The sequence below is a fragment of the Legionella sp. PC997 genome, from assembly GCF_014109825.1.
Lineage (GTDB): Bacteria > Pseudomonadota > Gammaproteobacteria > Legionellales > Legionellaceae > Legionella.
Map to the genome: position 1 here is coordinate 2892501 of NZ_CP059576.1, position 115343 is coordinate 3007843.

Below are 115343 nucleotides of genomic sequence, written 5' to 3' on the forward strand. Positions count from 1 at the left end.
GAATTAAATCTGTGGCATTAAATTTTGCAAGCCAATGAGAGTTAAATGCTACTCGTGTTTTATGAGGATCTAAAATTTTAAAAACCTGCTCTTGATAGGTCTTAGCATTATTAAGAACCGTTTCTGGGCTAAGCGGCAAACGAGTTACATTCTTCCCAGTTGGATCGCCAATCATCGCCGTGAAATCACCAATTAAAAAAATGACCTCATGACCATATTGTTGAAATTGCCGTAATTTATTAAGTAATACAGTATGTCCCAAATGCAAATCAGGTGCAGTGGGATCAAAGCCTGCTTTTATTTTTAAGGGAGTTCCTTTTTGTAATTTTTTTTCCAATTCATGCTGGGGAAGTACCTCTTCACAGCCCCTTACAAGCTCGGAACAAACTGAATCTTCAACTATCATGACATCAAAACCTTTATAAATGATTGACCTATCTTCTCACACCGAGTATCTTAGCCCGGTTGGCAATTTCCTGCCATACCTAATAGGTGATTTAAGATAATTTGTCACCCGAAATTTAATAAATGCAGACAATAGCATGATTCCGGATGGCAATGTATAGGCAAACAATGGATAAAAAACCTTATATATATATCGAAAAAAGAAAAACGAATAAAAATAAAAAATCTAATCCATCTAAGGTATTAATGGGTTTTGCCTTGATTATTGCCTTTTCGCTACCCTATTTCCTTGTAAAAAAGTTTTCCCATAATCCACACCAGATCCCTACAACTCAGTCTATTGCCTTACCCGATCTTGATGAGGATGAAGAGTATCAAGATGAAACTTATTCAGAAAATGCATTTCAGAATGAAGCAGAACAAATTGTTGAAGAGTCAAAGCCCGATCTTACGGAAGATACCGCTAAAACTGTTGTAGAAAACGCTGTTAAAACGGTTCAGCCCGTTAAAAAGATTACCAAGGACAATGAATGGCAAACCCTCAGGCCTCGATCTGGTGACTCCATGGCCACTATTTTTAAGCGTCTTGGGTTAACTGCCCAAAATCTACAATTAGTTATGCAAAAAAACCCCTATGCTAAAGCTCTAACCGCAATAAAACCCAGTCAAGAATTGAAATTTCTAATTAATAAGAATAAGTTGGAAAAATTAATTATCCCGATGAACACAATACAAACACTTACAGTGTATAGGGATGGAGCCGTTTATAAAACGAAAGTTGATTCCAAAAAAGTAAAAACCCAGGAGCGTTATGTTACAGGTGTAGTCAAAGGTTCCTTATTAGGCACAGCCCAACAGTTAGGGATCCCCAGAAAATTAATTCAGCAAATGACTACAATCTTACGTAAAGAAATAGATTTTTCGCGTTCTGTTCGTAGTGGAGATAAATTTTCTATTGCCTATGAAACGTTATATGTAGAAGAGAAAATGGTGGGTATAGGCGATGTTGTTGCCGTGAGCTATACCAACCAAGGTAAAACCGCTGAGGCTGTACGCCATATTAGTAGAAATGGTACGCGAGACTACTATACTCCTAAAGGAGAAAGCTTTAAAAAAGCATTCTCACGATATCCCATTAAATTTAGCCATATCAGTTCAACTTTTACCACTTCAAGATATCATCCCATATTACACTACAAGAGAGCCCACAAAGGAATCGATCTTGCAGCGCCCATAGGAACTCCTATTCAATCGGTTGGTGATGGGACAATTGTTAATATCGGTAGACATAATGGCTACGGTAATATGATTGAGGTCAAACATGATAAAACATATAGCACGCTTTATGGGCACATGCTTCGATTTGCAAAAGGTCTATCTAAAGGAAGCAGAATAAGACGAGGACAAGTTATTGGCTATGTAGGTCAAACTGGTCTTGCCACCGGGCCTCATTGCCATTATGAACTCCATGTCCATAATCAACCAAGAAACCCAACGACAACCTATTTGCCTACAGCATCCCCTGTTCCTGCGCGGGAAATGGCTCAATTCAAGGCAAAGGTGCGTAATGTGTTTGCTCATATGAAATCAATGGAAAAAACCAAGTATGCCCGCAAAAGCAAAAGTAAAGGCAAGAAAAAAACAAAAATGGGCTAATCTACAGAGCGCATGAATCGGCGTGCGCCAACTCTTCGAGCTTGCCATTTAGCTCTGCATGGGGTGCTGTCAATGAAAAAACTCTTAGGGTTTCTCATCCGAATAAATAGCGACAAACTACTACTGACGCAATAATTCCGGCCAGATCAGCCAGTAAACCAGCGGGGATAGCATGTCGTGTGCGTCGGATTCCTACAGCGCCAAAATATACGGCAATAACATAAAATGTGGTTTCGGTACTTCCCATCATCGTTGCTGCAATTTTGGCAATGAGTGAATCTCCCCCATGTTGGTGAATCAATTCTGCCATCATCCCTGTTGAAGCACTTCCAGAAAAGGGCCGAATTAAAGCCAAGGGTAATACTTCTGGTGGCATGCCAATCATCGCTAAAAGTGGCGCCAGAAGATTGGCCATTAAACTAAAGAAACCTGAGGCCCTGAGCATACCTATAGCAACTATCATTGCGATCAAATAAGGTACTACGCTTAAAATCGTATCAAAACCTTGTTTCGCACCCACAATAAATGCGTCAAATACGTTAATTTTTTTTACTGCTGCAGCATATAAAGGAATTCCAACAACAAAAAATAAAAGCATCCAATTGGACAATTGATTGGCAAACCCACTCATAAGCTATTTTTCCCTTCAACACGAAACATCGGTAATTTTGCCAATTGTTTTACAGAAATAATGGCAACCAAAGTAGAAATGCTCGTTGCGATCAATGAACTGACTATAACGCTGCTTGGATTTGTACTTCCATTTGTCGCCAAATAGGCAATTGCCGTCGCAGGAATTAATTGTACGCTCGAAGTGTTTATTGCTAAGAAAGTACACATGGAATTTGTCGCAATTTTGGTGTGCTGATTCAGTGTTTGTAGTTCTTTCATTGCTTGAAGTCCAAATGGAGTTGCTGCGTTGGCAAGACCCAGCATATTTGCAGCAATATTCATAGTCATCGCCCCCATTGCGGGATGTTCGGTAGGAATATCAGGGAATAATCGTCTTAAAATCGGGCGAAGTATTTTTCCCAATAAGGAAACCAGGCCGGACTCATTTGCTATAGACATAATCCCCAGCCATAACGACATAATTCCTGCTAGACCAAGAGCGATTTCAAAGCCTATTTTTGCCGATTCTGTGACAGCACGTGCGACCTCATCAATACGTCCTTCAATTACGCCAACAACTACAGAAAGTAGTATCATTCCTAGCCAAATTAAATTGAGCATCCTTGCCTCCACACTTTGGAACGGGTTAAAATGTAGTCTTTACTTGGCTTGAGATAGAAATAACGAATGAAGTACACACTTACTCCCTTAAAACATCTGACAGTTATAGCCTGTTTTTTCATTTCTTTTCCAAGTCATGCTTTTGACTCAGATAGTACTCAAAAACAAGCTAACTCCTCAATAGAAGAACTATATCATAGACTGGGCAGCATGCCGAATAGTTCCATGTCTGACAGAATAGATTGGGTCAGTAGCCAATTTTTAGGCGTACCATATGTCCTTGGCTCCTTAGGGGAAGGACCAGAGGCTCGATACGATCAATACCCACAATACCGTGTTGATGCGTTCGATTGTGATACCTACGTTAACACAGTTGTCTCATTAGCGATGGCCAATTCACTTACATCGTTTCAACAATGCATAAAAAATATACGCTATAAGAACGGGACTGTTTCTTATCTACAACGTAACCATTTTACCGGCCTGGATTGGAATCATAATAATCAGCGAAATGGAATTCTCAGAGACATTACACTTACTATAAAAGATCAAAATAACCAACCCGTAGCCAAAGTTGCTAATGCACTCGTTAATAAACCCAATTGGTATGCCTATAAAACTGTTGGAACCATTAGATTAGCAAACGGTGATAAGGGGAACGAAGACGAACGATTAGTTGAATTAAAAAGGAAGGGAGCCCAATTGGAAACTATTTCCGAAGAAGTTCCTTATCTTCCCCTCACTACTTTATTTTTGGAAAAAAATAAACCCAATATGTATTTATTTGCCCAAATTCCTAATGGTGCCATCATCGAAATCGTAAGACCAAATTGGGATATAAGTCAAAAAATCGGTACTGCATTAAATATTTCGCATTTAGGTTTTGCAATTCGAAATAAGGGTCAATTATATTTTCGACAAGCTTCGTCAGAATACGGAAAAGTAGTTGATGTTCCATTGATTGAATATCTTGAAAAAGTAATAGATAGCCCAACCATTAAAGGAATAAATGTCCAAATTGTTGTACCAGCACAACCATTAAAAGACTGTAAGCTGCCTGTTTGAAATCAAACATAATTTGAGTACACTATCCTCACTTTTTTTGTAGTATTTTTCGAGTTATTATAGGGAACTTTTTTATATTAGTGTCATTGCTTATAGTGCCATTCCGCCCTGGCGGGAATAAATCCCACAAATTAATTCCGTACTTTGTTTTATGAGATATTCCCAGCCAGCGCGAAAAATGCCACTGTGTTTAAAAAATGACGACAGTTCAGGTAAACTACAATCAAAACGTAGTCTGGGTGAGCGCAGCCCAGGTTAATTAAATTCCCGGGTTGCATTGCGCTTTACCCAGGTATCCAGACATCAGGGATCCATAAAATGAATTACGGATTAACGCAAAAACCAAATTTCTCGAGTAGTGAATGCCTTGTTCTTGGAGTATTTTCTGATACTGAACTATCTAATCTTGCCCTAAGTAAGGAACATTATGGTTTAGTCAGTAGACTGATTAAAAAAACACCTGAACCGGGTGATATGCTATGGCATCATGATCTGGAAGGTAGTTTATTAATCATTCAATGTGGTGAACAAGCCAAATTTACGCCCTCTCAGCTTAAAAAAAGAGTTACTGAGATTACTGGAGCTTTAATCAAACATCGGGTTCGTTCTGCCACAATATGTTTGCCACAGATACCTCAATATTCAGCAGATTGGCAACTGGAGCAAATGATTATTCAGATCGACAATCAACGCTACCAATTACTCGATTTTAAAAAGAAAAAAGCCAAACCACATCAATTGGAAATAATAACTTTTTATTTGCCAAATGCGAGTGAAGAAGGATTAAAATTAGGTCAATCCATTGCAGCAGGTGTTGAATTAACCCGCCATCTGGCTAATATGCCCGCCAATATATGTACTCCTACCTATTTGGGGGAGCAAGCAATACAATTAGCTAAAGAATTTGCACAAAATATGAACTGCAAAGTGATGGGACCGGATGAAATGCATCAGATGGGTATGGAAACCTTATTAGCAGTAGCACAGGGTTCAGCCCAACCTCCAAGACTCATAGATATCCATTACAAAGGAGCAAATGATACACCTCCAATAATTCTGGTAGGCAAAGGAATAACTTTTGATTCCGGTGGATTATCCATCAAGCCAGCCAATGCAATGGACGAAATGAAATATGATATGTCTGGCGCTGCCAGTGTGCTAGGTACTTTAAAAGCATGCGCTTTGCTAAAGCTACCTGTTCACGTGATTGGTTTAATTGCCAGTGCGGAAAATATGGTGAGTGGCACTTCCGTTAAATCCGGTGATATTGTTACCAGCATGTCGGGACAGACAGTAGAAATCATTAATACCGATGCAGAGGGTCGTTTGGTTTTGGCCGATGCACTGACTTATGCAGAGCGTTATCAGCCGCAATTTGTCATCGATGTGGCAACGCTTACAGGCGGAATTATTGTGGCGCTGGGTACTGTTGCATCAGGTTTTATGACTCAGGATGAAGAGCTAGCAAAATTGATTGAGGATGCTGCTAAGGAAAGTAATGATAGAGTCTGGCGTATGCCTTTAGATGATGAATATCAAGACGCACTGGATAGCCCTCTAGCTGATATGATCAATGCAGGCTTTGATCGTACCGCAAGTAGCATCACCGCTGCTTGTTTTTTGTCTCGGTTTACAGAAAAGTATCGCTGGGCCCATTTAGATATAGCAGGTACAGCATGGATTTTTGGAAAAAATCGTAATGCCACGGGCAGACCAGTTCCTTTACTAACTCAGATAATACGCCATGCCATCAATTCGCATTGATTTTTATTTATTAGCGAGCGACCAAAATGATGCACGTTGGTCGGTTGCTTGTCGACTTTTGGAAAAAGCTTATGCTAAAGGCCATAAGGTTTACGTATTGTGTAACAACAAACATGATGCAGAACTTCTCGATGAACTCCTGTGGACTTTTAAAGACGACAGCTTTATTCCACATAATTTACAAGGCGAAGGCCCTGAGCCCCCGCCTCCAATTCAGATCGGTTATGAACGCGAACCTCGAGGATTCAACGACATCTTGCTGAATCTTGCGGATTATATTCCAGATTTTTACTCCAAATTCAAACGAGTTATGCAAATTGTTGCCAATGTAGAAACGGAGAAAGAATTAAGTCGCGCGCAGTACCGAGAGTATCGCGCTAAAGGATGTGAATTGCATACGCATCAAATTGAATTGAAGTAACGCTATCCTGTCATTCCAACGGCTGGCGCAAGGGTAGCATCCACAAGGTGGTGTCAGTATAATTCTAGTATGAGCATTTAGCCTGAGGTGAAGCGCAGAGACCGGGCGGATGAAGAATTTCATTCAAAAAAGCTGGGTCCGCTGCTGAACCTAGGCCACACATAATTCACTTTAATCCCAAAGTACATCTTTATCTTTTTTTATAGCAGCTTGCAGTAAATTTATTAAAGGAACGGCTCGCTTTGACAAACTTATTTCCGGTTCATTTTCATCATCATCTTCGACAACTTTTTTTTCTTTTGTAAGTCCAGTTTGTAACTTTGCCAAAGCTTCAGGAAGATTTTCCGATTTGATAGCCCCAGGAATAGTACCGCTATGTCCCATTAAAGAAAGCAGACGCTTAGCTACCTCTTCAAAATAAGTTATATCTTCATAAGCATCTGTATGAAATGTTATTAACATCAAAATCTCCTTTTAAACTCAACTTTTACGTTATCCATAAACCTTTAGTAAATATTCTGCAACCGTATGTAAGCCCATTGCTTCCCCACCTTCGGGTTTTCCTGGTCGATTACCTAAATTCCATGCCATAATATCAAAATGCATCCAAGGTATGGATTTCCCTACGAAACGTTGCAGAAATAATCCTGCGACAATCGCCCCTGCATAAGGGTGATCACTAGAGTTCGCTAAATCAGCTACATTTGAGCGAAGCAACTCTTCATAAGGTGCAAATAAAGGCAATCGCCAGATGGGATCAACCACTTTATAAGAGGCCTCTGTTACTTCTGCAGCTAAGTGATCGTCATTCGTAAACAGCGCGGCAATCTCCGTACCGACTGAAACACGAGCAGCTCCTGTTAAAGTCGCAAAATCTATCAGTAAATCCGGTTGTTCTTCGCATGCTTTGACTAAAGCATCTGCTAAAACCAATCGTCCTTCTGCATCTGTATTATGTACTTCCACAGTTAAACCGTTACGCATGGTTAAAACGTCACCAGGCCTAAATGCGTCCGGTCCAATAGAGTTTTCTACAGCAGGTATAAACATTTGGAGGCGTATGGGTAAATTCCGCGTCATAATCCATTGCGCAAGACCTATCACATGGGCAGCACCTCCCATATCTTTTTTCATTAATCGCATCCCCGAAGCGGATTTAATATCCAGACCACCGCTATCGAAACAAACCCCTTTACCTACTAGAGTGATACGAGGATTTTTTTCCTCACCCCAAGTTAATGACAACAAGCGGGGTTCTGATTTAGAGGCACGCCCAACAGCATGAATTGCTGGAAAATTATTCTTAAGTAATTCCTCACCGACCCATTGTGTGAATTGGGCTTTATGTGTTTCAGCTAATTGCTCAACCACCTCAGCTAATTCTTTGGGGCCTAAATCACTTGTGGGTTTGTTAATCAAATCCCTTACTAAAAAATGAGCCTGTGCTAATGCCAAAATTGGATTTAAATCATCTGGATGAACGATTAATCGACGTGGTTGAGTTTCTTGCTTTTTATATGCTTCAAATCGATATTGCGCCAAAGCCCAACTTATTGCTCCTTCTTGGGAACATACCCCTTGTACCTGATAAATATTAGGAGGAACAACTAATGCCGCATTGGCTAAAGCCTGGCTCTGATTCCCATCACCGGTGCCTATAAAGACTTTATCAATCAAACCATCTGCATTCTGGATAAAACAAGAATCACCTATTTTTCCTTTAAATTGGTACAAGGAAAGGCAATTCTGTATCGCCGGAGGAAGTATACAAAGCTCCTCTTCCCATTGACTTTGTGAAATCAAATAAAGTGGAATAGCTCTTTCACATTGAGTCTCATAAAATAAGTTTGTTTGCATGTTTTATTCCTTCACTTGACCACGAAAATGGGCAGGTCTAAGCCCTGTTAATCCCAGAACGAACAAATAAATGATTACTGCAGTTACAACATGGGCAGACAGCACGCTTAAACGCATTACAGGCGAAAAACTAAGCCAGTAACTCACTGTACCACTCATTAAAATTAAATAAATGCCAATTGCTATATTAGCAATAAGTAATTGCATACTGTATTTTAACCATCCAGGAGAAGGTTTGAAAACCTCTCGTTTAATCAATAAATATAATAAAGTACCGCAATTAACATAACCTGCCAATGCGGAAGCTAAAGTCAGACCAGCATGGGCAAAATGCCAAATAAAAATAGAGCATAATACGGTATTTACGATCATAGATATCGCACCTACCTTAACTGGAGTGCTAATGTCTTGTCGGGCATAAAACCCAGAGGCCAATACTTTGACCATCATAAAAGCAGGTACACCGGCTCCCAGGGTAATTAAGCTTTTTTGAGTTTGAATTACGTCATAAGCAGTAAATTTTCCATAGGCAAAGCAACTCGCAATTAATGGCATAGAGAATAAGCACAAACCTAACCCTGCTGGAATTCCTATAAGCAAAATGGAACGCAATCCCCAATCTAAGGCACTTGAATATTGGCTAATACTTTGTTCTGCATGCCTCCGAGATAGATGAGGAAGAATCACAGTTGCAATCGCCACACCAAAGACTCCCAATGGAAAATCGGTAAGGCGGTCGGTGTAATATAACCAGGACACACTTCCAACTTTTAAAAAGGATGCAAAAATACTATCAACCATTAAATTAAGTTGAGCAATAGAAACACCAAACAAAGCAGGAATCATCAACTTAAGCACTTTATTCACTCCAGCATCATTTCTGACTAACTGAGGTTTTACTAATAAACTGCGTTGATGCAAAAATGGAATTTGAAAAAGCAATTGCGCAATGCCAGCAATAAGAACGCCCCAAGCCAAACCTATTACAGGTGTGGGCAAATGAGGGCATAAATAGATCGCTGCAAGAATCATACTGATATTCAGTAATACCGGGGTAAATGCAGGGATTGCAAAATAGCCATAAGTATTTAATACCGCACCAGCCATTGCTGTTAGCGAAACGAGCATTAAGAAGGGAAAAGTTATACGCAACATTTCCGTAGCCAATACTGCACGGTCACTGTCATGACTAAAACCAGGAGCAAATAAAAAAATAATCACGGGTGCAGCAAATATCCCGATTAAAGTGACAACACTAAGAATTGTGCCCAAATATCCTGAAATACGCGCTATAAAAATCCGCACATCGGTGGGAGATTGAGTTTTTTGATACTCAGCAAGGACAGGAACAAACGCTTGAGCAAATGCTCCTTCTGCAAAAAGACGACGCATAAAGTTAGGAATGCGGAATGCGACAAAAAAAGCATCCATCCCAGCTTGAGCACCAAAAAAATTGGCGAGCACCATATCACGTACAAAACCTACAATACGTGAAATAAAGGTCATTACTGAAACCAATGTTGTTGAACGTAATAAGCTCTGTCTTTTAGGGACCATAATCTCTGTTTCTGTTGCGGACATAATTTTTATACTGGGCAAATGCCTTATAATATCCTAAATAAATCAACTGTCATAATTCTAAATGGTAAGTTTCGGTCATTAAACTGAATTTCCAGAGATGATTGGAACTTGCTATCGCCGCATTAATTTGAGCATAATTGACACATACCGTCATAGAGTGAATCAATTTATACTTTAGAAACAAAGAAGTCTATTGACAAATTCTAACTCATTGTGCATGATCATCATCTTTTTGTACCATCTGAACGAGTGGAGATTTTTAAGTGGCAAATATTAAATCAGCGATCAAACGTGCTCGCCAAAACGTAAAACTACGTCAACACAACGCCAGTGCACGTTCTATGTTCCGCACTTACATCAAAAATGTAATTAAAGCTGTTGAATCAGGTGATAAAGAAGCCGCGAATGCAGCATTCACCAAAGCGCAACCTATTATTGATAAAGCGGCTTGTAAAGGTTTAATTCATAAAAATAAAGCTGCTCGTATTAAAAGTCGTCTAGTAGCTCGTGTTAAGGCAATGGCTGCTTAATCGATAATCCGAATCTATCGAACTGGTAATTCCGGTTCGATTTCTTTTTCTCCTTAAATAATAGTGTAATCCTAATAGCATCTCTTTTTATCTTGTTCTATGATTTTATAGCAGACATATTTACAACACTGAATTACCCGGGTTATAGCATGCGCCTCACCCAGGCTCGGATCATGCTAATTAATAACAGATAATGTCACCATTTCAGGGGTTTCTTCATTCTGCAAATAAGATCTTCCAATTATCTTGCATAAACTGATTTTATCTTCGGTCGATAAATAAGCAGCTAAGGCTTCCAGCACATTATAATCTTCTGCATCTTCTATTGTAGACGTCTCAGAAGGATATTCATCATAGATCGACCAATCATCTACTACAGCCATATAAAGAGAATTAAAAAGCAATTTGGCCCTCTGAATTTTATCTTGTAATTTTTTTTCTTCACAACTTCTCGGTAGAGAAAAGAAACTAAGAATTGAGCCTTGCCAACCTGTTGCTTTATTTTCATTCTTGAGCTGAACAGTAGCAAATGCCTTATAACAGGAAATAATACGCTGGATTAAACTCTCTTGATATTCTTTGTACTTTTCAGGTAAAGATGCATTTCTTATTAACCACTCCAAACGCTGCAACCGACTGACAATGTTTTTCACTTCATCACGATATGTTTCATCTATTTTAAATAGATTTTCAGTATCCTCTGATAACTTATCAAAACATTGTGGGGGTACACTCCAATATAATTTAACTTCTTTATCTTGTTTCTTATCTCGATAAAAAACTTCTTTACCTGATGCTTTTTTATGAGTGTGTAAGGGGCCTTCGCTATGCAAAAGAATAGGTTCTAAACCGGGGATCAATCGTGGCAAAGAGGAGTTTTTAAATGGAGCAAGTTGTTCCTCAGATAATATTCCTTCCAAAAGCGAAACTGCCCTCGTTTTGCAGGTATTGGAATTTTTCAGACTGGGTCCTGCTAAATCAAAGGATAAACGGAAATCAAAAGGCTTGAGCCTAGAAGGACGTCCTTCAATTCTTGCTTTTATCTGTTCGATTTCAAAAATTTGTCTCGAATAGGCCTCTTCTTGATAAACTCTTCCTTTTTTTGAAGGATCTGTTTTAAAATTTTGGCCATCCCCTATTACTTCTTTAATAGCCGCCTCCTGCTCTGCTACAGCCTTTGCACATCTTTTTTGTAACAGTTCAAAATTATCCTGATCCAGCTCAAAAGTATATCCGTGTAATCCATGCCCAAGATCCATGAAACGTACTTCCTCGTTGATTAACATCCCATGATTTCCTTGAAAATCAACATCTAAATGGTATTTGTTTTTGAATTGCTCGAACCAACTACTTTTATCTCCAGTACTGCTAACTCCATAAAAGCCCCAAGCCTCAACAACCTCGAGCAATTGTTTGTTTTCATCCAGCATCGATAGAAAAAAAGAGCCATGCCAAAAAGGATTCCCGCCTACAGTATGATCAAATACGCAAAAAGTTATCGTATATTTCATGGTGACACTCCTGTCAATTGTTAGACTTTCTATTAAAAGCTAGATAAATCAAAAGCTATTTTGAGTAAAATTTATAAAATTTGCAAGATTTTATCCCAAGGAAAGTAGAGTAAATTAAAAGGGATTTTCTATTGAGAATAACGAGACAGTGTGTTCATAGACGATAAATAAAACTTCCCGGGTCATGGTAACGGCCCGGGAATTTAAGAATAGATTAACCATAAATACTGACTAATTTTGCCTGGTTCAACCGCTCAATTGCTCGTTTTGCCGGTACAAAATTAGGATATTGAGTCACTAAACGTTGTAAAATCATTCGGGATAAAATCTCATCCCCCTGATTCCATTCATTTAATGCTTGCAGATACATAAAATCTGCATTTTGCTCCATAATTAAAGGAGCTTTATTCATTACCACAGGTTCAATAAAGCTTACACGAGCCTGATTTTGAGCTTCCATTCTTTGTAAAACTTTACGTGCCTGTACGCTGCCATTATCACTGGCTTGTTGTAATAATTCCTTGCCCTTAGCCAGAGAGCGCTCACCAGCAGTACCTTCCAAATAATAAGTACCCAATTGATATTGCGCATAAGCGTTTTGACGTGCAGCCAGTTTTTCATAAAAACTTGCAGCCATTTTGGGGTTTTTCTCAACACCCACCCCGTAATGATACATCCTTGCTAAAGCCAACATTGCCTTCTCATTCCCTTTATCTGCAGATTGTTGGTAATAGTTAATCGCATCATTAAAATCAAGCTTGGTAATAACTCCTGTTTCCGATAATAAGCCCAACTGGTAAAGAGCATTGTCATTTCCTAAAGCCGCTGCTTTTTTATACCAGGCTAAAGCTTGTTGTGTATCACGAGACTGCCCGAGGCCATTGAAATAAATTGCTCCTAATTGATTCATTGCTTCATGAACTTGATGAGTTGAGGCTTCAACAAACAAATCCCTAGCTTTTTGATAGTTGACTGGCGTTCCTTTACCGTATAAGTACATTAACGCCAAATCATATATCCCTAAAGCATCTCCTTTCGCAGCCGCTTGCTGATAAGCTTTTATAGCCTGGGAATAATTATCATTGACTGTTTCATCAATAAAACCTAACGCAACGGAAGCTTCAGGTAAGACTGAAGCAGCTTTCTCATACCACTGCTTCGCCAAATTATAATCTGGCTCACCATTTTCACCCAGCTGATAAAACTGCCCTAACTGATACTGAGCAAGAGAATTTCCTTGTTCTGCAGATGCAGTATACCAGCGTTGTGCCTCTGCTAGATTAGGTTCAGAGCCCAAACCTTTTTCGAGCATAAAAGCCAATTTCAATTGGGCATACTGGTCTCCTTTTTCAGCTAAACCGCTATAAATTTGTTTTGCTTCTTCCATTTTCTCAGGATCAGAATTTTCAGCCAAATAGAAATCTGCCAAAACGATTCCAGCATGACTATTTCCTAACTTATAAGATCGTATTAGATTAGGTAAGAACTCTTGTCCATTTTCTTTTTGCAACACAGCCATATTAAAATCTGCATAAGAGAATTTGTCATCAACGGATTTTTGTAATTGTTCCATTCCCTTGGTCTTGTCTTGAGCAATACCCTTCCCTTCAGCTGTATATGTCCCTAAGATAAAATCGCTTACTGAGTTTTGCCCGGCTTGCTGATACCAGGCAATCGCTTGTCCCGGATCCGCTTTTACCCCGACGCCTCGATCATAGAGTAATCCTAGCAATAATGCGGCGTTTTCATCACCAGAGGCTGCCTGATCCTTCGCAATCAGAAAAGCTTCGGCTTGTCTTGCTTTATCCTTATCCATGGCATTATAAAATGCTAGGGGTAATAATGCTTGAGAAATACCTCTATCTGCTGCTCCTTGATATAATTGGCGAATCATTGCTATTTTGTGCGCCCTAACGTTGACACTTAAACCGTTATCCTTTTGACGCGCCAAACTATCAGCGAGTTCATATTCTGCAGGGCCATAATTATTGGCCGCAGCTAGATATAACATAGAGGTTGCTTGTTCTGGATTAGGTTGGATGTATACGGTACCATCCGAACCCGTTATCCCCTGAGATAGGATTCTTGCCAAAACATACTGAGACTTTTTATTTCCTTTAAATGCTGCATCCGTTAAATCATTTAATGCGAGCTGATAATCATTTTTATCCTTTGCGTGTTGCAAATATAAAAGTCCCAAGTTGTATTCAGCGCCTAAGTGTTGCTGTTGTGCCGCGTTTTGATAAAAAATAATGGCGGAAGAATCACTTTGTGCTACACCTATGCCATATTGGAACATTTGTCCTATTTGAAACTGCGATTGAGCATCACCTAATATAGCTCTGAAATATAAATGATTAAACATACACATATAGTTAAGTTGAGCTTGCCAACCCTGAGTCCACAAATCCATGAGGTTTGCCTGGGAGTGATCATCATAATCATAATAATTAGCATCTAGATAAGGCACGGGTAAATTCAACTGGGCAAATATGGGTGAATTCGCCCGTTCTAATGCAGAAAGTTGTGGGTCTAAAGGATAAATAGGATAGGTCCATTGATTTGCCTGGAAGGTTGGGATTTTACTCAAGAGTGCATCGTAATAACTGGTGATTGGAACATCATTAGGTTGAACTAATTCAAATTGGGGCTGAAAAATAGACTGACGCAATATTTTTTTCAGTTGAGGTGCTTGATTATAAGCAAAATCGCCTAAAACTGCAGGATTGTTCCAAGCACTGAGTATTCCTTTCATTTGAAAATCAGTTTGTTCCAATTTATCGGTTGTACCGTTGCTTAACCACAAGGCGGCTTGCGCTAAAGCGGCCTCCTGATTTTTTGAACTTTCATCTTGATTCGCCTGAGCCAACCATTGTTTTGCCAAATTTTGATCCGCCTCAACGCCTATTCCTTTTTGATACATTTCGCCTAATTCACGTTTCGCTTGTGGCAACCCATCTTGAGCTGCTTTCAAAGTCCACATAAATGCAGTTTTCGGATCATAAATTGGACTTTTTTGCTGTAAATAAAGATGGGCCAAGTCCAAGTATGCTTCATCACTTGATTGATTACCGGCTTTATTAAACCACTGTAACGCTTGTTCTTTTTGATTTTGATCTAAAGCTAATTTCCCTAAAGCGACCATTGCAGGTGCAAAACCTTGAGCTGCAGCTTGATTTAATAGTTCTTCGCCTTTCTTTTCATCTTTATCGACTAGCTGTCCTTCAAGATAAAGCTCGCCCAATCGAGTTATGGCTTGAGGATTGCCATTAGCAACTGCCTTATTTAACCAAATAAGACCTAATTTACGATTTGAGGAATTACGACTATCAATAAAATTCTTTGCTAAGGTAAATTGTGCCAGGGAATTACCACTTTTTGCCGCATTAATATAATATCGAGTTGCTGTATCGACATTTTTCTTAACTCCAACTCCATACATGTAAGCGGCTGCCGTAAACATTTGGGCATCTACATCCCCTGCATCGGCTGCTTTTTTAAACCAAGTAAAAGCTTGCTGGGGATCTTTTTCATGCAATAAGGTATATTTCGCCATCAGTTGGATTGCGGGGAGATATCCCTTTTGTGCGGATTGGGTAAAATAGCGTATTGCTAACAAACTATTTTTTAACTGCCCATATCCATAGAGATAAATCCGTCCTAAGTAGTAATCAGCGACCGCATTTTTCCCTGATTGACTCATTAAAGGCTCTATCGCAGTATTATAATTCCCTAATCGATAAGCACTGAAATCATCAGCAAAAGTATTTTGGCTAGCTGATGCAACGAATAAACATACCCAAGGTACTAGCGATTTCATGAAAATTCTCCCTCTTTGCATGGCAATTTAACCTGATTTTTATCATTATTTTCAGATTTATACCCCAGGTATTATGCCATAATGCACGACTTCATTAACGGCCCCATTTCTCGTTGTGCCATCGACTATCCAAAAATTACCTTTATTATTCAAACCAAATTTAACATTAACGTATTCACAAACTTTAATCGTATCGGCGCAATCAATAATTTTGCCATAGGAAGTTTTACCATCCCCTGCAGTACAAATAAATTTGACTAAGGGTTCTCCTGTAGCTAATGCCGCCCATTGCCGACCACCTATTGAATGATTATATCGAGTTGTATACTGACTATTTTCATCACGCATTTGGTATAAACTGACCGTTTGTGGTGATTTATTAAAGAAAAAATACAAAGATTGTAAAGCCCCTTCTTTCCCGGGATATAGAGATAACACTTTTAAACTTTCTTTATATCCTACTGGTTTACATCCTATGGGAAATCGTGCCTCCTCTTTTTCCGCTTTGGCCTGCGCCTCTTGAGGATCATTTTTTTTGGGTTTGGCTGCTGCTTCAAGTTGTGCAGATAGGAGTCCTAAAGAAAGCATCAATGAAATTGAAGTGATTTTATTTATTGTATTCATCATATTTCTCACTCACTGTCATTTATTGGGCGTACAATAACTGTTGTACCCATAAAATTGTTTCGTTCACTTGATAATTCTACAAAGCTTTGATTTAACCATTTAGCATCTTGGGTGAACATTCGCACACATCCATGGCTCGCTCTTACTCCTGGAATATCTTCGGAGCCATGTAATGCGAAACCTTTATGGAAAAACATACAGAAAGGCATCTTTGCGCCACCTTTCCCTATAGGGAAAACATCGGAGACGCATTTTTCATTTTCTTTACTGAAAACCCGATAAATCCCAGTTAAAGTGCGGCAAGAACGATTGGCATCAGGACATCGGTCTCTTCCTGATGAAATCGGACCCCATTTCATCAGATTACCTTCAGCGTCATAAGCACCAAAGGCCAATTTATCCTGATCAACAATAATTTGCTTTTGATGTTCATTCTGGATTTTTAATGGGAATGGTGCTACATCAAAAACAGTGAGATAAGCTAAATTTTTTGGTACAGCGATAATTTTGCCAGCCCATAAAGGGTTATAGGTACGATTGACCCTTTGAACAATATCACGTTGATTTGGATCTGGGAATAAAGTTTCCCAGCTTTGACCCGATTCCACCTTAACACAATCGTATTGTGGGTATCCACATAATCCCGTGCCATAAAAGTTACCCGCATCCGCTATGGCAACCACGAGCATCATCACTGCAGCTGAAAGTAATTTATACATATGCCCCCCTCTCACCTTACTTTTTATTTTTACATGCAAGATTTGTGCTTAAATATCAATTTATTATAATTATTATTCGAGCATATCTAAAATAAGTTTAGTACGAATATTAGAGTTTTTGCTAGGGTTATGAATAATATTCCGCTTTATTCATGGATAACTTTGGATTTGGAGAGAAAACTTGAGGAGTCAAACAGGAATAAAGCCCTATCTTGCAACATTGTACCCAGAATCTAACCACTTTATGGCAATATGTTTTCGCCATGAAAAAATTGAAAAATACGTTTTGCTAAATGTTCACTAATTCCTGATACTTTGGCAATTTCTTCCAGAGGAGCCTTAGCAAGCTCGCGTATCCCTCCAAAACGATGCAGTAATGCTTGTCTTCGTTTTGCACCCACTCCTTCTATATCCTCAAGAGTAGATTCTAATCTCTTTTTTTGTCTTTTTTTCCGATGAGCAGTAATGGCGAAACGATGCGCTTCATTACGAATATGTTGTAACAAATGCAGGGCTTTGGAGTCATCTGGTAGCGACAATTCGTGTGCTTCGTGTACTAAAATTAATTTTTCCCATCCCGCTTTGCGTGCAGGTCCTTTCGCTACTCCTAACAAGGTTACCGTTGCAACGTTTAATGACATAAGCACTTTCTGGGCCACCGCTACTTGCCCTTTTCCTCCGTCAATAATTAAAACATCAGGTAAAGATTGAGCTTCCACTAAACGCTTAAAGCGACGAGTAATTGCCTGCTCCATTGCAGCATAATCATCCCCTGGAGTAATGCCTTCGATGTTAAAACGGCGATACTCATTGGGAGTAGGACCTTCATGATCAAACACCACACAGGATGCAACGGTTGCCTCCCCTTGAGTGTGACTAATATCAAAGCATTCCATTCGTGTTATTGGCTTATTCAGTCGCAAAAGCTGCTCTAATTCTTGGAAACGAGATTTCATTGTTGAATGTTTTGTAACATATTCTGCAACTGAAACACGTAAATTATTGCGTGCAAAATCCATCCAGCGAGACTTAACACCGCGAGGATTCACTTGAATTTTACACGATTTCCCACGCTGTTGAGATAAGGCTTCCTCTAAGGACTGATGATCATCTAAATTTTGATGGGTAATGATTAAAGCAGGAATTTTCTCTGGAGCATCCAAATAATAGAATCCTATAAATGCCTCAAAAGTTTGTTGCCACAAATCGTCCATTTCCAGTTCATCTTCTAAACCTTTCTGAGGAACCGATGGAAAATAACAATGACTGGCTATTACTTGGCCTTCACGAATAGTCACGCATTGGACGCATGCAAATCCAGGACTAACCTCAATGGCAATAGCATCTGCATCCCCACGTAATTGTAAAACCCCCTGTTGTTCCTGCACCAATCGCAAACTTTTAATTTGGTCGCGCAGAAGCGCTGCTTCTTCAAAATTCAATTCGTTTACAGCTTTATCCATTCGCTTGGCAAGCTCATCAAGAATTAATTGAGATTTACCCTGTAAAAATCGCATAGCATCCTGCACTGAGCGCTTGTAATCCTCAGGAGTGATATAATTGACACAAGGTGCGGTACATCGTTTAATTTGGTACTGCAAGCAAGGTCTTGAGCGTGCATTAAAATAACTGTCTCGACAATTTCTGACTTTAAAGACTTTTTGAATCGTTACTATGGTTTCTTTTACCCCGGCGCTACTTGGATAAGGTCCAAAAAAATCACCGGAAAGAGGTTTTTTTTTAGAGCGATAGCTTTCTATCCGCGGAAAATAAGGATGATTGGACAGATGAATATAGGGATAAGACTTATCATCACGTAATAAAACATTGTATTTGGGTTTTAATGTTTTAATCAGATTACTTTCTAATAATAAAGCCTCTGTTTCGCTACGGGTAACAGAAATTTCTATGGACGCAATTTGATTCACTAAAGATCGGGTTTTAATACCTGTATTTTGTTTATTAAAATAGCTTGTAACTCGTTTTTTCAGATTGGAAGCTTTACCTACATAAAGAAGATTACCCGTTCCATCAAGCATACGATAGACTCCGGGTTCATTAGGTATTTTAGTGAGAAACAAAGCTAATTCTGTAGAAATATTCATTTAATAATAATAGCAATCATTTTGGCTTAAAAAGTGTTTTCTGGGGACAGTGCTGCACCTGTTACCAACTCAGAGAGTTTTGCAGAGTAGTCAGTCACTGCGCCCAGGTACTAGAACCCTTTTAATCTTCTGACGTCAAGTCGATTGGATTTTCTATAATTCCATGTTTTAGAGCTAAATAAGTCAACTCTACATCATTTTTAATGCCTAATTTTTCAAATGTTCGATAGCGGTAGCCATTAATTGTCTTGGTGCTAAGAAAAAGCCTATCACTAATTTCTTGCACATTCATGCCACTAGTAATCATCAACATCACTTGCATTTCACGTTCAGACAATACATCAAAGGGTGAGCCTTGTACTTCTTCCAAGCTATTAATCGCGACTCTTTGAGCAATTTCAGCGCTGAGGTACTTTTCGCCTTTGGCCACTTTACGTATCGCTGCAGCCATTTCTTCAGCACCTGATTCTTTAGTCAGATACCCCATAGCTCCTAATTGCAAAACGCGAGTTGGTAACAAATCAGAACACATCGCGGTTACAGCTATAACCTTAACATGTGGATTTGATTTTTTTAGGCGACGTGTTACTTCCCAGCCATCGATTCCAGGCATTTTCATATCTAAAAGGACCACGTCAGGAGAATGTTTTTTTACCAGTGCTAAAGCTTCTTCACCGCTTTCTGCATCAGCAACTACCTCTACATCCGACATATCTTCGAGTAATCGTCGAATACCCATTCTAACCAGTGCATGGTCATCAACAATTAGTACTTTAATCAAATAATGCTCCTTGACCTTAAAGCCAATGAACAAACTAGGTTGGTCGATGTTAACAAGACTAGCTGTTCATTACAATACATAGATTAACATGCCCTAATATGGATATTAGGGTTATCTGGATCCACTTTGAAAAAAGGTGGAAACTCCCCTAGTTCTCGAGTTCGAGCTAAGAGTTTACCTATGTCTGATAAAACAAAATCGTACAAAACCTGATAATCTTTGATTACAAAATAAACTGGTTGCAACATATCGATGCGGTATGGCATTCGGAATGCTGCAACTGGCTCAAAAATCACTCTTAATGGAATATCGCTTTCTACGCTATATACTGTTTCACTAATGGAAGACAATATTCCGCCACCATAAGCTCGGAGTCCATTTGCGCTTCTCACTAAACCAAACTCCACGGTAAACCAAAACAACCGTTGGAGTAAGGGCCAATCTGATTCAGGAAACGTTAGTACTTTTTGAGCATAGTCATAAACAAACTCTGCATACACCGTATCTGTCAACATAGGACAATGGCCAAACACTTCATGAAAAATATCCGGCTCTTTAACATAATCCAACTCTTCCTCACTTCGAATAAAAGTAGCTACCGGAAAATGTTTGGTTGCCAATAGTTCAAAAAATTCTCGAGCAGAAATTAACGCCGCAACTGCAGACACTTGCCAACCTGTTTCAGCTTTAAGTCTTTGATTTAGATCAGGAATTTGTGGAATTTTTTCAGATGTTAAAGCTAAAGTTTTTAATCCAGCTATGAATTCATCACAAGCCCTTCCGGGTATTAATTTTATTTGTCTTTCAAATAAAATATTCCAGATCTTATGTTCTTCTGCAGAATAATTAACAAACCCTTGAGCGTCTGGAACATGCGCTACATAACGGCTTGAAAATTCCATAATTTCTCCTTTACATACAAATAATCATACACATCAATCGCAAGAATAGTATTTATCTTAAAAAAAAACACCTTTTCTAGTTATTAGGCAATTTCAGAATAAATGTCAATAACTATTACAGTTTTTTCAAATTATGCTATAAAATCATGCGAATATGATCCTAGGAAAATCAACTATGACAGTAGCCATTTTAGCAACCGGTGATGAAATTGTTCATGGTGATACTTTAAATACCAATGGCCGCGATATCGCCCATGCCCTAAGCTCAGAAGGTTTATCTTTAGGCTTACATCTCTCTTGCAGCGACAAGAAAGGTGATATAGTCAACTGCCTAAAGTTCTTGACCAAAAAGCATGACATTATCATTACCATTGGGGGACTCGGCCCAACGACTGACGATCTCACTCGTTTTGCCTTATCCCAATTTACAGGTGAGGCATTGGTACAACATTCAGAAGCTCTTGAACACATTAAAAAACGACTACGGGATGCAAATTTAATCCTCAATGCAGGAAATTTACAACAATGTCTTTTTCCTGAGCGAGCTCAACTTTTACCTAATCCAGTGGGTAGCGCCTTAGGATGCTATTATCAGTGGGATAATAAAATCTTTTTTTTATTACCTGGCCCTCCCCGCGAATGTTTGCCCATGTTTAACAATTATGCCCTACCTCTCCTGCAGCAAACCACCCATAGCCAAAAGCAAATACTCAAGTGGCGAATTTTTGGTTTAGCAGAAAGTGAAATAGCCCAAATATTAGAAGAAGCGCTCCAAGGAGTTGATTGTCATACAGGCTATCGCTGGGAATCACCTTATATTGAATTTAAGGTTCGTTGTGCCCCAAATTTGATGGATAAAATCAAAGCTATTGTCAATCCCATCCTCGAGCCACATATTATCAGTTCTGTAGAAAAAAAAGCTTCTGATCACTTACGTGAATTAATTGCGAGTATTAATGAACCAATAACAATAATCGACGAAGCAACAGGTGGATTACTGCAATTATTACTGAGCAAACCTAACATCCATCACTTACTACATTTTAGTGGTTTACATCAAAATATGCTGTATTTCCATATACGTGGTTTAACAGAATATTGGCAGCAACAACCGACAAATGGGACAACACAATTAATCATTGATTATAGCAACCACTATCAAAAAGGTCGTGAAACTCATAACATACCCTATCGTAATGTTTCCGTAGTAGAACATGCTGCAGAATGGCTATGCTGCAGACTCTTTCATCTCATCAATCAACTGCATCAATGAATAGCATAATTGTTGTGTTCCTTCACCACTAATTGCAGAGATGGCAAACACCTTATCCTTCCAGTCCAGACCCTTTACGATTGTCTGTATTCTTTCTTCTCGACTCGCCACATCAGGTAACATATCCATTTTGTTCAACACCAGCCATCGAGGTTTTTGTAAAAGCTCAGGATTGTATTCTGCTAACTCATGAATAATAGCTTTAGCGGATGCAACCGGATCACTGCCATCTAAGGGAGCGACATCAATTACGTGGAGTAACACACAGGTACGTGAAAGATGTTTTAAAAATCTATGCCCAAGTCCAGCTCCTGTAGAGGCTCCTTCAATGAGGCCAGGAATATCTGCCATCACAAAGCTTTTGTGCGCAGAAACACTTACAACACCCAAACCTGGATGCAAGGTTGTAAAAGGATAATCCGCTACTTTTGCTTTGGAACTTGACACTGCCCGGATTAAAGTAGATTTGCCGGCGTTAGGCAACCCTAATAAGCCTACATCAGCCAAAACACGCAATTCCATACGTAAATGCCGTGATTCACCTGGACTTCCTTGAGTAGTTTGTCTTGGAGAGCGATTCACACTACTTTTATAGCGGGTATTTCCTAGACCATGAAATCCACCTTGAGCGATCAATACGGGTACGCCTGGTTCTCTGATATCAGCAAGTAATTCTCCGGTATCTACATCATAAACCATAGTGCCAACAGGAACCTTTATCGTTAAATCATCGCCTTTTTTCCCAGTACAATTTCCACCCATACCGTGCTGACCATTGCGGGCTTTATAATGACGCATATAACGAAAATCAACCAAGGTATTTAAATCCGTACTGGCTTCAAAGTAAACGCTGCCTCCATCACCACCATCACCCCCATCAGGACCCCCACGTGGTATGAATTTTTCGCGTCGGAAGCTTAGACAACCATTTCCACCATGGCCTGCTTCTACTTTTATCACTGCTTCATCAACGAATTTCATGACCAACCTCAAAATAAAAAAAAACCCCGTTGCCGGGGTTAAATAACGACATTGTGTTTGGGTATAACATATAGCCTGAATAAAGTACATCGTATTCAGAATATGTCAAAAACACCAAGCCGCTTTGAGCGGCATCGGTTTCCAGTATGAATTAGTTCGCAGCTTCTTCTTTTGCTTCTGCAACTATAGTCACATACTTACGGTTTTTATCACCCTTGACAACAAATTGTACTAAACCTTCAACTAAGGCAAACAAGGTATGATCACGACCACAACCTACGCCAGGCCCTGGATGAAAACGTGTACCACGTTGTCTTACTATTATTTCACCAGCATTAACAAATTGACCGCCATAACGCTTTACACCAAGATACTTGGGATTCGAGTCGCGGCCGTTACGAGTACTACCACCTGCTTTCTTATGAGCCATTGCTATCCTCTCTTACTTGCTTATCGCAGTAATTTTAACTTGCGAATAATATTGTCTGTGCCCCATTTGTTTCATGTGGTGCTTACGACGACGGAACTTAATAATTTTAACTTTTTTGTGACGACCATGATCGAGCACTTCAGCTTTCACTATTGCCTTGGCAACTAATGGGGTACCACAAACGATTTTATCACCATCAGCCAACATTAATACTTCTTCAAATTGTATTTCATTGCCAACATCTTCAGGCAGTAATTCAATTTTTAATACATCACCTTCCTTCACGGTGTATTGCTTACCGCCAGTTTTGATTACCGCATACATAATATTTCTCCAATTCGCCTGATTGGCTATCACAAATTCAATAAAGTCGCATATTCTATGAAATTATGAGTATGACTTCAAGTTCATTTTAAAATATTGTATACTTCGCCACCCTTTCCGAATATTTTAATTCATTATTCGGTGTTTAATCTGGTCGCGGATTAAATTTTAAAGGAACTGAAACGATTCGACACCACTACTCTTGCAAAAAACAGATTGAGTGAAATGTGCTGAATAGTTATCAAGAACTTATATAAAATTTTTGGAGTATATAATGTCAAATATCCTTTTAGAAGCACAAGCAAGAACGGATATGGGGAAAGGTGCGAGCCGCCGCCTACGTCGTCTTGAAAATAAAGTACCCGCTGTAATTTACGGTGGCGATAAAAAGCCAATGTCTATTCATTTTCAACATAACAAAGTAGTTAAAGCACTGGAAACTGAAAGTATTTATTCAAGTGTTTTTGATATTACAGTGGATGGCAAAGTTGAACATGTTATTTTAAAAGCGTTGCAACGTCATCCTTACAAACCTGTTGTAATGCATATGGATTTACAACGCGTTTCTAAAACTGACATTCTTGTTAAATTAGTACCTATTCACTTCATCAATGAAGAGAAAGCTCCAGGTATTAAAGCTGGCGGTATCATTAACCACACAATGACTCAAGTGGAAATTCGTTGCCAAGCAAAAGATCTTCCTGAGTTTATTTCAGTAGATATGTCAGAAGTTAAAATGGACGATATTGTTCATTTGTCTCATTTAAAATTACCAAAAGGCGTACAACTAACTGTTGATGTTACTGATGGAAGTCATGACGCACCTGTTGTTAGCATTCATATGCCAAGAGGAAACGTAACAGAAGAAGAAGCAAACGAAGCGGCCGAAGTTTCAGCCTCTGCTGTACCTACTGTTAACGCTGAGAAAAATGAAGAGTAATCTTCAAGTTTGAAAATGTAACCCGTAGCCTGGGTGATGCGGACAGCAGAACCCCAGGTATCATTCCGCTTTACCCAGGCTACATAAGCTCCAGAATTACGACCTCTATCAAAGAGCTATATCATGGCTATAAAACTTATCATTGGTTTGCGCAATCCCGGATCAGCCTATGAACATACGCGTCATAATGCCGGTGGATGGTTGGTCTCTGCCTTAGCTCAGCGACATGGTGTTTTTTTCAAATTGGAAAAAAAAATGCAAGCCGAATTGACTGATTTAGAATTAAATCAGTATTCAGCTAAATTGATCTTGCCCCTTTCTTTTATGAATCATAGCGGTCAACCTACCCGGATTCTTAGTCAATTTTATAAAATTCAACCCGAAGAAATACTGGTGATTCATGATGAATTGGATTTACCTCCAGGGCGAATTAAACTTAAAACGGGTGGCGGTCATGGCGGTCATAATGGTTTAAGAGATATAATAGCTCAACTAGGCAGCCCAGAATTTCATCGCTTACGAATTGGAATTGGCCATCCTGGTCATAGAGATTTAGTTCATCAATTTGTGCTCAGTAAACCCTCGGCACAAGACAGACAATTAATTTATGATGCAATTGATAGAGGTATAGCGGTAATGCCTTTAGTCTTATGTGGTGATTTAGCTAGAGCCATGAATCAATTGAACGTTTAGATATTGTTTCTCCGCAATTCAAAAATCCATGTAGATTTTGAATAGGTCGCAGAGTAACAGTTTAATTTAGTTTAAAATGCGTTCGAAATAAAAAAGAAGGTATTCTTTTTTATCGAACTAAATTATTTAGAATCGATCCCATTTAAAATGCAGCAAATTTTATGGGGTAAAGTTCGTTTAAGGACATAAAAAGAAAACCAGCTTTTTTTCTTTTTATCCGAAATTCACGTTAGTTTTAACATTTAGAGGTATTACTCATGGGATTTAAATGCGGCATAGTGGGCTTGCCCAATGTTGGTAAATCAACTCTGTTCAATGCACTTACCAAAGCAGGTATTGAAGCAGCAAACTACCCTTTCTGCACTATTGAACCCAATGTTGGGATAGTTACTGTTCCCGATCCCCGGCTTGATGCTTTGAGTGAGATAGTAAAACCGCAACAAGTGCTTCCAGCAACCATGCAATTTGTTGATATCGCGGGTATCGTAAAAGGAGCATCCAAAGGCGAAGGCTTAGGGAATCAGTTTCTAGCCAATATTCGCGAAACCGATGCCATTGCTCATGTAGTGCGTTGTTTTGAAAATACGGATGTAGTCCATGTAGAGGGTCATGTTAATCCATTAAGTGATATCGAAGTAATTAATACAGAACTGGCTTTAGCAGATATGGAAACTCTTGAAAAAGCCATTTTAAAAGCAGGGAAAAATAGTCGTAGCGGTAATAAAGAAGCAATTTTTGAAATGAAAACCTTGGAAAAAATCAAGGCACATCTTGATGAAGGGTTTCCTGTTCGTACTCTTGAATTAAGTGCTGAAGAGGAACCTCTAGTACGCCGTCTATTTCTACTCACCGCCAAACCTGTGCTCTATATTGCCAATGTGGATGACAATGGTTATGAAAACAATCCATTACTGGATAAGGTTCGTAACTTAGCGCTGCAGGAAAAAGCCAGTATTGTTGCTCTATGTGCAGCAACAGAAGCGGAATTAGTCGAATTGGATGAAGCGGATCGGCAAGAGTTTATGGAAGATTTAGGATTAAGCGAACCTGGACTACATCGAGTAATTCGTGCAGGTTATGAATTGTTAGGATTACAAACTTATTTCACCGCGGGTGTAAAAGAAGTAAGAGCCTGGACCATTCCTAAAGGAGCTACAGCACCGCAAGCTGCAGGTGTTATTCACTCCGATTTTGAAAAAGGATTCATTCGCGCAGAAGTCATAGCATACGATGCATTCATCGCTTGTAAAGGAGAACAAGGAGCTAAAGAAGCCGGAAAGTTACGTCTAGAAGGCAAGGATTATATCGTGTGTGATGGAGACGTGATGCATTTCCGATTTAATGTATAAGTTCAAGTTAAACCCAGTTTTGCTTGACAATTCGTATGCTCAAACCTTAGCATTTGTTGATTGAATCGTAGAGGACAAACAATGGCGATTGATAGTATACGCGCGCTAATTAGTGACGATTTTAATGCAGTTAATACTTTAATTGTTAATAAAATTGAATCGCAAATTGGCTTAATTGATGATATGTCCCACCATATAATACAAAGTGGCGGCAAAAGGTTACGGCCATTGTTGGTTCTTTTAGCAAGTAATGCATGTGGTTACCAAGGTAAAGAGCATATTACTCTGGCTGCGATGGTTGAATTTTTCCACACAGCCACGTTACTTCATGATGACGTCATTGACGAATCTACATTAAGAAGAGGACGTCAAACTGCAAACGACATCTGGGGTAGCAAAGCAAGTATTTTAGTTGGTGATTATCTCTTTACCCAATCAATCGAACTTATTGTTGATTCCGGAAATTCAGAAGTACTCAAACTCTTTGCTAAAACCGCACTCGAGATCAGCTGTGGGGAAGTAAAACAACTATCTAACCGCCATAATCCTGCCTTAACCTTTGATGAATATTTCGATGTAATTCGTGCGAAGACGGCTCTTTTATTTGCAGCTGCGGCCTGTATAGGGCCGATGATTAGCAACGCCTCTAAAGACCTTCAAGACAGCCTCTATGCTTATGGCCTCCATCTAGGAAATGCCTTCCAGCTTATAGATGATGCTCTGGATTATTGTTCTGATGCCAAAACTATAGGTAAAAACATAGGAGACGACTTAGCGGATGGGAAAGCCACATTACCTTTAATTCATGCTTTACAACATGGCACTGAACTGCAAAAACAGCAAATCATGAGCAGTCTAAAACAAGGAAGCCTAGATTTCTTACCCGAAATTCTTAAAGCTTTGGAAGAAACCAAAGCAATTGAATATACCAAAAACATAGCCGCTCAAGAAATCGACAAAGCATTATCTTCATTAGTGATATTACCCGATTCAAATTACAAAGAAGCGCTTATCAATTTGGCACATTTTGCTTTGCAAAGAAGCTATTAATTGAGCACGGAGTGTAGCTCAGCCTGGTAGAGCACTGCCTTCGGGAGGCAGGGGTCGCAAGTTCGATTCTTGTCACTCCGACCAATAAGAGCAAGGGTTCTTGAGGTTTTCAAAAACCGAATTGTCATCACAAGGTGCATATAGGGTGCAAATTGAATATTCACTTGCTGATAGCTTGTTATACGTGGAATGAAACAGCAAGAGAATTTAAACGATTTTCCTGATTTAAAGAAAGGGTTTATAACAATCAAGGAATGCCCTACTACTCAACGGGCTTATGATATAGCAAAAGGAATGAACGTCCTACAAACCTCAAATGATACTGCCAAAAGATATTATTTAATAAGCTCCAAAAAATGGAAATTAAAACTTTTTATACAGTAAACTTGCTTGCCAAAAAATACCTATCGAGGTTTATCACCATTTACTATGTTATTTCGGTAATTCTGAAAATTACCGAAAACCTACAAAAATTCTATACTAGGTCAGCAAATTAACATTGCTCTGCAGTAGTTAACTTTGACCTATTCCAACCTATATTAAAGTACCTAAATATTGAACTTACACATTGAAATTATTTGCAAAACAATTGCATAAATTTTCACTCAGCTAGAGTGAATAGCTATTTACATTAGAACCTTCTGCTCCATTTTCTCTAAAGTCTCTTGCATAGTCTCAATTAATTTAGCCGCTTCATTTTTGAAAAAACTGTAACTTACTTTATTCGTATTTTTATTAGTATCTGGATAGAAATAAGATATAGGATTAAAGTAAGAAATAAAGTTAAATGAAGTATCCAAAGCACCTACTAACCCTGTATTTAATTCTAATACTCCTCTTGCAATTTCAATCAGTTTATTACATTTAACCGAGAAAAAATTCATTTTATTGGGAGTATCATTTGCAGACGAAAAACATTGATCTAGTTCATTATTAATATCTTTAATTAAAGCTTCTATGACATCATAAGAGCTGCGATTTGTTGATTGAAAAGAGTATTTTAACTTCTCGAGCTTCCCTAAAAGATCATAGAATTCATTGTATAAATTCCATTCATCTTTATTACTGGCAAAGGCTAACATTTTAGCTAATTGAGGATATTTTTTAATCTTATCTAATTCTTCATTATTTAGGATATTCAATTCATTTGCTTTGAATACAGCATTTATTTGAAATGGATTATTAATTTCATAGCCAGACAAGGCTGTAATAATTTCTTTGCTACTCATCGCTTTTAAATAATAGGACTTATCTATAAAATCTTGCTTATTTAATAGATGAATTACTCTTGTACGCTCATAGTCAATTGAAAAGTTAATTTCAATGCCTAGCTTAGATAAAATAAAACCAGCTTCTAATTCTGAATCGGAAAACGATATATAGTGCTTACTTATAGCTTGTATAATATTCTGATCATCTAAAATTGAGGCAATAATTTCATTCGAGATTTTATTTTTCTCAATTTCCCATAAAAGTGAATACGCAATACCACTGTTCTTAAAAAGAGTATCATAATATTTTTGTAACTTGTTTTTATCAAAATAAATTATAAGTTTTGATAGTGTGTCATTAACAAATAATTTTTGATGTGTTTCTTCATTAAATAAATTGGGTTGATATCTATATAAAGCGATTATGGCATTAAGGTAATAGCTATTGTCACCGAAACTATATCGTTTTGCATAGATCAATTTTACAGCGCTACTATTACCTAATAACTCTTCTGAAATACCTTCTTTTATGTTGGACTTAAAAAATAGTTCTAAAACTTCTTTAAACTCATTATCTTCCAGAATTTTTCTATAAAATTGAGGTAAATTAAGTTCTGCCAAATAAATAATCAGTTTTGCCACTATAATATTATCTTTAGCAGAATAACCAATTAAAGATTGAAGCTCTTTTTGTTCAAATCCTGCTTTAACTAATAATTCTATAGCTGCATGGTGAGTTGGGCTGGCGCATTTATTGGTACAGCAAGGTTCAAATTGAATGTCTTGGTAGATTTTTGCATCATTAAGCAAAACAGAAACTTCACTTACATTTTGTTCTGAGTACAAATTGGGAGATTGTGTGGATTTTTCTAAAAGCAAGGAAGGCTTCTCTCTGACTGATTGAGCAAGAGATTTTGGAACCTTTTGTGCCGCCATCCATTTTAAAGTAGGAACAAAGTCACTATGGTGTTGAAGTGAGGAAGGTTTTTTATGATTTGCTTTAATTTTCTCTAAATCACTAAATAAAATAACTTGGATGTGATTTAATTTGTGAAGTGCCAAGTATTTCAATATTTCCAAGCGGTGAAAATTATTATCAGTTGCAATTATTTTGATATCCGTTCCAAACTTCAAATTCGAATTACTTCTATACTCTTCTATCTCAAAATTAAATAGCGAAATCTTGTCCTCTGCTTCAGATAAAAGGATGATGGGAAATTGACGCTCTAAAAAATACCATTGAATGTCTGTGATTCTAAATTGGGCTTGTGGAGTGTTTACTAAATCCTTAAATAATCGTATGCGCTCCTGAAAGGCATCTACATGATGTTTGGCTTCAGTTCCTAAACTTAAAAATAGTTGGTTTGTTGCAAGTCCTTGAATAAATTTGGTTAATAATGTGTTAATCGCATTACTATCACCTTTCATATTAAGTTGCATGCCCCAAAAAACGCCTTTTTCTTGATGCTCGTAAGCATATTCAAAGGCATCTGGAGTCAAACTAAAAAATTGTGTTAGCGGTAATTCAATATCTTCGAATTCAATTTCTCCATTGAGATTCTTAAGCGTGCATTTCTTGGGTGCTTCTAAAATATCGAGTACTCTTTTCAGTTGCTCCTCAGTTGGATTATCAAGAATTTCTTTAATATTAATTTTATTATCCATTATTTTTTGGACAATATTTTCATAAGCCAAAAAATTATCCACTGCCAAACTAATCTGTCTTGCTTCTTCATTAAAACCTTTAAATTTTGCCGAATCCTCAATAATTCTGAACTTATTTAACTCACACACATTAGGGAAAATGTATGTGCCGAATAACTGGATAAGATAATAAAACTGGGCTGAAGCTTCCATTTTGGCTAACAATAATTCAAGCTCTTCTGAACTTATCACTTGCTCTAATGATTGATATGACTGTCTCGCCCTGACAAAATAAATCAAAATAAGATTTATATTCAAATAGGATTGTTTAAATCCAACATCACAAGCTTCTTTGAATTTTTTTAAGTTTTGGTGAGCTAACTCCACATTTAAATTAGTATAAGTATCAACTACTTTTTTGAGCGTATATGAGTTACTCCCTTGTGCAGATATTTTAGCAAAAGATGTATTACCAAGAGATTTACCCTCTACTGTTTTATAGCCACCTTTTGTTAATTCACCACTCATTGGAGCTGCTTGATACGTCCTCATCATTTCTAACGGAGACATGATCTCAAAATTTGATTTAGGCAACATCGAAAATATCGATGAATTAGTTCCGTGGATAAAAGGATCGAAAGCTGGTTCCGAGGTATATTTTTGTGCTTTAGGAACATCCAAACCCGTTAAAAAGAGTTGAATCTTAGGATTTTTTGAAATGTCTTCAAAAAGAACTGCCAAAACATTTTCAGCATGCTCAAAGCTTACTTTCTCTTTAGTATTTACATGAGCATCGTGGCTAACATATGTTTCACCATTGAGAGCTATAATATTACAAGCAAATAACATATCCCCCTGTTCATAAATAATCTGATGAATCTCTTTTAATAATTCCATAAGATCATATTCATGTAACCTCTCACTAAAACCTTCTATGTTTCTTAAGGTATCAAAAATATATTTTGCCTTAAAATCACCTACACAACGCATCAGATCAAGGTTATCCCCCAGATTTATAATACTTCTAATATAGCCAAATGCATCAAAATCTTGCGACTCGATGCCTAATTGTTTTAATTGAAGAGCATATTCTTCGGGCTTATCTTTAAATTTAATTGCCAATGAAAATAATTTTGCTTTATCCTCATCCAAACCTAACTCAACCAAAACCTTATGTGCAATTTTAGCGCTCTCATCTTCCCATACATCTTTCCCCTCTCCTCTTCGAGCCGCATCATGGCAAATCATAGTTATCAAAATGAGCAAAAAGAGCTCTTCGGCTTCAATATCAAGTTGTCGAGCTATTTTAGCTATAGCTTCATTAACAAAATCAGACGATGTTTTTTGCAGAAAATTATGAATAACCAAGGACCACAATGCGGCCCGGCTGGCATGTGTTGCTCCATGTATCATTCTCTCTATAAAGCCATTTTTTAAATTGTCTTTAATAGAGCCATCAAGGGGCTTAAGATAGTAATTTTCTAATATTTGCTGAACTTTTTGAAAAAAATTAGATTTATTTAGAATAGTCATTAGGATTGTAATAATAATTTGAAAAGCTATAGTGTACTTTATATTTTCAGAGTGAGTAATGAATTTTTATTTTAGTTTCATATACCTAGGATGTGTTTACAATTCATCTCCGACGTAGTCTTAGGTTGATTATAAACATGCCCCATGCGAATACATAGTTACACTGGAAGTGAGTATGGTTCTCGCTTATACCATTCCAGTCTATTTTATTAACTGCATTAATTTTGTACTCAGCAGCTCAATGTGTATATCTTGAAGTCAATTTTATATCAGAATGCCCAAGTAAATTCCCGAACCGTATTTAAATTAACGTCAGCCATAACTAGGATTGCTTTCTGTGATAGGACCTTTCACAAATAGGCATGATGTAAGGCCAGTGCATCGCATAAATTGGTTAAACCTGCGATAAATAAGGCACAAAAATTAATTATTGTTGCATCAATATTACATTAACCTACTTTTGCCAAATATTTTTGGATCACAGCACAAGATCATCTTAAACTTATACCCAAAAATCTGTTTCAGAAATGTCAAACGAAGATTCAAGCACAACTTTAGGTTTTTGTTAAATGGGTATTAGGTTGTTCAACTTTCATATAATGGCATTGATTTCATATAATTCTGTGATAATATTTAACACATTTGCTCAAATATAAGCATTTTGTATGTTAACAGCAATTTCTCTATCCGTTGGGATAATCGTTTTTATTGTTATTTATCTGATTAATAAACTATTTTATTTTAGTCTTGTAGAGAACACTATCAAAATATGTGAAGCAAAAGAAGACTATGTTACTTTACGGGGTGTAATTAAAACATTTGCCTATATTTTATCCCCATTATCGAAACAACCTTGTTGCGGTTATTTATATTTAGTGATAGACAAACATGATTCAGATCAAATTGTACATATAGAAAGTAATATAGTAGATTTTTTACTGGATGATAAAACAGGAAAATGCATTGTACATCCCCAATCCGTGGGAACTTTTCATAATAATGCCCAATGGCCTCCCTATATTCGATTTGGAGATTCCATTAGTCCATTTAACTTAAATTCAAATCCAGGGAATAAGCGCTATCGGCATATGGAATATAGGCGACAAGAGGGTGAAGAAATATTTCTACAAGGTTATTATCAAAGAGCAAATGCGATTCCTAACGATTTTCCTGTGCTAATAGGAACGATTTGCGGAAAGGAAGACAGGCCTTTAGAAATTATTCCCGCCTACAAAGGTTCCGAAGTTTCAACTTCAAATGAGGGCAGCTGGTTTATTCAATTAATAGACCCGTTTTTAACATTTTGCGTGAAATTTATCTTAAGCAAATAATAATAAAGTGTTTTTTCAATTTAACGCTCGCCATCATCAATAAGCCAATCCGAATAACTTGATAGTCCAATCAAGTCGCTTAGCATCTAAAACTTACAATATAGCTTTATGGAGATAGAGAATCCGATCTTGCCATTTAGCTACTAATTCTTGAGTATTGAAGTCCAAATAAGGCATTTTTTCTCAGTATTGCTCCACTAACAATCAATTTAAATCACTACCATTATGAAAATAGTTTAATCAAGGAGGTTCTTTATAGTTCATACGAAAACATAGGGAGAAAAGCGATTTCCTGTCTAATTGATTTGAAATATCATATAACTTATGATCTTTCCTCAAAATCAATCCAAGGTATGAAGTAATGCCAAATGTAACAAAATGTTTCGTTATAGCGCTGATTACGCTGATTCCTAGCCTGTCTTTTGCCACTCTAAAAAAATTTACCAACAGAGATTGCCCTGCTTTAGGGATGCCTAAAACAGTATTATTGGTCCATGCCTCATGGTGCTCACACTGCAAGGCTTTTTTGCCCGTGTATGAACAAGTTTCTGATAAGGAAAAGTACAAAGATTGGATTTTCTATCAAATGGTAAATGATAAATTTGCAAAGGTTTGTGGTATAGCAATCAAGGGCGTTCCTATCACTTTTAAAAATAACATGAAAAACAACATCATGGGAAACAGGACGCAAGCAGCCCTTGAAGAATTTCTAGACTCGACTATTTAAAATGATGACTTATACATCATTTGATGTCGCAATAAGCTTAGTCGATGCCCACCTGAAGTATCGTCACGTTTGAAGCATCATGTCATTCCGGTACAGGGAGAAATCCATCTCCAACAGATGCGGAATTATTTGAGGGAAAGATCCCCACCTACGCGGGGATGACATTAGACCGCAGGATAACATTATAAATCGCGGGAGTGGTCAATCAGTTCTCCTAGTATAGTAGCAATGCATAAAAATGGATGGATCAGAATGGATTCCCCTCAGGTGTATTCTCCATCTCCCTTTTTTGCTCTTCAACCCAAGCTAAAAAGGCCTCTCGATCAGCTTCAGACAAACTTTTAAATTTATTTTTAACTGATTCAATAGGTGGTAGCTGTTTCCTTGGGGTTGGTGAAAGCAATACATCTTTTAAGGCTACTTTACCGTGCACTACCTTATTGTATGTCTCTTTATCGTAGTTCCTTAATTTAAGAAGCTGGCCATCATCTGATTTAGATCTTGAGGGTAAATAGGTGATTGTTTGCTCAACATCAGGATTTGTAGTTTTACTATCTAGTGCAAATAGATTTTTATCCAACTCTTTAATTGGAATTTTATTTTTTTTAGCATAAGTCCTGACTGAGCCATCCACTTCATTTAGAACATCACCCCATTCAACGGCATGCTTGCCATGAATGTCCATTGCACACTTTAAAAGCCATAATCTTTGATTATTAGTAATGCTTAAACCGCTAGATGAGTGTTTCAGTGCATACTCTCCAAAATTTTTATAGTTTTTTTCTTCCCACACCTTCTGGTCTATAATTTGTTCGATGATTTTGGGCAGTTTTTGAAATACAAGCTCTTGTGCTTCCAAAATACATTTATTGGCTTGTGTATGGACGTCTTCTTCAGATGATTTCCATGAATCCATCGTTGTACTGTTCGGTGTTTTTACAAAATTTTCCATTGCAACCCTATTTTTTAAAGTAATAACCTATCCACTCCCCTGCTCAACAGAGGTTGTTTCTTAAAAGAGAACATGAATTTTACTAAAAATCAATTTCAATCCAACAATAACGAAACTGGTTAAAAGGTAATAGATATTTATTGAGTATTTGATGGCTGTTCATGTGTAATATATACTCACAAGCGTTAAATTATTAACACCAACCCACAGAAAAGAATAATGGACTTATATTTAGAGGCTACAAATGACCCCAGACACAACTAAAGCGAAACCCAATTATCTCATTCATATGATCTATGCCGCAGCTTTTGTACTCGCAGTACAGATAGTTGTTGTTTATCTTATATGGAACAATATTCAAATAAATAATGAGAGAAAGGCAATAGACGAGAAAACCCGGCAGGCTCAAGAAGCTCAGGCACTTAAAGAAAAAGAACGAAAGTTAATCCTTTCAACGTGTCAAAAAATTGTCTCTAACTTGCATAAAAAATCATTGACCGAGGCTTGTATTACTCAAAATAATGAAAGTATGAAAAGATACAAAAATTGTTTAAATGAGGCTAAAAACTGGGCAGACTACAATGCCTATTATCCCCATAACAATGCACTTTATGCTTATGAAGTTAATGAATGTAAAAGAAGATATAGCATGAGCGCAAAATCTAATTCGAATTGTGTTCTACCTAAATCAATAGCAAGTAAAATAAATGCTGATTTCAATAAAATGCATCAAAGTTGCTCTAAGATCACCTAAAAAGGTTTGAAGTCCCAACCCAAGAAATAAATCAGACCACTTAAGCATTAACTTAATCAACTTTAATCCAGTCATAAAGGGTTGAGTCAAAATAACTGTGTTAGTATTAAGTTACTGTGTCATTCCCGCCTGTGCGGGAATGACTAAAGGAATAGCCTTGATATAAAATAGATCCCAAATCGTAGGTCACAAAAGTCTTTTATCGATTCGAAAGCCTATGTTTACTTTAATACATCGGGTCTTTTTTCTGTTTGCATTTCCTCAAAGAAATCTAAACTCTTTCCTCCTGAGAGGTAAGAAATTACTGCCGATGTGTGCTCCTCAGTATAATCAAGCTCCTTAGCCATATTTAGATAGAAATCAAACTCTTGTTTCCCATACTTTTTAACCTCATCTGGATCAGGTGATTTAGTTTGAATCAGATCATAAAATTTATGTAAAACTTGTTCATATTCTCTTTTCAGCTCTGAGGATAATAATTTTTGATCCACGTATAGTGGATTATATTCAATCTTCCAGGCAAGCAAATTTTTGCGATCCACTCTCGCGAGACAAGAAGATATATGAGCCGCACTTAGAGTACACTCATCTTCATGACTATAATCGGTAGGATCACCTGAAGAACTCATTCCCATTGCACCTTCAATATATTTTTGATGATACCGTTCTTGTTCAGGAATGTTTTTTAAATTCATTACCATAATTTCATGATCTTTTGCCAAGTTATTAGCAAAACCTTTCGCACAGGATAAGCTCCGTGAGGTAGAAACTCCCTTGATCTTACCACTTTGATGATCCAGCATCTCACTTTCTTTATCTTCAATTCTAAATGAGCTAGGCTCTCTTCCTACCAACCCATGCATTTTTCGATTATGTTCACAATCAGCCTCTGATTTTGACATCCCTCTAAATGCTAAATTATAGGTTCGAGGCATAGAAAAGAGACTGAAGAGATTAAACTCATGTAACTTTTTGCCACCAAAAGTACTCGTTGGAAAACAACAAATCTCGATTGTCCACTGTGAGCTGAATGTTGTTGGATACGATTGAGCTCGAGTCCATAAAGCTCTATTTGATGGACCACGTTTTACGTTAGAAGCAAACAGCGGAGTTCTACTGTACATATACCACCACCTTGATGGTTAATAATCATACTTAAAGTGTAGAACAAATAATCTTTTGGTACATAATTAGGGCATATTTATTTAGGAATTAACAACGAGTGAATAAGTATTGCAAACCTTGTTAATACTAGGAGCTTCGATCAAGTTCAGAAGATAAAACTCATACTGATTAAATTTTTGGAATTAGCATGAAGTGTGTTTTAAGTAAAACTTTGCAGCCATCTTTTAGCCTCAGAGTAGGTATCAATATTATAGGCTATGCCGTATTATTTCTTATAATGCATATCCCGATATAGAAATCATGTATGTCCTTGAGAATCATGGACAATAACGATTCAAAGCAAAACAAAACAACGTTTATAGAAGATATTTAACAAACCCAAGGGTCATTTAACTCCTAAGTTTACGCACCCAAAAATTTCAGTTGGATAGAACATATGAACTTAAAAAGAGGAAAACCTTTGATAGATTAGGTAATATTATTAAAGACCATTTTTTTAAAGAAACAAAGCAAAACGATCTGTTCAAGACCGCTCAAAAGGAAACGTTTGATAAAAGGAATATTATGTTAATTGGCGCTTTTGTTTTTTTGGCTGTAGCAATTCTGATGGCTATTTATAGATTTAAAGGAAGTAATCCTACCCTTATCCTTTTAGCTAAAATCTTTTTATATTTTTCCCTGGCTGCTTTTATTAGCCTATTAATGGTGCATGTTCTTAGCTCTGCACCACCAAATTCCAATGAAAAACACAATCTCCCCCTATAAGAACAGGAGAAATGGGGTAAGCATGTACAGTAAAAACTAGTGCATCGTTTTCATTTAGTGGAAATTAATACTCCAATTGCATTACCGAAAAATACCAGGATTGAAAAAATGAATATATAAACTACTTCTATCATGATAAATGAACCAATTTTTACCAGGAAAAATAAATATATGAATTGACCGAGTACAATACCAAGATAAGAAGAAATAAACATACGGTTACAAATCAATCCAACAATTAATCCATAACAAAATAGGCAAAAATAATACAAAATGATATTTTGCATCAATTCTATGTTGAGCAGTGAATTAAAAAAAAACCACAAACAGAGTCCAAAAGAACATCCCACTATAAAATGCCCAACGGTTTTCTTCAAATTCATAGTCCATTTTCATAATGGCACTCACCAAGAGAATATCCCTTTCGCTCTAAGGGGACTAGAGTGCTTTTTTAGCCAACCGATTTAAAATATGTTTGGGAAGCAGCAGCCAATAATGACCCTCGTTTTTCATATGTTCCCCTAAAAACGTGGCAAACTTACCTGAACCCCAATAAATATCGCCTCGCATAAATCCCCGAATCGCACCCCCTGTATCTTGCGCGATCATAAGGCGTTGAAATTGCTTTTCATGGGTTTGATTTTTACCTGGTCGTTTCGTGTCCAACCAAAGAGGAGCACCCAGCGGAATCCATTTTTTGTCTACAGCCAAAGAATATCCCGGTGTAAGAGCCATCCCTTGAGCGCCAAGAGCCATGGGTTCCTTTAAATCTTCGAAAAAGACAAAGGACTTATTTTTCTGAATAATTGATTTGGCTTTTTCAGGATGATTCTCTAAATAGCGGATAATCGCCGCTTTAGACGCATTATGCCGGCTCATGATCCCTTTATTAATCATCACTTTCGCGATTGAAGTGTAAGGTGCACCATTCTCACCTGCATAACCTAAATATATATTTTCCCCATTAGGTAATTGAATAACACCCGAGCCTTCAATCTCTAAGAAAAGCCGTTCAGCGGGACTATGGATCCATGCAATTACCCGTGCCTTTTTCTTAAGCGCTCCATTATCAATTTGCTGGCGGGTGTAGGAGGTTGAATATCTACCCTTGGGTAACCCATAAATAGGCGTATTGTACTTGGTGCTTTTCGTTAAATTTCCTTTGATTTTGGGCATGTAGTAGCCGGTAAATAACCCATGGACGGGTTTTTTTTGTGCAAACTCAATTGGACGAAACCACTTCTCAAAAAATTCTTTTGCTGAATCGTCTGATATTGAATCCAATGCCAAGGCTGCTTTACATGCCGGATGCCAATCTCGAGCTTTCAATTTAATATGTTGGGTCCGGATCGTATGAGATGGGGACTGTTTCAAGAACGTCTCACATGATTTCTGAAAAGCGATTAAAGATTTCTTAACATCTGCAGTATCCCAGCCTGGTAATTCCTCAAACGACACCTTTGTTAGGGCAATATTATGGCTTTTCATAATAACCTCTCTTGGGGTGTGCTTAGGCCGAGAGCTTTCTCTTGCATTAGCAACTGCTTTATGAGCACCCTTAGGTGTCATAGTTGCTACTTTTCCAGCACTCTGATGTGGGCTACTATTTTTTGCCGTAGAGTTCCTTACCGGTTCAGTATTAATAACTTGCTTATTGGGAATATATGGCTTCTCGTGAACCTTAGCTTTCTTATAAAGCGACAGTCCGACCAAACCGAATATAAGGCAACTAATACAGATTATTGTGTAAATTAATTTCCTACTCATAGTGCGCAAGGTTTACATAAGATGAAATTGAAATCAACACTTTTTAACTTTTTTTACACATCAATAGACCATTTTGGTAAAAATTGTCTCTATTTTTATGAAATAAATACAGATAATCTCTCTAAATAGAGGATAAAATTCCTCGAGGATAAGTAAGAAATAAGTACACATTGGGTTATTTAAAACCCAATGTAATCACTTAAGATTTGACATTTTCTACAGCGCTAAACCAGAGATTAATGCCTTCAACTAATGTAGGATGGGCAAACATGACATCACGAAGTTTTTGATAAGTGATGCCTAACTCCATAGCCAATTGGATCACTCCGAGAATTTCGCCCGCTTCAGCACAAAAAATAGAAACACCCAAAATCTGATCGGTTTTTGCATCAATAACTGCCTTTAAGATACCTGTAGTTTCCCCTTGTGTTTTGGCTCTAGGAATAACTGCAGCAGGAATTTTTGCTATTTTTAGAGAGTAGCCCTGGGCAATGGCTTGTGCTTCTGTCATTCCAATACGAGCTAATTCCGGATCCAGAAATACCGTATAAGGAATGAGCCGTCCCTGAATGGAATGCTTATTTTGTGGAGTTTGGAGATTATGCTTGACTAAACGATAATCATCTAATGATAAATGGGTAAACTGGGCTCCCCCCTTTACATCACCTAAAGCCCAGATCCCTTTAATATTTGTTTCAAGGTACTCATTTACTTTAATAAAACCCCGTTCATCTAGCTCAACACCCGTTTTATCTAAATTTAATCCTGCTGTATTCGGGAGGCGACCCACAGCAATTAACACATCACTTCCCCGAATTTGTTCAGTGACCCCATTCTGATTGGTATGGATCACGATGTCACCTTGCTCTTCTTGGATACTATCGATTTTGGTATTTAGTGAACAACGAATTCCTTCTTTAGCTAATGTATCTAGAACCTGTTCAGCAATATCCCGGTCTTCTCGTCCCAAAAACTTACTATCCGCTTCTATCACCGTGACATCTGCACCTAAACGACGAAATAACTGGGCAAACTCTAAACCAATATAACCCCCACCGACGATAAGCAAATGTTTAGGAACAGCATCAACATTCATTAAGCTGTCATTGGTATGATATTTGATTTTATCAAGTCCCGGTATAGGAGGAACAAAGGGTAGGGCACCCGTATTAATAAAAATTTGATCGGCAGTAATTTCCACTACTTTTTGATTATCCCGAGGTGAGGAGAGACTCACTTCAATTTTCTTCGGGCCAACAAAATGACCCCGCCCCAATAGAAGATCCATTCCAGAATTTAAAAATTGTTTCAAATTAGCCTCGCGCATAGCATGCACAATTGCATCTTTGCGAGCCCGTATCTCTTTAAAGTCAATAGGTGCCAGAGCAGCCTCTAAACCATAAGCCGATGCAGAACGACAAAAATGGGCAATCTTGGCGGATTGAACCAGTGCTTTTGTGGGGATACATGCCACATTGATGCACGTACCACCAATTTGATTGTCCTCGACCATGGCAACCTTTCGACCTGCCTTTGCTAAATCGACAGCTAGTGTTTTACCACCCTTGCCACCACCTAAAACGATCACATCATATTTTAATGTCATGATTCTTTCCTAAATGTGTCAATAAATTACATCCATTACTAAACTATAGAATCAAATTATCCTATTTTGAAATTTCTAAATTAATCGTTACCGGGATGCATCAAAGATTTATTCTTTATTCTAATGCTACTCAAAAATAAATTAGTGCTTCGTTACGTGATGATTTTTTAGGATGGATAATATAAATCTGGATTCAGTTTATGTTTCGATGCCAGTAAATGTATGGGCTGACGATTACGAGAGTATAATTCTCGACTATTTTGCTTTTATGCCATAATTAAAAAAATTAATTATGGCATTACCGCTATTAATCTCCCTTCTCGAGAGCAAAATTTCCAGTAAGATTGATGGTGCTTATTCCAAAAGAATTGTTACTCGAATTCGTAGTAGAAGATGAATTATTGTTATTACTAAAGTTAAATGTAGAAACGTAACGAAAATCTAACCCAATAGTAGTAAAATCATCAATATAATAATTAAATCCAATGATGCCCTGTGCTGCGAAACCAAAATGTGAGGTATCGAAGCTTTCGTTGACGATTGGTGAACAAGTCCCCAAGGCAATGCATTGTTCATTACTTTGAAATACAGCATGATTTAAAATATCAGCGCCGCCCACACCCACCCCTAAATAGGGTACAAAATTTACATTAGGGTCAGAAGATAGAAAGTCATAAAACGCATTGAAGAATCCATACAATCCTATTGTATAACCATTAAAACCTAAGCCCACGTCGACAACCTCAGCAGGACATGTTCCTTCAGGGCCTAAAACGGCGGGACTTATAAGTGTACAAGAGCCTGCAGTTAACTGACCATAGTTATTGATATTAAAAAGAAATTCCCCTTCTAATCGGAAGTTTTGTATTTTATATCCAAGAGAAGCTCCCAACCCACCTCCGACAGGACCTAATTGTACAGCCCCTACAGTTCCTAACGAAGGAAGTTGGGTCAATGAAAAATCAAGATCAAGATTTGTGGCATGACTCACTTGTCCCAGTAAACCCAAATATAGCCCCTGAACCGGTTCATAACAGAACGCCCTGCTACTAGCCGCCAAACCCAATATAAATCCAAATTTAATTATCTGTCTCATTCTATATCCTATATATTAATCCAAAGGACAAAGTGCGATGTTTTCTACACAAGTTGAAAAGGCTATATGAAAACATACTTCCCATGCAAATTTTTTATTTTAAGATGTTGGCAGCTACCTCGAAAACTCTTCTTTGAGCGGAAAATTTATCTTGGAATAACTTAAGCCCCTCTTCACGCATCTTCAGTGCAAATTCAGTAAAATACACATTTAGGGACTCTCTATTTTCCAATTGATATTGAACTGTTAATTGTTCCTGAGTTGTACTTTCATGTTCAGGTTTTAAAATACTTGCTTGAATAAAACCAGGAAGCTGAAGCATTTCTTTAACATGCTTTTTTAGCCATAATTGAAATTGAGGATAAATATCTCCATCAATGACCAAATTTACTTCGTAGATAACCATAACTCTTTCCTAAATTAAGATCGAAATTAAAGCAACATAAAGACACTTCGCTTTTAGGTCAATACGAAGGGTACAATTAAATTGGCTGTTAATCCAGTAAATCAAACAGGATAAGAAATAAAATTTTTGAGCACTATTTCTCTTGAAAAATAAAGAATTTACAATTTTTTGAGTAATTCAAACTGCATATGAAGCGATGTGCCAAAGCTCACGAACATCTATTTTTTGAATACCTCTTTATTTGTTGGAATTCCAAAGGTATATAATTTGCAAAAAAAGCTCGAAATGTGAGATCACTTCAATAGATTTTCAAAACTCCTAACGACCTCGCAAGTGGAAGTCAGCTCCGATATCCGCACCTAAAGCGTCCTAAGCACGTTCCACACGTCCCCCTGATGAGTTTAGTAGAGAGCAGGCTGCAAAAGTATGCTGAAAACAAACGAATGCAATAAAGAAGAGCGAAACTAAAAAATGAAACAATCCTTTTTTCACATGGATTCTTATGCTTACTTCTCAACGATTGACAATGAAATTCCGCTTTTATAGAAGTTAGAGAAGAGGAAGTTGATTTTTGAACCAGGAACCATTTTGCAATTCATAGTTTATTCGTGACCCTTTTAAGAAATCGTTTTTATTAATTTTTAAAATCTGGCATACATTTGGGATGATTTCTATGACGCCAAACGATAAAGGAATTCCATCAGACGTCTCGGAGTTGCTTAAATAATAATTCTGCCAATATTCTTCCAAATAATTTTGCCAATAGAGACTCACTACAGGAAGATTGCTCTCACTTGTATCTAATTTTGCTGTACCTTCCACAATAATTTGACCAAATTCAGGATTTACCAAACAAATGCTTATATTAGAACACTGATTTAAATGATTCCATTTCGGTGAACGAGTATTAGTAAGAAAAATAAAGGAACCCCTGGGAGTAAAATGATAAAGATCCATAGTTCTAACAGATGGTTGTTGCTTCATGACCGTAGTGACCTGGGCAAATACTTTATTTCTAGGAAAGGAAAACCACTGGTTTAAATAATGTTCAACGGTATGAATTAATTCTGCAATATCAGTAAGCATAATTTCTTTTAATTAAAAATAAAAACACATCATAAAAACAAATAGGCATAGAGTCAAAAATTACCTTAAACCACTGAAAGATAATCAAAAATACAGTGAGATCAAAATAAATGCACTTTTCACAAAAACTACTATACTTTTAAAACTTGGACGAACAGGAATTGAGTGATATGGATGCCATTCAATTAGCACGGGATATACGTTTGAAAAGGACTAGTTCAAATTCACATAGATTTTTTTTCAAACCACAAGACCTATCAAAAGCAAGGGCCCACCCTTTACTTACTTTCTATTTGGAATTGCTCAAAAAAATCAATATAGCTCTTAATAAAAGAGGTGTGCTACATCTGAATGAGCAAAAAAATAATGAATTAAGATTCTTATTGAAATTTAACTTATTAGTTTTTCTGACGGTTACACGACAATTTAATCTCATTGACCACGTGTTTAAAACGCCAGCCTTTATCGCGAGACAACGTCATTCAATGGTTTTTGCTAAAAAAATTCATCGCAATGCAAAACAAAAGAAAAAAAATCGATTAATGGCATTATTTGCACCAAAGATCACAAGTTATCCTTTTGGAAAAAAGAACAATAATCTTCATGATTTATCAGAGATGAATCAGCCAAATAGATCTTATCACTTATCCCCTGAACTCAAGATTAAAAAAGTAAAAACTCTTGAAGACGAAGTGAATGAATCGATGCTCGAGTACTATGAAGATGAATTGTGTTTTGAGAAATCTCTTCATTCAGCAGGATATATTCATAATAATTTAACGTTTTTTACAAAATGCGCAAAACAATCTATAAATATAAAAAATCGTCCTTTTATGGCTCAACGGCTCACATTCTTTTCCTCATCACCTCAGTATAAGCATAGAAAAACCAAGCTATCGGAACTAAGCTTTAATTTAAACGATCAAAAAGAAAATAATATGAGGTGTAACTAAAAGGTTTATTTTTGTAGGATTGTTTCAGCAAAGTTGCAACATTCCTACAAAAATAAAGAAACGGAGTTTTAAACCGCACATTCAATGCACTCTACTCCCCCCATATAGGGTTTTAAAGCCGGGGGAATGTGAATGGTTCCTTTTTCATCCTGATAATTTTCCATCAAAGCAACTAATGTTCTACCCACTGCAAGCCCAGAGCCATTGAGCGTATGTACAAGCTCTATTTCACGGGTTTGCTCTTGTCTGTAACGCGCTTTCATACGACGTGCCTGGAACGACTCCATATTTGAACACGAGGAGATTTCTCGATAAGTATTTTGACTGGGTAACCAAACCTCCAAGTCATACGTCTTTGCTGAGCTGGGGCTCATATCCCCGGTACAAAGAGTGATAACACGGTAGGGAAGTTCTAAACGTTGCAAAATTGCTTCTGCGTGACTAACCAGTTGCTCCAACGCAGCGTAAGATTCTTCAGGTTTAGTAATCCAAACCAGTTCTACTTTTTCAAACTGATGCTGTCTGATCATTCCTTTGGTATCTTTCCCATAAGAACCCGCCTCACTACGAAAACAAGGCGAATGGCATGCATAACGAATAGGCAAAACAGACTCTTCTAAAAGAGTATCACGAACTGTATTGGTGACAGGAATTTCTGCTGTAGGAATCAAATAGTATCCATGCTCCCCAGTTAATTTAAATAAATCTTCTTCGAATTTTGGTAATTGTCCAGTTCCTAGCAAACTATCCGCATTGACAATGTAAGGCACATAAATTTCTTGATAACCATGTTGTTGGGTATGGATATCCAACATAAATTGGATCAAAGCTCGATGCAATCGAGCTATTTGATTTTTCATAACTACAAACCGACTACCGGTCAGTTTCGCAGCTAAGGAAAAGTCCATTTGGCCTAGATTATCACCCAATTCATCATGGGATTTAACTTCAAAATCAAAAGTTGGAATGTCTCCCCAACGTCTCACTTCCTGGTTATGCCGCTCGTCTTCACCAACGGGAACAGACTCATGGGGTATATTTGGCATCCTTAAAGCAATTGCTTCAATTTGCTCTAGCAAGTCATCTAATTCTTTTTTCTTTTCATCTAACTCTTTAGCAAGACGATTCATGTCTTCACGCATTGGCTCAATATTTTCACCACGAGCTTTTGCCTCACCAATGCCTTTGGAACGTAAATTACGTTCATTTTGCAATGCCTGCGTTGCAACTTGTAACGCCTTACGTTTTTCTTCTAAAGCAGTAAAAGATGAAACATCAAATTTAAAACCTCGCTTTAATAATTGCGAAGCGACAAATTGAGGATCATCACGTAATAATTGAATGTCTAGCATAGGATATCACTCTAACTTATTAAACCTTCTTAGTTACCTAACAATTCCACGTGTGGATTGATTTAAAGCATCAATCATCAAAACCACTTCAGGACATTCATTTTGCATCAATTCTAATTCAGTAACCGCTTGTTGTACCGTTAATCCCTTGCGGAAAATTATCTTATAAGCACGTCGTAAGCCATCGATCGCTTCAGATGAAAATCCTCGCCGACGCAAACCCACGGTGTTAATGCCACAAGCTGAGGTTGTATCACCAGAAATCATTAGATAAGGTAATACATCTTTACTTACATAAGAAGCTCTAGCAATAAATGCATAGGCGCCCACATGGCAGAATTGATGTACCGCTGCATAACCACCAATATTCGCATAGTCACCGATGGTTACATGCCCTGATAAAGCAGCATAACTTACTAAAATAATTTGATTGCCAATGATGCAATCGTGTCCTACATGTGAATAAGCCATTAAAAAGTTTTTATTACCTATACGAGTAACCCCTCCCCCTTTAATGGTGCCACGACTGATCATACAATATTCACGAATGATATTATCGTCGCCAATTTCTAGCCGAGTTGGTTCGCCTTTATAAGTAATGTCTTGGGGAGCATCCCCGACTGAAGCAAATTGGAAAATTTTATTATTTTTTCCAATCGTGGTTGGTCCTTCAATAATTACATAAGGTCCAATCCAGGTATTTTCACCTATCTCCACGTCAGCCCCAATTACACTGCCAGGACCTACTGATACCCCTTTTGCAAATTTTGCAGTGGGGTGAATTATCGCTCGTTCATCTATCACTTTTGAATTTCCTTTGCAGCACTTAATAAATCCGCGGAACAGGCCAGTTTATCACCCACATAAGCTTCGCCATGCACACGCCAAAATTCTCTTTTTCTTGCTAATATTTTTACTTCCAAGCGTAGCTGATCTCCTGGAGTAACTACATGTTTAAATTTTGCATTATCTATACCCGCAAAAAAATGCAAAATACCATAATTTTCTTCGGGTGTTTGAGATAATCCCGCTAAAAGTCCGCTCGCCTGGGCCAATGCTTCAAGCATTAAAACTCCTGGCATAATTGGATTTTCTGGGAAATGGCCAGAAAAAAAATTCTCGTTAATTGTGACATTTTTTATCGCCGTCAAACAATCAAATGGGGTGTAATCTAACACCCTGTCTACCAAAATCATTGGGTAGCGGTGGGGTAATATACTAAAAATCTGTTTTATATCTACAGGTTCACTCATACGCAGTTTCTCGCTTAAATAAGTATGCTTAGCATGGTCCAAAAGTGAGGTCAAAAAAAAAACCATTATCCTAATTTAAAAGGTTCAAATCAATTGCTAATGTTAAAAACAAATGCTCATTCAATATTACTTAATTTTTTCTCTAAAGCACCAAGCTTTATTATATAATCGTCCAATCTTCGAAATCGGGCTGCATTCCGACGCCAACGCCGGTGCTCATGTACTAAAGTTCCAGAAGAATAAATTCCAGATTTGGCAAGCGATTTACTTACAGTTGACATACCTGTAACCACTACGTCATCTGCCAAATGGACATGAGCTGCAATACAACTAGCACCGCCAATGATACAATCTGCACCAATTCGCGCATAAGCACCTATAGCAGCACAACCCGCAATTATGGTATTTTTACCTACCAACACATCATGTGCAACCTGAACTAGATTATCAATACAAACCCCCTCCCCTAAATAAGTATCACTTAAAGAACCTCGGTCAATTACCGTATTAGATCCTACGTGCACATTATTTTCAATAATAACAGCACCAACGCTATGGCCCTGTTGCCAGTGCCCTTGTGCCTTTAAATAATTGAATGGAGAGGCGCCAATGACGCAGCCAGCATTTAGAACCACAGAGGCGCCCAACTGACAACCTGAATGGATTATTACTTCATGTCCAATTCTACTGCGTTCCCCTATTCGGACCAAAGATTCAATAACAGTGTGAGCTCCAATCGTAACTCCATCCGCTATATGAGCGTCCGCACCTATCACGCTGTGAGGACCTATCGATACCTTTTGACCTAATTGAACCGATGGGTGAATTATGGCAGTAGGATCAATCCCAGAGATTGGAGTGTTGGGTGCTGATAAAAGCTGGGAAGCTTGCATCATCGCTTGTAAGGGATGAGCCACGACAATACAGTTACCCTTGTATAAATGCTGATGTTCCGCTTTGAGTAAGACTGCCCCTGCTGATGTAGTATCTAGAGCCTTGCGTACTATGGTGTTATCATAATAAGCGACATCTTTTGACGTAGCACGACTAAGAGAAGTAAAACAAAAAATGGCGTGATCCGCATTTCCATGCCACACGCCATCTAAAAGATTCGCAAGTTCTGCTAAAGTCAGCAAGTTATTCGCCGAATTAGTTAATTGCTTTAACAACTTTATCAGTTACATCAAGAGTTGTTGCACTGAAAGGAGCTGCATCTTTTTGTACAATAAGGTCGTATTTGTCATCTTTAGCAACTTTTGCAATAGCTGCACGCACTTTAGCATACAATGCTTCCATTGCTTCATTATTTGCAGTACTTAATTCTTGTTGATATTGTTGACCATCACGCTCAAATTGTTGTTGTGCACTAACAATTTTCTTTTCTATTTCTTTCTTTTGGGTAGCGCTTAGTACTGCACTATCACGCTTGAATTTTTCCATATCAGCTTTGATACCTGCTTCAACGGCTACAAGTTTATCGCGACGGGGTTTAAATTCTTTTTCCAGTTTCTTTTGGATTTCTTTTATTTGACTGGAGGTTTGCATGATCTTTTGTAGATCAACTACTCCAATTTTTGCTGTATCAGCAAATACGTTTGCCCCAAACACGCTGAAAACAAGGGCCATTATGACCAGACCTAACCGCTTCATAACTAATCTCCTAAATTAAAGAGCATGATGCTAGCATAATTCGAAATAGGTTGCGATATATACAGCATGATTTTCTATAATTTTGTAATAAACAAGAAATTCTAGTTAACCTCACATTCATTTGTGAGCATGAGGCTAAAAAAATTTCGTTTAAAATCCTGAAGATAAAGCAAATTGGAAGACTTGCGTTTGATCGAATTGCTGAGGATTCAGTGCCTTAGCCAAGCTAAATGCCAAGGGTCCAAATGGAGAGCGCCATTCAAGCGAAAGACCTGCTGAGTATCGTAACGGACCTTCATATTTTCCAGTTAAGGTAGGTAAGGTATTCACCCCAAAGACGTTACCCGCATCAACAAAAACTGTTGTACGTACGTTATCTCGGCTTAAAGGATATGGGAGTATAATTCCTGCAGTTCCAGTAAGTAATAAGTTACCTCCTACAGAATTACGGTAATTATCTAATGGACCTAAAGAGTAACTGTCATATCCGCGCACTTGGCCAGGCTGTGCAGTACCTCCCGCATAATAATTCTCGAAAAATGGCAATCCCTTATTGTTAAATGAATTTCCATAGCCTGCAAACCCTTGCAGCGAGAAGATCCATCCTCGTGTTATAGGTTGATACAAACGCGCTTGATAAGACCCTTTATAGTAGGACAAAGAGTTCGAACTAGCCGGCAATGCAATTACGCCAGAAAGTTGTTGGTTGATGCCTCTAGTGGGGTATGGAAATTGGTCGTAGCTGTTTCGATTCCATCCTGTAGATAAACGAATTTCTTGAAAATGAGTTCCATACATTTGCACAAAATTCTTGATAGGTACTACATTACCAACGCTTTTGATTTCTACATCCTGATAACCATAACCCAATTGCCATCTGCTTGTTTCACCAAGAGGGATACTATAATTCACGTCACCGCCGTAACGGTTGGAATTGTATGTACTAACATTAAGGTTCCTAGGGTCGACACGTGCATAATAAAGATTGAGCCCGCGGCCTATACCTGTATCAGTATAAAAAGGATTATAGTAATTTATCGTGTAATCTTGTCCCCATTTACTTGCCGTAAATGCAGCTCCCATAGAGCGTCCAGTACCCATAAAGTTATGCTGATTTACTGAGGCATTCAATTGATAACCATTAGTACCATAGCCAATGGAAGCACTTGCCTCAGCAGAAGGCGCTTCTTCTACTTGTACATCTAAATCAACCTGGTTGTTTGCTTCAGGGACCGGAGTGGTTTTTACATCAACATTTTTTAAATACCCTAATAAGCGCAGTTGTCTTTCGGATTCTTTAATATTATGAAGCGATAATAAGCCCCCTTCATCCTGACGAATGACACTTCTCAATACATAATCACTGGTTTTTGTATTGCCATGGAATTTAATACGACGAACGTATACATGCCGACCTGGCTGTACAATAAAATTAATGAATACCGTTTTGTTCTCTTCATCAATTTGCGGGTCCGCATTAATTGCAGGGAATCCGTAGCCGATATCTCCTAAAGCCAAGCCAATAGCAGAAATTGAATCCGTCACCTTTTTACGCGAAAAAACAGCACCTTGTTTAACTTGAATGAGCGAATTAACTTTTTCTGGCGGCAATATCGGTTTGCCTACTACTTTATAGCCTGAAAAATGATATTGGGGTCCTTCTTCAACATGAACGTTGATGTAAACGTCTTTTCTATCTGGTGATAACAATACTTGTGAGGATATAATTTTAAACTTCAAATAACCTCTATCCATATAGAAGGAGCGCAATGCCTCTAAAGACGCATCCATACCTGACTTGGAATACTGATCTTTTTTAGTAAAATAAGTGAAAATGCTGGATTTTGATAAAGCAAACTCGGGTAATAATTCGTTTGTAGAGAAATCGTGATTGCCTATTATTTTGATTTGTTTAATTCGTGAGACACGCCCCTCAGAAATCGTAACGGTAATACCCACTCTGTTATCAGTTAAAGGACTAACTCGAGTTTCTATACGCGCGTTGTATTTTCCTCTAGCGTTATAGGCTTGCTTTAATTCTTTCTCCAAACGCTCTAAAGTGGATGTTTGAAATACTCGCCCTTTGGCTAAGCCCAAGTCCTTAAGGAATTCTTTCATCTTGTCGCTAGGAATTTCTTTATTTCCTACAACACTAATTGAACCTATGGTTGCCCGTTCCACCACATTGACAATTAAAGTATTGCCTTGTCGCTCCAAGGAAACAGACTGGAAAAAACCAGTATCATAAAGAGTTCGAATAATCTCAGCAGTTGATTCAGGGCTTATTTCCTCTCCCACTTGAACGGGAATATAGTTGAGTACTGTTCCAGTGGTGACACGTTGCAAACCTGTAACTTTAATACTTCGCACAACAAAAGTATCGGCTGCTATTGTTTGTGAAGACCAGGCTATGAGCGAGGAACAACAAACACCTAATATAAATTTACTGCTGATTTTTTTCATTATTATTTTACGCCCAGTACTACGTGTACTTTACTCAAACTCTGTACACCGAAAATTGAAACACTTTTTATAGGAAGTAGAAACTACTGTCAAGTTTTTGTTCCCTGACTTTGCCAATACTTTGCTATTGGGATCGGATTCACACTCACTTATCCCGCAAGTCTTGATAAGTCATTTGATAAAGCAATAAACATAAGCGCTGCCAATAGCAATAATCCTAGATAGGCTCCTGCAGATTTTAAACCATCGGATAAGGGCTTACGTCGGATCGTTTCAAGTAGATAATAAAACAAATGTCCCCCATCGAGCATGGGAATGGGCAATAAATTTAATGCTCCTAAGCTGATGCTCACTAAAGCCAGGAAAAATAAGTAGGAGGCTAATCCACTTCGTCCAGAATCCCCTGCCCCCTGAGCAATCCCTACTGGACCACTTATATTATTTAATCCAAGCTTGCCAGTAACCAACCTCCCCATCAAAATAAATGTGGTACCGGTCAATTGTACTGTTTGTTTTAATGCAGTACCTACGGCTGTTAAAGGATCTTGTCGTTCCAAACGCAACCAATGTGCAGGCCATTGGACTTTTTGGGAGCGTACACCTAAAAATCCTTCAATTTTATCTTTATTTTTTTGGCTTCCTGTGTGGACAATTACTTTATGTATATGGCCTTTCCTATTTACAGATAAAGTTAACTGTTTGTCTGGACGTGTCTGAACGTAATCAACTAAAAATAACCAGTCGTTAAACGGTTTACCATCGACGCTCAATATCTTATCGCCATTTTCTAATCCTGCTTTTGCTGCCGGAGAATCAGGAACAACCTCTCCCACTATTGGAGGGATTGAAGGAATAAAGGGTTCAATACCTAGGCTTTGCAGAGCATCTGGTTTTTTACTATCTATTTTCCAATTAGTTAAAGGCAAAGAAACTGTATGAATATGCCCATCAACCAAAGACTTCAATGTTAATTGTATTGTTTCCTGAGAACCAACAAGAGGCATGATCGCATATTGAAAATCACGCCAGCTGTTTATTTTTGTATCATTCAGCGCGATGATTTCTTCCTTCGCTTTTAATCCTGCTTGTCCCGCAATACTATTAGGTTTTACTGATTCAATCATCGGTGCCAAAGATTGCATTCCGATAACCAATACCCACCATAAAGCGACAAACGCAAAAAGAAAATTAAAAAACGGACCTGCAAGAACAATTGCAGCTCGTTTCCAAATAGATTGATTATTAAATGCTAAATGTCGCTCGTTCTCCGGAACTTCTCCCTCGGATTCATCTAACATTTTGACATAGCCACCAAGAGGAAATAAGGACCAGGCATATTCGGTTCCTTTCTTATCACACCAACGAGCCAAAATGGGGCCGAAACCAAAAGAAAAACGTAGTACTTTAACGCCGCACCAACGCGCCACTTGAAAATGGCCATACTCATGTACTGTAACTAATAAGACTAAGGCCAAAAGAAAATACAGCAATGTTGAAAGCATAGTGCTATCCCAAATGAAGTAATACTCGAGAATTATTCTCCCAGAATTCTCCGGCCCTAGAATAAAGTGCTTTTACTAGCACATTCGCGAAAAAAACGTCCTGTTTTATCGATTTATAAGCTCGGAATGGTTTGAATAACCCATATTAAGTAGTTACAAAGTTAGTCCGAAATAAAATAAAGGTAAAGCTGCAATTAAACTGTCCAAACGGTCTAAAATACCCCCATGACCAGGTATAATAGCGCCTGTGTCCTTTAAATGACAACGACGCTTTAATATACTGATGAATAAATCACCAAAGATCGCAATAATTATAGTACATAAGGCTAGAATGAACCAATGAACACCGGCAACTGGATGAAAATAACTATAGCCAGCCCAGGCAATTAACATCGACATAACAACGCCACCAACAACCCCTTCCCAAGACTTTCCAGGGCTAACTTGAGGAATTAACTTATGTTTCCCCATAAGTTTTCCGCTAAGATAAGCGCCTGTATCTGAAACCCAGATTAAAAATAACAAATAAACCAGGAATGCTTTACCATTCGCTAAAGAATATAAATGAATAAGACTTTGTGCGAATAAAGGGAGGAGTATTAAACATACAGCTGCGACAATGCCAGGGTATCCCCAATATTTCTGTGATCCTGGAAAACTAAGAATGGCAAGAATATTCAATGCCCAAATAATTAATCCAGCATATAACCAATAGGAAAAAAAATAACCACAAGCCCATAAACACACCAGCATCAATACCATAAATCCAACTTTCAACTGCCAATTCTCTAAAGGGATCAGTTGAAAACACTCTCTTGCTGCAGCAAGAAAAATTACCAAAACGATACTCAACAAAAGCCATTGATTACCATAAAAAATAAGCGATAAAACCAAAGGTACTAAAATGAGGGTTGTAATCAAGCGTTGTAAGAACATCTCTTGGTCCTTAAAGTTAGGATCTGTTTACATTTCTATCAATGTAATTAATCTCTAGAGTTATTAGGAAATTTGCCCAAATCTTCTTTTTCTTTTATTAAAGGCAGCCAAGGCCAATTCAAATTCATGCTCACCAAAATCTGGCCAATGTATTTCAGTAAAATAAAGCTCTGTATAGGCAAGCTGCCAAAGGAAAAAATTACTAATTCGTAACTCACCGCTGGTACGAATAAATAAATCCGGATCAGGTAATCCTACTGTGTCTAGATACTGAGCAAAACAGGTTTCATTTATATCATCAACGTTCAATTCACCATTTAAAACCGCTTTGGTTATTTTTTTTGCGGCATTTACCAAATCCCACTTACCACCATAATTAACAACCACATTAAGAATTAATTGTTCATTTTTTGCGGTCAAAAATTCTGCTTCCCGCATTTGTTTTTGCAATACTGGTGAAAGTAAATCTCGGTCCCCAGTAAATCGTAAGTGAATCCCGTGTTGATCCAGTTCAGGAAGTTCCTTTCTTAATGACTCGAGAAACAATTCCATTAAAAAATTAACTTCTTCAACAGGCCGAGACCAATTTTCTGAACTAAAAGCAAATAAACTAAGACAAGGAATACCTTTAGTCATACAACAACGAATCATTTTCTTTACTGATTCAACACCCGCTTTATGACCTTCTATACGCGGTAACCCTCGACTTTCAGCCCAACGACCGTTTCCATCCATAATAATGGCAACATGCTGAGGAATTTTTTGTTCCAAAACTACTCTTCCCAATCTAATAAATGGTGCATAGTCTAACCTCTTTAATACAAAAATGTCACTACTGATAGGAGGAACGATCGAAGTAAAGAGGCACTAAATTTTCCATAGCCTTAATATTGGATAGGACTTGGTTCATCCTATTTCGATCAAGCATTCCTTAATCTAGACAAGAAGCTAATCGTGACATTTTACTCAAATGTTTCTCGATGTTTTACGAGGGTTTATCTGTTTTACTTTAAGCTTGGTGAAAAAAATCCTCTCAGGAGGTGTTTTATTTCTTCAAGAAACATGACAGAAGTCGAGAGAATGGATTACGAAATATTTATTAAGTAAGGTATAATTCGTCCATAAAATTTGGATTGTGTCCTGGAGGACTTCATGCAAAAAAAAGCAACCTTGTTGCTCATGATCTTAGATGGCTGGGGGTATAACGAAAATAATAAATATAATGCGATTGCCCAAGCCAACACACCACAATGGGACGAATGGTGGAAAAATTGCCCTCATATTCTTGTGCAAGCATCCGGATTTGCAGTAGGTTTACCTGATGCGCAAATGGGCAATTCCGAAGTTGGACACATGCATATTGGCGCAGGCAGAGTGATACAACAAGATTTCACACGAATCAATGAGAGTATAAATCATGGAGAGTTCGCCAAAAATCCTGTTTTTCACGAGGTAATTCCAACATTACAAAAAACCGGGAAATCATTGCATCTTATGGGATTATTTTCTCCAGGGGGAGTCCACAGCCATGAACACCATCTGTTTGCCTTGCTCGACTTATGTGCTCAGCTAAAATTTACTTCCGTTTATTTACATTTATTTTTAGATGGACGAGATACGCCCCCCCAAAGTGCATTACAAAGTTTAGAGCGCCTCAAAACAAAGTTAAAAATACATCCGGTAGCTCGAATATGCTCGATTAGTGGACGCTACTATGCGATGGACAGAGACAACCGCTGGGAAAGGTTAGAGCCCGTCTATACTTTATTAACTCAAGGCAACAGCGAACATCATTTTGAGGATGCAGAAACAGCAATAAAGTCTTATTATCAACAAAATCTTTCGGATGAGTTCATCCCCCCTACTCTTATTGGAGAGAAAAAAGTAATTGAAGATGGTGATACCGTCTTATTTTTTAATTTCCGTGCCGACAGAGCTCGACAATTAACCACCGCTTTTATTGATCCAACGTTTAAAAAATTTAATCGAGCAGTGCAACCCCAATTATCCTATTTTGTCAGTATGACTCAATACGATAAAAATTTACCAACTACCCAAGTCTTTCCTCCTATTCCTTTAAATAATACTTTAGGAGAAGTGCTTTCGGCTCATGGCCTAAGTCAATTACGCATTGCAGAAACGGAAAAATATGCTCACGTAACTTTTTTCTTTAACGGTGGAAATGAGAATATTTTTACTAATGAAGAACGGATTTTAATTCCCTCTCCTCAAGTCGCTACCTATGACTTGCAACCTGAAATGAGCGCCCCTCAATTGACAGATCGTTTGGTAGAGGCAATTAATAGCCAGGATTATGATGTGATTATTTGCAACTACGCCAATGCGGACATGGTAGGACATAGCGGAGATTTTAATGCCACAATTCGTGCAATCGAATGTCTTGATCAATGCATGAGTAAAGTTTGGCAGGCACTAGCTCGGCAAGGAGGAAAATTACTCATTACGGCTGATCATGGCAATGCCGAGGAGATGTTTGACGAAACAACACATCAAGCACATACAGCTCATACGAGTGATCCAGTCCCATTAGTATACGTGGGAGGTAATTGGCATTTTACTCAAAGTGAAGGAAACTTGATTGATATCGCCCCAACTATTTTGGGCTTGCTAGGTATTACTCCCCCGGCAGAAATGACAGGTCATCAATTGTTAGAAAAAAATACTCATGAATAAACGGAATAACAAAATTTCTTTTAATTTATGTCTCGCGGATGTTAAAAAGTACTGCTTACACAACCCAAAACCAATCGCACAAAAATTAAAAGGCAATCAATCTCTTTGGCAACAGGTTTTGAGAATGAGATTAGAACAGACACCCATAATGATAGGGACATCATATCAATGAAGAACTATTCTCAAGAAATAGGCCACACGAGTTCTTTTTCGGAACATAGAACAACTTATTTTACTGGATTATTCTTTAGTATATTGCTTTGCTTCGGGGGATATGCCAAATCCGCATCAACTGTAGTTCAAACACAAAATAAATTAAAACAATTAGATGCGCAAATAAACAGTCTTCAAAAAACATTGAACTCAGCGCATGATAAACAAGGTCTTTTAAATAAGGAATTGTCTGAAACCGAAAAGCAAATTGGTACAGGGATTCATAAATTACGCTCGATCCAAGAGGATATAAAAAATAAAGAAAATAAAATCGCCGACCTACAAGAACAAGTAAATCAATTAAATCAACAGCTAATTACTCAACAGCAATTATTAGCCAAACATGTACGTGCCCGTTACCAAATGGGGGAATACCAACCACTTAAATTGCTTCTGAATCAGGATGATCCCAATAGAGTCAGTCGAACATTAACTTATTATCAATACATCGTTAAATCACGGCAACAACTTATCGAGAAAATTGATAAAACACGCGCGAGTCTTAGTGAGAGTAAAGAACAACTCAGAACAGAGCTTATAGCCAATAAACAATTAAAAACAGAACTTACTCAACATCAGGAGGAGCTACAACAAAATAAAAGTTATCATACGGCTTTAATTAAATCATTAAATAATGAAATTCAAGATAAACAAAACACTTTACGGGAGGTACGAAGAAATAAAGAAAATTTGGCACGTTTACTCAAATCATTAGCCACCCAGCAAAGTATTACCCCTGCAAGCACACCTTTTAATCAAATGCGCAAAAAATTGCCGCTACCAATCCACAGCCAGAGCCACTCTCTGCGAAAAATGAACCAAGGAGTGACATTTTTTGCCGAAGAAGGCGCTGTAGTCACTGCTGTTTATCCAGGTAAAATAGTGTTCAGTGACTGGCTTAAAGGCTATGGTTTACTTCTTATCATTGATCACGGACAAGGCTTTATGACCTTGTATGCTCATAACCAATCCCTATTCAAAAGCAAGGGCCAGTATGTACGTCAAAATGAACAAATAGCGAGTGTTGGTCATAGCGGCGGAATTAAACAAAACGGTCTATACTTTGAAATAAGACTAAGGGGAAAAGCTATTCCACCACTTAACTGGTTGTCTTAGGTTAACCCTGGCACCTTAATTGCATTTCAATAATTATAATAAAAGAAGATGGCTTATTTTGTGGCCTTGCATCTGAGGAGATCGCTATGTTGATAAGAAAACTATATCCATGCACGCTTGCGATAGTATACGCGTTTACTCTTATGTTGCCTCTCACAAGCTTTGCAGAGGATGAGGCTAATACAGATACGTCTACAACCTCAAGCTCTACGAATAAAGCGGTTCCTTTAGAAGATGTTCAACGGTTTTCCAATGCTATTGGTGAAATTAAAAAATATTATGTCAAACCTGTCAAGGATAAAGAACTCTTTGATAATGCCATTCGCGGTATGCTCAGTGGACTTGATCCTCACTCCAGTTACCTAGATGAAGAAGAGTTTAAAGACCTCCAAACATCAACCAGTGGTGAATTTGGTGGTTTAGGTTTGGAAGTTACTATGGAAGATGGAGTGGTTAAAGTAGTTACTCCTCTCGTTGATACGCCAGCCTTTAAAGCAGGAATCAAATCTGGTGACTACATTATTAAATTGGGAAAAGAATCCGTTCAGGGTCTTTCACTTAAAGATGCAGTCAACCTAATGCGTGGTAAAGCTGGAAGCACTATTCAGTTGACTATATTACGCAAAGGGGTTAATAAAGCGCTTACTTTTGATTTAATCCGAGAAATTATCCTCATTAAAAGTGTACAAAGCAAAATAATTGCCCCCGGATATGGTTATATTCGTTTAACCCAATTCCAAGCATTAACTGGAAAAGATATGTTGCTTGCTATCGAAAGGCTAAAACAACAATCTGGTGGAAATTTAAAAGGTTTAATTCTGGATTTACGTAACAACCCAGGAGGACTTCTTGATTCAGCAATACAAGTCTCTGATGCATTCCTTGGTAAAGATAAATCAGGCAAACCAGAAACAATCGTCTCTACTAAAGGGCGTTTACCTGGTTCAGATTTTACCGCTCTCTCCAAAGGAGTAGATGTCTTACAAAATGCACCTATGGTTGTATTAATCAATAATGGCTCTGCATCTGCAGCTGAAATTGTAGCTGGCGCACTAAAAGATAATAAACGAGCTGTTGTTCTTGGCACAACAAGTTTTGGTAAAGGCTCCGTACAAACTGTATTGCCTCTAGATGAAAAAACAGGGATCAAGTTAACTACCGCTTTGTACTACACTCCATCAGGAACTTCTATTCAAGCTCAAGGAATTGTACCTGATATAGTAGTCAATGAAGTAGAAATTCCTAAAGCGGCTGCGAAACCTGTTGATCCTACAGGATATAGTGAAGCTAATCTTAATAAACACTTAATCAACAAAAATAATCAAGAAACTACAGCTAAGAATTTCAAAGCCCAAATGGATGAGCTCATGCATAATGATTATCAACTTTATGCTGCTTTGACGGTTTTGGAGGGTATGGCTTTAGCTAATAGATAATGGGACTCTGGTAAAAAAAAAGGAGCCACTCAGGCTCCTTTTCTCTTATATTTGCAACCTTGAAGAAACAGTCTGACGCCCGATACAATCTTTCAAATTTACTCCGCGCCAGTTGAAAATGCCACCTTAAAATTAGGCAATAAGCGTCTTCTTCTGATAAGAAATACCATTTTTGTCTAAGTGAAATACTCCCATGACTCCGGTTCCTGGCTTAATAGCTAACAGATGTGTTGCCATTGCTTGGCTAGAAAAATCCGAATGGGTTTTCATCGCAAGCAATGCACTATTATGAATTAAATGGAATACATCAAAAGCATAGCCAGCTTCACTGATAGGATGGCTAAGATATTCTTGTTTAAATTGTGCGATAAATTCAGGTTTCATTGATTTGGTTAAAACAGCGGCTTGCTTATGATTAGGACTTTGGGCTTGAAAATTATTTTTTCCATCTGTAATCTCAGAACTCTCCGTGAGACAAAAATGAATGAGTTTATTTTTTTTCGCCAAAGGTGCAACTAAAGCTCCACTCTCTGTTCCTTCAGTCATAATTACATTGATGTGGTGTGCATCAATAAATTTTTGCAATGTTTTTGCTGCATTGGCATTATTTGTCATTTTATCCAGGGTATAAAACTCATAATTAATCTCGGAGGACTTTAATTGGTCTCGTGCAATTTCCATTGCTCCTAACATATTTCTACCAATAAAAGCAGATTTCTCAGAAAAAGGGGCATAAATACCCACATTAATTGTCATTTTAGGTTTATCTGTAGAATTACTTAGATCAGATGTGGCGTTACAAAAACTCGCAGTCATTAGCGACAGAAAGAAAGTCCCTAATACAGTATAAAATTTTGATAAAAAATGTCTCATATTCATCATCCTAATTGATTAGACTTTATAGGGTAATAATTGGTGAACCCTTTCCTGTCTGTCCAGTCCTTCACTGTATCACTTCACGAAAAGGTGAAAATATAATTGTGACGAGAACTTATAGGGTGCAGCCCCTTAGAACAGCAAAATCATTTTGCTATGAATAGATCCTAAATACAATGGTTGGGATTTAATAATAATTGTGCGATAATCCCCCAAAACTGACATATTTTCGAATACAATGAACTATATTAAATCAATCCTTCTTCTTGCTGGTCTATTTTTTTCCTCTTTTACACAAGCAAATATTCAATTCTATTTCGACCAAATAAAACATGATCCTAATGCCTTATATGCATTTTTTAAAAGTATGCCCAAGGGTGGGGAGTTACATTATCACTTAGCGGGAGGGGCTTACCCCGAAGTCATGCTGCAACTGGCAGCCAAAGATAGCTATTGCTTAAATACAACCAATTGGAATGTAAGTAAAACTTCCTCCGCCTGTAATGGAATTGATACTAAGGATCTACTTAATCATCCAGAGCTATATGCAAAAACAGTAAAAAGTTGGTCTATGAAAGACTTTGTTCCTGGTAAGGAATCAGGACACGATCATTTTTTCAACTCCTTCTACAAGTTCATTCCTATAGTTGCAGATCACCAGCCTGAGTTAGTAGCAGCAGTATTGCAAACCGCAGCACAACAAAATGAACAATATATGGAATTAATGATTTTGCCTGATAACGCCCATTCAAGCAGTTTTGGCGATATGCTTAAAGACACTACTTCGTTTAATCAAAAACGAAAACGTTTATTAGAAAATCAGGATTTTCAAAATAATATTAATTACACGGTAGTCGAATCGAATCGAATTCTGCAACAAACACGTCAAGAGTTGGACTGTGAAAGAAATCCAGGAAAAAAAGCCTGCCAAATAAAAGTTAAATTTTTATATTACTCCCTCAGAGAGCAATCTCTAGATAATTTTTTTGCACAAACACTGAATGCCTTTGAAGCCGTAACTCAATCTATAAAAAGCAACGGTGCGCTTGTTGGCGTTAATTTAGTCCAACCTGAAGACGGTATTATTTCATTGCGCGATTTCCGCAAACAAATGCAGATCTACCAATACCTTCACGAGCTCTACCCTCAAGTCAATATCGCCCTACACGCCGGCGAGCTAAATCAGGAACTAGTAGCCCCGGATGATTTGGATTCTCACATCCATGATTCTCTCTTTACTGGTCAGGCGCAAAGAATTGGGCATGGGGTGGATATCGCTCATGAAAATAATGTACAAAAAACCTTAGGTTTCATGGCGAAACATCATAAGGCGGTAGAAATTAATCTCATCAGCAATTTAAAAATATTAAAAATTTCTGGTCGTAATCATCCTTTGAATTTTTATCTTCAAAATCATGTTCCTGTTGTTTTATCTACTGATGATGAGGGTATATTGCGGACCAATTTAACACAGCAATATGTTGAAGCCGTATTAAAACATGATCTGAATTATCAAACCTTAAAACAAATCAATAGAAATGCTCTAACCTACGCATTCGTCTCTGGAGAGAGCATTTGGTCTGATGCAGATAAAGGGTTATTGGTTCACGATTGCCAAGATTTAGATAGTGAACGCTGTAAACAGTTTATAAAAGGCAATGAGAAGGCGCAATTGCAGTGGGATTTAGAGAAGAAACTACGCGCATTTGAAACTAAGTTTTAATATTTAAATTTTAACTAAGATGTTTTCAAATTCATCCTGCATGTGTGTACCGCGGCGTGTTCGCGGTTTTCCATTAAATTCGACGACGCCAATTCCAAATGCAATCCCATCTCTTACCAAAAGCTCTGAATCTTCTCAAAACATTACAGGTTAGAGATTATTTATGAATAAAGAAACGGATTAGCGACTAGATACCGCGAACAAGCCGCGGTACCTTAGTAATAATGGATGGTTTAAGCCCCGTACAAGCTTTGTGGCCTAACTTGGATAACCGGGAACAATTAATCTTTAAACGGACCGCGTAAAATAATAGTCGAGTCTCGTTCTGGGCCTGTTGATAATATATCAATAGGAACTTTAAGAAGCGTTTCTATGCGATTCAAATAAGCAAGAGCATTGGCAGGTAAATCACTGATATTTGTGATATCAGCAGTAGACTCTTCCCAACCAGGCATTTCTTCATAAACTGGTTCTAAACCCTGAAAATCAGCCGCAGCTTGGGGGGGACGAGAAATTAAATTACCGTGTTCGTCTTTATATGCAACCGCTATACGGAGGACCTCTAAATTATCAAGAACATCCAGCTTAGTGATACACAAGCCCGTAATACTATTCAACTCGATTGAATGCTTTAACAAAACCGCATCAAACCAACCACAGCGTCTAGGTCTCCCTGTTACCGCCCCAAACTCTTGGCCACGCTCAGCGATTCGTTTACCTACGTCGTCGAAAAGCTCTGTCGGGAAGGGTCCACCACCTACACGGGTAGTATAAGCTTTAGTAATTCCTAAAACATAGTCAATGTATTTCGGCCCAAACCCTGCACCATTAATTACGGAACCCACACAAGTGTTTGAAGAAGTGACAAATGGATAAGTTCCATGGTCAATATCTAGATAGACTCCTTGGGCGCCTTCAAATAAAATATTATCTTCATTTTCTCTATGCTCATGTAAACAAGCCGAGACATCACATACCATAGGACGTAATTCTTTCGCCCATTGCAAAGCAGAATCTAATATAGGCTGCATCGCTACAGCAGGCTGTTTGAAATATTGGGTCAAAATAAAATTGTAGTAATCTAAAAGTTCGGCCAATTTTTTTTCAAATCGGTCAGGATGGAATAAATCACTAACCTTTAGAGCGCGACGAGCTACCTTGTCTTCATACGCTGGGCCTATACCACGACCAGTGGTACCAATCGCGGCGCTCCCCATATGAGCTTCACGTGCTTTATCCATAGCCACATGACATGGGAGAATTAGAGGACAAGCCAGGCTAATGCGTAGGCGAGAACGAACATCAACTCCACTGTGTTCGAGTTCTTTAATTTCACTCAAAAGTGCATCAGGCGAAAGAACCACTCCATTTGCAATGTAACACATTACATTGGGTCGCAACATTCCGGAGGGAATGAGACGTAGAATCGTTTTCACCCCATTAATTTTTAAGGTATGGCCGGCATTATGACCGCCTTGATAACGAACAACAACCTGCGCATCTTGAGTTAATAAATCGACAATTTTACCTTTGCCTTCATCGCCCCACTGCGTTCCTAAAACAACAACGTTTTTACCCATGATCTACTCTTAATTTGCAAAATGCTATTCGCCGCTCTAAATTGAGAACACTTGAACTCAATTTCAACAAAATTGTGTAACTACTCCTCCCGGTCTAGTCCCTTGGAGGCATTCTAAATAAAAAACATTCTGAAAAGTTCATCGTGTTTTTTCCAGAATTTTCATTCAATCTGTACTTATATGTGGATGTTCTCCACAATTTTTGCTTTAGAGTGAATAGTTACCAAAACTCAACATTATAGTTACTTTTTAGCCGGTACACCATCATTTTTTGGTATGGCTTCCTTAAAATAATCGAAAAATGCGCTACTTTGATCCAAGACTAAAATATCCCTTTTACTTTTGAAACTCCCTTCATATGCAAGTAAACTGCGATATAAAGAGAAAAAGTCTTTATTTTGATTGTATGCATCCGCATAGATTGATGCCGCTTGTGCCTGTCCAATAGCCCTTATTTTCTGCGCATTACTGCGAGTTTTTGCCAATAGAACCATGACATTAGCATCGGCTTTAGCTCTAATTTCCTCAGCAGCTGCTTGCCCATCAGCACGATGCCTATTTGCAATTTTTTGCATATCAGCACGCATGCGTTGATAAATTGCATTGCTCGTATTGGCAGGTAACTCTATCCCTTTAATGCGAACATCGACCACGATCATGCCTAACCCGCCTGCTTGCTTTTGAGCCGCTTTACGTAATAACTCCATTAAATCGTCACGACCACCCGATACCACTTCAGAAATGGTGCGTTTACCAAACTGAGCGCGTAATAAGGTGTTTAACTGTTGTTCCAATAAAGTTTCCGCTTTAAATTCACTGCCACCGGTTGACCTAAAGTATTGAGCTAAATCTGTAATTTGCCATTTAACATAATAATCAACCATTACATCCTTTTTTTCCTTAGTGACAATACGTGTTGATTTGATATCCATAGTTTGAATACGAGTATCAAAAATGCGTACATTTTCGATAAATGGTATTTTAAAATGCAATCCAGGATTTAATACTTTAACTTTATTAGTCAACTTATCATCGACCAGACGACCTAAACGCAAAAGAATACCCTGTTGTCCTTCCGTAATGGTAAATACACTAGTCAATAAAAATAAAAAAAATACGACGATCAGGATGCCAAGGGTTCTAGCAGTATTTTTCATTGTTAATCTCTCCCTTGTCGATAAACAGGTCTAGTAAACTCACGATCATCGACTAAATTCTCTGTCTCACCGATCTCATCTCGCTCCGTTTTACCATTTTTTGCAGATAGAGTTGAAAAACCGGAGGGCTTTTCAAATAATTTGTCTAAGGGTAAATACAAAAGGTTGCCAGATTTACTATCAACAATGATCTTACTACTCTTGCTTAATACTTTTTGCATAGTCTCCAAATACATACGCTCAGCGGTAATAAGGGGCGCCGCGGTGTAATGAGGAAGTAGAGCTAAAAACTCGGAAACTTCTCCCTGGGCATTTAGTACAACCTTTTTGGAGTACGCTTCGGCCTCTTGCATGATACGGCTTGCATTCCCTTCTGCAATCGGTACTACTTTAGCTGCATAGGCATAAGCCTGCTCTTTGAAACGTTTTTCATCTTCTTGTGCTTTAATGGCGTCATCAAACGCATCTTGGACACTCTCAGGAGCACGTGCTGGTTGAGGTGATACATTAACGATCGAAATACCCGTTTTATATAAATTCAATGTTTTTGCCAAAGTATCTTCAACTTGATTGCCCCAAACTTCACGTCCTTCAGTAATCATTTGATCTAATGTAGTGGTACCCACTACTTGTCTAAGAGCACTTGAGGTCGCCTGCTGTAAACTTTCTTCGGGATTGGCTACATTAAATAAGTAATCCTCAAGATCCCCAATACGGTATTGCACAGCTAAAGATACCGAAACCAAATTCTCATCTCGAGTAAGCATTTGTCCCGAATAGGAGTAATCCAACACTCTGTCCACATTCATAATTATCTTGGAAGAAATAATTCTTGGTATCCAATGAGGTCCGGATCCTACAGTTTCTACATATTTACCAAAACGAAGAATAACGGCCTGTTCAGCAGGATCAACAATAAAAATACCGGACAATACCCAGAGAATAAAAGCAATCGAGACCACTATTAAAGTCACTAAACCGCTATTTGATTTTTTGGAAGGCTCATTATTCGTTTTAGCAGCGCCTCCGAATAGGATCTTCTTCAATTTGTCATGAACACGTTTAAGAGCTTCATCCAAATCTGGAGGCTGATTTTTACCCTTCCAGGGATCTTTGCCTTTATCTGGCTCGTTCCACCCCATGTACTACTCTCCTGGCAAATTCTAAGAAAACTAGAATTCTATGGGGTATATGAAGTTTAAGCAAGTTCTCACGAAGGAATTCGCTCGATAGGGACTCCTAATTGTTCAGAAATATGCTTAGTAGAGGGACTAATTCTAATTAAATAATAAATGTATAGACTTAGTTTTATTACAGAAATGATTCCAAATTTTGAGAAGCTACTGACATTTTCCTCTGAGATCAATATCCCAAATATCAACCACAATATTATGTTCAGTAATAAAAAACTGATCAAATAAATTAATTGTGGGATCACAATGGGGGACCATCAATTCTAAAACGTCTCCATGTCCAGGTAATTGAGTGCCCTTTACAGCAGTAATCTTTCCATGCTCATCCCCAAATCCACCCCAATCATATTCCAAACCCTGATGACTAATAATTTGAGGTTTGTATTGATCGACATAAATGGATTTTGTCCCTGCATCTACAGTAACATGCTCCGCTCTATTATTGCTGATGACTGTAGTTAAAAGTGTCAATGCCGGTTTGAATGTATTAAATTGGTTTGGGTTTCGTTGGGAACCAATAGAAGTATATTGAACATCCATAACTGCATAAGATCCTGGTTGAATCTCAGTAATCTCTGTCGCCTCCACATCAATATCATAAGTTCCTGTCCCACTCCCTGTTAATATAGGGCAATTAAGACCATTTTCTCTAAAGATTTTTATAAGATCACTCGCCATTTGCATCGTTTGCAATGATTTACTTTTGCGTTCATCAAAGGAGAGTATATGTTGTAGATTTCCTGCATAACACTGAATTCCCATCAACTTTAACCAAGGAAATTGATTCATTTCTAATGCAAAATTTAAGGCATTTTCGGGTTTAACCCCGGTACGCCCTATCCCCGGATCTACGTCAACTAGGACATGAATCATTTTCCTATTGTGTGCGCCGGCTTCATTTAAAGCAGCTAGATTTTCTTTATTATCTACAACTATTAAAGTGGAAGGAGCTTGTTCCAGACAAGAAATAAGCCTAGATATCTTGTTGTTCGTGACAATCGGAGAAGTAATCAAGACGTTGGGTATGCCATTTCGAATAAGAACTTCAGCTTCTGAAATTTTTGCAACACAAACACCTATTGCACCGAATTCAATTTGTAACTTAGCTAATTTAGAACACTTATGAGTTTTACAATGCGGTCGGACATTGACTTTATTCTCAATAGAATGTGTCCTCATCGTTTCTAAATTGGATTTTAGTATATTTTTATCAATTAATAAGCAAGGGGTATCCAACTCTGTTTTTTTTAAACCTATGGTTCTTTTCAACATTCTATTTCTATTCCTTCGTAACAACTAATCCGCGCTCAATATCACTCGAATTCCTATATAAACTAATAAGCCACCAAACAAACGACTCAAAACGGCTTGAAAATTAGCAAAAACGGCTCGAACTTTATTAGATTGCAGAAATAAAACTAATAACGGCCAATAAAGAGCAGATTCCGTAACAAATACTCCAGCGACTAATGCCTTATCACTCATTGATGCATTCATTGAGACAAACTGAGTAAACAAGCTTAGTAGAAAAATTGCAAGTTTTGGATTTAAAGCATTACACAAGACCCCTTCCATGTAGGCTTTAGAAACGGTTATGTTTTTTATAGAAGATTTATCTTGATCTATTATTGCAGAATGATTGGATTTAAGACCTTTTAATCCAAGGTAAATTAAATAACAAGCACCGGCATATTTTATAGTGGTATAAAGGATGATACTTTGGGTGATAATGAATGCTAATCCTAAAATACAATAAGTTGCATGAAAAAGGCATCCAGAAACAATCCCAAAAGCGGTTGCTAAAGCTTGCCGTTTCGGGTAAAAAAAAGCGTTTTTAGTGACCAGTATAAAATCTGGTCCTGGACTTATCATACCAATAAAACAAATCATCATTAAAAGTAATAAACTAATATTCATAACCACTACACCCCATTCATTTTAATTCAATGAAAACACTACAGCCATTAATTATATACTAGAGAGATAGTCCCCCTAAACCCTATGTGGTTCTATCTCTACAAGAATAGATGCAGCTGTACTTAAATGGTTGATTATACCTTAATGGAGTCAAGCTGGTTTACAACTTCTGAGCTCTCAATTTGTTCATGCATCTCTATTTTCGGCAAGGTCTTAAACATATCATCATAGATAATCTGCGTCCTAGTGCCTTTATGGGTACGCGCATATTCTTTTACGGTCTCCCAATTACATTTGCCCTCGGCAATCATCCAACGCATCGTACTCCAAGGGTTGGGTATTTTTTGATTCTCATATGCTTCGTTATAACGTCGTACAAACTCCGCATACAGTTTAAATGGAGGCTCATCTTCTCTTAATGGTACTGCCGCAACTGTTGGCAATATAGAAGCTTCTTTGTTCCCTTCTGGGCGCCGACTGTATTTTCGAGTAACAAGCCGTTCTATAACAAAGGCTGCCTCACTAGGCCTACCGAAAAGCTGGCGTAATGTACTTCCCCAAGAATGATCCACATAAATTATTTTATATAAAGCACCATCATTTAAATGGCATCGATTCACAAAAGGATCAACTAATTCGGGTCGTGTATCCAGATAACAATCGATGTCTTTGAGTAACTCGCTACGTTTATCTGCCAATAATTGACGCAAATCCTCACTTCGTGGTGGTTCTGCTCCACGACAAAGTAACATTGCAACACCCCGGAGCAAATCTTTGTTGTTCCGATTATGGTTCAACTGTTTACAAAGAGCTTCAATTGCATTTTCACCTATTTTCTTATCTTCAGAACGTTTATTATTTTCTCCCTCAAGCTTTAGTTTTGCTACTGGAGCTTCCTCTAATAAAGCTTCAAGCGCCTTAATTTTGCCTTGTCGTGCTGCCAAGAGCAACGGAGTATCTTTCATTGGCCCCAAAGGATTTGTCACATCTGCACCGCTTCTAATTAAATTTACTACTCCTGAAGCAAAATCCAGTGTGATGGCTTGATGTAGAGGTTGGAAGGAAATTCGTGCTTCAGTAAGACGTGTTGTCGCATTAACATCCGGTTTAGCATCTAAAATTTTTTTTAATAATTGGCGGTTTTTTGTAGGTAAAGCCAAAGATAATAAGGTACGCCCCTCTTCATCACGATGATTAACATCAAAAATATGAGACTCCAAAAGATGAAGAGCTAACCGTACCTTACCGAAAGCGATAGCTTGATGCAAAGGCTGGCCAATGTTTTTATTCCGAATCTTTTCTAGGACCAGATCAATAAAATCAGTTAGATCTGAAGGTAATTTTTCATCAACAGAATCTCCTTTTTTTCTCTGATGTAATTGAATCAAATAATTCAAAGCGGTTACTTGGGCACCTTCTGCCATCCAAAATGGATGCTCAAGATAACTATTATCTACTTGCAGCTTTTGCACAATGAAATCGTTAAATCCTTTCAATCCTGATTTTATAGCTGCATTTATTTCAGTGATAAATTCCATATTACGTCCTTTGTAATGTTCCATCCGGATTCATATTACACATTGGACAATAGAAGATCAAAAGGTTAGTTAAAATTTCTACAAATTCGTCAATTTTTTTAAGTTATGTGATTTCGATATTTTAAAAGTGCTCTTCCATTTTAGTAAAAATTAAATCCCAAACCCCATGCCCTAAGCGTTCTCCGCGTTGTTCGAATTTTGTAAGTGGTCGAGATAAAGGTCTAGGTGAATATCCTCCGTCTTTTTGAGTATTCTGCAAAGTAGGCTCTGTAGATAAAACATCTAAAATATGTTCCGCGTAATCTTGCCAATCGGTTGCACAATGAATAAACCCTCCCGGCTTAATTTTTTTTGCTAATAATTGAATAAATTCTTTCTGAATTAAACGTCTTTTATGATGGCGCTTTTTATGCCATGGATCGGGAAAGAAAATTTGCACACCTGCAAGTGAGTTGTCCAGTAATTGAGTGCGAAATACTTCAACAGCATCGTGAGCAACTATACGTACATTAGATAATTGATATTCATGCAAATCTGCAGCCAAACTGCCCACACCAGCCTGATGGACCTCTATTCCTATATAATTAAGTTCTGGATTATTTTGTGCCATGGTCAACAATGATGCGCCCATACCAAAACCTATTTCTACCACTGTATTTGCAACGCGTCGAAACTCTTCTTCCAAATTCCAGGGAGTTCCACCCACAGTAAGCTCATAATTTTTAAACCAAAGATCTAACCCTTGACGCTGCCGATTGCTCACACGACCAGCCCTTAAGACATAACTTTTTATCTTGCGTTGCATAAATTGCGCTCATATTTTGTCAAAGCATGAATTATATGTTTTTACAAAAATCTTGCAACTAATGCATTTTTTTGATATAAAACCGCTCTTGTATTTCACATCCGGCTATTTGCCCAGAATTTTACAAAGACAAAGCAAATTAAAACCTATTTTGGAGTAACACAATGTCTAGAGTATGTCAGGTAACTGGCAAGCGACCCATGACTGGTCATAAAGTGTCGCACGCTAACAACAAAACTAAAAGACGCTTTCTGCCGAATATTCAGAACCATAGTTTCTGGGTTGAAGAAGAAAAACGATTTGTCACATTAAAGCTCAGCACCAAAGGTATGCGTATTGTAGACAAGTTAGGTATTAAAGCAGTTCTGGATAAACTCAGAGCTGAAGGCGAAAAAGTATAACTAAGGGGATAAACCATGGCAGCCGTCACTATCAAAGTGAAAATGGAATCCACAGCAGGAACTGGATACTATAAAACTACAACTAAGAACCCAAGAAACCATCCTGAAAAGATGGAGCTTATGATGTACGATCCTAAAGTTCGTAAACATGTTCTTTTTAAAGAGAAAAAAGTTAAATAATGATTTAAGCCCCATATCTTATGGGGCTTAATTTATTTTAAGCTCTCCATTATCCTCCTCATCCGAATAATTTAACTCAGTTCGTTGTGCTCTAGTAGATCAATACCAACACCCCGCTTTATTCTTATAACTGTAAAACCAGTTATTAAGGGCCGTTTTCCAGAGGTTATTTTCTAAATTAACTCAGCAGATACTGGATAATCCTTACGAATCGTTTAAACTGATAGTAAATAGCAATGAATACAAAGAGGATTTGCATGAAACCATCATTGCAACTAAGTATTGGACAGCATTTAACCCTAACCCCACAGTTACAACAAGCCATAAGACTGTTACAACTATCAACTTTTGATTTACAGCAAGAAATTCAACTTATTGTGGAATCCAATCCCATGCTTGAAGCAACACCAAGTGAAGATAAGGAAGGATTTGAAACGAATGAAGTAAAACAGCAAGAGAGCGATGAGTCTTACGACTTTCAATGGTCAGAACTCTACCAAAGTCCAAATAAACGCTCTTCCTTTGAAGACAGTGACTATAATTTCGATAATTTACATTGCACAACAACCAATTTACAAGATCATCTAAGATGGCAACTGGAACTTTCGCCTATGAGTGATGTAGATCGGGTGATCGCAACAGCGATCATTGACGCAGTAAATAACGATGGCTTTCTCACGATGAGCCTTACGGAGTTGCATAACAGTCTTACCAGTGAGGAACATCCTCTGGATTTAGATGAAATAGAAGCCGTACGACATCGTTTGCAACTATTTGATCCTGTAGGCTGTGCCTCTAAGAATCTTGCTGAAACACTACTTGTGCAACTGGAGCAACTTCCATTGAAGGGGGAATACCTAGCTCTGACTAAAAAGATTATTACCGAAGATATAGAATTGCTCGCCCAGCACAACTATAAACAATTAATGAAAAATCACCAAATTAATGAAAAAACGGTTGATGAAGTATTGAAAACAATTCAAGGATTAAACCCTAAACCTGGTAATTTGATTCATGAAGATATTACTGAATACATCATTCCAGATTTAACTGTTAAAAAAGTGAACCATAAATGGAACGTTCAACTAAACCAAAGCGTGCTTCCTAATTTAAGTATTAATAACCAATATGCCTCTTTAATTCAACGAGCTGATAATAGTGCAGATAATCAATTTTTAAAAAATAACTTGCAAGAAGCACGTTGGTTTTTAAAAAGTATTCAGAGTCGGCAAGAAACGCTACTTAAAGTAGCCAAATGCATTATGGAATATCAACAAGGATTTCTCGAGTATGGTGAAGAAGCAATGAAACCATTGATTCTCAATGATGTTGCTTCTGCTTTGGATATGCATGAGTCAACAATCTCTCGGGTCACCACCCAAAAATTTATCCATACGCCTCGAGGAGTCTTTGAACTTAAATATTTTTTCTCAAGTCATGTCAATACAAATGCTGGAGATGAATGTTCCTCTACGGCGATCCGTGCGGTGATAAAAAAATTAATTGCTGCAGAGAATAGAAAAAAACCATTAAGTGACAGTAAAATTACCCAATTATTGGAAGAACAGGGTATCAAAGTAGCAAGACGAACCGTAGCAAAATATCGTGAAGCAATGGGAATTGCTCCATCTAATGAACGAAAAATAATTTGTAATTAATTGAGGATCATGGTTTCATCATGATCCTATGTAACTCGGAGATTTTTATGCTAATTAACATCACTGGACATCATATTGATGTTACTCCTGCCCTTAGAGCATTTACCGAAGAAAAATTCGATAAACTGGAGCGTCACTTTGATCAAATCAAATCCATTAATGTAATATTGAATGTAGAAAAACTACGTCAAATTGCTGAAGCAACGGTTCATGTTAATAAAGTTGAACTACATGCTACTTCGGAATCTGAAGATTTATATGTTGCAATAGATGCTTTAATTGATAAATTGGAGCGTCAACTGATCAAACATAAAGAAAAAAATCATAAACATCATGATTAAGAAATAGAAATAGTTTACATCTGATAGCTTGAGCCAAAATGACCTAATTGAAAAACAGGGCAGTTTGGCCAAGAGTGGTCCATGTAAGCAGTCACTAAGTAACCTGAGCACAGTGAAGACCCCCTTATTACCTAGATTGCGCTTTCCTGCATTCAGCTACACTTATATCTTAATTCGTGGTACATTGTGGGCGCTATGATTAAAACTAAGATTAAAATAATTAATAAGTTGGGCTTACATGCTCGTGCTTCGGCAAAATTTGTTTCTACGGCAGCAAAATTCCAAAGCCAAATTGATGTAACCAGCAACTCACAAACCGTTAATGGAAAAAGCATTATGGGAGTCATGATGCTTGCAGCCAATAAAGGAAGTGAACTCATTATGGAAATAGAAGGCCCCGATGAAGTACAAATGAATGAGGCCTTAACTCATCTTATTAATAATTTTTTTGGGGAAGGTGAGTAATAAGGATTAATCATGCTTCTGAAAATCAATCCTTAATATAGTCATTGAGTTTTTGTAGTTCATTTGAAGGTTTTTACTTCTCAGAATTCTTTCTTTGCTTTCTCACTTTTTGCAACGCCATCAAAGTCATAAGCAATCCAGATAATGCATAAACAGTAAAACTAACAAATAAAACCAACGAAGGATTTGCTGCAATGGCTACAAACAAAATAATCATCACCAAGACATAAAGAAATGGTACTTTTCCCTTAAAATCCACTTCCTTAAAGCTGTAATAGCGAAAGTTCGACACCATTAAACCTGAAATAACCAATGATAAAACGGCTGTTAAAACCGCAACAAACATATTGTGCCATTCATTTTGATAGCATAACCAAGCAAAAGAAGCCATGACAGCAGCAGCTGGTGGGCAAGGTAATCCCTGAAAGTATCGTTTATCTGCGATCTCAAGCTGGGTATTAAAACGTGCTAACCGTAGAGCAACTGCGGCTGTATAAACAAAGGCCACAAGCCAGCCTACTTTTCCCAATTGACTTAAAATTAAATTATATACCAGTAATGAGGGTGCAACGCCAAATGTGACCATATCGGATAAACTATCATATTCGGCACCAAATTCAGTCTGGGTATGAGTTAATCGCGCAATCCGCCCATCCAAACCATCAGCAATCATCCCAATAAATATAGCAATGATCGAGGCTTCAAATTGCCCTTTCATCGATGCAACAAGCGAGTAAAATGCTGCAAATAAACTGGCTGTTGTAAACAAATTAGGCAACAAATAAATACCAGAATGACTTTCTTTTTCCATTCTTAATAACCCTTCAAAAAATGCCAAATAGAATATGTTGACATAATAGGGATAAAAAGTGCTTTTGGAAACCAAATTTAACACAAATTTATTTCTGTAAAAAATGAATAAATTACAGTACAGCCTCGAGCAGATGATGGTATACTTAGCATACTGTATTTATATTGTATAAAAGATATGGCTATACCTAAAAATAAGACAATTATTATAGAAGGAATAACTGACCAAGGAAAAACTTTTCGACCCAGCGATTGGGCAGAACGGATGAGTGGTTCACTAGCAAGTTTTAAGAACAGCCGCATTCATTATTCGCCCCTATTAAGACCCAGTGTAAATAGTGAAGGATATCAGTGCGTTTTGCTTGATCCCAAACTTAAAGAATCAAGTCCTTTATTGTATCAATCCATTATTGATTTCGCCAAAGCCAACAACCTCAGAATCTGTGGGGAAGAAATTTAGAAACGACTAATATCCTTGACTGGCTGTAATTGCCGAAGTCCAACGAGCCATAGAACTCATTACGTAATTTAGCATGGCAATGGTATTATCGAAATTCATTGCTAATACCCCAGCAATTATAAATACCAACCCTTTAGGACCATGCTGAGTCCCTGGCTGACTAGCTTGTGCAACCAATACACTCCCACGAACAAACCATAATACCCCTGCAGTTTGAATCACTAAACCCATAGAACTGAATATATTGGAAGGATTATATGATGTATAAGTTAAGATGTTACCTACCCCAAAGGTTGTATTGGCCATAACGTCTAAGGCTGTGGGTAAATAAAGCAGCGCCGCACCAAATACCAAGTACATCATGGGGGCAAACATCTTTTCCTGTGATGAAGATTGTGCCCGATGATCCGCAATATTTCTGAGTTTTGAAATAGCAGTCCAAAAAAATAAAATGCCCAGGATATATGCACCCCCAGTGATTAAGTGTTGCACCGGGTATAAAGAACGGCTGAGATTGCCTATCATTGTAACAAGATCTGGTGTATTCATAATATAATTATATGTCGTTAAAACTTGTAATGCATAATTTTTTGCTTATATTAACTTTAGTTCAGAGTTATAATCTCTAATTTTTACGGTAAAGTTGATATTCGTCATGCAAATAAATACATTCCCCATCACTTTAAAAGAGTCATTTATGATCTCTCCTAAAGTTAAACACTTCATTTTTAATTGTGAAGTAACACCTAATTTTAATTATTTACCTGGACAATTTATTACCATTCACTTTGAACATCAAGGAAAATTACTAAAACGTAGTTATAGTATAGCCAATGCGCCAAAACAAGATAATCAAATTGAAATCGCCGCAGGTTATTTTGAAAATGGACCGGGCACGGAATTCCTTTATAATTTAAAACCTGGAGACACGATTAAAATCAGTGGTCCATATGGTCGCTTAATTATCAAAGAGGATATACCCAGTCGATTTATCTTGGTCGCTACCAGTACAGGAGTTACTCCTTATCGCGCAATGTTGCAAGAACTAAGCGTACTCATGGAGAAGCATCCTGCACTCGAAGTGGTTATTCTGCAAGGAGTGCAACGACGAGAAGAAATTCTTTATGCTAATGAATTCTATGCGTTTTCTCAAAAATACCCTAAAGTCTCATTTAGACCTTACCTAAGCAGGCAAGCAACAGATGAGTTGAATGAAAACGAATACAGCGGCTATGTCCAACATGCTTTCCCTTCGTTAAACCTCAATCCTCAGCGTGATGTCATTTATTTATGCGGAAATCCCAGTATGATTGATGAAGCATTTAACTCGTTAAAAGAACAAGGTTTTGCCATGCAACAAATTATTCGTGAAAAATATATATCTAGATAATAAACAATTAGGAGCCCACACAAAATGAATTATGAAGAACTATCTAATACCATGGAACAAATGCTGCAAGAAGGAAAAGGAATCTTAGCTGCAGATGAAAGCAACTCAACTATAGGAAAGCGTTTTGCCTCAATTGGTATTGAGAATACCGAAGAAAACCGCAGAGATTATAGATTATTGCTCGCCACCACAACTGATTTGGAACAATATATAAACGGAGTTATTTTATTCGAAGAAACCTTTACCCAAACGGATGAGCATGGCACTCCTATTCCTAAACTGTTTGCCGATAAAGGTATCGTCCCTGGCATTAAAGTAGATAAAGGATTAATTGCTTTAGCTAATACTGAGAATGAACAAGTCACTCAAGGCTTAGATGGATTAGCTGAACGTTTACAACATTTTAAAAAATTAGGTGCAAAATTTGCTAAATGGCGAAATGTTTACTCAATTTCCGAATTTACTCCCAGTTTAACTGCGGTAAAGACAGGAGCAGAAAATTTAGCTCGTTATGCGGCAGCTTGTCAAGAAGCAGGAATTGTTCCCATCGTTGAGCCTGAAGTTCTTATGGATGGCGATCACAGCATCGAACATTGTGCAGAAGTATGTGAAATTGTGCTTCATGAGTTATTCCACGCTTTATTTATTCATCAAGTTGAATTAGAACATATTATCTTAAAACCTAGCATGGTAACCTGCGGTAAAGCACATAGCCCTTTCAGTGAACCTGATGAAATTGCTGATTACACAATCGGTGTATTCCGTAATAATGTACCCGCGGCAGTGCCGACAATTAATTTCTTATCTGGTGGGCAAACGCCACAACAAGCTACAGCAAATCTAAATGCAATTAATAGCATTGATCACCAACCTTGGTTGCTCAGTTTTTCTTTCGGCAGAGCATTACAAGAAGATTGTTTAGCGGCTTGGGGTGGAAGTAAAGACAATGTTTCTAAAGCACAAGAGGCTTTATTGAAGCGTGCGCGCCTAAATAGCCTGGCCTGTGTGGGTGAGTACAACAACAAAATGGAATAAACGCTAATAAATACCTCCCTGGATGAAGCAAGTAGTGCTAAGGCTTCATCTAGGGCTTAATCAATTCAAAACGCGCATAAAGCGGTAAATGATCCGATAACATTCGCCATGGCTTTCCATGCAAACAAGCTACTTCTTGTACTTTCATACCCCGAAAATAAACTCGATCAACGCAAAGCGCCGGTTTAATTGCTGGGAAAGAACGGGCATGTTGCCCCTCCACTGAAACAAAAGCCTCTTCTATATTCAAAGTTTCAGCCAAAGGCTTGGAAATAACAGTACGCCAATCATTGAAATCTCCAGCCATTAACAGAGGTTCATCTTGTGGAACAACATCCTTGATACGTTGCATTAAAGCATTACATTGTACTATCCGCTCAGCTTTAAAAAGGCCTAAGTGTACGCATAACAAATGAATAGTAATATTATCCAGCTTCAGTTGTGCATGCAAAATTCCCCTTGAAGCCCTGCGAATGTTTGTGAGATTAATATTTTCAAATCGTTCAAAAGCATATTTACTCAAAATTGCATTTCCATGATGTCCTGATTCGTATATGGCATTTTTTGCATACACATAATGAGGCCAGATATTTTCAGCAATATACTCAAATTGTGGTGAATCAGGCCAGGCATTAATTCGTTTTTGGCGTTTTATATGTTCACCCTGAACTTCTTGCAAAAAAACAAAATCCGGTTGTAAGCTCGTAATGGCATCACGCATTTTTGGAAGTAAAAAACGTACAGCACCTACACCAAACCCTTTATGAATATTATAGGTAATTAATGAAACGCTTTGTGTTTCTTGTTGCATAGTTAACTCTTTTCAAGTTCCTAGATTAAGCATAACATTAAATGCATAAAAAAAATTGTACTCCTTTCGTCTTAATCCAAACTCATTGTACTAACTAAAACGCAGGGAAAAATTTTTATTCATTCTATAATGGATTATAGCTCTCCTGTTTGCAGTAGAGATATAATGATTGCTTATAATACTTAAAAAAATAATATATAAAATGAACACATTAAATCTTACAATTCCAGGTTTTTCAATATGCTGCAGAACTTGGGGAAATCCAGAGAAACCGACTATCCTAGCCCTACATGGTTGGCTGGATAACGCGAACAGTTTTGCTCCTCTTGCCTCGTATTTAGCCAATGATTTTTATTTTATTGCCGTCGATTTGCCCGGACATGGTTATTCTTCGCATCTTCCTGAAGGATGTCACTATCATTTTTTTGATGGTATTTTTGTAGTTATTGAATTAATCAATGCGCTAAAACTTGATAAGCTCCATCTATTAGGACACTCAATGGGCGCTTGCTTGGCGAGCCTAGTTGGCGGTGTAATACCCGAACGATTTCTATCCTTAAGCCTGATTGAGGGTTTAGGGCCCTTTTCCCATCCTGCAGAAACTGCATGTCAGCAATTAAGAGAGTATGCATCTTTTCTTACTCAAAAAAGAAAAAAATCCAAAGGATATGATAGTTTAAGTAGTGCTGCTCTTGCACGTGCCTTTAAAGGATATGTTTCTTTAGAAATTGCAAAAATTCTTTGTGAACGAAGTTTAATAGAAAAAAAAGGTAAATTTTATTGGCGGCATGATCAACGTTTATTGGTACGCTCACCTTTGCGGATGACAGAACCTCAAATACTTTCTTGTTTACAGGAAATTACTGCAAAAACCTATCTTCTATTATCGAGTCGAGGATTTTCCTTTGACACTGAGATCATAGATCATCGAATTAAAGCGGTAAAAAATCTCACTTTGAAAAAAATGGATGGCGGACATCATATTCACATGGAACAACCAGAAGTTATAAGCAAACTTCTGGCTGATTTTATTATTACGGATTAATTAGAACAATCACTCATATTGGTGGTGATTTTAACTTCATTTAATGACTTTTTAACGTCACAAACAGCAGTTGAAGGATACCGCTCATGGTTCGGATCACCAGCTACAAGATCAGAAATCGCACTTACTATACCTTCACCGCCTTCATCAAAGTTAGAATAAGGGGTCCAATAATCCATGTTAGCTTTAACCATCACATCAAAGGCTAAACGGGTATTCCAACTAGGCTGATTGGCTAATATGTAGAATAAATGGTTATATACCCCACTGGAGTAATGAACATCCAGACCACCATAATATTCATCAGCAGTATCAATAGAATCACCATCACGACTTGGTTGATCCATATAGCGTAGAGCATCCCAGCCGCTATCTTCTTTCATGATCTCGCCGCCAATTTGCCAAGTGCTTTTATTTACTGAATAATATTCAGCTGCTTGAGCTGCCATATCCGAGAACGCCTCATTCATACCACCTGATTGGCCATAATATTCAAGGTTAGAATGTTGTTCTGTAAAACCATGACTGATTTCATGTGCGCCTACTCCTAGTGAAACCAAAGGATACATCATGGTATCACCATCACCAAAGGTCATCTGCTGGCCATCCCAATAAGCATTCTCATAACCTTCACCATAGTGAACTCGCATTACTAATTGCATTGGAGAACCATCAGAATTACTCAATGCATTGGTGTTATACCATTCTTTATACATATGGTTAATCACATGACCTGCATACAAAGCATCATTCGTGGGAGAAGCCGCTCCATTTTGTTTGTCGTAACCATCTCCTCTATAACCAGTGAGGTAAACATTAGAGTCATTGGTTGGACAATTAAATTTCATTGCTCTACGTTTAGAACTGTACCGGTGATCCATGTCAATTACTTTGACATCGGTGTTTTCCATAAAACACGACTCAGTACCTGAATCACGAGTTACATCTAAATAAGGTAAGTCAGCACCATATCGATAGAAACCTGTTTTATTATTTCCACCGAAACCTGCCCCATTAACTGCACTTTTGCCAGTTTTAATATCATTCCATTGGACGAAAGGTTTGCTATTTTCTGCGTCAATTATTGCAGTTGGACGCTCAGGAATTTGATCTTTGTGAACAACAAGGACACTCACTTTATAAGCCCAATGTGCTTTATGCTGAGCATCTATATAAATCATAGGAGTGACTTTCTCCTCAGTCACTTCTTTACCTGCATACTTGGCTTTAAACTGTTGTAATGCTGAATCCGCTTTTTTCACAAAATTAGCATCAGGTTGTCCTAATTCGGATTGTAGGCCTTGATAAACAACGCCGTTCATTGCCACATTAGACTGTGCTTTGGTTAATGATTGTGCTGGATACATGCTATGCATAATTGCATAACCACCATAAACAGGAAATCCTACATATTGTTGTTGCATACGAACATGAGTTACTTTGTTACTGTCAGTATGTTCGCTGATAAAACGTAAACTGTCTTTAGCAACTGCGACACCTTGTGTCGTTAAAGCAAATTTTTGCTTTACTTGCTGAAGAGATGCCTTTTGTAAAGGCATAGGTTCTGCGGCTCTCGCAGAGGATGCTATTCCTAAAGCCAGAGCAACAGCTAAGGGAGATAAATAGTAATTATGATGCATGGAAACCCACTCCTTCTTTGCAACTTAATCTAAATTGAAAGCAACTCATCTCCTGCCAAACCAATTAATCCTTAAATCAAGTTATAAAAACCTGCTTGGTTTCAACAGTGAGTCACACCTGTGAACACAACCAATAACTCTAAAAACTTATCCAAGCTAGCATAGTTTTCGAATTTTTGAAATTATTATTTGATGCTTCGCTACATGTCCATAGGAAATATGAGTGGATAAAAAAGAATTTTTATTTCAAAGAATCCCAAATGGTGATTTTCAAGAGTATGAATTCATTTTATTGAGTTATTGTTTCTTGATAATACCATGCGGCCAAAGCACTTATACCAAGAACAAGTAATATTGCAGCTAAAGAAAATTGGCCTTGTATCTTGGTAATTGCAATCATACCACTAGTTAATGCAGAAGTTAAATCCTGCATGCTGACATACAAAGCGGCCACCGTTCCTGCAATTTGTGGAAATGGATGAAAAACTCCAGCAAACGCATTAATAAATGTAAAACCTGCCCCCATGCTAAATAAAGAGATAGGAATCATAACTGTCAGTACATTCATTACTCCGGCAAGAGCAAAGCTAAGCATAATCCCTCCACCACTAATCATTAACATGATTCCAATAAACAACATATATGAAACACCTTTAGACATAACCAATTGGCTGTTAACGAGTCCGCTAAGACAGATAGCCACTGCAATAAAAACTGAAAGTTGACCATATTCCAATGGACTTAGATCTAATTCATTTTGAAATAAAAATGGAGCAATAGTAAGGTAAGCAACCAAACCCGAACAGGCAAAACACGCACATAAGGTATAGCCTAAAAAGATTTTAGATTTTAATAAAGCAGCATAATTTTGTTGTATTACTCTTAACTTAGTAGCATCGGGATTAAGATTTTTATTCGTTTCTGGCAAAACGAGAAGAATAAAAATCCAAAATGCCAAACCGACAACAAAAATAAATAAAAAATTGGCCCTCCAACCAAAATGCTCCTGAATAAATCCTCCCCAAATTGGAGAAGCAACTAAAAGAAGTGTACTTGCCACGCCAACATAAGAACCAATTTTCGACAAATATCGATCAGAAAAAAGATCACGTATTAAAGAGCGCCCCACTGAACTGCACGAACCGATACCAAATCCTTGTAAGAAGCGACCCAAAATTAACACCCAGACAGAAGGTGCCAATAAACAACAAAGACATCCTATAATACTTATACCAATTCCATAAATTAGCGGGCGCCTACGTCCAATTTTATCGGACCAGGGTCCAAAAAATATATGAGAAATTCCTAATCCAAACATAAAAATAAACAAGGTTAATTGAATGGATGAGTCGTTACTATTAAGAGATTTAGTAATGGCTGGTAATGACGGAACATATTGGTCAATAGAAATTTGCACCAATATCATCATCATAAAAATAACAAAATATATTACAGGTCGTACTTTTTGTACTTGCTGTTGTTGGTCGAGCCTTGCTTGCATCAAAATTCCTTTTTTTAGAATTGAATAAAAAATGCCATTTAAATAATTCAATCCTTACCTAATCTAATAGTCTAGGTTACTGTGGGAAATGGAGCAAATTTTTACCTAGCTGTCCGTGTTACCCAAATATTAAAAAGTGTAGATCATGTGGATATCTTCGGAGATATATGGACAATTTCAGGAAGATCAGGCAAAATCTGCAAAAATTGCTCGATACGAACAAAAATATGAAAACAATTCTGGTTTTACATGGACCAAATTTGAATCTCTTGGGAACTCGAGAACCTTCAATTTATGGAGCTACAACGTTAGACCATATTAATACTCGGTTAATCAAAGAAGCCACCACGGCAGGATTTGCATTAAAATGTCATCAAAGCAATTCGGAAGCGGATTTAATTGAAGTAATTCACCAAGCAAGTATCGATAAAATAGATTATATAATTCTTAACCCCGCTGGATTTACCCATACCAGCGTGGCTTTGAGGGATGCCTTATGTGCTGTTGCAATACCCTTTATTGAAGTACATATCAGCAATATTTATTCCCGCGAACCTTTTCGCCACCATTCCTATTTCTCAGATATAGCGAAGGGTACTATTAGTGGATTAGGTGCGCAAGGATATTCATTAGCATTAACATCAATTATTGAAAGAGAATCAAATAATGGACATTCGTAAAATAAGAAAATTAATTGAACTGCTGGAAGAAACTGGCATTTCTGAAATTGAAATTAAAGAAGGTGAAGAATCGCTCAGATTAAGCCGTCATAGCAGCGGACCTGCGGTTGAACAACACCAGGTTCACTATGTTACTTCACCTGCACCGCGTCATGAATCACATCATGCTGTAAATAATATACCAGCTCCGGCAATACCTTCACACCATGAAAGCAAACCTGAGCCTACGGTCTCAGGTCACAAAGTCCGCTCTCCTATGGTGGGTACAATGTATACTTCTCCATCACCAGAAAGTGCACCTTTTGTTACTCTTGGGCAATCAGTCAAAGCAGGTGATGTTTTATGTATTGTTGAAGCAATGAAAATGTTTAATGAAATTGAAGCGGATCGCGCCGGTAAAATCGTAGAAATACTCGTCGCCAATGGTGAACCTGTTGAATACGATCAGGTTCTGTTTGTCATAGAATAGAGGTGCATCCATGCTCAGTAAAATTGTTATTGCCAACAGAGGTGAAATTGCCCTTCGCATTTTGCGTGCCTGTAAAGAACTCGGCATCCAGACTGTAGCCGTACATTCAGATGTAGATAAAGATTTATTGCATGTTCGTCTCGCAGATGAAACCGTATGCATAGGACCGGCTCCAGCGCAAAAAAGTTACCTCAACATCCCAGCGATCATTTCTGCTGCGGAGATTACTGATGCGGTAGCAATTCATCCTGGTTATGGGTTCCTTTCTGAAAATGCTGATTTTGCAGAAGTAGTAGAACAAAGTGGATTTCGTTTTATTGGTCCTCGAGGCGATACTATTCGTCTCATGGGAGATAAAGTATCTGCTATTAACGCAATGAAAGCTGCCGGAGTTCCTTGTGTTCCTGGATCGGACGGTCCCTTATCTGATGATGATCAATCAAATCTGGAAATTGCTCGAAAAATTGGTTATCCAGTTATTATCAAAGCAGCAGGAGGCGGTGGTGGGCGCGGTATGCGTGTTGTGCATAGTGAGGCCAACTTGCTTAATGCCATAGCTCTTACCCGTAGCGAAGCCAAAGCTGCATTTAATAACCCAATTGTTTACATGGAAAAATTTTTGGAAAATCCACGCCATATTGAATTCCAAGTGCTTGGAGATGGTAAAGGTAAAGCAATTCATCTAGGTGAGCGTGATTGTTCCATGCAAAGACGTCATCAAAAAGTAGTCGAAGAAGCACCAGCTCCGGGAATTAGCGTTGAACTTAGAAATAAAATTGGCGCTTCCGTAGTCAAAGCATGCCAAGAGTTACAATATCGTGGTGCTGGAACCTTTGAATTCCTATATCAAGATGGATGTTTTTATTTTATTGAAATGAATACACGAATTCAGGTTGAGCACCCCGTAACTGAAATGATCACAGGAATTGATTTGATAAAAGAACAAATCAAAATTGCCAGTGAGATACCGATGACACTCACTCAGGAAGACATAATTCTACGTGGTCATGCTATTGAATGCCGAATTAATGCTGAAGATGCAAGAACTTTCATGCCTTCGCCAGGAACCATAAAATTATTACATCAACCCGGTGGACCTGGTATTCGCTTTGATTCTCATATTTACAGTAGCTATACCGTTCCTCCGAATTATGATTCCATGATAGGCAAGCTGATAAGTTACGGAGAAACTCGTGCTGTAGCCATTGCAAGAATGCGAAATGCACTCGATGAAATCATTATTGATGGTATAAAAACCAATATTGAATTACACCAACGTATTTTCCATGATCAATCTTTTATAGCAGGCGGTACTAATATTCACTATCTGGAAAAAATGCTGAAGGATTAAACGCTGTGTGGTTTCAATTGAAAATAGAACATTGTCCAAGCCAAGAGATAGAGTCCCTTAGCGAGGAGTTAGAAGAATTTGGTGCGCTATCCATTATGCTCACCGATAAAAATGACAATCCTGTTCTCGAACCCGAACCAGGAACAACCCCATTATGGCCTGAAGTGGTTATTCAGGCCTTATTTGCAGAGGTGTTCCAGGCACAATACACACGAGAGCATGTGATGAAAACTCACCCCAAGTTAACGTGTGCTCTAGAAGTTCTGGAGGACAAGGATTGGGAAAGAGCTTGGATGGATGATTTTAAACCTCAACGTTTTGGTAAACGCCTATGGATCTGTCCTACTTGGTCGACGCCACCTGAACCCGATGCGGTTAACTTAATGTTAGACCCTGGTCTGGCATTTGGTACCGGAACTCATCCTACGACTGCTTTATGTTTAACCTGGTTGGAACAGGCTGATTTAAAAAATAAATCTGTTATTGATTACGGCTGTGGCTCAGGGATACTTTCTTTGGCCGCATTAAAATTAGGCGCAGCGAAAGTCCATGCAGTCGATATCGATGAACAAGCCCTTCAAGCCACTCAAAACAATGCATTGGGAAATCAACTTGATGAACACCAATTGCTAATTAGCAAGCCCGATGTATTACACCAACCTGTAGATTTAATTATTGCAAACATTTTGTTGGCACCATTAATTAATTTGAAAGAACGTTTTCAACAATTGTTAAACTCTAAGGGGATACTGATCGTATCAGGCATATTAGAAGAACAAGCCCCTAAGCTTATTGAAACGTACGCATCAATGTTTATTGCGATTCATCAGCAAAACCTTAATGGATGGTCATTATTGGCTTTTACCCATAAAGCAGATTAAATTGTCGTACTCGTTATTTGGTAGTGCAAGGACCCATTGATAATATTCTAAATTTTCCGGGTTCTGCTGCGCCTACCGAGGCTATACTTATTTAAGGAAATTATAATGGTCCAAGAACATGCATTCTCTGCTTTTAAACCTCAAAGAGCGCTGCTTAGTGTTTCAGATAAACGAGGCATAGTGGACTTAGGTAAAGTACTCCATAAAATGGGTGTAGAGCTTATTGCAACGGGAAATACCGCTGCATTACTCAAAGAACATAAATTGCCAGTTGTCGATGTGAGTGAGTGTACAGGTTTTCCAGAAATGCTCGATGGTCGAGTAAAAACTTTGCACCCAGCCATTCATGCAGGTTTACTTGCACGCGGGAAAAAAGACGAAAAAACACTTAAAGAGCACTCTATCAAACCCATCGATTTGCTGGTAATTAATTTATATCCATTTGAACAAACCATCAGTCGTCATGACTGTAACTTCAATGAGGCTATCGAAAATATTGATATTGGCGGCCCCGCCATGATTCGTTCCGCAGCGAAGAATTATGCACACACTTTCGTTGTGGTAAAGCCAGAAGATTACGCCGAACTAATCAAGTACTTAAAAAGCAAAAAAGTTCCTGCAGACTGGGGGTTCACTTTAGCTAAAAAAGCCTTTGCCCATACAGCTGCATATGATGCTGCTATTACAAATTATCTGACTACTCTCGATGCGCAGTACACTCCCTGTGGTTTCCCAGAAGTACTTACATGTCAGTTTAATAAAATAACCGATTTACGTTATGGAGAAAATCCACATCAACAAGCCGCTTTCTATGTTGATAAAAAAGCTTCATCCGGTTCTTTAGGTTCTGCTCAGTTAATTCAAGGCAAGCAATTATCCTATAACAACATTTTAGATGCGGATGCGGCATTGGATTGTGCTAAATCCTTTTCTTGCGAGAAACCCGTATGTGTAATTATCAAGCATGCAAACCCCTGTGGTATTGCTATAAGTGATTCTCCTCTTAATGCTTATCTCAAGGCTTTTCAATGTGATCCACCATCAGCCTACGGCGGTATAATCGCTTTTAACCAAAAATTGGATGCTACTACCGCCAAAACTATTCTTGAAAAGCAATTTGTAGAAGTCATTTTGGCCCCTGAGATTAGTGAGGAAGCCAAAGAAATTTTTGCCAGCAAAGAAAATATTCGTGTTTTATCAACTGGAGCTTGGAAACATGATGATGCATTTCGCCTGAACCTGAAAAAGGTAGATGGGGGCCTGTTGGTACAAGAACATGACTCTCTTTCATTAGGCAGCTATGAAATTAAAGTCATGACTCAAAACAAACCCTCAGATCAACAAATGAGTGATTTAATGTTTGCCTGGCTTGGGGCAAAACATGTCAAATCCAATGCGATTGTTTATGCTAAAGATGAAGCAACAATAGGAATTGGTGGAGGTCAAACCAGCCGGGTTATGAGTGCTCGTATTGGCCTATGGCAGGCAACACAAATGGGATTCGACCCTCGTGGTTCAGTTATGGCTTCTGACGCATTTATCCCCTTTCCGGATACTGTAGAAATTGCTGCAGAAGCAGGAATTGCTGCTATTATCCAACCCGGTGGTTCAATTAGAGACGGACAAATTATAGATTGCGCTGAAAAACATGGACTCATTATGGTATTCACTGGAATTCGTCACTTTAAACATTAAGATGTAGAAGAAAATACATGTACCATGTAGTCTAGATAGCGATGCAGAATAGGGAACGAATTACCCTTTATGGAGAATAGAACTGTGAATACTCTGGTAATTACAGGAGTTAGTCGAGGAATTGGACTAGAAACCGCCAAATTATTTTTAAAGAGGGGTTGGTTGGTTATTGGAACTTCAACTCAGGGTAATGCGCCCCTAAAAGACAAGAATCTAAAAATTCATCCCCTTAATTTGCTAGATTCAAAGCAAATTAATTATTTCACGGAACAATTACCACAATTTGATGTCTTAATTAATAATGCAGCCATCCTCCTAGAAAATTGGAATGAACCAAAGATTAGCATAAGCCGGTTAAAAGAAACTTTTGCGGTTAATGTATTTGGGACTATTGAATTAACTGAACAGTGCCTTTCTAAATTAAATCCAAATGCCCAAATAATTAATATTACTTCGGGATGGGGTGCTTTTAGTTCCAATGATTCCGCAAACGTACCCCACTACAAAATGTCAAAATCATGCTTGAATATGTACACTCTTCTTCTGGCTAAAAGACTTCCTGGAATTACTATCTCCAGTTTTGACCCAGGTTGGGTGAGAACGGATATGGGAAAAAGTAACGCTCCCAAACTGCCTTCGGAAGCGGCACACGAACTTTTTGAATTGGTAAACAAGAAGAAAGAAAGCGGTTATTTTTGGCATGAAGGGAAAACGAGAGATTGGTAAATAAAACTTTCCAAGAACTCTACTCTTGATCCGTAACCATAAAGCAACCAAAATAGGATATATAATTATTTGTCCACAGGAGTTAGGATGACCCATGACAAAGAACTTAGCGAGTTATTACAGGCTATAGCGGAAAAAAGTCTGCAAATTATTTCCGATATTAAAGAAACTCCTTTACAAGTTCCCATAATAATCAATCAATATATTGAACTAACGGAACATTTCCAAAATGTAATGAGTATTCTTCTGCAGAATCCGGAAAAAATCTGGGAAATGCAACTCGCATACTGGCAAGACGCGTTTAACTTAGCACAAACCCAATTACAGCATTGGTTAAATGGAACGCCCATGCCCATAAATGATCCACGCTTTCATGAAGAAGATTGGTTAAATAATCCTTTTTTTAATATGTTAACCCAGCATTACCTTTTAGCCAGTCAGCATATGAATACTTTATTTGAAAAGATAGAATACCCTGATAAAAATACGGCTAAGCGTTTAAAATTTTTTACCAAGCAATATTTAGATGCATTATCGCCAGCTAACTTTTTGCACACGAATCCTCAGATCATGGATGAAACATTGAAAAGTCATGGCAAAAATTTATTACATGGACTTCATAATTTACTTTCTGATCTAGAAGTAGGTTCTCCTCGTCTGATGATTAAAATGACTGATACGGAGGCATTTAAGCTCGGTAAAAACCTCGCTATTACTCCAGGAAAAGTAGTCTTTCGTAATAGTCTAATGGAACTCATACAATACACGCCACAAACCACTAAGGTAAAATCTATTCCTCTTCTTATTATTCCGCCCTGGATAAACAAATATTATATCTTGGATTTAAGCCCACATAATTCTCTTGTTGGCTGGTTAGTAAAGCAAGGAATTACTGTATTTATCATTTCTTGGGTAAATCCAGATTCAAATTTTTCCCATAAAAGTTTATATGATTATTTAAATGAAGGACCATTAACCGCCATTGGTATGATTCAAAAGCAACTCAGTATAAAGCAGGTTAATGCTATGGGCTTTTGTATTGGTGGAACCCTCCTATCCATGTTACTTGCTTATAATAAAGCACGACAAGACAACTCCATTCGGAGTTCAACTTTTTTAGCTTCTATGATTGATTTTAGTGATCCCGGTGACATTGCTGTTTTTATTGATGAACAGCAAATCGCAAAATTAGAAAATGAGATGAAGTCTAAGGGATATCTGGCTGGAAAATTTATGGCTTCAAGTTTTAACTCACTTAGAGCAAATGACTTAATTTGGTCTTTCTTTATTAAAAATTATCTACGAGGTAAAAACCCGGTTCCTTTTGATATATTGTATTGGAACTCAGACTCCACCAACATGCCAGCAACCATGCATTCCCAATATTTAAGATGGATGTATTTACACAATGATCTGGTAAAACCAGGTAAAATTCATCTTAATCATACCCCAATTAATATCAGTGCTATTGATATACCTACCTTTTTCCTTTCAACTGAAAAAGATCATATTGCTCCGTGGAAAACTACCTACTTGGGATTTCAACTTATGAATGGTCCCAAACGTTTTGTACTGGGTGGATCTGGTCATATAGCAGGAATTATCAATGCGCCTGAAACGAAAAAATACGGCTATAAGGTTAATAATCATTTTCCTACTCATCCAGAGCAATGGTTAGAGAATGCTACAGAACATTCAGGCTCCTGGTGGCCAGAATGGTTAAAATGGCTAAAAACGCATTCAGGAAAACTCATACCCGCTCCAGATTTTAACCAATTGCCATTAAAATCCATAATGGATGCACCAGGTAGTTATGTACTAAAAAAATAGATACAGTCTAGAAGAAGCGAAGTAAGTCCAAACATTCTTACGGATGTTGTCCTACAATGTAGCCCGTTGCTTGCAACAGTTTGCAACCAACGAGCTACATTTAATTTTAAAAAAAGAAATCTTTATAATGAATTAATAAACTTCTTACGGTTAGCATCCGCTCGTAGTCACGGCAACCGTTGGAGGATTTGATGCACTGGTTGCTTGGGTATATACCACGTTACAATTGGTTTTGAGAGTATACGTTGTTGAAGAGCCGGAAGTAGATGCTGAAAAGGCACTTGATACATTCACTGCATTCACAATACCTGCGGCGGGATGAGTATCCAAAAACTAGTCCCACTGTAGCACCTTCCATAGTAAAGCCAGTAGCTCCAGTTTTGGCCTGTGGATAAAGCAGCGCCATGGGCAGTTACATTAGTTGAATTTAGTGCTCGAGCTAAACCATTGAGATCCGCTATAGTCGTTTGTACTAAAGCTATAAAATTGTGGGGATGCATAAGCAGCCAAAATTCCCAATATAACCATCACCACAACAAGCTCAATTAATGTAAAACCCTTTCCCTCATCCATTTCACACCATATGTCTTTTTTTATCAGATATCTATTTCCTATATACGTGGGTTGTAGCCCCAATAAACTTGTTCGTCGTTTATCAAGGCTACTGTATAAACTGAAAATTAACATCCAGAAGTATTTATCGCCACGGTTGGAGGATTTGATGCACTGGTTGCTTGAGTATATACCACGGTACAATTTGTTTTGAGGGTATAAGTGGTTGCTGTACCTGAAGTAGATGCGGAGAAGGCACTTGATACATTCACTGCATTCACAATACCGGCAGCGGATGGATATCCGAAAACTAACCCCACTGTAGAACCTTCCATAGTGATAGAACCCGTAGCTCCAGTTTGGCCTGTAGCTAAAGCAGCACCATGGGCGGTTACATTGGCGGAATTTAACGCGCCTGCTAAACCATTGAGATCCGCAATATTAGCCTGACTACTAAAATCATAAAACTTGGGAACTGCATAAGCGGCCAGAATTCCTAATATAACCATGACAACAACTAATTCAATTAAAGTAAAACCTTTTTGCGTCTTCATTTGTATATCCTTATATTGAGAAATTTTAGTCCTACATGCCAAAAATAAATTGATTACCATGATCCACATCCCCAGAGTATTTTATCATGGCACCATTGAAATGAGTTATTTTAAAAACAATATTACCCTCAGTACAGTATAGATCAATAATCATTTGGTGAGGAAATTTTGATTGGTAATACCCTCTACTGCCTAGATTATAAATAAGTTGATGTTTTTGAGGGTCGTAGTTCCAGCTTCCAGGCGCATTTTTTCCTTAGAAGTTTTCATGGTAATATGAAATTGCTGGAGTAAATGGCTCTCTACATACGCTTCTTCAATCGAAGCTTAATTCCAATCCAAAAATCGTACAAATACACCTATAAGAATAACGACTAGAATAATTATTACAACAAAATAGATCCGTGAAGGCGTTAGGATTTTTCATATCTATCATTGTTGTTTCACCAAAGATGCTAAGTTCCATGTCGGCAAAAATACGCCCAATGCTAGAATCAATACCATTCCACCGATGATCACCAGTAAAATAGGCTCAATCGTGTCACTTAAACGAACAATGTCATAATCGATCTCGCGTTGATAATAATCTGCCACTTCGTCAAGTAGATGATCAATGGTACCACTCTCCTCCCCAAGTATAATCATCTGAATAATTAGAGGAGGGAAAAGATGGGTTTTATCTATAGCTGCTGAAATTGTATTTCCTTTAGCGATTAAATCAGTAACCCCTTGTATTTGTAAAGACATATAAGCATTATTAGTTGATGCTCCAACCATTTGAATACCTTCGACGGCAGTGATACCCGCACGTAATACCAGAGAAAGAAGTCTGGCAAATCGAGTGAGTAATATACGATGGATTAGCCATCCCACAATTGGAATTTTAAGTTGGATTTTCCCCCACTGAATCGCTCCTTTAGGCGAACGAATATAGGCTCTAATTGCCCATGTAGCAAAGACAATGATCCCAATCAATAGGTGCCAGTAATGGATAATAAAATTGGAAGTGGCCAAAAGAATGCGTGTGGGCAAGGGTAAAATTCCATGCATATTGGCATAGAGTTTAGCAAATGCAGGAATTACGAACACATTAATGATCAGCAACGCTATAATGATTGCTCCAATCACCATTATGGGGTACCGTAAAGCAGATTTTACTTTTTTTGTAATATCTACTTCCATCTCAAGGTATTCAGCAAGATGGAGAAAAATATTATCTAAGTTACCGGTATTTTCGCCAATCACTATCAAATTAAGAAAAAAATCAGAAAAAATATCAGGAAATTGTCTCATTGCAACATTAAGTGAACTGCCTTTGTTCAAAGAAATAACTACTTTCTGCAAGGCCTCAGCGAGCGTTTTATTGCGTGTGGTCTCGGCAAGACGTGTTATTGCCGAAGCTACTGGAATTCCAGCATGGATTAGAGAGTACATCTGGTGACAAAATATATGCAAATCATTTAAAGTGACTTTAGGTACAAACCATTTTTTTGGGGTACTTGGAGTACTAGTAGCACCAGATTTTTTACCAGCCCTAGCTGAAATATCTAGCGGTATGAGACCCTCACTAATCAATTGATTAGCGAGATCTTCTGCACTCAGCGCGTTTCGTTGACCACTTAGCGCTTTACCCTGCTGATCACGGGCACTAAAGTAATATTCTGGCATTTCCTAGCAGTCCCTTATCAAAATAATACTCTACTTCTAATATTAAACATTGTAGCTTTGCTTTGAGTGAAACGCTTACTAATAGGATTGACTTAATACCGTTACAGATTTAAAAGGTATACTTTGTTTATGCACTTTATCGCCGCATAAACTCTTCATCTAATTGCCCAACTACACGAATGGCTTCAGCAACCGAAGTAATGCCTCGCTTCACTAAATCGAGTACAGATTCAGACAGCGGGCGATAAGTTTCACAAGCCAACGCTGCTTTGACAAAGTTGCTTGAATCATTATGTCTTAATGCCATTAACATGTCTTTATTTAACTCTAAAAGTTCATAGACCCCTGTTCGTCCTAGATATCCACGATAATTACACGCAGAACATCCTTTCGCTTTTTTAAATGGGAGTGTTAAATCGACATTCATGGACTCGAGCCAAACGGTTTCATGCGGCTCAAGCGGCTCGACAGTAGAGCAATTATCGCACAAATTACGAACCAGACGTTGGCCGATAATTCCTTTAACAGCAGCTGCAACCATATAACCCTCTGAACCCATGTCAATTAAACGCATGGCTGAGGTCATGGCATCATTAGTGTGCAACGTGGCTAAAACCAAATGCCCTGTTATTGCAGCACGCATCGCTATTTGGGCTGTTTCAGAATCACGAATTTCTCCTACCATAATGACATCCGGGTCTTGACGGAGCATGGCACGAAGAACTCGAGCAAAGGTCAGATCTATTTTGGAGTTGACCTGGACCTGATTAACTCGCTCAATCCTATATTCAATGGGATCTTCGACAGTTAATATTTTACGTTCTGGAGAATTAATACGTTGCAGGACACTATATAATGTAGTTGTTTTACCACTTCCTGTGGGACCCGTAACAAGGAGCATTCCGTAAGGCTTAGAATAAATATTTTCTAAACGTTTCACAATTTGAGGGTCGATACCTAACTGACTTAAGTCAGTAATATGACTGGATTGATCTAATAAACGCATCACCACTGCTTCTCCATTCGCTGTAGGGAGTGTTGATACCCGTACATCAAATGATTTTCCTTTAATTTTAAAATTAAATCGTCCGTCTTGTGGTATACGTTTTTCAGCAATATCTAAATGAGCACGAAGTTTTAAACGTTGGACTAAAGCACCCAGGATACGTTTATCATCCAAAATGTTTTCATTGAGTATTCCATCCACTCGAAAACGAATTCGTAAAGATTTTTCACCGGGTTCTATATGAATATCTGAAGCACGTGCTTGAACTGCATCCCGAAATAAAGAGTTTAATAGTTTAACAACTGGAGCTTGTTCTTCACTTTCTTGAGCCTCATCAAATAAATCATCTTGTTGCTCTTTGAAGTCTTCTAAAATTTCACTGGAAAGTTCTTGAGCAAAGTGAGTAATTTCTTGTGTACGACGATAAACTCTATCAAACACTTTTAGTAACGCCAATTCGCTCACTACAGCCATTTTAATAGGGCGTTTTAAGATTTTTGAGATCGCATCAAAGGCATTAATATCTTGAGGATCCGACATTCCTACTATCAATACACCATCTTCATCTTCTCCAAGGACAAGAGCTCGATAACGACGCGCATAAATTTCAGGTAGAAGATGAGTTAGATTTTTATCTATTTCATAATGATTTAAGTTGATAAAAGGTATCTTAAGTTGATTGGCAATGAAGTTTAAAACCTCTTCCTCCGAAATTACTCCCATATCAACTAAAACATGTCCTAATTTCCCTCCGGACTTTTGTTGTAACTCAATCGCTTTATCCAAGCTTTCTTGAGTAATTAACTTCTCCTTAAACAATAATTCGCCCAGCCGCATCCTTTTCATTATTATCCCTGTAAGACTTTCAATCGATTTTCGGCATAATCACGTACTGAGGGATCACTATCCGGATTTTGGCTCGCACGAAGATATGCCTCTATGGCTTGATTAATCTTATTACTATGTTCTAAGGCAATACCATAACCTAACCAATAGCGACCGTCATTAGGATCAACTTGTATTAAAGATCGGTAAAGACTTCCTGCTTCTAAAGTCCGGCCTTCAGATTGCAGCGCTGCCGCCAAAGTGCCATAGAAGTCGGGATATGACATTATAGAGGGTCGGTATTTTGATAAAAGACTAATAGCCTCTATGGCTTTTCCTTGATCAAGAAATAATCTCGCTTTAATCGTAATAAGAGCCGTATCAGCAGGTGCGTATCGAAGCCCTTCATTCACGATCTCGGATGCTTGAGCAAAATCCCCATAAGTCAAATAGAGTGAAGCTAAATTTTCTCGAACATCAGATGCATTGGGTATCCGAACCAAGATTCCTCTTAAAAGAGATATTGCCTCTTCATCAAACCCTTTATCTATAGCTTCCAGCGCTTTATTTAATTGAGCATCATGCCATTCCTCAAGGGTTTGAGGTGTATATACTTTATTTACTGCAGATGAAGATGGCACACCTTGATTATCTACCCCATTACTCACGGCATCTGTTGCAATGGGGGCTTGAAAAGCAACTCGTTGGGATGCTGCAGATGCCAATGGCTCAATATAACTTACCAGATAAATTGGTTCTGGAGCCGAGGTAACTGCAGCTTCAACTATGGGTTCCATTTTTATCGTTGCATCAAGGCGATTTATTTCTGCCTGATGAACACTTTGTTGGGGTTTAATGTTCTTTTTTGCGAAATGTTTATGAAGCAAAAAAAGGAACATAGTAAAGGCGACCAATGTTAGGCCTAATAGAATTTTCTTACTTACTCCATTATTTCGAAGAGGAACCGGCATATATAAAGGTGTGACTGGCTTTGTGTGCTTTTGCTTCGCAAGATCATGTAACATTTCATTAAGCAAACTCATAGATATAGTCCATAGGTCCAATACATCATAATAATAACGCTAAGCCCTAGTACCCCGATTCCAGAGTAGATTAATAATGAATAAATCCATTCTAAGCGTGTAGAACTTAATGTATCAATTATGGCTCGCCGTACCGCGTGACCATCAACTTGATTTTTCCCTTGCCCATATGCCACTAAAAGTGATTTATGACACAAAATATTTAACAATCTTGGTAAGCCTTGGCTTGCACGATATAACCGTTTTTGTGCTTTTTGAGTAAAAACCGAACCATAGGTATACCCAGCTCGAGCCATCCGATGATTCAAATATTTATCCAGTTCATGACGCGCCAAAGGTTGTAGATGATAAGAAAAAGTAATACGCTGTTTTAATTGACGCAATCCAGGTTGCTCAAGCTTAATATTTAATTCGGGTTGGCCAAAAAGGACTACTTGGAGTAATTTATATTCTTCAGTTTCTAAATTAGTCAAAAGTCGAACCGCCTCTAAACATTCATCCGATAAAAACTGAGCCTCATCAATTATTAGTACTGTTTTTTTGCCAGCGCGGTGCAGTTCTAATAGGCATCGATTAATTGCTTCCAATAATTGATATTGTGTCCAGCTATCCTCGGGTTGCATGCCTAGCTCACGAGCAAGTGAAAGTCGTAAACCTTCAGCAGTTTGATCCGGATTGGGAATATAGGCAGTAACGTATTCGCCAGTTAAGTAGTTAAGCAGTAGCCTGCATAACAAGGTTTTACCCGTTCCTACCTCACCAATGATTTTAATAAAGCCCTCACCTTGAGCCAAACTAAGCAGAAGTACATTCAACGCTTCTTTGTGGGTGGGGAGTTCACAAAAAAACTCCGTGTTAGGTGTGAGCGTAAATGGCGCTTTTTGCAATTTAAAATGTTCTAAATACATTGCCTCTCCCCTTTAGCGCGTACCTAAGTTTTCAGTCGATTTGGGTCCTAACATAATAGGCACTTCACCCTGAGTACCATAAATATCAGGTCTACCACCAATATGAAAACCACGTTTAAGACTTGAAACACGACGCGCGGTCACCGTAATGTCTTTATTAGTAGTTCTTCCATTCACAATAGTTGGTCTTAGTAAAATGACAAGCTCCGTTTTTTGAGAGTCTTGTTTTGTCGCGCGCACTAAAGTTCCTAGAAACGGGATATTACCAAACCAGGGCAATTGGCCTATTCCTTCAGTGGTTGTATCTTGCATCAACCCACCAATCACTACTACTTGCCCGTTTTTAGCGTGTACCATAGTATCTGATTCACGAATGGTGCTATTGGCTAATGGTAAATCCAATACGCCCCCTTGAGTTCCTAAATCAATGACTTTACGTTGGTCTTTCACCAAGCTTACGGTGGGATGTATATGTAAAGTAACTTGACCATTTGCATCAATTTGTGGCGTAACATCCAACGTAATACCTGAGAAAAAAGGAGTCAGGTTAACATTTAGCATAGGTTGCGTTACGAGGCTCGAAGTGACAATATTTTGATTTTGGGATACATTGGTTACAAAAAATTCATCAAACCCTACTTTTATCGCAGCGCTTTGATTATTCATAGCGGTAACGCGGGGACTTGAAAGAACTTGAACATTCCCCTGGGTTTCCAATGCTTGTATCACGGTGTTAAAATCTTGAGGATTCCAGTGAATGTCGATGTTAAATGCTTTAGGAAAACTGGATTGCGAGATATCGACTTCTGGAAAATTACTTAGAGCGTTAAGCCTCGAACCAAATATTTTCCAATCAATTCCCATTTGGAATTGATTGGTCAAATTGACCTCTAGGATTTTAGCTTCTAGAATCACTTGCCTGTCCATACTGTTTTGCACCATATCCAGATAGCGTTCCACGTGCTTGAGTTCTTTAGGCGCCGCATGGACAACAACTAAACCAGCCATTTTATTAACGGTTACCGAGCGTCCATCCTCTTTACCGACCATTTTTTTGACGGTATTTTCCAGTGACTTCCAAAAATCTATATTACTTTTGGTTTCTACATCACCTACGACTGCACTGTAGTTCTGATTCCCATTACTAAGAACTCCTGAAATATTCCCACCAGAAACGGATGTTCCTGAACCTGAACCACCAGAAGAGCTTGCATTGGTCACCTCACCCGAACTTACAGTCATACTTGAACGACTTTTTCGTTCGAGTTCAAGATAGTTCACTTTGAAAATTTGAGTTCTTAAGGTGTTAGGTAAGATTTCATATCCACCAGGAATAGCATTAAAGGAATAACCATAGGCATCCTCTAGTGCTTGTAGGACCTGTTCTACAGTAACCTTTTTCATACTTAGAGTAACATTTCCTTTAATCTCAGGACTCACTACCATATTGGTTGAGGTATCTGCAACCAATCCCATATAAAAGGCTTGAGCGGGCACGTTTTTAACCGCTATATCGAAACGTTGGGGACCTCCACGGGATCGTGCGTCACGAATTTTTAGACTTGGAAGTAATGCTCTGACCGGGCTTCCTCGCCCTTTAGTACGGTCTGATTTCATAATTATTTTATTGTTAGCAACACCTTGTTGCATCACCTTATTCATTTCATCAATTGCGGTCCCCTTTATAGGAGCATGGGTGTTGCAGGCAGTAAGAAATGAACAAATTAAAACGATGATCCCTATTCTCATTAATGAGTCTTCCACAAGCGTTTGCCAAATAAATATAGAATCTTTCTATGTCCAGCGTAGAACAATACCACATGGTTTTTATCAATAGCAAGGACACGTGCCCCCTGAATGCTACTCCCCGTTCCTACAATTTGACCATTAATCATCGCCAATCGTCGCATTGGTCCAATCAAAATACTTTGCAGATTAAATTCACTTTCATCCATTGTTGTTTCATGGACTAAAGGACTTATAATGGGTTTAGTTGGATCATATAAAGCAGCATAACTTATATTAAATAAGTTAAAACAACAAAACCAAAGCATGATGCATTGTTTTTTTATGCTCATTGATTTTGTCCTTTTTTTATTATCAGTTGAGCCGTTTGGGGCTTTAAAGTATAAAAATCGACAGTTACCAATGCTTCCGGATATTTTGTTACAGTATAATCAAATTTGTCCCAATAGAGTTGCCAAGGTAATTGTTCTAAACGTTGCAAATATCTCATTATAGGAAAATAAGTGCCTCGCATAACGAGACGGTAATGAGTCGCTTGTATGGTTGGAGGAAGTGCTGGTGCTTTGAGAGCTGTTTTAGATGTTGGCGTATTAGTTGTCTGTTGGTTCACAGGAGGAGGCAGCGGAGGAGGATTAACCGTAGAAAAATTCTCGATCGTTACTCCCATCGTTTGTTTTAACATATCATGAAGTAGCTTTGCTAAATCACGTCCCGCAATATAACGCTTATTGTAATGGATGATTTCTTTATCGAGACTGGTAATTTCAGTAGATAACTCTCTAAAACGGGTAATAACTTTTACTGTTTCTGGGTTGCTGATCAAGATTTCAATGATCTTCTTTTTTTGTGTCAAAATTGTAAGCTTTTCGTTTAACTTTTGAATCTCTTGCTCTTTTTGATGTTTTGAATTTATTATGGGTTTTACAACACCAAAAAACCATAAAATAATAAGCACTACGAGAGTAAGGAAGAGCAACAATATTCTGTCACGCTCACTGAGGTGATCAATTTTTTGTTTTAATAAATATATTTGCTTTGAATAAAAGAACTTTAGATCCATTTCACTTTACTCCCTGCGCATTTTTAGCCGGAGCAGTTTGTTCAGTAATTGCTTCTTCCTGTGGTCCAAGAGCATGGGTAGCAATGGAGAATTTCAAATAAGGGTGATTTTTAATTGTTTTTACAAAAAATAAATTGAAAATGACATTTTTAAACGAATTAGTAGTTAATAGCTGACTCATCAGTTCGGACACTGAATCAGGACGAATAGCGTATCCATTTAAAGTAATACTATTGGTATCATGATTAATTTGAATTTGATTTAGCCATAAAGTATTGGACGTTGTTTGAGCCAAATCAAACAGGTATTCAGAAAATCCCCGTCGCATAACCAGGTGCTGCAAGGAATCAAGTTCTATTTTCTTAGCTTGCATTTTTTTCTCAAGGATTTTAACGCGTTTCACAAAAGGAATATCACTGACGAGCAGTGGATAGCTCTTTGCCAATTTATTGAAATCTTCTTGTGCCTGCATTAAGTTCCCTTGGGTCATCCTAAGGGTTTTATAAGTTTGGAAGTTATTTAACTCAAGAACCATTGAGATAATAGCTAAAATGACCAAGGTAATAAGGACTATCAAACCCATTAATGCAGCAGGTAAGCGACTGGTACTTTTGGGAAGCCCTTTGAGAAAATTTATTGATTGACTCATAATTTACTTTCCCTATCTAGAACCATAAGTGCACCACCAATAGCATAAAAAACCTTTTCCAGCGTTTCGGGAGCAACGGGTTCAGACGTAAAAAATGAATTAATATCTAATAATCTTACATCCTTATTAAGTTCTTCTTGTAAATAGGAAAATAAATCGGTTGCTTTATAAAAACTGGGCGTGAAGAAAATTTGTTTTGGCTCAGGAAGTTTGAGTTCCATTAAACAATAATCAATACTACGTTGAATTTCTAATAACATATTTTGATCTGCAGCACTATGAGGTTGGATTATGGTTTTACTCATAGGTAAAGTACGAAAAAGATACAAGTCCCCCATGTGATATACATGATGTTGACAGCTTTCCCCATCATAACTAATGACAATGAGTGGAGCTTCATCCGATACGGGCTCAAGAGATAAGATTTTGCTTAAAGCCAATTCACTGATGCTCACTCCAGTAACCTTTAATAGACAACTTTCTATCATCGATATATGACTAAGCAATGCAGACTGCAACGTCACAGCCACAAATGCTTTTTTTCTTTTATTACCCGCACCATGGGGAGGAACAGTAAAAACATCTACAACAATATCATTCAAAGGATAATCAACTAAACCTTTAAGTTGCCAACGCAATGCTTTAGCAAGTTCATTTTCAGGTACTTCGGGTGTATCTATTAAGATCAGCTGGTATAAGCTGGAGGAAAGAATAACTTGGCATGGGCGTCCAACCAAATGGTGTTTATTCACATCGTCTTCTAAAGACTTAGTAATATGAACAGGAGATGGCTCAGAGGAATAATGCTCCTCACAAAAAAGGATGTGCTGATTGTCCGATAAGCCCACAAGCGAATATCCAAACTCACTAAGAAAGCACGATAGAGGCCGAGACGATTTAAACTTCTCTAATCCCAACATGGATCATCCTGATCATTGTTCAATGAATGGCAGTATAAACTGAGCTATATCCACTTGTCGATTGAAAAAAATTGGTATTTTTAAGGCAGGAAAGATGCTAGGACATATTGCTTAAGTACACCGTATTGATCATTGGAACTCTTTCACTACCATTACTTAGAGTCATATCGATTGTTACAGCACGAACTGCCGTCAAGGTTGTTGTTAAGGTAAAGTTAGATTGATAATAGGTGAGCGAAAAATGAGTCACTTGGTTATTGAGGGTTTGTGCTGAAGCACCTGTCCTTAACAAAATCGGATTAGACCAACTATAAGATATAGTAGAACCATCTATAGTGGTGAATGTCATATTAGTTGGATTGATTGCTGAAAAACGATTTGCCTGTTGTAGCTCTTTGGTCATCCGTGCCATAACCATCGTTGCCTGATTGGTCAATGCAGTAACTTTTACACCTGTAAAATAGTTAGTAAAACCCGCACTTAACATAAGAGATACTGCAGATAAAACCACACCTGTGATTATCATCACAATGAGCATTTCAATGAGAGTAAATCCTTTAATTGTTCGCATAATTATAAACACTTGCATTAATTGTGGCATTCCCAGTACCCGTTACATCCAGAGTAATTATTTTTGGATTGGATCCTGAAATAGTAGGGGAACTTACAACAAAATTGTTTTCTAACGCATAATTCGATAATGCCATGCATATATCAAGACCAGGGGTACTAGTACATGGGTCGTCTAACGCGGTATAACCATTTATATCACGGTTCATTAATATTATTTGCATACGTGCATTCGCTAAAAAACTTGCTTGCGGTGTTGCCCTAGGAATGCCGCTGTAACGTTGTGCTTGATTTATCCCCATCAATAATCCGCTCACAATAATCCCTATAGTGACTATAAAAACAATCAGTTCAATGATAGAGAAACCGTCCTGTTTCCGGTTTGGCATATCTTTTCCTCATTGATTATGTAATACAGTAGGAATTACCCCTGATGCAGTTCCCGATCCAGTTCCACTAACTGAATTAAGAGTATAACTGGTTGGCAGCGAAATAGCAGTCCACAAACCACCAGTATAGCGGTAAGCTACGTTACCGGCACCTACCGCTAAACAATCATTTGAAGCATTACAATGCACACCCAGTAAATTCAGTGTTCCTGGTGATGTTTGAGAGACACAAGATGCATTTGAAGTAATTGGAAGACTGCAATTAAAAATAACACCATTATTCCCGACAACAATACAGTTACCAGTGCTTGGACAATGCACGTCATTAAGCGACTGCCCACTAATATTAAAAGCACTACTCCAATTTAGACCATTAAAATAATGAACCGCACCAATACTGCGTACAATCACACAACTATTCGCTTGCACACAATCGATATCGTTTAGAGTTCCTCCTATATTCATCCCGTTGTCAAAGGGGTTAGTAGAGTTTATCGGAAAACTATAAAGATCATTACGTAGCGTGGCGATACACATGTCGTTAACACAACTTACACTAGACACAGAAACATTTCCCATGCCATTCGTACTATAGGGTAGACCAGTTCCTGTATAATACATGAGTGGCCAGGGGGGGCTTTTGCCTTGGCCTACTATCCAACAAAGAGTTGGATTGTTAGGGACATCACAAGAAACTGCCATATAATTTGAATGGTCAACCGTTCCTAATAAGGCCCACGAGCTGCCATTAAATTGGTAGATAGAGCCTACATTTGTAATTGAAGAACCTACAGCCAAGCCATAATTACTACTGGTTTCTACTCCTCTAAGATTAACACCACTTGCAGTTAACATGGTCAGCCAAGATGCACCATTATATTTAAGAATAACACCGTTGGCACCTTGGTTCCCCACCGCATAGTAAGCTCCACCTTGAGACAATAATACTGCTTGATTTAGCGTTACCCTACCATTAGGCGAATTTAAAGAAGGAGCGCCCCCTTGGCTGCTAATTATATACTGTGATTGGGTGGCAGCAGCGCCAGAAAGATGCGCTGCCGCAATGGTTCCATTTTGTCCCCGTCGCAGGTTGAGTAAGGTGGTTCCGCTTATCCCATCATAATAAATGATTTCTGAATCGATGATTATGGCCCCAAAGGATCCTAAGTTAGCAATCGAAGCAAGAGAAATAAAAGAAGAAGTGGCGGTCATCGCGCTAGTAATGGTTGTTGTCGCTTGATTTTGGCTGCATCTGTATTGGTACTCCCCTTGTCCAGTAACAGTGACAACCGAACTCCAGGAATTATTGCAGATTCCAAGTGATAATTGGTAACTGCCATTTTCAATTCCAGTTTTAGCTAAATCATAGGCATTATTCGCAGAGATAGTACTGATGGAAGAATTGGTGCCGCTTACAATCATAGAGACAAATGCGCTCGCAAGACCACCCACAACCACAAGAAGAACAGCAATCACCATCATTAAAAATCCAGATTGCTTATCCATTGACGAACCCCGTTTCTGCAGAAACTGTAAGCGTATTGGTACCGACTCCAGATGCTGTAATTGTAATTGTGGCAGCTGATGCAGGCGCACCCATTGAATCAAATGTAATGCTCACAGAAGAGAGTGTAATTCCTGTAGGCATGCTCACAGAATATGCGCCATTTGGAGGATTTGGAGAAATGGTGTAACTGTTTGTTGAAAGGATAATACTATAATCCGTATTTAGACTGGTCGCCAAGGTTTGGGTATAACGTATATCACGTTTTAATTGTTCTGTTATGGAAGACAAACTGTACAAGGATACTGATGGAGTTTTTATCCCAAAAAAAAGTGCTACAAGGGTAATAATCAAAATCATCACAATGAGTTCAATAAGGGTAAAGCCAGATGTTCGGTGCATCACACATACCTGTAATTAAAATACTCCTCGCTTTTAAAAAATATAGTACCGCTGACTTTGTTTAATTGCTATGTATCTGTTTAAAAAACATAAATTATCTGTGAAAAATGGAAAACGTCTTACCCATGGTCTAGCATAAACTCATAGAGGATACAAAAGATCAAGTGAGGCAGAACAAATGAAAAAAATAATAGTTGCCTTAATCATCGCATGCTCATCTATTCTATTAAGTAATTGTGATACAAAGTGTTGCGACGATGGACTCGGACATTGTATTCAAACAGGTACAAGTACTTGCCCAAAGACAGATTACAATGCTTGGTGGTATTAAACACTTTTACTCTTCAATTAATTCATTTTGAATAGTTACATAATCTATTTTTCCTGAAGGTAGTACGGGAATTTTATTTCCTGGAACAATTTTATGCGGTACAAGTAATTCTGAATAATTCAGTTCCTTTATTCTCTTGATAAAGCTTGTTTTATTGGCATTGTCAGCTTCACTATATAGTATAATTTGCTCTCCTTTTTTCGGGCTCTTCATACTTACGGCAGCATGTAATAACTCAGGCCAAATTGAGGCAGCAACACCCTCTACGGCAGTAAGAGAAACCATTTCCCCGGCAATCTTCGCAAAACGTTTTGCTCGGCCCGCAATGGTAATGAAACCCTCTTCATTCATAGTCACTATATCACCTGTATCATGCCACCCGTCTTCAGGTGGAATAATCTTTTCCGACTTGTCGCAAGAGAGATAACCTTTCATGATATTAGGCCCACGTAAGATTAACCGGCCCCCTTCCGCAATACCATCTACAGGTTGTATTCGACTTTCCATAGAGGGCAACAACATCCCCACACTTCCTGGAATAGAGGCTAAAGGGCAATTCATAGAAATCACTGGCGACGCTTCCGTCGCACCATATCCTTCATAGACTTTCACTCCAAAAGTGTCGATCCAATGTCGAATCGTTTCCGGTTTCACTTTTTCTGCTCCAGCAAAAATGTAACGGACGCTGCTAAAATCATGCCGTTCTGCCGCTCGAGCATAGCCTGTTAAAAAGGTATCGGTTCCAAGCATAATGGTAGCACTGGTTTGATAAATCAAACCCGGAATTATTTTATAATGCAATGGAGAAGGATAAAAAAAGCAACTAATTCCATTTATTAATGGCAGAATCGAACCGGTTGTTAATCCAAAACAATGAAAGATAGGCAAGGCATTGAAAAATTTATCACGAGAAGAAAAATCCACTCGCGAAGTTAATTGGCAACAATTGGCTAATAAATTAGCGTGAGTTAAAACAACTCCTTTCGGAAGCCCTTCTGAACCCGAGGTAAATAGTATAACTCCGGGCTCCTCTGCAGAAACCGGGTTACCAATTAATTGATAGGCTCGAGTAGGAAACATCCCCTTGAATATCCCAGAAAGCTTATTCCCTAAATTAATAGAAGATTTAAAATCTTCGAGGAAATAAATCTTAATCCCTGCGTTCTGTAATCCCTCGACCAAATCGTCCAGTTTTGCTGTATCAATGAATTGTCTTGCAGTATAAATCGTTTTTACTTCTGCAACAGTACACGTAGCTAACAGATTATGTAGTCCCAAGCTAAAATTTAGCATAGCTGGAATGCGTCGATATGCATGTAAAGCAAAAAAGGTAACCATGCCCGCAATCGTGGTAGGCAGCATGATACCGACATGCTCTCCTACTTGAGTTTGCTCCTTAATTTGTCGACCTAAAATAAAACAACGAGCAAGAAATTGTTTGGAAGTTAACGGCGCACGATTTGCATCTTCAATTTTTGCTTTACTCTTTGTTCCTAACACACTTCCTTGAATGAGTGCTTCAAACATTGTCATTGGTTGATAACTATTTGCAAAAGTCTGTTCACTAATTAACTGAAACAACCGAGTGCTCATTGCATTTCGGTTAAGAGGTGTATTTTCCTTCTCGATATAAGATCGTGTCGGCAATACATGTAAGATAATTTTTGGAAATAAATAAGTACGATGCTTATCTTTACTTATCGAAAAAATACTGTGTTGGGCTCCGTCGATACGGATTGGAATCACTGAAGAGCCAGCCTTTTGTAACACCATTCCTGGGGCATCAAAAACCTTTAAGCTCTCTTCTTGCAATCCAATTCCCTGCGGAAAAATAACACAACGCTTTCCTTCTCGTATGGCTTTGACTAAAGCTCTTGCTGCAAAAGCGTTGGTAGAGTCAATGATAATGACATCAGCAAAAAGCATCATCATCTTCATCCAAAGTTTACCAGCTGATCGTGGAGGAAACGCTACCGTCAATTGCTCAGGTAAAAAAGCAGCAAGCAAAAGCAAATCAATTTTTGAGGTTCTATTGGCAATAATGACTGAATTAGACTCCGGCTGATACGTTCCCTGCACCTCCACCTTAAACCAGTAGGCTAAGATTGCTCTAATCCATCTACGGGCACGTTGCTTTTGGCTTTCCTTCCACATTACTTGTTCCATGTTTTTGTTTCTCTTATAAAAATCCGCTCTTGGTTATACCCAATCAATCATTATTTTTCAAGATTGCAACCGATAACCAGGTGTAATAGACTTTCTTTACTAGTGAACCGTCAAGGATTGTACGATTACAGACCCCGATTTATTTCATACAAAAATAACGTCTAGTCGACTCACTCATCCTATTAAGACAATTTTCATTGTTTTAGCTTTGATCTCACTTTTTTCGACTGCCTTTATTTTTCATAATTATTCAAGTGTACTCATTAACTGGATTGAGCATCTTGGCTGGATTGCACCCATTCTTTTTTTAATAATATATTGCGTTGCAACCATTATGTTCTTGCCTACTATGGTGATCACCCTGGCCGGCGGGGCGCTTTTCGGGCCTTTGTTTGGCACCCTACTCAATTTATTGGGGGCAACAAGCGGCGCTGCATTCTCTTTCTTAATTACCCGACACTTGATTTATAATTGGTTTTTACAAAGAAAAGGCGAAAAATTAAGCAAACTCATTTCTGCGGTCGAGCAAAAAGGATGGGTGATTGTTGCATTTCTTCGCTTAGTCCCAATAATTCCGTTTAATATAGTCAATTATGGTCTAGGAATAACCACGATTAAATTCCGGCCTTATTTGTTCACTACTTTTATTTTTCTTATTCCCGCTGAAATTGTTTATACCTATCTAGGTTATGCTGGAATGGGGGTTTTAAAACAAGAAGTATTTTATAAACACCCTGTAGTTTTAATAGCGGGTCTTGTTCTATTGCTGATATGTATTATCAAGCTATTGCATTTTGATCACTTTCGTTTTCAAAACGCAGAGAAGAAGATAATTGATTAAGTAATGGATGATCTACTGCAAAAACAATGTCATCCAAAGAGGATATCGGGCGAATCCCTTGTAAGGAATTAGTTACAAAAAGAGCATCCGCTTCCTTTAGCATTGTTTTGGTTACCGAAACCTCCATGCAATTTATGCCTTGCTGCTTGGAACATTGTAGAAGTCTTGAACGAGTAATGCCAGGAAGCACCCCATCGGTTACAGGAGGTGTTAGCAAACAATTATCGTGGATCACAAATAAGTTTGCACAGGTGGTTTCTGTCGCATGCTGTTGCAAGTTAAAAAATAAAGCATCATCGGCAACTGCCGCAATAGCCTGACGACGAGCGAGGATCGCCTCTAAATAATTGATTGATTTCACTTGATATATAGGATTAGTTCCATCTCTTAGCCAGGACGCACTTACTAATCGCTGTGGATGGGTTTCTATAGAATAATTAAACGCTTGAAATGCAAGTTGACTTACTTGTCCTCGTGCTGCCAAGCCTCTAGGGGCAGAACCCCCACTTAAAATCGCTTTAATACCACCATGATACAAATTATCTTGCTTAATTTTATGGAGCAGATGCTCTAACCAGTGCTCAAAGGAAAGATCGAAGGGGATATCCAATTTTCGTGCCGAATCCGTTAATCGCTGCCAATGCAAATAAGCACAACATGGCTTCGCTTCCTCTACTCTGAGCGTTTCAAACAACCCCTCGCCCAAAAAGATGCGATCATCTATTGGAAATGCAAAATTACATTCCCCTTCTGTGAGTACTCGTGTTCGTATCATAAACGGTACTTAATCCTAATTCTTCAGTTGATTCCCTTACGAATGATTACTGACAAATCGAGTTTAATAGTCGCCAAAATCGTCCAGTTCATCCCGTAACCGCTTTTCGTCTAACATATTTTCCAATCGCCTGCGTGCATCCAAACCACGAGGAACATTTTCCATAATTTCTGCTTCAACATCCAATTCGCTGTCCACATCAACGAAGTCTTCTCCGACTTCTACAACAGCATCTTCATCATCTTCAAACAAATCACTCATACCATTCTCTCAATGAGTTATATTGTACCTAGATACCCATCCCAAAAGGATCTAAAAACCAGGACGGCTTATATACCTTATTTTTTTTGTCTTGACTAGTTTTTTTTAAAAAATAGCAATTCCACGAAGATTTTGAGAGTGACAAATTTTTTTGAAGATTTCAATACCTTGAATTTTTACAATAAAGAATCGATAATTTAATAAGTACAACACATTGATAACTTATGACAGATTACGTCAAGAAGGCTTTAAGAGATACAATGAAACAAATACGCTCGAAGATATCTGTTTCGTATCGCGCCACGGCTTCAACTCAAGTATGTACCCGCATTCGCTTGCTGGAACAATATCGCCAAGCAAAGCAAATAGCACTTTATTTTGCGATAAACGGGGAAATTGAGTTAGATGAGCTATGGAAAAATGCTCTTTTACAAGGGAAAATTTGTTATTTCCCTGTTCTAAATGAGGATTTAACCCTCTCTTTTTTACCCGCCACAGCAGATACTCCTTTTCAGAAGAATCGCTATGGAATTCCGGAGCCGGATGTCAGCCCTGATTTGGCAATTCCCGTGGAGGAATTGGAGTTAGTTTTTGTTCCATTGGTGGCCTTTGATGTACGCTGTAATCGTATTGGGATGGGTGCTGGTTATTACGATCGAACTTTCAAAGGCAAAGAGAATTGTCCCTTGTTTGGCGTCGCCTACCAATTTCAACGAGTCGATGATTACCTTGAGCCTGAACCTTGGGATATTCAGCTTAACGCTGTCATAACCCAACGTGCTATTTATTGGTATGGTGGCTGACTCTAGTTTAGGTTAGGGCATCTGCATTGATTTCCCCAGTACGTACTCGAACGACTTGTTGCAATTCATAAACAAAAATTTTGCCATCACCAATCTTACCCGTATATGCAGACTTACAAATTGCTTCAATTGCAGCTTCAACCATGTCGTCTGGTAGCGCTAGTTCAATTTTAATTTTAGGAAGGAAATCCACTACATATTCAGCCCCACGATACAATTCCGTATGCCCTTTTTGTCGGCCGAAACCACGTGTTTCCGAAATAGTTATTCCTGGTACACCAATTTCCATTAATGCCTCATGAACATCATCTAATTTAAAAGGCTTAATAATTGCCATAATCATTTTCATAATATATTCCGCTGTGTTTATACTTTTGTTAGACTCTTTGCAAAACCAAACATGGAGTGATTATGTTCGACCCCAAACAATTTGATGATTTAGCAAAAAAACTTTTTTCAGCTCTTCCCCCCAGTCTACAAAACATTGAAAAAGACATCCAACAAAAATTTAAAGAAGTCCTTCAAGCTGCCTTTTCTCATATGGAACTTATTACCCGGGAAGAATTTGATGTACAAACCAAAGTTCTGGCACGAACTCGCGAAAAAGTAGAACATCTTCAAAAGCAAGTCGATATGTTACTGACTCAGCTTAATAAAGATCAAAAATAAAAAAGAGCAGCTTAAGCGGCATAGGAAATTTGTCGCTTTATTAGTCCAACATCAAAGGAATAAGCAATGAATCTTGCGTTTACTAAAACACGTAGTACCGTTGGGATATTGGCACAACCCGTGTCAGTAGAAGTTCATTTATCAAATGGATTGCCTGGATTTACAATAGTGGGGCTGGCCGAAACCGCAGTGAAAGAAAGTAAGGATCGAGTCCGCTCCGCGATTATTAATAGCCAGTTCGAATTCCCCTGCCGCAGAATCACAGTGAACTTGGGACCTGCTGACTTACCCAAAATTGGGAGTGGTTTTGATTTACCCATCGCTCTTGGAATTCTTGCTGCATCAGATCAAATTCCTCAAAATCAATTGGCCGATCATGAATTTATCGCAGAACTTGCCTTAAGTGGAGAGCTTCGAGGGATTTCTGCTATTATTCCTGCGGTCTTAGCAGCACATAAAAGCCAAAGTTTACTTATTATTGCCAGTGCAAATGCTCATGAAGCGGCACTAACCGGCTATCAAAACATCTATAGTGCTAATAATTTGCGCGAAGTGTGTAGCTACCTTTGTCAAGGAACTTCATTACACGCGTTACCACCCAAGCCGGAATCATGCGTCAGACCATACACGATGGATTGGTCTGACATCAAAGGACAATTTCATGCAAAAAAAGCAATGGAAATTGCAGCATGTGGTGGTCACAGCATCTTGCTAAGTGGTGCTCCTGGAAGTGGTAAAACGATGTTAGCAAAACGGTTTAATACCTTATTACCTCCACTATCTGAAACACAGGCCTTAGAATGTGTGGTCATCAATTCCATACGGGGTAAATTACCTGATTTTAGCCAATGGCGCTCACCTCCTTTTCGCGCCCCCCATCATACTGCGTCCCCTGCATCTCTAGTAGGTGGAGGAAACCCACCTAAGCCGGGAGAGATCTCTCTAGCACATCATGGGGTTTTGTTTCTTGATGAGTTACCTGAATTTAGCCGCCATGTTCTAGAAACTTTAAGACAACCGCTTGAGTCAGGAACCGTTTGCATTTCCAGAGCCGCTGCACAAATCGAATATCCCGCTCAATTTCAGTTCATCGCAGCAATGAATCCTTGTCCTTGCGGGCAATGGGGAAATCCACAAGCAAACTGTTTATGCAGTTCTGATCGTATTAAACGTTATCATGCAAAGATTTCAGCACCTTTATTAGATCGGATTGATATGCATATCACGGTCCAAGCATTAACTCAGGAAGAATTGGTTGCTCCGAATAATAATCCCCTAAAACAAAGTGAATTAATCCGAGAACAAGTTATCCAAGCACGAACTATACAGGTAGAACGACAAAATTGCCTCAATGCCTATTTAAGCGCTAATACTTGTGAAAAAATTTGTGCGTTAGGATCTGAAGAACAAGATTTTTTACATCAATCGATGCTGCAATTCAAACTTTCTGCTCGAGGATATCATCGCTTATTGAAAGTTGCACGTACGATAGCCGACATGAATCAAAGCATCCTGGTTTCTAAAATCCATTTACAACAAGCATTATCCTTTAGACATGCCTTACGCACTCCTGTATAGCCCCTTTTAGGGGGCTATAGTTTCCCAGCAACATTTAGGCTGTGTGCATGCTCTTCGAAACTCCACTTGTGCACTCTAGCCTCATTCATTTTGAACCGGTCTAAGTGGGGTAAGTGCTATAAATTAAAAGCAAGGGTAAATGCGCGTAGAAGATAAAATAGCACTGGGATGAACAGCCCAAATATAAAAATGCCAGTTAGGATAGACAGGGAGTAATACTTCGTCCCATCAGACTGAAGTTCATTATTGCCATAGATTTTTTTTCTTTGAGTTAAAAGATAAGTTAAAAGAAGTAGCCCATAAAAACAATAAGAAGCATAACTTATTCGAACTAGGTAATTGGACATGTCTTGGCTATTCATATTATCAATAGGCAAATTGATAAGGAAAAAACTTACCAGCCAAATAAACATTGTTTTGGTCGAATTATTTTGTTCCTCTAAGGCCGAAAACCAAGTAAGGATTAGGGGGAAAATCAATAAAGGAAAATAATAAGACCAACCTAAAGGACTCATAAGTAACATCATAGCCAATGTCAAACAAAAAGGTTGATGATTTATTGGATCCTTTTCAGCGGGACCTAACTTTCTCCAGTACCACAGGAACAAAATTAAAAGCAACACTGCATACAATATATTAATAGGTATTAAATAGGACTTATTAGGAATTATTTCACCTCCAAAAAAAAGACGATAAATAAAACCATAAATGGAAGCATTCCAACCATCCCCATACCAAAATACGCCCGTCATCATTTTGAAATATTGTTGATAAAGCATTGGTCCTTTTAATACAGCAGGTAAAAACGAAGCCACTAAGAAAACTAGTAACATCGTCACAAAAACTCGCTTCCGGCCTTGTTTTAAAACGTAGAAAAATAACAGTGCGGGAAACAATTTAATTGCAATAATAATGCCCCATAATATACCTGCAAAATAATCGCGATGATTCCAATAAAAATAATAACCCAGCATGAGGAAAAACAATAAAATACCACCAAATTGCTGTGTTACAAAATTCATTAATGTCGGAAAAAATGCGAAATAAAGTAGATATAAATTGATATGATTTTTTTGAAAAAATTGAGAAGAGAAGGCATAATAAAACGCAATCCGTGTGCCAATTACTCCCAAAACAAGAGAAAGACAAAACCATACAACTAATCCATTAAAGTAACTTAACTTCGCCAAAAAGCTAAAGCTCCACACAACAAATGGTGGATTTACATTGGCAGGTAACATCTTTAAGGAAGACATATACATTATAGAAAAATTTATATAAGGATTTTCTCCTTGTAATACTGCTTGACACGAATAATAAAGAGATGAGAAATCACTTTTTTGATAACGCATAAAAATGAAGAAGGAGAGCAAACAATAGAAGCTCAACAGCAGGAGAATGCCTATTTTTTGGTAGCGACTCATCCAATATATTTCCTTGAATTTTTTCTTATTAAATAGCACGTCCTCTGTGACTTATCAAAATACTACCTTTGATTACATAAGGCATCAAAAATTGCCATCCGTACGAAAACCCCATTAGCAACTTGATTTAATATAAAAGAGTTCGGCCCATCGGCCACATCACTGTCTATTTCAACACCACGATTTATAGGTCCCGGGTGCATCACCATTACATCCGGACGAGTATATGCTAGACTTCCCTTGGTTAACGCAAAATCACGTCGATAAGAATCCAGATCCAAATGATCTGACTCCAATAAACGCTCGCGTTGAACCCGCAAACAAATCACGACATCAGCATTAGTTAATCCATCGCGTAGATCGTGAGTAACCCGCCCATAATGCAAGCTCTTTGGCTGCCATAGTTCCGGCGCAACGAAAACAAGCTCACCTACACCCAGTTGTGCACAAATCCATTGAAAGGAATTCGCTACACGTGAGTGTCTAATATTTCCCAAAATAGCTATTTTTAATTGATCCAACCGTGGTTTTTGTTCAAGGATCGTCATCATATCCAGCAAAGCCTGACTTGGATGAGCATGGGTACCATCCCCAGCGTTTATTATATGGACACTATTTCCAATTTGATTTACTAAACTTTGTTGTAAACCCTCTTGTGAATGACGAATTACAAAATACTGAATTCCCATTGCAGCCAAGGTACGGATTGTATCTTCAATAATCTCTCCCTTAGTTTCAGAAGAGCTTTGTAAGTCTAAATTAATTACTGGCATCGATAAACGCTGGGCAGCCAATTCAAAACTCACCCGAGTGCGAGTACTGTTTTCATAAAACAAATTCGCAACCGTATGTTGTGCATAGGAAGGATATTGGGATGAGTTATGATTTTTAAAATAAACCGCGCGTTGGAGTAAAGACTCAATCTGTTGTCGTGATAATTGACTAATTTCTAAAAAATGATTCATAAAACCCTTATCTTTTTAACTTAACTCCCAGGGTCTAGGGTCTTCCTCATTTCGCAAGATGGAACTCAACGCTCTGATTTTAAACACCTTATCAGATAAGCCAAGATAGGAGAAAGGAACAGCCCTATTCAGGATGTTGTAACCATTGCTCAAGTATAACACAAGCCGCTATACTATCTACCTCAGATTGTTTGATTTTACGATATCCACCCTGTGCAAATAATTGCTCCCTGGCTTCCACCGTAGAGAGTCGTTCATCAACTAAATGAACCGGCAAAGAAAATCGCTTGCGCAATTCTTTGGCGAATCGACGTGCGGCAGATGTTGTATATAATTCACTGCCATCAATACACGTGGGAATCCCAACAATTAATCCTTGAGGTGACCATTCCGTAATCAATTTGGCGACTGCACTCCAATCAGGAACACCTATACGAGCGTTAAGCGTTGAAAGAGGAGAAGCACTACACGTGAGCTGTTGTCCTACTGCAACACCAATGCGTTTATAACCAAAATCAAAACCTATGAAAACAGGACTAGGCATGGCCGATATATGAACTCAGTTGACTCATTTTGACCCCTAAAGTGGATCCCGCATACTCCCAACGATCTTCGAAGGGCACCTCATACAGAATTTCGGAGCGGTAGGGGCAAACTAACCATGTATTCTCAAGAATCTCTTTTTCTAGTTGATGCTCTACCCAGCCAGCATAACCTAAAGTTATTAAAACATCTTTAGGTCCTTTGTCCTCTGCAATGGCGCGAATAATATCATTAGATGTGGTTACCGTCACCTCATCTTGCAAAAACAAACTAGAACGCCAACCACCCAATTGTTTATGAATAACGAATCCTCTCTCTGGTTGTACTGGTCCGCCAAACATTAAGGGTAAATGGCTTTGCTCCATACGGACCGGTTCAATATGTAATTGTTCAAAAACAATAGACAACGGAAATTGCATTGGACGATTTATAATCAAGCCTACCGAGCCTTGTTCATGGTGTTCACAAACATAAATAACAGTTCGTTCAAAATTAGGATCATTGAGGGAAGGCATCGCGATCAGCAAGTGATTAGCCAAGGAGCTTATAATTGCCATGAGCCCTCCATAAAGGTCGGTTTATTTAGCTGCTTCTATTTATAATTATACACCAGTTGTTCGTTTTTTATTCAATTATTTAAAGATTATCCGCGACTGAAACTTTTACATAAAGTGTTGCATGTTGAGAAAATGGCCTTCCTGCTGTATATGAAACCGAAGAGGAATCCGTATCCTTTGTTCCTTCTGGGCTTCCCAAAGAAACCCACTTATTGAGTGGTACCATCAATGTTGTATCTATATTTTGATCATCAAATTGTTGTCCCCCAGCCGGATTTTGTTGTTCACGCACCCGGCGTAGCTTCAATTCGACCTGTGATCCTCGCATAATGGGCTGTACTAATAAACCATTTTTGATTTGATGTTGTTGATACTCGATTCCTGTGAAAAAACCCGCCCCTACAGCAGTAACGATGGGTACTTCTTGATCGGTAGATACGAAAGCTGATTCTCCATTCATAACTTTAACCGATTGGGTCCGCTTCACTTCAGCAGGAGATTTCGTACTATAGGTTACCGAATTTTCATTTTGTGCACTAAGCCAATTTGGGTCACCTTGATAAATAGAAATATTAAATGTTACTGGAGGTACATCGATTTGATGTAATATCGTTCTAATTTGGGTTAATGTTTGCGGAGAAACCTGAACAACTAAGGTTTGATCAGAACCACTTATTTTTTCTCCAGTTTGCAGCATAGGTTGCACTAACTGAATAACTTTTTGGGCAGGAACATAATGCAATTCAATTACCTTAGTAATTGTTTCGGAACATACGCTATGTGCTAACAACAATAATCCTATTAGCCAAAATCGCTTCATCCTGAGCTCCTTGTCCCGTTCCTATTTATCTCATCGATTTTCTTAAAAAAAAAGTATTGTGGTAAACC

The 115343-nt window shown here is 38.1% G+C and carries 110 protein-coding genes and 1 tRNA gene (1 of these 111 only partly in view); 40 read left to right on the plus strand and 71 right to left on the minus strand.

Annotated elements, in window-relative coordinates; translation table 11 throughout:
* Positions 1–406, minus strand: partial view of a tyrosine--tRNA ligase gene (gene tyrS / locus HBNCFIEN_RS12520; RefSeq protein ID WP_182391409.1) — the beginning only. Its footprint begins 791 nt before the window's first position; only the first 406 of its 1197 coding nucleotides appear in the window; its start codon is at positions 404–406; its stop codon lies beyond the left edge, outside the window.
* A 167-nt stretch (positions 407–573) separates the two neighbouring features.
* Here tyrS and HBNCFIEN_RS12525 point away from each other — a divergent pair, with 167 nt between their 5' ends.
* Positions 574–2061 carry a peptidoglycan DD-metalloendopeptidase family protein gene (locus tag HBNCFIEN_RS12525; protein WP_182391410.1) on the plus strand — a complete coding sequence of 496 codons (1488 nt, stop codon included), beginning with the start codon at positions 574–576 and terminating at the stop codon, positions 2059–2061.
* A 94-nt stretch (positions 2062–2155) separates the two neighbouring features.
* On the opposite strand, the gene HBNCFIEN_RS12530 is transcribed toward HBNCFIEN_RS12525, so the two are convergent.
* Both HBNCFIEN_RS12530 and HBNCFIEN_RS12535 read right to left on the minus strand, forming a co-directional pair.
* Positions 2156–2692: a spore maturation protein gene (locus tag HBNCFIEN_RS12530; RefSeq protein ID WP_182391411.1), complete on the minus strand. Its 537-nt coding sequence runs from the start codon at positions 2690–2692 to the stop codon at positions 2156–2158.
* Entirely contained in the window at positions 2689–3294 is a 606-nt protein-coding gene (locus HBNCFIEN_RS12535; protein ID WP_182391412.1) for a nucleoside recognition domain-containing protein, read from the minus strand. Before HBNCFIEN_RS12535 ends, HBNCFIEN_RS12530 begins: the two co-directional genes overlap by 4 nt.
* A gap of 66 nt (positions 3295–3360) precedes the next feature.
* On the opposite strand from HBNCFIEN_RS12535, the gene HBNCFIEN_RS12540 reads away from it, so the two are divergent.
* The 3 genes from HBNCFIEN_RS12540 to HBNCFIEN_RS12550 all read left to right on the plus strand — a co-directional run bounded on the left by HBNCFIEN_RS12540 (position 3361) and on the right by HBNCFIEN_RS12550 (position 6544).
* A complete protein-coding gene (locus HBNCFIEN_RS12540; RefSeq protein WP_182391413.1) occupies positions 3361–4359 on the plus strand; it encodes an N-acetylmuramoyl-L-alanine amidase-like domain-containing protein in 999 nt (332 codons plus the stop codon).
* 318 nt (positions 4360–4677) lie between these two features.
* Positions 4678–6123: a leucyl aminopeptidase gene (locus HBNCFIEN_RS12545; protein ID WP_182391414.1), complete on the plus strand. Its 1446-nt coding sequence runs from the start codon at positions 4678–4680 to the stop codon at positions 6121–6123.
* Positions 6104–6544, plus strand: coding sequence for a DNA polymerase III subunit chi (locus HBNCFIEN_RS12550; RefSeq protein WP_182391415.1), 441 nt, complete (start codon positions 6104–6106; stop codon positions 6542–6544). The genes HBNCFIEN_RS12545 and HBNCFIEN_RS12550 overlap by 20 nt, the downstream gene beginning before the upstream one ends.
* Before the next feature lie 171 nt (positions 6545–6715).
* On the opposite strand, the gene HBNCFIEN_RS12555 is transcribed toward HBNCFIEN_RS12550, so the two are convergent.
* Genes HBNCFIEN_RS12555 through murJ form a run of 3 tightly spaced genes read right to left on the minus strand, consistent with a single transcriptional unit; the run spans position 6716 to position 9982 of the window.
* The gene (locus tag HBNCFIEN_RS12555; RefSeq protein WP_182391416.1) at positions 6716–7006 is read right to left on the minus strand and encodes a DUF1840 domain-containing protein; all 291 of its coding nucleotides are present in this window, start codon (positions 7004–7006) and stop codon (positions 6716–6718) included.
* Positions 7007–7036: 30 nt separating this feature from the next.
* Positions 7037–8401, minus strand: coding sequence for a M17 family metallopeptidase (locus tag HBNCFIEN_RS12560; protein WP_182391417.1), 1365 nt, complete (start codon positions 8399–8401; stop codon positions 7037–7039).
* A 3-nt stretch (positions 8402–8404) separates the two neighbouring features.
* On the minus strand, positions 8405–9982 hold the full coding sequence (murJ, locus tag HBNCFIEN_RS12565) for a murein biosynthesis integral membrane protein MurJ (protein WP_182391418.1): 1578 nt from the start codon (positions 9980–9982) through the stop codon (positions 8405–8407).
* A gap of 263 nt (positions 9983–10245) precedes the next feature.
* Between murJ and rpsT the strand changes: the two genes are divergently transcribed.
* Positions 10246–10512 carry a 30S ribosomal protein S20 gene (gene rpsT, locus HBNCFIEN_RS12570; protein ID WP_182391419.1) on the plus strand — a complete coding sequence of 89 codons (267 nt, stop codon included), beginning with the start codon at positions 10246–10248 and terminating at the stop codon, positions 10510–10512.
* A 176-nt stretch (positions 10513–10688) separates the two neighbouring features.
* Here rpsT and HBNCFIEN_RS12575 read toward each other — a convergent pair whose 3' ends face one another.
* The 7 genes from HBNCFIEN_RS12575 to phhA form a co-directional block, all read right to left on the minus strand.
* A complete protein-coding gene (locus HBNCFIEN_RS12575; protein ID WP_182391420.1) occupies positions 10689–12023 on the minus strand; it encodes a hypothetical protein in 1335 nt (444 codons plus the stop codon).
* A 214-nt stretch (positions 12024–12237) separates the two neighbouring features.
* Positions 12238–15843, minus strand: coding sequence for an SEL1-like repeat protein (locus HBNCFIEN_RS12580; RefSeq protein ID WP_182391421.1), 3606 nt, complete (start codon positions 15841–15843; stop codon positions 12238–12240).
* A gap of 57 nt (positions 15844–15900) precedes the next feature.
* Complete coding sequence (locus HBNCFIEN_RS12585; protein WP_182393697.1) at positions 15901–16467, minus strand: endopeptidase IV; 567 nt, start codon at positions 16465–16467, stop codon at positions 15901–15903.
* 8 nt (positions 16468–16475) lie between these two features.
* Positions 16476–17189 (minus strand): L,D-transpeptidase, encoded by a 714-nt coding sequence (locus tag HBNCFIEN_RS12590; protein ID WP_182391422.1) that lies wholly within the window; start codon positions 17187–17189, stop codon positions 16476–16478.
* Between the two features lie 242 nt (positions 17190–17431).
* Positions 17432–19294 (minus strand): excinuclease ABC subunit UvrC, encoded by a 1863-nt coding sequence (uvrC, locus tag HBNCFIEN_RS12595; protein WP_182391423.1) that lies wholly within the window; start codon positions 19292–19294, stop codon positions 17432–17434.
* Between the two features lie 121 nt (positions 19295–19415).
* Positions 19416–20075 carry a two-component system response regulator LetA gene (gene letA / locus HBNCFIEN_RS12600; protein WP_182391424.1) on the minus strand — a complete coding sequence of 220 codons (660 nt, stop codon included), beginning with the start codon at positions 20073–20075 and terminating at the stop codon, positions 19416–19418.
* 83 nt (positions 20076–20158) lie between these two features.
* The gene (gene phhA / locus HBNCFIEN_RS12605) at positions 20159–20977 is read right to left on the minus strand and encodes a phenylalanine 4-monooxygenase (protein WP_182391425.1); all 819 of its coding nucleotides are present in this window, start codon (positions 20975–20977) and stop codon (positions 20159–20161) included.
* Positions 20978–21152: 175 nt separating this feature from the next.
* Between phhA and HBNCFIEN_RS12610 the strand changes: the two genes are divergently transcribed.
* Entirely contained in the window at positions 21153–22250 is a 1098-nt protein-coding gene (locus tag HBNCFIEN_RS12610; protein WP_182391426.1) for a molybdopterin-binding protein, read from the plus strand.
* On the opposite strand, the gene cgtA is transcribed toward HBNCFIEN_RS12610, so the two are convergent.
* The 3 genes from cgtA to rplU all read right to left on the minus strand — a co-directional run bounded on the left by cgtA (position 22206) and on the right by rplU (position 23985).
* Positions 22206–23231, minus strand: coding sequence for an Obg family GTPase CgtA (gene cgtA / locus HBNCFIEN_RS12615; RefSeq protein WP_182391427.1), 1026 nt, complete (start codon positions 23229–23231; stop codon positions 22206–22208). The genes HBNCFIEN_RS12610 and cgtA overlap by 45 nt on opposite strands.
* A gap of 151 nt (positions 23232–23382) precedes the next feature.
* A complete protein-coding gene (rpmA, locus tag HBNCFIEN_RS12620) occupies positions 23383–23661 on the minus strand; it encodes a 50S ribosomal protein L27 (protein WP_182391428.1) in 279 nt (92 codons plus the stop codon).
* A 12-nt stretch (positions 23662–23673) separates the two neighbouring features.
* A complete protein-coding gene (gene rplU, locus HBNCFIEN_RS12625) occupies positions 23674–23985 on the minus strand; it encodes a 50S ribosomal protein L21 (protein WP_182391429.1) in 312 nt (103 codons plus the stop codon).
* Between the two features lie 274 nt (positions 23986–24259).
* Between rplU and HBNCFIEN_RS12630 the strand changes: the two genes are divergently transcribed.
* The 5 genes from HBNCFIEN_RS12630 to HBNCFIEN_RS12650 all read left to right on the plus strand — a co-directional run bounded on the left by HBNCFIEN_RS12630 (position 24260) and on the right by HBNCFIEN_RS12650 (position 28101).
* Positions 24260–24925, plus strand: coding sequence for a 50S ribosomal protein L25/general stress protein Ctc (locus HBNCFIEN_RS12630; RefSeq protein ID WP_182391430.1), 666 nt, complete (start codon positions 24260–24262; stop codon positions 24923–24925).
* Positions 24926–25048: 123 nt separating this feature from the next.
* Positions 25049–25618, plus strand: a complete 570-nt coding sequence (gene pth / locus HBNCFIEN_RS12635; RefSeq protein WP_182391431.1) for an aminoacyl-tRNA hydrolase — start codon at positions 25049–25051, stop codon at positions 25616–25618.
* A 257-nt stretch (positions 25619–25875) separates the two neighbouring features.
* Complete coding sequence (gene ychF / locus HBNCFIEN_RS12640) at positions 25876–26967, plus strand: redox-regulated ATPase YchF (protein ID WP_182391432.1); 1092 nt, start codon at positions 25876–25878, stop codon at positions 26965–26967.
* Positions 26968–27048: 81 nt separating this feature from the next.
* On the plus strand, positions 27049–28017 hold the full coding sequence (locus HBNCFIEN_RS12645) for a polyprenyl synthetase family protein (RefSeq protein ID WP_182391433.1): 969 nt from the start codon (positions 27049–27051) through the stop codon (positions 28015–28017).
* Between the two features lie 7 nt (positions 28018–28024).
* Positions 28025–28101, plus strand: a tRNA-Pro gene (locus HBNCFIEN_RS12650).
* A gap of 542 nt (positions 28102–28643) precedes the next feature.
* Here the strand turns inward: HBNCFIEN_RS12650 and HBNCFIEN_RS12655 are convergent.
* Positions 28644–32405 carry a SidE phosphodiesterase domain-containing protein gene (locus HBNCFIEN_RS12655; RefSeq protein ID WP_182391434.1) on the minus strand — a complete coding sequence of 1254 codons (3762 nt, stop codon included), beginning with the start codon at positions 32403–32405 and terminating at the stop codon, positions 28644–28646.
* A 665-nt stretch (positions 32406–33070) separates the two neighbouring features.
* On the opposite strand from HBNCFIEN_RS12655, the gene HBNCFIEN_RS12660 reads away from it, so the two are divergent.
* Both HBNCFIEN_RS12660 and HBNCFIEN_RS12665 read left to right on the plus strand, forming a co-directional pair.
* Entirely contained in the window at positions 33071–33736 is a 666-nt protein-coding gene (locus HBNCFIEN_RS12660) for a hypothetical protein (protein WP_182391435.1), read from the plus strand.
* Between the two features lie 361 nt (positions 33737–34097).
* Positions 34098–34463, plus strand: coding sequence for a thioredoxin domain-containing protein (locus tag HBNCFIEN_RS12665; protein WP_182391436.1), 366 nt, complete (start codon positions 34098–34100; stop codon positions 34461–34463).
* 247 nt (positions 34464–34710) lie between these two features.
* Here HBNCFIEN_RS12665 and HBNCFIEN_RS12670 read toward each other — a convergent pair whose 3' ends face one another.
* Positions 34711–35415: a hypothetical protein gene (locus HBNCFIEN_RS12670; RefSeq protein WP_182391437.1), complete on the minus strand. Its 705-nt coding sequence runs from the start codon at positions 35413–35415 to the stop codon at positions 34711–34713.
* Positions 35416–35659: 244 nt separating this feature from the next.
* Here HBNCFIEN_RS12670 and HBNCFIEN_RS12675 point away from each other — a divergent pair, with 244 nt between their 5' ends.
* Positions 35660–36169: a hypothetical protein gene (locus HBNCFIEN_RS12675; RefSeq protein WP_182391438.1), complete on the plus strand. Its 510-nt coding sequence runs from the start codon at positions 35660–35662 to the stop codon at positions 36167–36169.
* A 221-nt stretch (positions 36170–36390) separates the two neighbouring features.
* Here the strand turns inward: HBNCFIEN_RS12675 and HBNCFIEN_RS12680 are convergent, their stop codons facing one another.
* Entirely contained in the window at positions 36391–37293 is a 903-nt protein-coding gene (locus tag HBNCFIEN_RS12680) for a hypothetical protein (protein ID WP_182391439.1), read from the minus strand.
* Between the two features lie 565 nt (positions 37294–37858).
* Here HBNCFIEN_RS12680 and HBNCFIEN_RS12685 point away from each other — a divergent pair.
* The gene (locus HBNCFIEN_RS12685) at positions 37859–38059 is read left to right on the plus strand and encodes a DUF1328 domain-containing protein (RefSeq protein ID WP_182391440.1); all 201 of its coding nucleotides are present in this window, start codon (positions 37859–37861) and stop codon (positions 38057–38059) included.
* A gap of 438 nt (positions 38060–38497) precedes the next feature.
* On the opposite strand, the gene HBNCFIEN_RS12690 is transcribed toward HBNCFIEN_RS12685, so the two are convergent.
* The 5 genes from HBNCFIEN_RS12690 to HBNCFIEN_RS12710 all read right to left on the minus strand — a co-directional run bounded on the left by HBNCFIEN_RS12690 (position 38498) and on the right by HBNCFIEN_RS12710 (position 44020).
* The gene (locus HBNCFIEN_RS12690) at positions 38498–39772 is read right to left on the minus strand and encodes a murein transglycosylase A (RefSeq protein WP_370530124.1); all 1275 of its coding nucleotides are present in this window, start codon (positions 39770–39772) and stop codon (positions 38498–38500) included.
* A 253-nt stretch (positions 39773–40025) separates the two neighbouring features.
* Positions 40026–41432 carry a mercuric reductase gene (locus tag HBNCFIEN_RS12695; RefSeq protein WP_182391441.1) on the minus strand — a complete coding sequence of 469 codons (1407 nt, stop codon included), beginning with the start codon at positions 41430–41432 and terminating at the stop codon, positions 40026–40028.
* Positions 41433–41739: 307 nt separating this feature from the next.
* Entirely contained in the window at positions 41740–42528 is a 789-nt protein-coding gene (locus HBNCFIEN_RS12700) for an outer membrane beta-barrel protein (RefSeq protein WP_182391442.1), read from the minus strand.
* Positions 42529–42622: 94 nt separating this feature from the next.
* A complete protein-coding gene (locus tag HBNCFIEN_RS12705) occupies positions 42623–42934 on the minus strand; it encodes a DUF4286 family protein (protein WP_182391443.1) in 312 nt (103 codons plus the stop codon).
* A gap of 549 nt (positions 42935–43483) precedes the next feature.
* Positions 43484–44020 (minus strand): pyridoxamine 5'-phosphate oxidase family protein, encoded by a 537-nt coding sequence (locus HBNCFIEN_RS12710; RefSeq protein ID WP_182391444.1) that lies wholly within the window; start codon positions 44018–44020, stop codon positions 43484–43486.
* A 170-nt stretch (positions 44021–44190) separates the two neighbouring features.
* Between HBNCFIEN_RS12710 and HBNCFIEN_RS12715 the strand changes: the two genes are divergently transcribed.
* Positions 44191–44973, plus strand: coding sequence for a hypothetical protein (locus tag HBNCFIEN_RS12715; RefSeq protein WP_182391445.1), 783 nt, complete (start codon positions 44191–44193; stop codon positions 44971–44973).
* Between the two features lie 68 nt (positions 44974–45041).
* Here the strand turns inward: HBNCFIEN_RS12715 and serS are convergent, their stop codons facing one another.
* The 9 genes from serS to HBNCFIEN_RS12760 form a co-directional block, all read right to left on the minus strand.
* Positions 45042–46325: a serine--tRNA ligase gene (gene serS, locus HBNCFIEN_RS12720; RefSeq protein WP_182391446.1), complete on the minus strand. Its 1284-nt coding sequence runs from the start codon at positions 46323–46325 to the stop codon at positions 45042–45044.
* 33 nt (positions 46326–46358) lie between these two features.
* Entirely contained in the window at positions 46359–47129 is a 771-nt protein-coding gene (gene lpxA, locus HBNCFIEN_RS12725) for an acyl-ACP--UDP-N-acetylglucosamine O-acyltransferase (protein ID WP_182391447.1), read from the minus strand.
* Positions 47126–47578, minus strand: coding sequence for a 3-hydroxyacyl-ACP dehydratase FabZ (gene fabZ / locus HBNCFIEN_RS12730; RefSeq protein WP_182391448.1), 453 nt, complete (start codon positions 47576–47578; stop codon positions 47126–47128). Before fabZ ends, lpxA begins: the two co-directional genes overlap by 4 nt.
* Positions 47579–47694: 116 nt before the next feature.
* On the minus strand, positions 47695–48714 hold the full coding sequence (gene lpxD, locus HBNCFIEN_RS12735) for a UDP-3-O-(3-hydroxymyristoyl)glucosamine N-acyltransferase (RefSeq protein ID WP_182391449.1): 1020 nt from the start codon (positions 48712–48714) through the stop codon (positions 47695–47697).
* A gap of 13 nt (positions 48715–48727) precedes the next feature.
* On the minus strand, positions 48728–49228 hold the full coding sequence (locus HBNCFIEN_RS12740; RefSeq protein ID WP_182391450.1) for an OmpH family outer membrane protein: 501 nt from the start codon (positions 49226–49228) through the stop codon (positions 48728–48730).
* A 150-nt stretch (positions 49229–49378) separates the two neighbouring features.
* On the minus strand, positions 49379–51691 hold the full coding sequence (gene bamA, locus HBNCFIEN_RS12745; protein ID WP_182391451.1) for an outer membrane protein assembly factor BamA: 2313 nt from the start codon (positions 51689–51691) through the stop codon (positions 49379–49381).
* A 149-nt stretch (positions 51692–51840) separates the two neighbouring features.
* Positions 51841–53193 carry an RIP metalloprotease RseP gene (rseP, locus tag HBNCFIEN_RS12750; RefSeq protein ID WP_182391452.1) on the minus strand — a complete coding sequence of 451 codons (1353 nt, stop codon included), beginning with the start codon at positions 53191–53193 and terminating at the stop codon, positions 51841–51843.
* Positions 53194–53346: 153 nt separating this feature from the next.
* Positions 53347–54129 carry a phosphatidate cytidylyltransferase gene (locus tag HBNCFIEN_RS12755; protein WP_182391453.1) on the minus strand — a complete coding sequence of 261 codons (783 nt, stop codon included), beginning with the start codon at positions 54127–54129 and terminating at the stop codon, positions 53347–53349.
* 63 nt (positions 54130–54192) lie between these two features.
* A complete protein-coding gene (locus HBNCFIEN_RS12760) occupies positions 54193–54900 on the minus strand; it encodes an isoprenyl transferase (protein ID WP_182391454.1) in 708 nt (235 codons plus the stop codon).
* Between the two features lie 381 nt (positions 54901–55281).
* Between HBNCFIEN_RS12760 and gpmI the strand changes: the two genes are divergently transcribed.
* The 3 genes from gpmI (at position 55282) to HBNCFIEN_RS12775 (ending at position 59588) form a co-directional block, all read left to right on the plus strand.
* Complete coding sequence (gene gpmI / locus HBNCFIEN_RS12765) at positions 55282–56823, plus strand: 2,3-bisphosphoglycerate-independent phosphoglycerate mutase (RefSeq protein WP_182391455.1); 1542 nt, start codon at positions 55282–55284, stop codon at positions 56821–56823.
* A 168-nt stretch (positions 56824–56991) separates the two neighbouring features.
* Positions 56992–58152 (plus strand): murein hydrolase activator EnvC, encoded by a 1161-nt coding sequence (locus HBNCFIEN_RS12770; RefSeq protein ID WP_182391456.1) that lies wholly within the window; start codon positions 56992–56994, stop codon positions 58150–58152.
* Positions 58153–58238: 86 nt separating this feature from the next.
* Positions 58239–59588, plus strand: a complete 1350-nt coding sequence (locus HBNCFIEN_RS12775; RefSeq protein WP_182391457.1) for a S41 family peptidase — start codon at positions 58239–58241, stop codon at positions 59586–59588.
* A 132-nt stretch (positions 59589–59720) separates the two neighbouring features.
* Here the strand turns inward: HBNCFIEN_RS12775 and HBNCFIEN_RS12780 are convergent, their stop codons facing one another.
* Positions 59721–60461, minus strand: coding sequence for a branched-chain amino acid ABC transporter substrate-binding protein (locus HBNCFIEN_RS12780; protein WP_182391458.1), 741 nt, complete (start codon positions 60459–60461; stop codon positions 59721–59723).
* A 241-nt stretch (positions 60462–60702) separates the two neighbouring features.
* Here HBNCFIEN_RS12780 and HBNCFIEN_RS12785 point away from each other — a divergent pair, with 241 nt between their 5' ends.
* On the plus strand, positions 60703–62187 hold the full coding sequence (locus HBNCFIEN_RS12785; protein ID WP_182391459.1) for an adenosine deaminase: 1485 nt from the start codon (positions 60703–60705) through the stop codon (positions 62185–62187).
* A 281-nt stretch (positions 62188–62468) separates the two neighbouring features.
* On the opposite strand, the gene HBNCFIEN_RS12790 is transcribed toward HBNCFIEN_RS12785, so the two are convergent.
* From HBNCFIEN_RS12790 to trmB, 7 genes are all read right to left on the minus strand, one after another.
* Positions 62469–63767, minus strand: coding sequence for an adenylosuccinate synthase (locus HBNCFIEN_RS12790; RefSeq protein WP_182391460.1), 1299 nt, complete (start codon positions 63765–63767; stop codon positions 62469–62471).
* A 242-nt stretch (positions 63768–64009) separates the two neighbouring features.
* Complete coding sequence (gene hflC / locus HBNCFIEN_RS12795; protein ID WP_182391461.1) at positions 64010–64924, minus strand: protease modulator HflC; 915 nt, start codon at positions 64922–64924, stop codon at positions 64010–64012.
* A 2-nt stretch (positions 64925–64926) separates the two neighbouring features.
* Complete coding sequence (gene hflK / locus HBNCFIEN_RS12800) at positions 64927–66066, minus strand: FtsH protease activity modulator HflK (protein ID WP_182391462.1); 1140 nt, start codon at positions 66064–66066, stop codon at positions 64927–64929.
* Positions 66067–66264: 198 nt separating this feature from the next.
* Positions 66265–67389, minus strand: a complete 1125-nt coding sequence (locus HBNCFIEN_RS12805; protein WP_182391463.1) for a DSD1 family PLP-dependent enzyme — start codon at positions 67387–67389, stop codon at positions 66265–66267.
* 24 nt (positions 67390–67413) lie between these two features.
* Positions 67414–68034, minus strand: coding sequence for a LysE family translocator (locus tag HBNCFIEN_RS12810; RefSeq protein WP_182391464.1), 621 nt, complete (start codon positions 68032–68034; stop codon positions 67414–67416).
* A 134-nt stretch (positions 68035–68168) separates the two neighbouring features.
* Positions 68169–69572, minus strand: coding sequence for a Dot/Icm T4SS effector AnkC/LegA12 (gene ankC, locus HBNCFIEN_RS12815; RefSeq protein WP_182391465.1), 1404 nt, complete (start codon positions 69570–69572; stop codon positions 68169–68171).
* Between the two features lie 121 nt (positions 69573–69693).
* Entirely contained in the window at positions 69694–70377 is a 684-nt protein-coding gene (gene trmB, locus HBNCFIEN_RS12820; protein ID WP_182391466.1) for a tRNA (guanosine(46)-N7)-methyltransferase TrmB, read from the minus strand.
* Positions 70378–70541: 164 nt separating this feature from the next.
* Between trmB and rpmB the strand changes: the two genes are divergently transcribed.
* The 5 genes from rpmB to HBNCFIEN_RS12845 all read left to right on the plus strand — a co-directional run bounded on the left by rpmB (position 70542) and on the right by HBNCFIEN_RS12845 (position 73422).
* On the plus strand, positions 70542–70778 hold the full coding sequence (gene rpmB / locus HBNCFIEN_RS12825; protein WP_182391467.1) for a 50S ribosomal protein L28: 237 nt from the start codon (positions 70542–70544) through the stop codon (positions 70776–70778).
* A gap of 15 nt (positions 70779–70793) precedes the next feature.
* On the plus strand, positions 70794–70958 hold the full coding sequence (gene rpmG / locus HBNCFIEN_RS12830; RefSeq protein WP_003635328.1) for a 50S ribosomal protein L33: 165 nt from the start codon (positions 70794–70796) through the stop codon (positions 70956–70958).
* A 257-nt stretch (positions 70959–71215) separates the two neighbouring features.
* Positions 71216–72616 (plus strand): RNA polymerase factor sigma-54, encoded by a 1401-nt coding sequence (locus HBNCFIEN_RS12835; RefSeq protein ID WP_182391468.1) that lies wholly within the window; start codon positions 71216–71218, stop codon positions 72614–72616.
* A gap of 47 nt (positions 72617–72663) precedes the next feature.
* Positions 72664–72957 (plus strand): ribosome hibernation-promoting factor, HPF/YfiA family, encoded by a 294-nt coding sequence (hpf, locus tag HBNCFIEN_RS12840; protein WP_182391469.1) that lies wholly within the window; start codon positions 72664–72666, stop codon positions 72955–72957.
* A 195-nt stretch (positions 72958–73152) separates the two neighbouring features.
* A complete protein-coding gene (locus HBNCFIEN_RS12845; RefSeq protein ID WP_182391470.1) occupies positions 73153–73422 on the plus strand; it encodes an HPr family phosphocarrier protein in 270 nt (89 codons plus the stop codon).
* 73 nt (positions 73423–73495) lie between these two features.
* Here HBNCFIEN_RS12845 and pssA read toward each other — a convergent pair whose 3' ends face one another.
* Positions 73496–74233 (minus strand): CDP-diacylglycerol--serine O-phosphatidyltransferase, encoded by a 738-nt coding sequence (pssA, locus tag HBNCFIEN_RS12850; protein ID WP_182391471.1) that lies wholly within the window; start codon positions 74231–74233, stop codon positions 73496–73498.
* A 177-nt stretch (positions 74234–74410) separates the two neighbouring features.
* Here pssA and HBNCFIEN_RS12855 point away from each other — a divergent pair, with 177 nt between their 5' ends.
* Positions 74411–74692, plus strand: a complete 282-nt coding sequence (locus tag HBNCFIEN_RS12855; RefSeq protein WP_182391472.1) for a DUF3579 domain-containing protein — start codon at positions 74411–74413, stop codon at positions 74690–74692.
* 6 nt (positions 74693–74698) lie between these two features.
* Here HBNCFIEN_RS12855 and HBNCFIEN_RS12860 read toward each other — a convergent pair whose 3' ends face one another.
* Positions 74699–75241, minus strand: coding sequence for a type IV secretion protein IcmC (locus tag HBNCFIEN_RS12860; protein WP_182391473.1), 543 nt, complete (start codon positions 75239–75241; stop codon positions 74699–74701).
* 106 nt (positions 75242–75347) lie between these two features.
* Between HBNCFIEN_RS12860 and HBNCFIEN_RS12865 the strand changes: the two genes are divergently transcribed.
* Positions 75348–76082 carry a ferredoxin--NADP reductase gene (locus HBNCFIEN_RS12865; protein ID WP_182391474.1) on the plus strand — a complete coding sequence of 245 codons (735 nt, stop codon included), beginning with the start codon at positions 75348–75350 and terminating at the stop codon, positions 76080–76082.
* A gap of 24 nt (positions 76083–76106) precedes the next feature.
* Positions 76107–77117: a class I fructose-bisphosphate aldolase gene (locus tag HBNCFIEN_RS12870; protein ID WP_182391475.1), complete on the plus strand. Its 1011-nt coding sequence runs from the start codon at positions 76107–76109 to the stop codon at positions 77115–77117.
* Between the two features lie 49 nt (positions 77118–77166).
* Here HBNCFIEN_RS12870 and HBNCFIEN_RS12875 read toward each other — a convergent pair whose 3' ends face one another.
* Positions 77167–77928, minus strand: a complete 762-nt coding sequence (locus tag HBNCFIEN_RS12875; RefSeq protein WP_182391476.1) for an endonuclease/exonuclease/phosphatase family protein — start codon at positions 77926–77928, stop codon at positions 77167–77169.
* 202 nt (positions 77929–78130) lie between these two features.
* Here HBNCFIEN_RS12875 and HBNCFIEN_RS12880 point away from each other — a divergent pair, with 202 nt between their 5' ends.
* Positions 78131–78973: an alpha/beta fold hydrolase gene (locus tag HBNCFIEN_RS12880; protein ID WP_182391477.1), complete on the plus strand. Its 843-nt coding sequence runs from the start codon at positions 78131–78133 to the stop codon at positions 78971–78973.
* On the opposite strand, the gene proA is transcribed toward HBNCFIEN_RS12880, so the two are convergent.
* Together proA and HBNCFIEN_RS12890 are read right to left on the minus strand one after the other, a co-directional pair.
* Positions 78970–80613, minus strand: coding sequence for a zinc metalloprotease ProA (gene proA, locus HBNCFIEN_RS12885; protein ID WP_182391478.1), 1644 nt, complete (start codon positions 80611–80613; stop codon positions 78970–78972). The two genes, HBNCFIEN_RS12880 and proA, sit on opposite strands and share 4 nt — an antisense overlap.
* Positions 80614–80902: 289 nt before the next feature.
* Complete coding sequence (locus HBNCFIEN_RS12890) at positions 80903–82114, minus strand: multidrug effflux MFS transporter (protein WP_182391479.1); 1212 nt, start codon at positions 82112–82114, stop codon at positions 80903–80905.
* A gap of 227 nt (positions 82115–82341) precedes the next feature.
* On the opposite strand from HBNCFIEN_RS12890, the gene aroQ reads away from it, so the two are divergent.
* The 7 genes from aroQ to HBNCFIEN_RS12925 all read left to right on the plus strand — a co-directional run bounded on the left by aroQ (position 82342) and on the right by HBNCFIEN_RS12925 (position 89746).
* Positions 82342–82794, plus strand: coding sequence for a type II 3-dehydroquinate dehydratase (aroQ, locus tag HBNCFIEN_RS12895; RefSeq protein WP_182393699.1), 453 nt, complete (start codon positions 82342–82344; stop codon positions 82792–82794).
* Positions 82781–83263 (plus strand): acetyl-CoA carboxylase biotin carboxyl carrier protein, encoded by a 483-nt coding sequence (accB, locus tag HBNCFIEN_RS12900; RefSeq protein WP_182391480.1) that lies wholly within the window; start codon positions 82781–82783, stop codon positions 83261–83263. Before aroQ ends, accB begins: the two co-directional genes overlap by 14 nt.
* Positions 83264–83273: 10 nt before the next feature.
* Entirely contained in the window at positions 83274–84614 is a 1341-nt protein-coding gene (gene accC / locus HBNCFIEN_RS12905; protein ID WP_182391481.1) for an acetyl-CoA carboxylase biotin carboxylase subunit, read from the plus strand.
* Positions 84615–84619: 5 nt separating this feature from the next.
* Positions 84620–85495, plus strand: a complete 876-nt coding sequence (gene prmA, locus HBNCFIEN_RS12910; protein ID WP_182391482.1) for a 50S ribosomal protein L11 methyltransferase — start codon at positions 84620–84622, stop codon at positions 85493–85495.
* Positions 85496–85600: 105 nt separating this feature from the next.
* The gene (gene purH, locus HBNCFIEN_RS12915; RefSeq protein WP_182391483.1) at positions 85601–87190 is read left to right on the plus strand and encodes a bifunctional phosphoribosylaminoimidazolecarboxamide formyltransferase/IMP cyclohydrolase; all 1590 of its coding nucleotides are present in this window, start codon (positions 85601–85603) and stop codon (positions 87188–87190) included.
* A gap of 84 nt (positions 87191–87274) precedes the next feature.
* Entirely contained in the window at positions 87275–87916 is a 642-nt protein-coding gene (locus HBNCFIEN_RS12920) for an SDR family NAD(P)-dependent oxidoreductase (RefSeq protein WP_182391484.1), read from the plus strand.
* Between the two features lie 87 nt (positions 87917–88003).
* Positions 88004–89746, plus strand: a complete 1743-nt coding sequence (locus HBNCFIEN_RS12925) for an alpha/beta hydrolase (protein ID WP_182391485.1) — start codon at positions 88004–88006, stop codon at positions 89744–89746.
* 150 nt (positions 89747–89896) lie between these two features.
* Here the strand turns inward: HBNCFIEN_RS12925 and HBNCFIEN_RS12930 are convergent, their stop codons facing one another.
* The 17 genes from HBNCFIEN_RS12930 to HBNCFIEN_RS13010 all read right to left on the minus strand — a co-directional run bounded on the left by HBNCFIEN_RS12930 (position 89897) and on the right by HBNCFIEN_RS13010 (position 106039).
* Positions 89897–90076: a hypothetical protein gene (locus HBNCFIEN_RS12930; protein ID WP_182391486.1), complete on the minus strand. Its 180-nt coding sequence runs from the start codon at positions 90074–90076 to the stop codon at positions 89897–89899.
* 87 nt (positions 90077–90163) lie between these two features.
* Positions 90164–90433 carry a type II secretion system protein gene (locus tag HBNCFIEN_RS17865; RefSeq protein ID WP_370530103.1) on the minus strand — a complete coding sequence of 90 codons (270 nt, stop codon included), beginning with the start codon at positions 90431–90433 and terminating at the stop codon, positions 90164–90166.
* Positions 90427–90852 (minus strand): prepilin-type N-terminal cleavage/methylation domain-containing protein, encoded by a 426-nt coding sequence (locus tag HBNCFIEN_RS12940; protein WP_182391488.1) that lies wholly within the window; start codon positions 90850–90852, stop codon positions 90427–90429. The genes HBNCFIEN_RS17865 and HBNCFIEN_RS12940 overlap by 7 nt, the downstream gene beginning before the upstream one ends.
* 432 nt (positions 90853–91284) lie before the next feature.
* The gene (locus HBNCFIEN_RS12945) at positions 91285–92520 is read right to left on the minus strand and encodes a type II secretion system F family protein (protein WP_182391489.1); all 1236 of its coding nucleotides are present in this window, start codon (positions 92518–92520) and stop codon (positions 91285–91287) included.
* 136 nt (positions 92521–92656) lie between these two features.
* Positions 92657–94372 carry a GspE/PulE family protein gene (locus tag HBNCFIEN_RS12950; protein ID WP_182391490.1) on the minus strand — a complete coding sequence of 572 codons (1716 nt, stop codon included), beginning with the start codon at positions 94370–94372 and terminating at the stop codon, positions 92657–92659.
* Positions 94373–94374: 2 nt separating this feature from the next.
* Positions 94375–95394 (minus strand): lipopolysaccharide assembly protein LapB, encoded by a 1020-nt coding sequence (locus tag HBNCFIEN_RS12955; protein ID WP_182391491.1) that lies wholly within the window; start codon positions 95392–95394, stop codon positions 94375–94377.
* Positions 95391–96302, minus strand: a complete 912-nt coding sequence (locus tag HBNCFIEN_RS12960; protein ID WP_182391492.1) for an ExeA family protein — start codon at positions 96300–96302, stop codon at positions 95391–95393. The genes HBNCFIEN_RS12955 and HBNCFIEN_RS12960 overlap by 4 nt, the downstream gene beginning before the upstream one ends.
* Before the next feature lie 12 nt (positions 96303–96314).
* Positions 96315–98051, minus strand: a complete 1737-nt coding sequence (mshL, locus tag HBNCFIEN_RS12965; RefSeq protein ID WP_182391493.1) for a pilus (MSHA type) biogenesis protein MshL — start codon at positions 98049–98051, stop codon at positions 96315–96317.
* On the minus strand, positions 98051–98380 hold the full coding sequence (locus HBNCFIEN_RS12970; RefSeq protein WP_182391494.1) for a hypothetical protein: 330 nt from the start codon (positions 98378–98380) through the stop codon (positions 98051–98053). Before HBNCFIEN_RS12970 ends, mshL begins: the two co-directional genes overlap by 1 nt.
* Positions 98377–99108, minus strand: coding sequence for a type II secretion system protein GspM (gene gspM / locus HBNCFIEN_RS12975; protein ID WP_182391495.1), 732 nt, complete (start codon positions 99106–99108; stop codon positions 98377–98379). The genes HBNCFIEN_RS12970 and gspM overlap by 4 nt, the downstream gene beginning before the upstream one ends.
* Before the next feature lies 1 nt (position 99109).
* Positions 99110–99757 carry a PilN domain-containing protein gene (locus HBNCFIEN_RS12980; protein WP_182391496.1) on the minus strand — a complete coding sequence of 216 codons (648 nt, stop codon included), beginning with the start codon at positions 99755–99757 and terminating at the stop codon, positions 99110–99112.
* Positions 99754–100677: a hypothetical protein gene (locus HBNCFIEN_RS12985; protein WP_182391497.1), complete on the minus strand. Its 924-nt coding sequence runs from the start codon at positions 100675–100677 to the stop codon at positions 99754–99756. The genes HBNCFIEN_RS12980 and HBNCFIEN_RS12985 overlap by 4 nt, the downstream gene beginning before the upstream one ends.
* A 97-nt stretch (positions 100678–100774) precedes the next feature.
* Positions 100775–101278, minus strand: a complete 504-nt coding sequence (locus HBNCFIEN_RS12990) for a type II secretion system protein J (RefSeq protein WP_182391498.1) — start codon at positions 101276–101278, stop codon at positions 100775–100777.
* Positions 101235–101636 (minus strand): prepilin-type N-terminal cleavage/methylation domain-containing protein, encoded by a 402-nt coding sequence (locus HBNCFIEN_RS12995; RefSeq protein ID WP_182391499.1) that lies wholly within the window; start codon positions 101634–101636, stop codon positions 101235–101237. The genes HBNCFIEN_RS12990 and HBNCFIEN_RS12995 overlap by 44 nt, the downstream gene beginning before the upstream one ends.
* A gap of 9 nt (positions 101637–101645) precedes the next feature.
* The gene (locus HBNCFIEN_RS13000) at positions 101646–103142 is read right to left on the minus strand and encodes a hypothetical protein (RefSeq protein ID WP_182391500.1); all 1497 of its coding nucleotides are present in this window, start codon (positions 103140–103142) and stop codon (positions 101646–101648) included.
* Positions 103135–103542 (minus strand): hypothetical protein, encoded by a 408-nt coding sequence (locus HBNCFIEN_RS13005; RefSeq protein WP_182391501.1) that lies wholly within the window; start codon positions 103540–103542, stop codon positions 103135–103137. Before HBNCFIEN_RS13005 ends, HBNCFIEN_RS13000 begins: the two co-directional genes overlap by 8 nt.
* A 337-nt stretch (positions 103543–103879) precedes the next feature.
* On the minus strand, positions 103880–106039 hold the full coding sequence (locus HBNCFIEN_RS13010) for an AMP-binding protein (protein WP_182391502.1): 2160 nt from the start codon (positions 106037–106039) through the stop codon (positions 103880–103882).
* Between the two features lie 208 nt (positions 106040–106247).
* Here HBNCFIEN_RS13010 and HBNCFIEN_RS13015 point away from each other — a divergent pair, with 208 nt between their 5' ends.
* Positions 106248–106880, plus strand: a complete 633-nt coding sequence (locus HBNCFIEN_RS13015; protein ID WP_255464219.1) for a TVP38/TMEM64 family protein — start codon at positions 106248–106250, stop codon at positions 106878–106880.
* Here HBNCFIEN_RS13015 and HBNCFIEN_RS13020 read toward each other — a convergent pair.
* The gene (locus HBNCFIEN_RS13020) at positions 106819–107655 is read right to left on the minus strand and encodes an aminotransferase class IV (protein WP_182391503.1); all 837 of its coding nucleotides are present in this window, start codon (positions 107653–107655) and stop codon (positions 106819–106821) included. The two genes, HBNCFIEN_RS13015 and HBNCFIEN_RS13020, sit on opposite strands and share 62 nt — an antisense overlap.
* Positions 107656–107718: 63 nt before the next feature.
* Positions 107719–107916, minus strand: a complete 198-nt coding sequence (locus tag HBNCFIEN_RS13025; RefSeq protein ID WP_182391504.1) for a PA3496 family putative envelope integrity protein — start codon at positions 107914–107916, stop codon at positions 107719–107721.
* A gap of 224 nt (positions 107917–108140) precedes the next feature.
* Between HBNCFIEN_RS13025 and HBNCFIEN_RS13030 the strand changes: the two genes are divergently transcribed.
* Positions 108141–108719, plus strand: a complete 579-nt coding sequence (locus HBNCFIEN_RS13030; RefSeq protein WP_182391505.1) for a 5-formyltetrahydrofolate cyclo-ligase — start codon at positions 108141–108143, stop codon at positions 108717–108719.
* Between the two features lie 7 nt (positions 108720–108726).
* Here the strand turns inward: HBNCFIEN_RS13030 and HBNCFIEN_RS13035 are convergent, their stop codons facing one another.
* Entirely contained in the window at positions 108727–109068 is a 342-nt protein-coding gene (locus HBNCFIEN_RS13035) for a P-II family nitrogen regulator (protein ID WP_003635241.1), read from the minus strand.
* 62 nt (positions 109069–109130) lie between these two features.
* Here HBNCFIEN_RS13035 and HBNCFIEN_RS13040 point away from each other — a divergent pair, with 62 nt between their 5' ends.
* Together HBNCFIEN_RS13040 and HBNCFIEN_RS13045 are read left to right on the plus strand one after the other, a co-directional pair.
* Entirely contained in the window at positions 109131–109388 is a 258-nt protein-coding gene (locus HBNCFIEN_RS13040) for an accessory factor UbiK family protein (protein ID WP_182391506.1), read from the plus strand.
* 66 nt (positions 109389–109454) lie between these two features.
* On the plus strand, positions 109455–110966 hold the full coding sequence (locus HBNCFIEN_RS13045) for a YifB family Mg chelatase-like AAA ATPase (protein WP_182391507.1): 1512 nt from the start codon (positions 109455–109457) through the stop codon (positions 110964–110966).
* A 116-nt stretch (positions 110967–111082) separates the two neighbouring features.
* Here the strand turns inward: HBNCFIEN_RS13045 and HBNCFIEN_RS13050 are convergent, their stop codons facing one another.
* The 5 genes from HBNCFIEN_RS13050 to HBNCFIEN_RS13070 form a co-directional block, all read right to left on the minus strand.
* Positions 111083–112390 carry a glycosyltransferase family 87 protein gene (locus HBNCFIEN_RS13050; protein WP_182391508.1) on the minus strand — a complete coding sequence of 436 codons (1308 nt, stop codon included), beginning with the start codon at positions 112388–112390 and terminating at the stop codon, positions 111083–111085.
* A 62-nt stretch (positions 112391–112452) separates the two neighbouring features.
* Positions 112453–113355: an aspartate carbamoyltransferase catalytic subunit gene (locus HBNCFIEN_RS13055; RefSeq protein WP_182391509.1), complete on the minus strand. Its 903-nt coding sequence runs from the start codon at positions 113353–113355 to the stop codon at positions 112453–112455.
* A 124-nt stretch (positions 113356–113479) separates the two neighbouring features.
* Complete coding sequence (ruvX, locus tag HBNCFIEN_RS13060; RefSeq protein WP_182391510.1) at positions 113480–113899, minus strand: Holliday junction resolvase RuvX; 420 nt, start codon at positions 113897–113899, stop codon at positions 113480–113482.
* Positions 113892–114455, minus strand: coding sequence for a YqgE/AlgH family protein (locus tag HBNCFIEN_RS13065; protein ID WP_182391511.1), 564 nt, complete (start codon positions 114453–114455; stop codon positions 113892–113894). Before HBNCFIEN_RS13065 ends, ruvX begins: the two co-directional genes overlap by 8 nt.
* A gap of 79 nt (positions 114456–114534) precedes the next feature.
* Entirely contained in the window at positions 114535–115275 is a 741-nt protein-coding gene (locus HBNCFIEN_RS13070) for a type II/III secretion system protein (protein WP_182391512.1), read from the minus strand.
* Between the last annotated feature and the right edge of the window lie 68 nt (positions 115276–115343).

Coding starts and splice junctions, on each gene's coding strand:
- ankC (WP_182391465.1), bottom strand. CDS start 69,572: ATGGAATTTATCACTGAAATAAATGCAGCTATAAAATCAGGATTGAAA.
- HBNCFIEN_RS12990 (WP_182391498.1), bottom strand. CDS start 101,278: ATGCCACAATTAATGCAAGTGTTTATAATTATGCGAACAATTAAAGGA.
- HBNCFIEN_RS13010 (WP_182391502.1), bottom strand. CDS start 106,039: ATGGAACAAGTAATGTGGAAGGAAAGCCAAAAGCAACGTGCCCGTAGA.
- HBNCFIEN_RS12535 (WP_182391412.1), bottom strand. CDS start 3,294: ATGCTCAATTTAATTTGGCTAGGAATGATACTACTTTCTGTAGTTGTT.
- HBNCFIEN_RS12560 (WP_182391417.1), bottom strand. CDS start 8,401: ATGCAAACAAACTTATTTTATGAGACTCAATGTGAAAGAGCTATTCCA.
- hpf (WP_182391469.1), top strand. CDS start 72,664: ATGCTAATTAACATCACTGGACATCATATTGATGTTACTCCTGCCCTT.
- HBNCFIEN_RS12580 (WP_182391421.1), bottom strand. CDS start 15,843: ATGAAATCGCTAGTACCTTGGGTATGTTTATTCGTTGCATCAGCTAGC.
- HBNCFIEN_RS12695 (WP_182391441.1), bottom strand. CDS start 41,432: ATGACATTAAAATATGATGTGATCGTTTTAGGTGGTGGCAAGGGTGGT.
- phhA (WP_182391425.1), bottom strand. CDS start 20,977: ATGGAATTTTCAAGCCGTTATGTAGCGCATGTTCCAGACGCTCAAGGG.
- HBNCFIEN_RS12575 (WP_182391420.1), bottom strand. CDS start 12,023: ATGAAATATACGATAACTTTTTGCGTATTTGATCATACTGTAGGCGGG.
- HBNCFIEN_RS12705 (WP_182391443.1), bottom strand. CDS start 42,934: ATGGTTATCTACGAAGTAAATTTGGTCATTGATGGAGATATTTATCCT.
- HBNCFIEN_RS17865 (WP_370530103.1), bottom strand. CDS start 90,433: ATGTTAATTTTCAGTTTATACAGTAGCCTTGATAAACGACGAACAAGT.
- serS (WP_182391446.1), bottom strand. CDS start 46,325: ATGCTAGACATTCAATTATTACGTGATGATCCTCAATTTGTCGCTTCG.
- ychF (WP_182391432.1), top strand. CDS start 25,876: ATGGGATTTAAATGCGGCATAGTGGGCTTGCCCAATGTTGGTAAATCA.
- HBNCFIEN_RS13045 (WP_182391507.1), top strand. CDS start 109,455: ATGAATCTTGCGTTTACTAAAACACGTAGTACCGTTGGGATATTGGCA.
- HBNCFIEN_RS12955 (WP_182391491.1), bottom strand. CDS start 95,394: ATGAGTTTGCTTAATGAAATGTTACATGATCTTGCGAAGCAAAAGCAC.
- trmB (WP_182391466.1), bottom strand. CDS start 70,377: ATGCAACGCAAGATAAAAAGTTATGTCTTAAGGGCTGGTCGTGTGAGC.
- cgtA (WP_182391427.1), bottom strand. CDS start 23,231: ATGAAATTCGTTGATGAAGCAGTGATAAAAGTAGAAGCAGGCCATGGT.
- HBNCFIEN_RS12950 (WP_182391490.1), bottom strand. CDS start 94,372: ATGAAAAGGATGCGGCTGGGCGAATTATTGTTTAAGGAGAAGTTAATT.
- HBNCFIEN_RS13025 (WP_182391504.1), bottom strand. CDS start 107,916: ATGAGTGATTTGTTTGAAGATGATGAAGATGCTGTTGTAGAAGTCGGA.
- hflK (WP_182391462.1), bottom strand. CDS start 66,066: ATGGGGTGGAACGAGCCAGATAAAGGCAAAGATCCCTGGAAGGGTAAA.
- HBNCFIEN_RS12870 (WP_182391475.1), top strand. CDS start 76,107: ATGAATTATGAAGAACTATCTAATACCATGGAACAAATGCTGCAAGAA.
- HBNCFIEN_RS12545 (WP_182391414.1), top strand. CDS start 4,678: ATGAATTACGGATTAACGCAAAAACCAAATTTCTCGAGTAGTGAATGC.
- bamA (WP_182391451.1), bottom strand. CDS start 51,691: ATGAAAAAAATCAGCAGTAAATTTATATTAGGTGTTTGTTGTTCCTCG.
- HBNCFIEN_RS12675 (WP_182391438.1), top strand. CDS start 35,660: ATGACCCCAGACACAACTAAAGCGAAACCCAATTATCTCATTCATATG.
- HBNCFIEN_RS12525 (WP_182391410.1), top strand. CDS start 574: ATGGATAAAAAACCTTATATATATATCGAAAAAAGAAAAACGAATAAA.
- HBNCFIEN_RS12670 (WP_182391437.1), bottom strand. CDS start 35,415: ATGGAAAATTTTGTAAAAACACCGAACAGTACAACGATGGATTCATGG.
- HBNCFIEN_RS12660 (WP_182391435.1), top strand. CDS start 33,071: ATGTTAACAGCAATTTCTCTATCCGTTGGGATAATCGTTTTTATTGTT.
- HBNCFIEN_RS12740 (WP_182391450.1), bottom strand. CDS start 49,228: ATGAAGCGGTTAGGTCTGGTCATAATGGCCCTTGTTTTCAGCGTGTTT.
- HBNCFIEN_RS12970 (WP_182391494.1), bottom strand. CDS start 98,380: ATGAGCATAAAAAAACAATGCATCATGCTTTGGTTTTGTTGTTTTAAC.
- HBNCFIEN_RS13030 (WP_182391505.1), top strand. CDS start 108,141: ATGACAGATTACGTCAAGAAGGCTTTAAGAGATACAATGAAACAAATA.
- uvrC (WP_182391423.1), bottom strand. CDS start 19,294: ATGAATATTTCTACAGAATTAGCTTTGTTTCTCACTAAAATACCTAAT.
- pssA (WP_182391471.1), bottom strand. CDS start 74,233: ATGGAAAAAGAAAGTCATTCTGGTATTTATTTGTTGCCTAATTTGTTT.
- HBNCFIEN_RS12540 (WP_182391413.1), top strand. CDS start 3,361: ATGAAGTACACACTTACTCCCTTAAAACATCTGACAGTTATAGCCTGT.
- HBNCFIEN_RS12985 (WP_182391497.1), bottom strand. CDS start 100,677: ATGTTGGGATTAGAGAAGTTTAAATCGTCTCGGCCTCTATCGTGCTTT.
- HBNCFIEN_RS12775 (WP_182391457.1), top strand. CDS start 58,239: ATGTTGATAAGAAAACTATATCCATGCACGCTTGCGATAGTATACGCG.
- murJ (WP_182391418.1), bottom strand. CDS start 9,982: ATGTCCGCAACAGAAACAGAGATTATGGTCCCTAAAAGACAGAGCTTA.
- HBNCFIEN_RS12960 (WP_182391492.1), bottom strand. CDS start 96,302: ATGTATTTAGAACATTTTAAATTGCAAAAAGCGCCATTTACGCTCACA.
- HBNCFIEN_RS12785 (WP_182391459.1), top strand. CDS start 60,703: ATGAACTATATTAAATCAATCCTTCTTCTTGCTGGTCTATTTTTTTCC.
- HBNCFIEN_RS12980 (WP_182391496.1), bottom strand. CDS start 99,757: ATGAGTCAATCAATAAATTTTCTCAAAGGGCTTCCCAAAAGTACCAGT.
- HBNCFIEN_RS12770 (WP_182391456.1), top strand. CDS start 56,992: ATGAAGAACTATTCTCAAGAAATAGGCCACACGAGTTCTTTTTCGGAA.
- rpmB (WP_182391467.1), top strand. CDS start 70,542: ATGTCTAGAGTATGTCAGGTAACTGGCAAGCGACCCATGACTGGTCAT.
- HBNCFIEN_RS12945 (WP_182391489.1), bottom strand. CDS start 92,520: ATGCCAGAATATTACTTTAGTGCCCGTGATCAGCAGGGTAAAGCGCTA.
- HBNCFIEN_RS12555 (WP_182391416.1), bottom strand. CDS start 7,006: ATGTTAATAACATTTCATACAGATGCTTATGAAGATATAACTTATTTT.
- HBNCFIEN_RS12860 (WP_182391473.1), bottom strand. CDS start 75,241: ATGAATACACCAGATCTTGTTACAATGATAGGCAATCTCAGCCGTTCT.
- HBNCFIEN_RS12645 (WP_182391433.1), top strand. CDS start 27,049: ATGGCGATTGATAGTATACGCGCGCTAATTAGTGACGATTTTAATGCA.
- HBNCFIEN_RS12755 (WP_182391453.1), bottom strand. CDS start 54,129: ATGTTCTTACAACGCTTGATTACAACCCTCATTTTAGTACCTTTGGTT.
- HBNCFIEN_RS12790 (WP_182391460.1), bottom strand. CDS start 63,767: ATGGGTAAAAACGTTGTTGTTTTAGGAACGCAGTGGGGCGATGAAGGC.
- HBNCFIEN_RS12940 (WP_182391488.1), bottom strand. CDS start 90,852: ATGAAGACGCAAAAAGGTTTTACTTTAATTGAATTAGTTGTTGTCATG.
- rpmG (WP_003635328.1), top strand. CDS start 70,794: ATGGCAGCCGTCACTATCAAAGTGAAAATGGAATCCACAGCAGGAACT.
- rplU (WP_182391429.1), bottom strand. CDS start 23,985: ATGTATGCGGTAATCAAAACTGGCGGTAAGCAATACACCGTGAAGGAA.
- accC (WP_182391481.1), top strand. CDS start 83,274: ATGCTCAGTAAAATTGTTATTGCCAACAGAGGTGAAATTGCCCTTCGC.
- HBNCFIEN_RS12655 (WP_182391434.1), bottom strand. CDS start 32,405: ATGACTATTCTAAATAAATCTAATTTTTTTCAAAAAGTTCAGCAAATA.
- gpmI (WP_182391455.1), top strand. CDS start 55,282: ATGCAAAAAAAAGCAACCTTGTTGCTCATGATCTTAGATGGCTGGGGG.
- HBNCFIEN_RS12530 (WP_182391411.1), bottom strand. CDS start 2,692: ATGAGTGGGTTTGCCAATCAATTGTCCAATTGGATGCTTTTATTTTTT.
- HBNCFIEN_RS12590 (WP_182391422.1), bottom strand. CDS start 17,189: ATGTATAAATTACTTTCAGCTGCAGTGATGATGCTCGTGGTTGCCATA.
- hflC (WP_182391461.1), bottom strand. CDS start 64,924: ATGAAAAATACTGCTAGAACCCTTGGCATCCTGATCGTCGTATTTTTT.
- proA (WP_182391478.1), bottom strand. CDS start 80,613: ATGCATCATAATTACTATTTATCTCCCTTAGCTGTTGCTCTGGCTTTA.
- HBNCFIEN_RS12715 (WP_182391445.1), top strand. CDS start 44,191: ATGGATGCCATTCAATTAGCACGGGATATACGTTTGAAAAGGACTAGT.
- HBNCFIEN_RS12925 (WP_182391485.1), top strand. CDS start 88,004: ATGACCCATGACAAAGAACTTAGCGAGTTATTACAGGCTATAGCGGAA.
- HBNCFIEN_RS12805 (WP_182391463.1), bottom strand. CDS start 67,389: ATGTTGAAAAGAACCATAGGTTTAAAAAAAACAGAGTTGGATACCCCT.
- HBNCFIEN_RS12780 (WP_182391458.1), bottom strand. CDS start 60,461: ATGAGACATTTTTTATCAAAATTTTATACTGTATTAGGGACTTTCTTT.
- aroQ (WP_182393699.1), top strand. CDS start 82,342: ATGAAAACAATTCTGGTTTTACATGGACCAAATTTGAATCTCTTGGGA.
- HBNCFIEN_RS12700 (WP_182391442.1), bottom strand. CDS start 42,528: ATGAGACAGATAATTAAATTTGGATTTATATTGGGTTTGGCGGCTAGT.
- rpmA (WP_182391428.1), bottom strand. CDS start 23,661: ATGGCTCATAAGAAAGCAGGTGGTAGTACTCGTAACGGCCGCGACTCG.
- HBNCFIEN_RS12835 (WP_182391468.1), top strand. CDS start 71,216: ATGAAACCATCATTGCAACTAAGTATTGGACAGCATTTAACCCTAACC.
- purH (WP_182391483.1), top strand. CDS start 85,601: ATGGTCCAAGAACATGCATTCTCTGCTTTTAAACCTCAAAGAGCGCTG.
- mshL (WP_182391493.1), bottom strand. CDS start 98,051: ATGAGAATAGGGATCATCGTTTTAATTTGTTCATTTCTTACTGCCTGC.
- HBNCFIEN_RS12865 (WP_182391474.1), top strand. CDS start 75,348: ATGCAAATAAATACATTCCCCATCACTTTAAAAGAGTCATTTATGATC.
- HBNCFIEN_RS12610 (WP_182391426.1), top strand. CDS start 21,153: ATGACAGTAGCCATTTTAGCAACCGGTGATGAAATTGTTCATGGTGAT.
- ruvX (WP_182391510.1), bottom strand. CDS start 113,899: ATGCCTAGTCCTGTTTTCATAGGTTTTGATTTTGGTTATAAACGCATT.
- HBNCFIEN_RS13040 (WP_182391506.1), top strand. CDS start 109,131: ATGTTCGACCCCAAACAATTTGATGATTTAGCAAAAAAACTTTTTTCA.
- HBNCFIEN_RS12585 (WP_182393697.1), bottom strand. CDS start 16,467: ATGAATACAATAAATAAAATCACTTCAATTTCATTGATGCTTTCTTTA.
- HBNCFIEN_RS13020 (WP_182391503.1), bottom strand. CDS start 107,655: ATGATACGAACACGAGTACTCACAGAAGGGGAATGTAATTTTGCATTT.
- fabZ (WP_182391448.1), bottom strand. CDS start 47,578: ATGAGTGAACCTGTAGATATAAAACAGATTTTTAGTATATTACCCCAC.
- HBNCFIEN_RS12630 (WP_182391430.1), top strand. CDS start 24,260: ATGTCAAATATCCTTTTAGAAGCACAAGCAAGAACGGATATGGGGAAA.
- HBNCFIEN_RS12810 (WP_182391464.1), bottom strand. CDS start 68,034: ATGAATATTAGTTTATTACTTTTAATGATGATTTGTTTTATTGGTATG.
- HBNCFIEN_RS12995 (WP_182391499.1), bottom strand. CDS start 101,636: ATGCCAAACCGGAAACAGGACGGTTTCTCTATCATTGAACTGATTGTT.
- HBNCFIEN_RS13035 (WP_003635241.1), bottom strand. CDS start 109,068: ATGAAAATGATTATGGCAATTATTAAGCCTTTTAAATTAGATGATGTT.
- HBNCFIEN_RS13005 (WP_182391501.1), bottom strand. CDS start 103,542: ATGCACCGAACATCTGGCTTTACCCTTATTGAACTCATTGTGATGATT.
- HBNCFIEN_RS13000 (WP_182391500.1), bottom strand. CDS start 103,142: ATGGATAAGCAATCTGGATTTTTAATGATGGTGATTGCTGTTCTTCTT.
- HBNCFIEN_RS12680 (WP_182391439.1), bottom strand. CDS start 37,293: ATGTACAGTAGAACTCCGCTGTTTGCTTCTAACGTAAAACGTGGTCCA.
- accB (WP_182391480.1), top strand. CDS start 82,781: ATGGACATTCGTAAAATAAGAAAATTAATTGAACTGCTGGAAGAAACT.
- rseP (WP_182391452.1), bottom strand. CDS start 53,193: ATGCTTTCAACATTGCTGTATTTTCTTTTGGCCTTAGTCTTATTAGTT.
- HBNCFIEN_RS12890 (WP_182391479.1), bottom strand. CDS start 82,114: ATGCAAGCAAGGCTCGACCAACAACAGCAAGTACAAAAAGTACGACCT.
- HBNCFIEN_RS12665 (WP_182391436.1), top strand. CDS start 34,098: ATGCCAAATGTAACAAAATGTTTCGTTATAGCGCTGATTACGCTGATT.
- HBNCFIEN_RS12685 (WP_182391440.1), top strand. CDS start 37,859: ATGTTAATTGGCGCTTTTGTTTTTTTGGCTGTAGCAATTCTGATGGCT.
- HBNCFIEN_RS12710 (WP_182391444.1), bottom strand. CDS start 44,020: ATGCTTACTGATATTGCAGAATTAATTCATACCGTTGAACATTATTTA.
- HBNCFIEN_RS13050 (WP_182391508.1), bottom strand. CDS start 112,390: ATGAGTCGCTACCAAAAAATAGGCATTCTCCTGCTGTTGAGCTTCTAT.
- HBNCFIEN_RS12880 (WP_182391477.1), top strand. CDS start 78,131: ATGAACACATTAAATCTTACAATTCCAGGTTTTTCAATATGCTGCAGA.
- HBNCFIEN_RS13065 (WP_182391511.1), bottom strand. CDS start 114,455: ATGGCAATTATAAGCTCCTTGGCTAATCACTTGCTGATCGCGATGCCT.
- HBNCFIEN_RS12550 (WP_182391415.1), top strand. CDS start 6,104: ATGCCATCAATTCGCATTGATTTTTATTTATTAGCGAGCGACCAAAAT.
- HBNCFIEN_RS13070 (WP_182391512.1), bottom strand. CDS start 115,275: ATGAAGCGATTTTGGCTAATAGGATTATTGTTGTTAGCACATAGCGTA.
- HBNCFIEN_RS12845 (WP_182391470.1), top strand. CDS start 73,153: ATGATTAAAACTAAGATTAAAATAATTAATAAGTTGGGCTTACATGCT.
- HBNCFIEN_RS13055 (WP_182391509.1), bottom strand. CDS start 113,355: ATGAATCATTTTTTAGAAATTAGTCAATTATCACGACAACAGATTGAG.
- gspM (WP_182391495.1), bottom strand. CDS start 99,108: ATGGATCTAAAGTTCTTTTATTCAAAGCAAATATATTTATTAAAACAA.
- HBNCFIEN_RS12855 (WP_182391472.1), top strand. CDS start 74,411: ATGGCTATACCTAAAAATAAGACAATTATTATAGAAGGAATAACTGAC.
- pth (WP_182391431.1), top strand. CDS start 25,049: ATGGCTATAAAACTTATCATTGGTTTGCGCAATCCCGGATCAGCCTAT.
- HBNCFIEN_RS12875 (WP_182391476.1), bottom strand. CDS start 77,928: ATGCAACAAGAAACACAAAGCGTTTCATTAATTACCTATAATATTCAT.